This is a genomic window from Legionella busanensis, from assembly GCF_900461525.1.
Classification (GTDB): domain Bacteria; phylum Pseudomonadota; class Gammaproteobacteria; order Legionellales; family Legionellaceae; genus Legionella_C; species Legionella_C busanensis.
In genome coordinates this window covers 1-95,809 of the sequence record NZ_UGOD01000006.1, presented here as the reverse complement: position 1 = coordinate 95,809, position 95,809 = coordinate 1, and the positions used below count along the sequence as shown (strand labels likewise).

Here is a 95,809-nt window from a genome sequence, read left to right as displayed (position 1 = left end):
CACCTCTTCCATTTCAATGGTTTATATGTTTAGTCCATTAATAACAAACCCATTTTATTTTTGTATGAAATAAAATGATATATGCAATTGCTTATAAAAATATTAATCATCCTAGTGAATTTATATAATAAACACTAAACATGCGCTCTTACTCTACACAGTTACCATCTTCTGCTATTTACTTGCGGCCTGTAATTTATAGCCGTATCTATCTCTAAGGTTGTACTTCTTATTAAAGCAATTTGTTTACCTATTTTTTTGAATTTCGATTAAATAATTTTTAATTTTTGCGTCAGTAGTTAATGTTGCTAGCTCCAAAGCAAAATAATTAATGACCTCCATGACCTCCATGACCTCCAGAGCCACCAAAACCAGTATTAAGTGCGCCGGTTCCTGAAGGATGTGTAGGTTCATTATGATTACTACATCCTACAAGTAAGCCTGTGAATAATAAAAATAGTAATAATGTGCGGTTCATGTCTATCCTTGTTTATTAAAAACTGCTATTTGACATCTAATATGATTTACTTGGGTGACCTAATGTAAGAATATACCAATAAAAGGAAAAGCCCTTAATATTTTAAAATAGCGTTTAACTAGTATCTTTGCACTTATTTAACTTAGATATTCTCTTTGTTTTGGTGAATATGTCCGCCATCACCACCAAAATCACCATAGGTATTGCTGGGTTCAGCAGATGTTGGACTTGGTTGCGTGGTACAAGCCGTCAATCCTAAGACGAAAATACCAATAAAACACAAAATGCAAAATTTAATATTATTCATTAATATCTCCGAACTAGTGTGAATAGTAAAAAAGTATTTTCCATGTACTTTCAACTTATTTTTTTTAAAAATCAATTAAATTAAGTACACTATTTTGACTTATTGGTTTGGCAAAATAAAATGCTTTGCTCGAATATTTTTCCTCTTTATAAGTTGAAGAAGTCATTATAATGGTTGGTATTTGGCGATTTAGTTCTGAATGTTTTTCTATGTATGTGATAAATTCATAACAACTAAATCGTTATCTAAATACTTATCTAGTAGTATAAAATTATAAGGCCTTATTAAAATAAGCTCAGATGCTGTTTTAATATCTGAAGCCATATCTACTGAATAATTTAGCTTTAATAAATGCGAACGAATGATAATTCGCTCTACTAAGGAGCTATCAACCACTAAAAAACGAAAAGTATTAATCATATTTAGTGTAAAATCCCTATTTAATCTTGGTAATAGGGCTTCATTGGCTTTGCTTTTCCATCACCATACTATTAAGAGAAATATACTTGCTAGGTTTAACGTTAAAAATCGCTCCTGACAATTTCTTTTCGACGGGCAAGGTTCGTTACTGGTTATTTCTCTTTAACTCGCAGTATCTCAGTTGCAATTTGCATTAAACTTCGAATTATTAATCATGCTTTACACATTCAAATATGTTCGCCAAGCGCAAACAATATAGTAACTATAGACACTTTTAGGCCATATACCTGCAAACATAACAACAATATTAGTAAGAACCATTAAGCTGTTAATATTCAGGGTCCTGTTTTTCAAATACCATCTTATTAGTTCTCTCGTCGTTTTACAGCTGGCTTTGTAGGAGGTGGTATTGTTATTATTATGGAGGCACTATCTATCCATTTATTTATTTTGGCATTACTATCAATCAATTTAAAACAATATCCCAGCAATGCCTTCTAGTAATTTAGCCAAAAACTTAAAGTATCTAATGAGGGAGCAGAGTCTAAATTCCCTTAGTTTATCTAGACAAATCCATATTCCTCAACCAACTTTACACCATATCTTATCGGGGGTGACTAAAAAGCCAAGCTCTAAAGTCATTAAGGCTTTAACGGAATTTTTTAATGTTTCAGCGTCATCATTAATTGACTGTAAATTGCATATGTATGACTTAATTAGTTTAAAGAAAGTGCCAATATATACTTGGGATGAAATCAGTCATTGTTTCAAAGAGTCTAGGTGTTCAGAGCAATTTATTTTCGGTAATTATGCTGATAAGAGTTTTGCTTTTTCTATTAATAAAGGTACTTGCCAGTCATCCTGGCCTGATAAAAGCTTAGCTATAATTGAAAAAGGCCAACTTCCAGAAGAGGGTCGCATGGGTTTAGCTTGGTTAAAAGAGCATGGGCTTATTTTAAGTAAAGTTTATAAAGACAAAGGCTCCTTTTTTATCAAGCAGCCTATGTCAAAAGAACAAATAACATTATTGAAGTTTAATTCTGTGCAAGATGTTTGGTATGGTCTATTAAGTGAATTAAGGTTAGAAGAGCAAGAGGCGATTGATGACTATTTACATTCATAGTTTATGTATTTTTAGTAATGTTGAATCTAGAAGGTATTTTTTTAGTTTACTAGTTAATGTGCTAAATAGATTAATGGCAGTTTCTTCTTTTTAATTATTTTTATTAGGTATTAAATCACCTCAACTTCTTCAGCTTGCAAACCTTTTTTGCCTTGGCTTACTATAAAGCTAACCCGACTTCCTTCCCCTAAGGTTTTAAAACCGGCTGTTTGAATCGCACTAAAATGAACAAAATAGTCTTTGCCACTACTTTCGATAAATCCGAACCCTTTGTCTTCATTAAACCATTTTACTTTTCCGTGTATCTTGTCGGTCATTTTGCTAACTCTTAATTATGAATATATAAACTTGTTATTAACAGTTAGTTTAAAGAAACTGTTGATAAAAGCAATGGCTTTTATTTGTTTTAAATGAGTTCAATTTAATAGTTTTCGTGATTAACAATATAAGGATTCGTGTACCCCTCAATTTTAGTGACCGCTTGCGCCCACCATTTCTCCTGCGCTGTTGGCGGAAATTGCTTATCCCACACCATAAAAAGGGTTCGCTGTGCTTCGCTTAAGGTGATGTCATATTTATACGCCATAAATAAATTAGCACGTGCCACAATGCCTTTGGCAAAATCCGCAGGCTCAACACGACGTAATTTTTTATCAATCGTAATAGGGCAGCTATAAAAGAGGGTATGGTTTTCTAACATGCTGTAACGATAGTTAGAACGTGCGCCATTAACAAGGCCTACAGCAGGCCATAAATTATAAAGCTCAGCTTCTGCTTGTCTAAATTGTTTATCACTTCTTTCACAGCATTTTCTGCCTTTATAGCGCTTACCATTTTTCTTAATGCAGATGGTCTCTCGCCAACATTGGAAGTGATTACCAAAATTTTCAGCAGGCATCATATGTTCATATTCAACATGATAAGCTCGTTTGATTTTGGCTGCTGATTGCATATTACAGCTTGCTAAATCAACTTGTAAGCGGGCATCAAATTTACATTTACAATAGAGCGTTTCGCGCTGAAATGCAAAAACGATTCGTGCTTGCTTTTTAGCCTCACTAAAGGTTTTAGGTGGCTGCGCTAGAGTAGAAAAAGAGAGAAGTAAAACAAAAACAACGCCTAAAAAGCGAGAGTATAAAATCATCAGAATAAACCATTAAATAATAAAAGGTAAATCAGCTTGAGCTTTATCACCATCATAAGACGTGTAAGGACTTGATAAACGTGTCAGTACAAATAAATTTGTTTCCACAGTACCTTTATTCATAAAATAAATCACGCTTTTATTAATATGAGAAGAATGGCATCTTAATACCAAAGTCTAATTACCTTTGTAACGTTTGCTACAATGACGCTGTTTAATTCTCATTAAAAGCTACTTCCTTTCATCACCTGCATTGATAAGCGATACCTTCTAAACGATGCGTATCCACTAAATGTGTTTGAGGATTGCCTGCGTAAGTGGCTTTATCACTAATAATGACTAATGTATTACCACCTAATTGAGCCGTCTGATTTTTTAAGATGTTCAATTCATCTTGATATAAATGTTCATGTGACTGATAAGCTTGGCTCACACCATTAACATCAGAGGCCATTAGTTTGCCTAAATTTTTACAATGTTTAATCGCTGCATGTGATTGAGTAACAGTGACTTTTTGTGCCTCAGGCAGCAAAGCTACATTATTGCTACACCCCATCAAGGCCTGCAATGCAACGGATAAAATAGCGTAAGTGATTCTTTTCATTTTACTTAACTCTCCTTTTATTTAAATCTTTTTATACTTTTAGTATTTTCGAGTGTTGCATGGCAACATAGCTCATAATCATCATCATGCTACTTTCCTAACAATAGAGCATATGACACTGGATTATCTGTAGCAAATTGTACTTGAACTATGGAGTTAGGCAACACCAAAACCATATCATACAAAAGACCATTGTGAATTGGCTTTCCGTCAATTTCATTGACTTCAAATACATGACGATGTAAATCCATCCATGGTCTTGTTGTTAAACACCATTCCTACCCATTTATTCACTTTTAATGGATTAATCTCAGGCCACGCCTGCTTATTTATTGTTCAAACGCAGCGCATCATGTCGCCTTCTAAATTAACTATTAAGGTTTGGCTAGGAGGTGCGTTTTTTGCTAAAGGTGTTGCCGTTTTAAACTGAAATCCTTGGTAATAGTTAAGCGCGCCTACTGTTAATACTCCTTCTCATTAAGCAATGAAACTTTAGCCTGTATTGTTGTTAAAATAAGTTTTGTCTGTAAATTCGTGCCCCTTTTTATTGCGCAAAGATAGGGTAAGCGTTCTCGCCTTAAGCAAAGCCAATCAATAGCAACAAAATTTTGGGAGGAGACAAGATACCTGTGCAATAAGTTATTTGGAACTCTTAGTAGCATACATATCCTGTCTTCCCCCTTTTTATTCTGTATTATTAACTCGACTGCATAGATAAAGTGTCTTTGTACATTCCGTTTGTAAGGTAGTATGGGAAATTTTAAATTGGCTCAACAATAATGACTGAACCTCCTCCCTGACCGACTCCTCTTTAAACCCTGAGCCAATGACAAGGTGGGCTGTCAAACTAATTTTATCGCTGGTTATGGCCCAGATATGTAAATCATGTACGTCTGAGACACCCTTTGTAGACATTATTCGAGACTTAATTTTATTAAAATCTACTCCTTCTGGTACCCCTTCTAAAAGTATGTTGATAGTTTCTTTGAGAAGTATCCATGTGCGGGGTAGCACCCAGAACCCAATTAAAACAGCGATAGCTGAGTCCACCCAGCCCCAACCAGTAAAGCGAATTAGAAGTGCTGCGATGATAACCCCTATTGAGCCTAACATATCACTCCAGACCTCAAGATAAGCACTTTTCAAATTTAAATTTTTATCTTTGTCATGCGATAATAAATACATCGACGCTAAATTAACAATTAAACCAATACTGGCAATAATTAACATACCCATGGAATAAATTTCTGGAGGTTGTTTTAGGCGCTGATATGCTTCATATATAATATAAAGAGCAACTACAAAGAGAAGAGCAGCATTAAAGGCGGCTGCTAAAATTTCAAATCGATAGTAACCAAAGGTACGGCGTGCATCAGCAGGGCGTTTACTCACACGAATAGCAATTAATGCAATAATTAACGCGGTAACATCGGTTAACATATGCGCCGCATCTGATATTAATGCAAGACTGCCAGTCAGAACACCCCCTATGACCTCAGCAATCAGAAAACCACCCGTTAATAAAAGAGCCCACCAAAGTGATTTTTCTCTCGAAACTCCTAGCCTATTGGGATTAACCTTTTTATCCATTAATTATTCCTAACAAAACATGAATCACAAGACCTCCGGGTATCTAAAAATTTAATTCTTAGAGGCGCATTAAACAAAAATTTTTATAGTATTCTAAATGAAACATCATGTAAAAAATGGCTACAAGAACAAATAGAGCAATATCATTATCTATGATTATCTCTGAGATGTTTTAATATTAAAAAAAGTTTACCAATATCTTCTTCGTCTTTAAAAACAAGAACCATCGTGTTATTTTCTATCTTTAAGATCTCATATTTAATTTTTGTAAAAAATTATGAATATTAAGCTCGATAATTCCACTTTCTGGAAGCTGAGTATTTGCTTTAATTACTGCCACACCCGAAGAAGAAATGTCAATAACCTCTAAAGCATAGGTTTCATATCGAGCCAGGATATCTCCTTTGTTTTTAATCCTAAAAAACTGTCTTCTCTCATCCATTGAGTAGCCAAATTAAAAAAGTGTTCTTTTAATTCTAGGTATAGCAGGTGATAGGCGTCAACAAGGAGCCCTGCTGATTCAAAAGGAACGGAAAGTCATAATTTTAAGCTAAATTAAACTTTTCGTTTTTATCGAGATTGCCTACTCCTATTTTTAGTATGTCTTGACAAGTCAAACAATTTTATCTAATTTTTTATTTAAACACTTGTTTAACTGTTAAAGTATATGAAACTGCCCTCAGAGAATAGTCTTGCAACAATAGCAGATATTTTGCGATTAATGGGCGAACCAAATCGGTTAAAGCTCTTATTAGTTTGCCTTGATAAACCGCAAGCAGTTAGCAACTTAGCAGCTCAATTACAACTTTCTGTACCTCTGGTTAGTCATCATTTGCGTCTTCTTCGTTCAGCACGATTATTGTGTGCAAAACGAGAAGGAAAACATATCTTTTATGAGATTGATGATGAGCATGTCCGTTGTATTTTAATAGATATGATTAGTCATTTTACAGAAGAAGTAGAGTGTAATGACAATGGAAAGATGATATGAAAAGCTCAATAACAACCTTATTCGTTCCGGGATTAGATTGCCCCTCAGAAGAAAAACTGATTCGAAGGCAATTAGAATCTATTCCAGAAGTGGAAAATTTAATTTTTAACTTTATCACTCAAGAAGTGACCATTGAGCATTATTTAAACACTCCTGCGTCTTTTGTGAAAAAGATTGAGGCGCTTGGGATGAAAGCCACATTAAAAACAAAACAGGAGAAAGAGCACTTAGAAGAAAATTTACACCCCTCATGGTGGATAATAGGATTTGCAGGGTTTTTGGCGCTCATGGCCGAAATAATTGCTTATAGCCTTTCAAATGAACAATCACTGTGGGTTGCCGTACTTGCACTCATCGCCATGGCCTTAAGTGGGAAAACCACGCTTAAAAAAGGGTGGTTAGCCCTTAGCACCAAAACACTGAATATTAGTAGTTTGATGCTGATAGCCATTACCGGGGCTGTGCTCATTGGCGAGTGGCCAGAAGCTGCTATGGTGACCGTTTTATTTGCGCTTGCTGAACGAATTGAAGTGTATTCATTAGATAAGGCGCGAGAGGCTATTCGAAAATTGATGGAAATTGCGCCCGATGTGGCGACTGTTAAAGTGGCTGATGGTAGTTGGCAGAGTATGCCCGTCAATCAAGTTGCATTAGGTGAGGTAATCTGGGTAAAACCGGGTGAGCGGATTCCTTTAGATGGGGAAATCATTCTAGGAAAAAGCAGTGTCAATCAAGCACCAATTACTGGTGAATCCATGCCTATTGATAAAGAGGTCGGCGATAAAGTCTACGCTGGAACTCTTAACGAACATGGCTCATTTCAATTTAGTGTTACTGTGGTAGCTGGCGATACCGTTCTTGCAAAAATTGGAAAAACCATTGCGCAGGCCCAAGCAGAGCGTGCGCCTACTCAGCGTTTTGTTGATCAATTTGCCAATTACTATACCCCGCTGATGATTGTAATTGCTATTTTGGTCGCTTTTCTTCCGCCTGTTTTTTGGGGAGGTGCATGGTCATTGTGGCTTTATAAAGCGTTGACCTTGCTCGTCATTGCTTGCCCCTGCGCATTAGTTATTTCAACGCCTGTGACAGTTGTTAGTGGTTTAGCCGCTGCTGCTAAACACGGTATTCTTATCAAAGGGGGATCCTACCTTGAACAAGGGCATCGTTTAAAAGCGATTGCGCTGGATAAAACAGGAACCCTTACTGAAGGCAGGCCCGTGGTTACAAAATTGATTCAACTAAGCGACCCAGGCGTGAATGTGCTGCAGCTTGCAGCCAGTCTAGATGAGCACTCGGAGCATCCTATTGCTCAGGCCATTGTTAAACAATGGCAAAAACAGCAACCAGCAGATTCATTACTTTCAGTCACCGATTTTAAAGCCCTTCCTGGTCGTGGAGTAACGGGCTTAATAGCCGATGTGCGGTATTATGTTGGTAACCATCAATTAGCTGAAGACAATCAGGTGTGTAATTCCACAATTGAAGCACAGCTTAAAGCCCTTGAGCAAACAGGACAAACCACCATCATTTTAAGTAATTCAGAGCGCGTATTAGCCATTTTTGCTGTAGCCGATACCCTGCGTCCTACCAGCCAATTGGCTATCAAGTCATTGCATCAACAAGGTATTAAAACGTGCATGTTAACAGGTGATAATGCAACCACAGCGCAAGCCATTGCCACTGAAGTGGGGATAGATGAAGTTCGGGCCAATGTATTACCTGCTGATAAACTTAAAGCCATTGATGAGTTAATTAAGCGTTATGGTGAGGTAGGCATGGTAGGTGATGGCATTAATGATGCACCAGCACTTGCCAAAGCGACAATAGGTTTTGCAATGGGAAAGGGAACTGATATTGCATTAGAAACTGCTGATATTGCTATTATGAATGATAACTTAGTTAAGTTGCCCCAATTTATTGAGTTAAGCCGTAAAACAGCAACTGTGTTGTTCCAAAATATTAGTTTGTCTATTGTCGTTAAAATTATTTTTTTTGGTTTGGCTTTAGCGGGTTTGGCTACCTTATGGATGGCTGTATTTGCCGATATGGGTGCGAGCCTCCTGGTGGTTGCCAATGGGTTGCGATTATTGACCTTTAGTGGTAAGTAGGTATCTAAGCGCTAAGCTCATATAGTTTAATGATTAAAGGATTAATTGAATGCCCTGTAACTATTGGTTTTTTGTATTTTTGCTGATGAATACATTAGTAGCTCAAGCAAGCACGCTAACATTCCATCAGGCATTAACATTGGCTTATAGAAATAATCCTACTTTACAAGCCCAAGCGGCTATCGTTGAACAAGCTAAGGGGCAATTTATTCAATCAGGGTTATATCCTAACCCCTCTGTAGCGATACAGGTTGAAAATATTGGGACCCCTTCTAGCCTTGAATCAGGATTTACAGGTACTGATACAACAATTTTAATTGAGCAACCCATCCCCTTAGGAAACCGGTTATATTATCAAAGACAAGCTGCAAAAATGGAATTTTTAGCGGCCTGCTTAAAATTAGCAGCAACCCGCGCCTCTCTTTACATCGATGTAGGTAATGCTTATGTGGATGCTTTTTACGCCCAATATTGGACTCATGCCTCCAAACGTCTTGTAAAACTCAATGAACTAGTAGTTGTAAGTATTAAGAAACGATTAGAGATAGGCGCTAATTCCGAAGTTGATTTGAGATTAGCCGAAATTGCCCTTGATGAAGCGATTATTGTTTTTGATAGAGCACGTCGGAATGAGTTAAAAACTAAAATTGCTTTATCTAATTTAATTGGCGTCAGGGGACTTAGCACACGTGTTTTAATTGAAAAAGGTCTCTCTCACCAATTAGACACCTGGGCCTCCATTAAAAAACGCATTCTGACAAGCAATCTGATTAAAGCACAAATGGCCTTGGTTAAGGCGATGGGGTCGCGCATTACTGCCGCTGCTAAGCAAGTCTGGCCTGATTTAAATCTGCAAGTAGGATTTCGTCATTTTCAGCTAAACCATCAAAAGGCTGCCGTGGTTTCAGCTGCAGCGCCCATTCCAATTTTTAATCAAAATCAAGGAAATGTCTATTCAGCACGTGCAAAACAGAGTGAGACAATTAAGGATTTATACCAATTAAAGTTAAACTTAGAGACTAACTTATACGGGACTTTTTTAGATGGCTTGCAATTTAAAGAAGAGGTGCAAAAAATTACATCAAGGATGTTACCTAATGCTAGGAAAGCAGTTGAATTAGCCCGGGAAGGGTTTGAGCAGGGGCGTTATAATTACCTTATTCTCAATAACGCGATGCTTATGCTTAACCGTGAAGAAGAACATTACACCAAAGCACATACCGATTACCATAAAGCAATTATTAAAATACAGGGACTATTGATGAGAGATAACTCTCAAGGAAAATAACAAATTAAAAAAGGAATTCGTGTGAAAAAGTACCATTATTTTTTAATCATCGCAGCAATCCTTATTGCAGGTGCGATATGGTGGTTATCAGCCCGATTGACGTTTGCCACGGAATCATTATCTAAAAGTACTAGCATCGAGGCAGAACACGGTCCGAATAAGGGTCGTTTATTCCGGGATAAGGATTTCATGTTAGAGTTGGTTATTGATGAAGCAGGCCAAGCACCTAAATTTAAAGCTTATGCCTCATTGAAAGGCAAAGCCATCCCACCGTCTAAAGTAAATCTTACAGTTAAATTAAAACGTCTTGAAGGAGACATTACTACTGTTACCTTTGCACCTCAAAAGGATACTTTAGTCAGTAATCAAGATGTGCAAGAACCCCACTCCTTTGATGTAACCATTAATGCAATTTATGAAAACAAACGCTACAGCTGGAGCTATTCATCCTATGAGGGCAGAATTACACTCAGTGACAAAGCAGCACAAGAAGAAGGTATTAAAGTCAAAATAGCAGGGTCTGGGGTAATAAAAAAATATGTCCACCTCAATGGTCGTATTACGCTTAACCGCAATACCACCACCGAAGTTCGAGCACGTTTCCAAGGGGTTGTTAAAAGTGTATTTGTTAAGTGGGGGGACTCGGTTAAAAAAGGCGATTTATTAGCGACAATTGAAAGTAATGAGAGTTTGAAAGAATATGAGGTACGTGCGCCAACCGATGGCCGTATCCTTAACCGAAATATCACACCTGGGAATGTGGCGGGAACGGAGACCCTTTTCACCATTGCTAATTTGTCAAATGTGTGGGCCGAGCTTCATGTTTTTCCGAGGGATTTAGGTAAAATTAATGAAGGACAAATGGTCACCATTCATTCCGAAGAAGAAGATAGGGAGGTGAGTGCCCCTATTACCATGATTCTGCCTACCACTGACCCACTTAGTCAAACGGTTATTGCCATTGTCACTATTTTAAATCCTGCTGGAGAATGGCGCCCCGGAACCATTGTTAGAGCCGATGTACTCATTGCGGAAAAACCTGTCTCATTAATGGTGAAGACTTCTGCGCTGCAAAACGTCAAAGAAGAGACAGTTATTTTTATTAAGGTAGGAAATCAATATGAGATGCGTCAGGTGAAATTGGGTGAAAAGGATAATCAATGGGTGGAAGTGAAAAGTGGTTTAAAACCAGGTACACATTACGTAGTCAGCAACAGTTTTCTAATTAAGGCTGACATTGAGAAGTCAGGTGCTGAGCATGAACATTAAATCAGGACGATTATGTTAGAACATATTATTAATTTTTCCATTCAGCATCGCTGGTTTGTATTGTTAGTTGTTGTCGGTCTCATGGGATTTAGTATCTACAATTTTAAAAAATTACCCATTGATGCCGTCCCTGATATTACCAATGTGCAAGTACAAATTAATACCGAGGCTGAAGGGTATTCGCCCTTAGAAGTGGAGCAGCGCATCACCTATCCTATTGAAACAGCCCTTGCAGGCATTCCTAAACTGGATTATACCCGCTCACTGTCTCGTTATGGACTCTCACAAGTGACGGTGGTGTTTGAAGAAGGCACTAATATTTATTTTGCCCGCCAATTAATCGCGGAAAGACTACAACAAATCAAAAGTCAATTGCCTTCGGGCTTAGAGCCTGAAATGGGGCCTATTGCTACAGGACTAGGCGAAATTTTCATGTACGCGGTGGAAGCAACTCCGGGGGCTGTTAAAGAAGATGGTAGTGCTTATACACCGATGGATTTATTGACGGTGCAAAAATGGATTATCTTACCGCAGTTGCGCAACACTAAAGGCGTCATTGAAGTCAATTCCATCGGCGGCTATGAAAAGCAATTTCATGTCATGCCCTACCCACAAAAATTACTGGCTTATCAATTAACGATTGGCGATCTTCTTCAAGCATTAGAAAAGAACAATGCCAATATAGGCGCAGGTTATATCGAAAAAAATGGTGAACAGTATTTAATTAGAATACCAGGGCAGGTGAAAACAATTGAAGACATCAAAAAGATAATTGTTGCGAAAAAGGATGAAGTAATTATTCGTATTGGCGAGGTAGCGGATGTTAGGTTAGGTTCACCCTTAAGGACAGGGGCTGCCACTCAAAATGGTAAAGAAGTGGTGCTTGGTACTGCCATGATGCTGATTGGTGAAAACAGCCGTGAAGTCTCTGTGCGAGTTGCTACCAAATTAGAAGAAATTAATCGCAGTCTACCCAAAGGTGTTATTGCAAAGCCTGTTTATGACCGAACTAAGCTTGTGGATAGAACGATTGCGACCGTTGAGAAAAATTTATTGGAAGGGGCTTTGCTGGTTATTGTTATTCTCTTTCTCTTACTGGGAAACATTCGCGCCGCTTTAATTACCGCAGCTGTTATTCCTATTTCAATGCTCATGACCATAACCGGTATGGTAGCGCAAGGAGTATCTGGCAACTTAATGAGCTTGGGCGCCTTAGACTTTGGTTTAATTGTAGACGGCGCGGTCATCATTATCGAAAATTGTATACGCCGATTTGGTTTGGCGCAACATGAGCTAGGGCGCGTATTAACTAAAGAGGAGCGATTTAACTTAACGTCAGTGGCCGCTGCTGAAGTGATTCGCCCGAGTATCTTTGGTGTAGTGATTATAACGGTTGTCTATTTGCCCATTTTTACTTTATCAGGTGTTGAAGGCAAGATGTTTCATCCGATGGCGATGACCGTTGTTATGGCACTTTTATCAGCCTTAGTACTTTCGTTAACCTTTGTACCCGCGGCGGTTGCTCTATTTATTAGTGGTCGAATAGAGGAAAAAGAAAATTTCATTATCCGCTTTATTAAAAAAGGGTATGAGCCTTTATTAAACTGGAGCATGAATAATCCATGGAAAATGGTTAGCGGCGCTATGATAATAACAGTGCTTAGCTTACTGTTATTCTTACGCATCGGTGCAGAATTTATACCAAGCCTTGATGAGGGAGACATTGCACTCCATGCCATGCGTGTGCCGGGTACGAGTCTATCCCAAGCGATTGCAATGCAGGCCACATTAGAAAAGCGCATTAAACAATTCCCAGAGGTTCGCGAGGTGTTTAGTAAAATTGGTACGGCTGAAGTAGCGACCGATCCAATGCCTCCTAATGTGGCAGATACCTTTGTTATGTTAAAGCCTCGCTCTGAGTGGCCTAATCCTAACAAGTCAAAAACCATCCTTGTTCAGGAAATGGAAACTGCGGTCAAAGAAATTCCAGGAAATAATTATGAATTTACGCAACCCATTCAAATGCGATTTAATGAGCTCATTTCTGGCGTAAGAAGTGATTTGGCGATAAAAATTTTTGGTGATGATATCGAGCAATTGCTAGTTTTAGCCAAGCAAATCAAGGGGGTATTACAAAAAATACCAGGCGCTGCAGACATTAAAATCGAGCAGGCCAGTGGTTTGCCGGTATTATCCATCATTCCCGACAACGCAGCTCTCCAGCGGTATGGGCTTAATATTGCCGATGTCCAAAATGTGATTCAAATTGCTTTGGGTGGCAAAGAAGCAGGACAGTTATTCGAAGGCGATAAACGTTTTGATATTGTAGTGAGATTGCCTGAGTCCCTGCGAACAGACATTAACATTTTAGAAGAACTACCCATTCCTTTACCGCTACAAGCTGATACGAGCAAATCAAATCCTAACTATGTTCCGCTAAAAGAGGTGGCGAAATTAACCTTCTCCTATGGTCCTAATCAAATTAGCCGTGAGAATGGTAAGCGCCGAGTGGTTGTAACCGCGAACGTTCGAGGACGTGATTTAGGTGGTTTTGTTGAGGAAGTTAAACGCATGGTTGGGGATAACGTTAAGTTGCCTTCTGGCACCTGGATAAATTATGGCGGCACATTTGAGCAGCTTATTTCAGCAGAAGAGCGGTTAATGGTAGTGGTGCCGATTACTTTATTACTTATTTTAGGTCTTTTATTTATGGCCTTTGGTTCAGCGCGTGCCGCATTACTCATATTCTCTGGCGTTCCTTTGGCATTAACCGGAGGAATCATAGCACTCTGGTTGAGGGGCATTCCCTTTTCCATTTCAGCTGGCGTAGGTTTTATTGCCTTGTCTGGTGTAGCGGTATTAAATGGGGTTGTTATGGTGTCATTTATTCGCAGTTTGATTGAGGAAGGAAAAGCCCTACACAATGCTATTGTTCAAGGCGCACTCACGCGTTTAAGACCTATTTTAATGACGGCTCTCGTAGCAAGTCTTGGTTTTGTGCCTATGGCCATTAATGTCGGGGCAGGCTCCGAAGTACAACGACCACTTGCAACGGTGGTTATTGGAGGTATTTTGTCATCCACTTTCTTGACCTTACTTGTTTTACCTGGACTGTATTTAATTATGCATAGAAGAAAGGAGAGTAGTACTGAAAGCTTATAGAAAGTTTATCTCTGTTATTTAATAATGGCTGAAAAATTGAGGTGCTCAAAAAGCAATTCGTTTTAAAAAGATAGCTTCTTCATAAACCCGTTCTGGTGGCATTAATAAGATAGACGGTTTTCCAATGATTTCTTTAGCAGAGTAACCAAATAGTCGTTCAGCGCTATGATTCCAACTGGTAATAACCTTGCAAGGGGATGGCATCATATGAAAATTCTACAATTGAATTTAACAGGGATTGCTCAATTTCTTGTTTTATTTTTTTACTAGGATAGGCATTATCTAGCATCTTACGTTCCATTTATCTTTTTATAAAATAAGTATAGCTAGTTTAGAAATTTCATTTTAGCGAAAGGAGGCATATAAAAACATTGGCTCTTTATTATTAAAATTTATTTTTATAGAGTGTGTACCTGTAATAGGGAGCTAATCCACTTATAAAATCGCAGGTTAATCAAGATGTTAAAGTGAATACTTGCTTGTTTAAATCTGACCAAAACTCAATCTGTGGTAAAAAGAAACAGGGGCAAGCTGTTTTATTGATAGTCCCATTTAACGCTTTAGGTAAGTATTTTTGCAATTATCTAATATGCTTTAAAATGAAATTAATGCTCAATTATGGTATTAAAGTCTTATTTATAAAATTATTCAATAATATTATTTTTTTGAATTTAAAAAAAATATATTTAATTGTGATTAATTTTAAATATTTCAACGGAAAAATTTCTACACTAATGGATTATAAATATGAAAATAATTTACTCATTGCTTGGTTTTGTAATTCTTTCTATCATCGCTAGTTGCGCAGGAATAAGGAAAATGAATTCAGGTGCGGAAAAAGTTAATTTGTATTTTTCCTATCCTACAAAAAATTGTAGATTTTTAGGGACCATTGAAAATCCGAATGTGCACGAATTGGTAGATATAAAATCTTCACTACGTGAATTAAGAAAGGATGATAATAATTTTCTTAGAAATGAAGGAGCAAGGTTAGGCGCTAATGTTATTGTTCTTTTAACCCATAACTCAAAGGGGTATGCTAGAAGATATGTAAGGGGCTCAAAAAATTTAACCACTATTTATATACATTCTATAACCGCTAAGGCCTATTACTGTCCATCTGCAAATGTAGCAGTAAAAACAAAAGATTTAGAGATTAATGAAACGCCTTTATTTAATAATGATGATTTTCAGATAAATGATTGAAATTTGTTTGTTAAATTTTAAAGTGTCTTGTAAGCTAAGCGCTTTTACCTGGATTGTATTTAATTATGCATAGAAGAAAGGAAGCGCGGTACTGAAAGCTTATAGAAAGTCTATAGTTGTATTTGGCTGATTAATTAGATTATAAGCATTGGTATTTGAGTTATGTGGAACTATGCTTCGTATTGCCTGAAAATAAATCGATATGGCTTGACATTATGGGTTGTATTTTTCGAGCCTATAAGCTACCTCTACCTCTCAGTAAATTTGTAGCAGAGCAATTGAGACTGCCTCCTTCAGACCAGAAAAAATCCATCCCTGATTTCTATTCATACTCGGGGATGAATTATCATGACAGATGGGAAACCCACCTTACTGGCAGGCATCTCTTCCTCACGCATCCAGAAATAACAAAAACAGCTCCTCTGACTTTCTTTAATCTGTTCGAGCCACCGCTCTATATAACGTTGCCTGTTAATAACAGCCAGAGTTCATTTACATTATTTAATGAAAAATTATTACCTCTGATTCATGAAAAAACTGTAATAAATAATTTATGTGAAGTAGTGGTCAAGATTGATAAATCAGAATATCCAGATGATATACTGGAATGCATTTTTGATTTCTATGAAATTCCGGAAAGAATAGCCAAGCCAATCCGGCAGGAGTATCACGCTTCAGTCACTGAAGATAGCAACAAAACCAGATGTTGTGATATCTGATTTTAAATCAGTTTATAGAAAATCTCTGCAACCCTTATTTGCTAAGGGCTCTATACGATTTTAAATGTAAAAAGTCCTATTTACGCACGTACCCTAACTTGTACCCACCAATGGTTTTAAAACCCTGCCTAATAGCGCAAACATAATATTTAAGGCAGGTAAGACAAAAAATCTGCAGGTAGAAAAAATTGATGCTATCGCCAAATATATCATCACAACACTTGATTATAGGACTACTTTTGATCCAGCTCAAACTGCAAAACTTGTACGATTTGAAATTGAGGCAGTTAAAAAATCGTAAGTAGAGGAGTCAGTGCCTAATTTTGCAATTAGCTGCACATAGATTAGCTCACTAATTAACTCAATTAATGTTTGAGTAATAATAACTGCTGGCAAAATAGGAATTGCCTCTGGCACAGCTAGCCCAAAAGGTAAAACTACTAATGAGTTCCGGGTCCCTGCACTAAAAGCAATTGCACGGCCAGCAAAGGCGTCCAGTTTAAAAAGTCTACTGATACCCCATCCAATCATAGGGGTAGATATAGCAAAGATAATATAAATAGGTATTACACCTGCTACTAGATTAACTATCGAAATAACTTGGGGCAACATCGATGTAATAACTATAAATAACACAAGAGCTGTTGCAGGTATTGGCAAGTGGCTGAGAATCGCTAATACCCATTGACCGTGTTGATGTCGACTTGCCCAATATTGTACAAGGCCTGCAAAAATAAGTGGAAGCGCAATAAGCCAAATGAAAGCATCAATGAATGGGCCTGATTGTACTAAAGTAGCAATGTTACTTCCAAGGAAAAAATTAATATAGACTGGTAGTAACAGCATTTGTATAATTAAGAGCAGAGGCGTTGTTGCTAATAGCGCTTGAGCATCACCTCGCCCTAGATACGAAAATGTTACTACATAATCAATACAAGGTGTTAGCAATACAAGTAATATACCAAGACGCACTAAAGAATTAGATGGTGAAAGTTGCATTAATATGAGTACCAATATTGGAAGTACTACAAAATTTGTGATAATTAATGTGCTAATAAACCTAATGTTCAAAAGCGCCTGCCTTAAGTTGATTAAAGGCACTTGTAGAAATGTTACAAATAACATGAATGTAAGTACCGGATTAATGCTGTGCCTAAGGGAAATTGTATTAGGAGCAAGCATAGAAACTAAAACAGCTAATATAACCGAGAAAAAATAGATGCGAATCTGATATTTCTCACATACATCTTTAATCTTTTGCATTTTCTACCTTACCCTCATTTATCAAGCTGTAATATACTTTAAAATATCAAAATAATTTAGAACTAACACTAAGTGTTGTGAGGGCAAGAGTTACGCAATAGCTAAAATACAAGCAAATCATCGGTATGTGGCTCATTATTAATCTCGCGATGGTTTTTGTAAGAGGGTATCGCTGGTTTAATAGCTTACTCAATCTCTTTTAGCTCACGCACCTCATCCTTTGATAATCTGATTAATTTTATTATTAGGCGGAACCAAACTTGAAAGTACACTTATTTAGGTGTTTCATATTAAAATAAAATGAGTTTGTTGTGATTACAGAAGTTTTAATAACAAAGCAGGGATTATGGAAACTAGAAAGAGTCCTGGCTGGCATGATGAGCCTTTGAAGGGAGAACGTGCAGGCCAACGTTCAATCCGGTTAAATAAACAATGGCGTGCAATTTATATTCTTAAGAAAGATAGCACAATCGAATTTATCGAGGTAATGGAGGTAACACCACATGACTACTAGAAATCCTCAAGCTGTTAATGCACTTGTGGCAACAAGAGATATTTGGGACGCCATGACCTTTGGTGGACTTATTCGCTCGTTGCGTTTAAGTGACGATATTACTCAAGTAAAATTAGCTAAAAAAATTGGGGTTTCAAAGCAATTTCTAAGCGATGTTGAGCACAATAGAAAAGATGTTGGGATTAGCTTTGCTAAGAAAATTGCTGATGCTTTAGGTTATTCAATCGAACCTTTATTAGAATTATTAATTGGCGATCAATTAAGAAGCCAGCATTTAGATTATATTGTAGAGTTAAGAAAAGCATGTTAACAGATTGAAATAGGACATTAACGAGTTGAATCCAAGAAGCCCAACACATTCTTGTAAGCGATCAAATACTAAAAGTAATTAATAATCCCCAGATTAATGCAAAGATAAAACCTAATAGTAATAAATCTGGTAGTTCTTTAAATAGCTGCTTCATTTCTTTATAAAAAAGGCAAACTTAATAGGTATCAGAAAATGTTTGATACCATTATTTTTATTATTCATAAATTTAATCTCTTCTATATTCTCCTCATATAACACCTTTAATGGGCCCTAAGTTCTGTAATACCGTGTATTTCTACAGGCGCTCTATCAGGAAACTCAGCGATTAGTTTTAATGAGCCCCCCATCGCTGAAATATATTTGTTCAATGTCGAAATTAACATATCTGAGCGTTTTTCTAATCGAGAAACGCCATCTTGCTTCATATGTAAGATAGCTCCTAAATCTTCCTGAGTTTTGGCCAGCGCTAAACGTAAATCGCGCAACGTCATTTCTTCAGCGATTAACTGATTAGCTCGCTTTTCAATATCATTTCTTCTCTTCTTAGGAAGAGATTTTAATTTATCATCAAGTGATTTAGCCATAATTCACCTCACTTTTTTAAATTTGATAAATGCTTATCAAACCGTTGGTCTGCCTTTTTAATTAACTCTTTATAAAATCTTTTTTCACTTCCCCCGGACTTATCTCCAGCAATAAGCAAGATAGCTTTACGCATTGGATCAAAAGCAAAGGCTAGCCTCCATACACCCTGATCTGCCTTAAATCGAAGTTCTTTCATATTAGCATGCTTAGAGCCCTTTAAAGTGTCCACATGAGGGCGACCTAGCTCCGGTCCAAATTTTTCTAATACCTTTAAATGGGCTAAGCACTCGTTCTGAACTATTTCGTTTAGTTCATCAAATTCATTATTGAAATCATCTTGAAATAAAATTTGCCATTTCATAAACTATATTATGTCATTAAATACATATGTTGTCAAATACATATGCATTTAATGACATCCTATTACTATAATATTATTGTAAGAACCTAATTTGGTCAGAATTAGATAGATAAGTTGATCTTAATCAGATCTTATTATCTACCTAATACAAATCAGGCTCACGAATAGTTAAGCCTAACGTTAGTCGATAGCAGATAATATTTTTTTTCTTTCTGAATGCCCATATGCATAATCAAGTAATAAATCATATAAATTTAGAAACGACTCTGATTGACTACGGCTACAGAGATAATTAAGCATGTAGAGGGTTGCAATAACACCCGCAGCATCTGCGCTGACCTCACACTCGTAGCCATTTCCTGGGATATAAAGTCTTAATGGCCCTGGCATCTCGGGCGCCATATAAAGACCTTGATTGCTAAGTTTATAAAAGTGCCAGTAAGCGCCTTGATATTGACAACAAAACTCGGTAAGCACGTTATAAAGGGCTGACTCAGCAATGCCATACCAACGGCCAAAGTAATGAGGCAGCAAATCAAGACGCTTCGCATCTGTTATAAGTGTCGGTGAGATAGCTAGCATATAGGGGTAACGCCCCCATTCGTGTCAAAATTTACGGTTTGTCGCTTAAATTTGCTCTGAAACCGTAAATTCCCCCACGTCCTCTATTTCCGGTTGAACAATAGTAGTATTTGTAAAATAGGTTCCCATTGTAATCAAATGTTTGTGCAGTAAAAGTGATATATGAGTTAATGTATTATCATTTATAACTTCGCCGTTGGTCTTAAGCTGAGCAATAATGTTTGTCATCTTCACTGTATTCCAATACAATACAGCGTTCGATACTAGACTTAAGCAACTTGCTTTATTCATGATTTCTTCGTAGTCACCAACTTGAAATTTTCCTTGGTTTGCAAAGAAGATGCAGCGTGCTAATTGATGGCGATGTTCCCCTTTGTTTAATTGGCGCTGTACTTTGTCTCTTAGGTCACTATCGGAGATGTATTGTAAAATATATTCTGTTTTAAGTATGCGACCTAATTGTGTAAATGCTTTTGATAGCTTGTCATAGGGTGAGCCTTTCGAAAACCGCCTAATAATTTCATGAGCGGGGCTTAACTTCTTTTTCAAAGAGGCTGCCACTCGTACCATTTGGTCAAACTGCTCTATCACTGGCTCAATAGAAGCGGTTTTAGTTAGCAGTGCATCTAATTCACCATAAGCAATTTCTTTATCAATACGATAAAGTTGCTGAGATTTTAAATCTTTAATTCTTGGCATAAATCGAATACCAAGTAAATAACATAGTGCAAACACGTGCTCAGTGAAGCCTTCTGTATCTGTAGTATGTTCTTTAATGGCAAGAATTGTGTTGTTGCCTAACAAACCATCAATGACATAAAGCGATTCGCGTGGGGCGCATGAAATAGCTTGCGTATTAAGTACTGATAGTTGATTTGACGTATGCGTGTAGATACCAATCATTTTATCGTAGTAGCCCGCGTATCTTGGATAGTATGAAGAAAGTAGACTACTTGCAGTAATAATAAATCGTTGTCCATCTGATGATGACATTTTGCCATCGCCGTAGTTCTGGCTTAAATCTAACTGAGTATGTTGATTTACCAATTCTGCATTAGCCGCTTTAATCGTTTCTTCCCGAATGCAGGTATCGGTCACATGGCGCATCATTTTTGCGGTGATATCGGATATGCAATTCTCCATAGTTGCAAGGCCAATATTAGTTGCTTGTGCCAGAATGCTAGCAATCAAGGTTTTATAAAAATTCTCTGGTCTCCCTTTTTGTCCATGAATTGGCGTAAAATGTTTAGTAAAGCCCGTTAGGTGATCAACTTCAATTAATAGTTGCTCTATTTTTATCTTCGGCATGTATGAATTGATCAGTGCTTGTAATCGCTCTACATCATCGGGAATATCGATTTTGTCTTTTCTTTTTAGAAATAGATTGCCGTTTTTAATGTTAGCAAAATCATCGCTCTTAAAGCGGTTGGCAGCAGCCATAGCTGAGCGATGAAAGTTTTCAACAATTTTGCCCACCGCAATCTTTACATCTTGTATAATCTCTAGCGCTTGATAACTATTTACTTTTTCTTGCTGCCACTCATAATCTTGATAGATTAAATTCCAGAAAGAGGCATATTTGTTACTATGCTCGACGTATAAATCACCTGATCGAAAACCATCTTTAATAGCAACTGCAAGTCCCATTTCCCAAAGACTGCGTTTGATTTCTCCATTTTTATCTCGCATGGCAATGGTTAACTGCCCATCCATAAATCTGGTATCCATGTCACTGGGTATCTTAGTCATTTCTTGCTTATCGAGCTTGCGGACCAGCTCAATTGATTGCTGTAATGAAGGGCTACCTTTTTCAAAAAGAAAGGGCAATTGAATAAAATCAGCAAAATAACGACGCATACTACTATAACGGTTTTGAAGGAGCTTCGCATAACCAAAACGGCTCAACACCTGGTATTCGTGCATATCGTTTCTAGCCCGCTGTAGGTCGGACTTTTGGGTTGAACGCGAATAAAGATCGCTAACTAATAAGTTGTAATCATCTTCTTGAACTAAAATAAAGTCAATAAAACGCTCGATCTTATCAATAGCTCGTTCATTTTTATGCTTATAAAGCTTCAAATTTTTATGATGTGTGTTTCGGCATTCACGACATACATTGGAAATGTATTGATCGTGTAATTGAATAAGGTAATCCATCAAGACTTTTTTTGACTCTGCCAAAAATAATACCATCAATGCATAACGCTTTGGTGGTTTAAAGCGTCTTATCTTGTAAGCATCATAATGCTTGGCTAGTTGATAAAGGTGTTTAACAAGCTCTTGCTCTATGATGCTCATATCGACTATTGATAAATCTATTTTTTCAAGCTTTTGATAGCGTTGGAAATAGTCTTGCAGCACTGAAATACTACTGGATCCTGGATATTCCTTAAATTTTTGGAACCACGTAATATCTTCATTAGGAATAATCTCAAGTGTCTCGTCAATCGCATGGATTAATGCTTCAGATAGCTGCTGATAAATTTGAGTAAATATTTTCTCTTGATGCTGTGAGCAAAAAGAATTGATTTCTCGCCTTAAATAATACAGCGTTGGCAAAACAACCTTATTAGCAATTAAAAAAGCTTCGGCCTCTGAGACTAGATTTTCTGGAATCAGCATCCCAGTCTGCATTTTTTGTTTTAACCAGTCGTAAAAGATGGCTTTGCTATCATTGAAAGGTTTGAAATTTAAATGGGAAAAAATTGATTTCTTGTAGTCAGTTCTCGTGGCATCGCGCCTGGGTAAATCGACCGTGCCCACGATATCTAAATTTAACAATTTACAAGCGTGTCCAATAATACGCGTATCAAGCGTGTTAGGGTTATCCATTAATTGACCAAATAATCTCAAGGCACAAATTTGCAGAAAACCCCATAATTGATACTGTTTCTTGAATTTTTTAATGAAAATCGAATCAGCTGCGCTTAAAGACCAATCGCGAATAATTTCATCTTCAGAAAGATTTGCCTGTTGTTTCATTAATAAATTAGTCTTGTTTTCTTAAATATTGGTATAACGTTTCCCGACTAATACCTAAATCGCATGCAATATGGCTTTTCTTCTCACCATTGGCAACGCGAATTTTAATTTCGTCAATTTGTTCTTTCGCAAGTGCCGCTTTACGTCCCTTATAGGCACCCCGTTTTTTAGCAAGGGCAATGCCTTCCATTTGGCGCTCTTTAATAAGCGAGCGCTCAAATTCAGCAAAGGCGCCCATAACAGATAACAGTAATGTTGACATGGGTGAGTCTTCGCCTGTAAAGGTTAACCCCTCTTTCAAGAACTCGATTTTGATTTGTTGGGAAGTCAAATGAGTCACGAGCCTTCGTAAGTCATCTAAATTACGTGCGAGTCTATCCATACTATGTACAACAATAACGTCACCATCACGCGCATAATCAAGCAAAGCTTCAAGTTGGGGTCGAGCAGTATTTTTTCCAGACGCTTTATCAATAAATTTTTTATGTACGCTTATACCTTCAAGTTGCCTTTCTGGATTTTGATCAAAACTGCTGACTCGAATATAACCTATTTTCTTTCCTGACATTATTTTATCCATTAAAATACAAAAGTGTCAGGTTGAAGTTTAAGAAGTTAATATCGATGTGTCAATTAAATTAATTATCAACCCTAAATTGACATATAAAGCTATTTATATCTGACGTCAGTTTAGAGTACACTTTACTCTGACAATAAATGAAGATCCTTATGAGTGAGAAAATTATTATCCGACAGTATGATTGTAACGACGCACAGGATTTGGTAAATATTTACTATCACACCATTCATAATATTAATTCTAAAGATTATTCTGAAGAGCAGATTAATATTTGGGCACCGTCCTCTTCCTTAGACGCAACAGGCTGGAAAGAAAAATGGGAAAAAATAATTCCTATTGTTGCGCAAATAGGTACTAAGGTAGTTGGATTTGTGGAGTTTGAATCTAATGGTCACATTGATTGTTTTTATGTCCATCACGAATATCAAGGTTGTTATATAGGTTCCTCATTAATGAAAGAGATTTTTAATAAAGCAAATACCTTGAAATTAAAACAGGTGTTTGCTGAAGTTAACATTACAGCAAAACCATTTTTTGGATCAAAAGGATTTAAAGTCATTAAAAAACAAAATATGAATATTAGAGGGGTCAAACTTATAAATTTTGTTATGGATAACGATAAACCACACGAGTATGGGCGTTACTCCTATGAATAAAGTGATTATTTTTGGATCTTCTCGTAGTTTTGGTAACACCAGAAAAGTTGTAGATGAAATATTAGGTCACTCTGGCATTGAATTAATTGATTTAAATGAATTCAATATCGGCCTTTTTGATTACGAGTATCGTAATAGAAATGATGATTTTATACCTTTAATAGAAAAGCTGATTGCCTACGATACTTGGATAATTGCAACGCCGGTATATTGGTACTCAATGAGCACGCAACACAAAATATTTTTTGACAGATTTAGCGACTTGCTAAAAATCAGGAAAGATTTAGGTCGTAAATTACGAAGCAAGAAGTTGTTTGTCATAGCAAGTTTTCAATCTTCCTATCCGAGAGGTTTTGAAGATATATTTGAGCAAATATGCGAATATATTGGAATGGAATACTTAGGTTCCAGCTTTTTTTATAGCGGAATCGAAAATGCCGAGTTTTTGCAAAACAATATATTACATGTTGAAAAAATGAAATTGGACATTCTTTCATGATTTTAAGCACAGGATTAATAAATGAAAATTTTTAATCACGTTCAAATTAAAGTTAGAGATTTAAAGACCAGTCGTAGGTTATATGATGCGATTATGGACATTTTAGATTATCCAGTTGTTCTAGATATTAAAAATGTAGTAGTAGGCTATGGAACTAGCAGTCATGACATGTTTGAAATACGGCAGTTTGACAAAGAATCATCATTATCCAACTCTATTCATTTGGCCTTTAATGCATCAAGTATAAAAAGTGTTGATGCTTTTTATTACGCAGCACTTGCAAATGGTGCTAAATGTAATGGTAAACCAGGTTTTCGCCCTGAATATGAAGAAGGGTATTATGCGGCCTTTGTGATCGATCCAGATGGCCACAATATTGAAGCTGTTTTTGCTACCAAACCGTAAATTTTGCCATGAATGGGGTCATTACCCCTTTAATTGCTAATTATCCTGAAAATTCCACTTGGACAATTGGTTACCTTTTAATCCATCCAAATTATCAACGCCAAGGTTTAGGTGCTCAATTTTTCCATGTGCTTGAACAAGCGATTTCACCCAATAAAATGCGCTGCGTTGTACAAGAGCAAAATGGACAAGCGCTTAAATTTTGGCAAACCCTTGGTTTTAAAGTTGTAGGTTTGGAGCAAAGCAAATTAGGGCAATTAGTTAACAAGACGTTTGTTGTAGAAAAAGTTAATCGGGTTTAACTTCATGAGACTGCAAACTTTTAGTACTTAAGAACATCAATGCAATTTGAGTTCTCACTTTAAAATGATTCGATAATGAATAATACACTAGCTAAAAACTTACATGCGTTAATGATGAGCCAGGGTCTAAATACTCTAACGCTTTCCAAAGAGTCTGATATTCCTCAACCGACCTTACACCATCTTTTATCAGGTAAAACTAAAAAACCAAGAAAGGCGCTTCTGCAAAAATTAGCTCAATTTTTTGATGTTTCAATTCCAACCCTACTAAAGGCAGAGCTAACTAATGAACCTGCAAGTTCTGTTAAAAGATTTCTCATTTTAAACTGGAATGAAGATACATTGAATTTTTCTAAGCCATCAGAAATACACAATGAATTTATAGTTGGTTCATATCCCAAGGAGAGTTTTGGCTTCTTTATTCATAACCGAGTTTGTCATAGCCTTTGGCCTAATCAAAGCTTAGCTATTATTGCGCCAAAGAGAAAGCCTGAAGAATCTCAGTGCGGGTTAATTTACTTTAAAAAGTACGGCCTTATTCTTAATAAAATTTTCAAGGAGCAAGGTCATTTTTTTATTAAGCACCAAACAGTAACCGAAGACCTGTTGTTGCTAAAAATTGATTTAGACAAGGTGAAATGGTTTGGGCAGCTCATTGAATTAAGATTAATGGGGCAAGCGCTAACTGATTATTTATAATTCATCATGAATTCAACTGATGTACCTTAATTTTAAGAACTATTCCAATAATTTAGAACAAAGGTGGCCGATGGCAAATACTTATGAGACAACTATATTTAAACAACATGAATTTTACAGCCATAAATTTTCAGATTTGAAATTAGAAAAAACAGAACTTGAAAATAAAGTATTTGAGAATTGTAAGTTTGAAAAATCTAATTTTAGTGAAGCCAAATTAATAAGCTGCAAGTTTGTCGATTGTGAGTTTATATCATGCAATTTAAGTGCAATCCAGCTAAATAATACCTCCTTTAGTGAAACTCTCTTTGCAGACTGTAAATTGATGGGAATTAATTGGACAAAGGCGAAGTGGCCACTGATTAAATTAACAAGCCCAATCCAGTTTTATCGCTCAAATGTTAGTTATTCAAGTTTTTATGGACTTGATTTAAAAGAAATGATTATTGAAGAGTGTGTGGCTCATGATGTTGATTTTAGAGAAGGCAATTTTTCTAATGGGAATTTTACCCTAACCGATTTTGAGAACAGTCTTTTTATGCATACTAAATTGCAAGCTACAACTTTTATCGAAGCAATAAATTACTCCATTAGCCCCATTGACAATGATATTCGTAAAGCAAAATTCTCAGTACCTGAGGTGTTAAATTTACTGCACGCTTTTCAAATTGAAATTGAATAGGCAAATTAAAATCAATTCTATTTGTTACCCACATACCCACTATAGCTCCACTTAGGCTTGAGGTTGTTACGCTCCGTGTGGATATATGGATAACAAAGTTTATTTTGATAAAGGGCCACTTGTTTTTAATTCATGGTTTGTAATGTAAGGATTTGTATAGCTTTCTATTTTAGCAACCGCTTCTGCCCACCACTTTTCGTTTGCATTAGGCGGAAATTGCTTATCCCAAGCGATAAAAAGATTCCGTTGTGCTTCACTTAATTCAATACCGTATTTATAGGCCATAAAGAGGTTTGCACGTGCCACAATACCTTTAGCAAAATCAGCTGGTTCTACCCGCCTTAATTTTTTATCGATAGTAATAGGGCAGCCGTAAAAAGAAGTATGATTCTCTAACATACTATAGCGAAAATTAGAGCGAGCACTATTGACAAGGCCTACAGCAGGCCATAAATTGTAAAGCTCACCTTCAGCTTGTCTAAATTGCTTGTCAATTTTTTCGCAGCATTTTCTGCCTTTATACCCTTTCCCATTTTTCTTAATGCAAAGCGGCTCTCGCCAACAAGCAAAATGGTTACCAAAGTTTTCGGCAGGCATCATATGCTCCCATTCCACTACATGAGCACGTCGAATTCCGGATGCTGCCTGCATATTGCAGCTCCCCAAATCAACCCTTAAGTGCGCATCAAATTTACAGCGACAGTATAAGGTTTCACGTTGAAGTGCAAAAACAATTCGTGCTTGCTTTTTGGCTTGCTTAAAGGTCTTTGGTGGCTCCGCCAGACTTGTATAAGAAAGAAGGAAAAGACAAACCCAAGTTAAAAGTTGTCTAAATGCAGACATGGATATAAGCCCTTCAAAAAGAGATATTAATTAGATTAATTAAAATTTAAATGCTAAGCACCATTTTTTTATAAGGCTTACTGAAGTAAGCCTTATAACTTCTAAGCACATGTAGGCGTTTCTTTGCTTAACCAAAAATTCGCTTCAATTGAATCGATGCACTGTTGTCGTTTGGTTTTAGCAAAAAAAGCATGTCCTGTTAATAGATAATGCGCACCAATAGCAAACAAGCCCAAACCTGTAAAAGCAACAGCCACATTAGCTACAATCATTTTCCATGGTGTGCGATGTGTGGACATGAGATTATCTTGTGCATGTAGTTTTGTCAGAAATGACTGTTTAAAAGCGGCTTTATTCGCCTCTCGTTCATTATGGTTTAATTCAAAGAAGGCTTTTAAATCGGTTTTTAAAGACAAGCCTAACTCCATCGCTCGCTTGCCTTTTTCATAATCAAAATGCAATACAAACAAACCATGTGCGACCATTTGGTCAAGCGCTTGCGTTAAGTCGTGTAATTCACGCGGCCCAGTCCAGGCAAGCGCATCTTTTGTAGCTGGTGTAAAAAGACCTTCTTTCTCCATCCGTTGCAAGGGCACCCAGATATCGGTTCCTGGGATTTGATGAGCAATCACCTTCCAATTGAGCTCATTAAGGAGACCATAATCATGAAGAAACTCTAAAGCAGTCCCGACGTCACCAGCGGCTTTACCCGTGGCAAGAAGACCTTCATAAAAGTATTGATTGACAAGTTTTATTCGTGTAAGACGTCCAAGTCCATTTTCCAGATCAAGCGCATATTTATCATGTTGTAACAAGCGCTCAAAGTTATCTTGATCAAGGATTCCTGCTTGAAGCAGGTCATTTAAGACGATGGATAGTGATGCCCGGTTACCCTTAGCTTGACTTAATTTTAAAAAATTCTCAGGCGTTAATAGATTAGCCTGTTTAAGGGCTAAAGCACCCCAAGATATTTGGAGTCTGCCATCTTTTTCCAAGTGCTTGACTAAGATATCACGACCGCCTATCAAGCGCTCAAGTTCTATCATATCTGGATTAGAAATAATGCCCAGTGTTAGGTCATAAAAATCCTTTTTATACAGGGCACTACTAAATAACACCGCCATAATAGCCCCGATATACTTAGTATTGCGGTTAATGAGCGCAAGCTCGGCTTGTTGCGCTTTATTTAATTTTGGCAGGCGCTGCAGCATTTTTTCCCGTTCATACATCCGAAAAAGAACATAATCAAGCTTGGCATAAAAACTCCCTGCCGGTCTTGTGCCTGGGATTAAACGGTCTTCATTTGACAAACCAAATAAGGCAGAAATGTAATCATAATAATTATAATCTTTAGGATTGTTGACCAAATGAAAAGTCAACCCCTCCCGCTCAAAACGAACATAGTGCGCAGCGCCTGCACCTAATAAAGACAAATCATAAAATCGTCGCTTAGTTGGATCCATTAATGTGTCATAGATTTGGTGAATTCGTTTAATTTCGGTATCCACAGCCCCCCTCTCTAGATAAGAGGCTAGTAAACGCTGATAAGCACAGGTAATGGATTTAGCCGATGCAGTTGGACGAACACCTAGAAGCGTATAGTAGTTAGACATGCTGAAATATCCTCATATTGCACATACACCAAGACGGCATTTTTCATTATCTTCTTCAAAAGCAAAGTTCTCATCGGTGCGATAACTTAAGAAAGCTAAGCGCCTGCTTAGAGAGCCGGCCACATTCTGCAACGGTAATTGTTCAAGCTCAAAGGTTAATTGAGACAAGGTAGTAATCATGCCGGATTCAATTTTCTTCACAAGCGTGGTAATGTCTGGGCAATAATGACGATTAAAGTGACCATGCAGAAATCGCTTAAAGCCTGAGTTATCTTTAGTGTAATCTTTAAGAATACAATAGGCCTTGATTAAGTCATCATCACAGCGTGCAATTAATTTTTGATAGCGTGCCGGCCAAATGCGACGAGCAACTTGCTCTTTAAGGCTAAGCGGTTTTTCATCGGTGAGCGATATTTTTTCGACCCAAGAAGGCAGATGCGAAAAAAGTGTTGTTAGCGCTTGCGCACTTAAGGATTCAAAGCCATGGCCGCTTAAATCAACAAGATGAATATTCTTAGGTAAGCGACTAAGGAGTTCTGGTAAGCGTGCCATCGTTTCCTGGCTAAACTGAAACCCATTATGCCGTAGACTAATAGAGGTGACCTTAGCAGGAATTGCTTTAAATAAGGCACGTATCTTTACTTCATTTTCTAACCGATTTAAACCACAGTGCCCTAAATCTAGATGAAAGGTATCCTCTGCTAGCAATTCAATGCGTTGTAAGGCAGCCTCCATCACTGCTTCTTCATCAAACTCGGTAATCTCATCAGGTGGAGTGGATGAAATAAGCTTAACGGAAAGCTGATTAATAAGACGGCCAAATTCGCTAACCGATGGGTTATTAAAAAGATAGCCAAAGAGAATAAAGAGCACATCATTATTAAGATTGTTGGCAAGCGCTAATTCCAACCACTGCATTAATACCACCCGAAGCCGTGCAAATTCTTTCTGATGAATAACCTCCGTGGCCGGCTTAAAGAGGGTTGGGAGCCGATTTCGCGAATAAGGCACTAAGGTGCCATCTGAGCGAAAACCAAACTTTTTAGTATCAAGCGAAACACGTTTAACGCTCTCCGGGAGGCTCGCTGAGAGCTGCTCAAATTGTTCGGTATAAAGGCTATCAAAGCCATTATCTGCAATATCTATCGCTTGAAGCGTTTGCGGTAGCGCGCTTAAAGCGCTCCTTAATTGCGCTAGCTCTAGTTTAATAAGTTGATTATGATTTAATTTAATTTTTTGAACATGAGCTGGGATATTTGCAAACAAGGCTTTTAATTCATCAACTGACCTGCCACCTAATTCAGTCTCACTTAAATCAAGGGTAGTGATAGTTGTTGGCAGGTTTGACAAGCAAGAAGCAAAAACAGCGGGCGGTAAGCCAAAGAGACGACTGCCTTTAAAACTTAAGGAATCAACTTGAGGTGGTAAAAGGCTCAATTGTTCTTTTAATTGTACTGCACTCATCCCAGTCAGCGTTTTATCAGAAAAGGTTAGTCGGGTCACTGTTTTGGGAAGTGCAGAAAAAACAAGCTTAAGGTTATCAGGATTTAGCGCTAGCAAACCATTGCCGCCTAAATCGAGTTCTTTTACAGACGCTGGAATTTCTTTTAAACAAGCAAGTAACGCGTTTAAGTTAAAGTGAGCCGCATAAGGTCCATTAAAACCTAAATTTAAAATTTCAAGGTTTGGCGGAAGATGTCTAAACAACGTGATAATAAAATTAGGGCTAGTTTGCCATAAGCCATTGCGGCTTAAATCCAGTGTTTCTAGCGTTGATGGTAACTTTACAAATAAAGCGGGAATGAGTGCTTGTGGTAAACGATTAAGTTGGTTATCACTTAAATTGAAGTGCTTTAAATTGGGTGCAAGGCCATCAAATAATTCAAGCAAATCTTCGGCTGGTAGATTAAACAAATTCGTATGTGTTAAGGTGAGGGCGTCTAATTTCTTGTGCAAGAAATGCAAAGCAGAAGGCCATGACAGGGATAATGAGCGAACTGTTTCTGGGATACTTGCAAATAATTGCTCTTTTTGTTCCAAATATGTTTTATAAAGTTGCTTATAAAATTCATCCTCATTTTCTAACCGAAAATCCAGGTAAAAATTGGATAAATCAAGATGCTCAATATGGGGTTGGAGTGCTTGAATCGCTTTAATAAGATTTTCTAAGTTAAACCGCTGTAAAGGGAAAGTAGAATTATTATGGTTAAATTTAATGACCACACTTTTCACTGTCTCTGGAAGATTAGCTACTCCATAAACGAGATTTTCATTAATGTCAGCCGAGTAAAAACCCGTAGGTAATTCAAGTTGAATATCATAATCTAGGCTTAATAATTGGGCACTGAGGATGGCTTCATAGGAGCCCTCATAATCAAAAACAACCTGCGAAATAGCGCGAGGAAGGCTAGATAAGCTTGCCGTTACGGTGGGGTTTCTAAAATTTCCGCTTAAGGTTAATTCGGAAGACGTCGTTTGAGCGTATTGTTTAAGTAGCTCTGATTCAGGCTGAGCCTCATACTCAGAAAGCTTAATATACATTATTCTCCTTCCATTATTGTTAGAAATTAACAGAAAGCTCCTTCTATCTTGCACTCACCTTGTTAATAAAAAGAGCATATAATAATTTTAAAATAACTATTGTCAAGGATTATGGGCAGATTCATATCTGGTAGAATTTAGAAAATAGAAACAGAATAAGTACTTAGGTTAACTATTTAAAATCTAAATAGGTAAAATAATTAATTTTAAATAGTTGTTAAATAAAGAAGATTTTTAGGCTTTATTAAATTTATAATACGATGGGTTTCTGGACGCATCAGGCTACCTATCAAAAATATCAAAGTTAGCTTTAAACTCGGTTCGGAAACTCTGTATATTAATCAACGTTCATCTTAAATAACTATTTTAGACTTTACGAACAAAAGGATTAGTCAAAACACTTTATGCTAATAAAAAGCATTCAATCCAGTCAATTTGCAAGATGGTTGGAGTAGAAAGGCTACACTTTATAAATACATTAATGGATGAAAAACTAGGCAAAATTAAAAGGAAGCAAAATGTTTTATACTCTCGACTCTAACCCGCAAGAAAATCTAGAGTTTAAACCTAACTCTTACCATACTATGTGTTTTTGTTGCTTTCGAGATAAAGAGCATGCTCTGAGCTGGATAAAAAAGCTAATTCCACAAAATCGATGTCAAGTGTTTCATAAATGGAGTTCAGAAAGCGTGAGAGGAAGGCGAAAACAAAAAGTTAGAGAAACATTTATTGAGAACATAAATAAGAATATTCATGACATCGATTTTAAAGTGTATTGTATTTCATCAACAGAATCAGATATATCATTTATAACTCAGGGTTTTTATTCTTCAAATTTAAATAATATTTCACAAGAAAAGAATGATAACGGTAAAAACTATTTAGTATTTAAAATTACACAGAACAACAATATTAAAATACCAGCGCTAAGAGCTGCTAGGTTAATTTGGGCTTTTGAAGGTTTAAGAATGCTAAATTCTATGTTTGAATTTGAGGGAAAAATTTTAAGTGACTGGTTCGCGTCGGATTCGTATGATACAGCCGTGCCAGTAACAGGAGTTTCATTAGTTAACTTCTTATTATCTAATATAGGTATAAAGATTCAATTAGAAATACCTAATGATCCTAAAAATGAAATTTTTGAATTAATGAGTGATTGGTTTTCAGGTTGGTGTAGAACCTATATGGAAAAATCTGAACCTTTTGGAAGTAAATATGAAAAATTAATAGAAAAGGCGCCAGAGAAGTTTATACATTTAATACTTAACCCTCCATATAATCCGATTACCTATGGGCAACATTGCTTACTTATGGAGTTTAATACTACTACGAATACTCTAAGGTTAGTTTACTAATTAAAAATTTATTCTATAAAAAACTTTAACTTTTTATAAATATTATGCTCAATAGAATTAAATGCTATATCAAACAATATTTTAAAACACATGCCTAAAAAAATTAGAAAAAGCCCTATATCAATAAAAAAATGCTTAATTATTATAATAAATTGAATTCTCTACAATATTGTAAATCTGTCCCAAAAACCTATAGTTAAGTCATTCAATAGTCATTGGCGTTAAAAAGGAAAGTTGATGTATTGAAAAACAAGCCCAAATGACTTCATCACATGGTTTTTTACTTACACAGTCTAAGCGATAATTTTTTAAAATAGCTTCTTGGATAAATCCACAGCGTTTGGCAACGGAACTACTTTTATTATTATCTAACTGTGTGCAGATTTGTACGCGAACAGCTCTATACCTGTCAAAAGCATATTGTGTAATAGCGTTTACAGCTTCAGTTATATAGCCATTTCCAGAATATTGGCTATCTATCCAATAACCAATTTCGAACATTGGTACATCAGGTTGACTTTTTTCATTGAATCCGCTAGCACTAATTATGCGGTTATTCGATTTGAGTTCAATGATCATAGGAAACTCTGTCTGATCTTCTTTAACCCATTGCTGGATACCTTTTTCAATAAAATCTTCGGTTGTCTTTAAGCTGGGATCTGATGCCCAAGGCATCCAGCGAGAAATTTCTGCTAAAGAGCGGTTAATTGCTTCATTTAGAGGCTTAGCATCACCTTGTTTTGGTGGGCGAATAATAAGACGGTTAGTTTTTATCACTTATTTATCTCAATTCGATTTAAAAGAGTATTTAGAATCATGATATGTTTAAATTAAAACCACTTCAATATAAAGGAACTGTTTGTCTCAAAACCCCATATTACTTGTTTAAGAAAACGAGTTAATGTCACTATATACAAATTAATGATATCGAGTATGAGTCGTGAATAATCTAAAAAATATTTTAGAAGAATTGAAACAACGTGAACCAATCTTTCATCACCCAGATAAATTTGGAAATACAAGAGAGGTGCTTGAATCAATGACAGTCGAAGATTTCTGGGAAGTCGGTGCTTCAGGTGCCATATATGATAGAGATTTTGTGATAAAAACTTTACTTGAAAGGTATAATGATCCTAATTACAAAGATGATTGGCAAACAAGCGATTTTAAGTGTAGAGAAATTGCAAAAGACAATTACTTATTAACTTATACCTTAGTTCAGGATCAAGCAAGGGTAACACGTAGATCCACACTATGGCGAAGAGAAAAGAATAGATGGCTGATTGTTTATCATCAAGGAACAATAGTCTCCGCACAAACATAGAAGTTTCGCTGATAATGTCCCTAAAATACATGTTTTTGGTGCACTATCAGAATTTGAGCGTAATTTAATTAAGGAACGAACTTTAGCTGGTCTTGAAGCTGCAAGAGCTAGAGGTCGACAAGGTGGGCGGCCTGAAAAGCTGAGTAATGAGCAAAAAGAATTAGTTAAAACCTTGTATGCTAATAAGAAGCATTCAATTCAATCCATTTGTAAGATGGTTGGTGTTGGAAAGACTACACTATATAAATACATTAACCAGTGAGTTTGCATTATTTGTGCAAATTCGCATTTATACTTAGGTTGAATAGATGACCAATTCTGATTATCTTTTTCGAAATAGTATATCTGAAAAATTAATATCGAGTTTAGTTACTGAGTTCACTGTTCTTCATAAAGAATTTACCAAGAAAACAATACCACTTATAGACTCCTTCGTTAAATCTAATTTCTCATCTTTACGAGAAAAAATCTTAGCTGAAGGAAAGGATATATATACTATTAATTCTTTTAAACATAGAAAATTTATAAAAGAATGGCCTAAATTATATCTTCCCCTTTTTGAAAAAATTAGTCTTTCACTTACTTTATGTGAAGAGTATGGAGTATTTGTTACTGCTCTAAGTCAGGGTGTACGAGCCGGGAGTCCTATATTAGATGTACTATTAAATTTTTATATGCTCTCATGGAATATAGCAGATGAGGTATTTTATTTATTATTAGGTGGATATGGTAATGCTGCACAAAGTAGATGGCGTTCTTTGTATGAAATTTTTATAGTTTCTTTATTTATCATTGAGAAAGGAAGTGACTGCGCAGTTGCTTTTATGGAACATGCGATAATTGATGAATATAACCTTATGAAAAAAGCAGAGGCCTATAAGAACGAAATTAGGCAGCGTCCTCCAACTGAAAAACAATTTAAAGATTGTATATCTAGATATAATTTTATTATTTCAAAATATGGTAAGTCTTTTAAAGAGCCTTATGGATGGGCAAAAATTTTTTTTAGCCCTATACCTAAAAATAGAATAAATTTTACTAATATAGAGAAATGTGTGAATCAAAGTAGGATGAGATTCTACTATTCAGACGCGAGCCTTAGTACACATCCAAATGCATATATTTTTTATAAATCTAATGGAAGAATATTAAATAATAAACGTGGGAGTATTCCCAACTTGTGGGTAGGGCATGCATTAGCTTTAACTTTAGTACAAATGGCAAGTGTCGTCTGTACAGTCATTCCCTCCTCAATAGAAAGTCTATTTATGATCTCGCTATTAATAGAGCTAGTAGAGCAAATTGGTAAAGAATTACCAAATGAATAGTTTCATAATAGACTTAATGGTGTTGATAATATCTATTTTAAAATAATTTAGAAATTATTTCTGCTATCTTTGTAAAATTTGCTTATCAATTAATTGATATCCCAAAACCACACCTTATAAAAAATAAGGTATCGTGAACAAAACTCAAAAACATTTGTCAAGCTCTAATGAACGTGCTGAATCTGGCCAACTGAAACCACACAAGTTTCTAAACGAGCTTGATAAGGATTATCCAAAAATACTTTTCGCATAATGAACCTATTTGATAGCAATGACCTTGCCATGGGTTAGGGATTCAATATCACTGGAACTCAAACTAAAAACTGCATTAGGGGTACCAGCAGCAGCCCATAGAATCTTATATTTCAGTAAGTCTTCATCAATAAAAATATGAGTGATTGTTTGTTTATGTCCTATAGGAGGAACACCCCCAATAGCAAAGCCAGTTATATCACGAGTAAAATCAGCATCTGCTTTAACAATTTTTTCACCAACCCACTGCTCTATGGCTTTTTCATTAACACGATTAATACCGCTTGCTAATACCAAAACAGGCTGTTTGGTTTTTTTAATACAAAACAATAATGACTTCATAATTTGTGCTACATCGCATCCTATAGTATTTGCAGCATCAATTGCGGTACGAGTACTTGCAGCAAGCTCAACCACTTCAAAAGCTAATCCTTTTTCTACCAAAGCTTGCTGTACACTCTGAGCACTTTTGCTTAATATTTTATTTTCATCAGACATTGGAAATTCCTTAAATTTATCGCCATAAAGAACATTTTTTGGTTAATTTAGTGACTTTTTCCCAATCACCAAATAGGACAATACCATAATAAATAAGATTTTCTTCTTTTGTCTGGCTAGTCCTTTCAATTTGTTCTTGATAGGTTCCTACAGTCATGGTGTCAGTAAAATCATTTAATAAAATATTTTGGCTCAAAGCTGTTTGGCGTAATTTTCTTATTTTATTGGAGCTTTCGGACAAAATAATGAAAGGTATTTCCGAAATAAAAGGATGAGAGCCACCATCAGCATCTTGATAATTGGTTAGTCTCAAACCTGTCTGCCCAATTTCTGAACCCAAACCAATACACATATGAGCCAAGGCGTTCATTACTTTGCCTGGTTCAATACTTTTATTCAATACGGCTACTAATTTATTTTGGAACAGCTCGACAGACATCATTTACTCCTTATTAAAAGATTTACAATATCCTAAAAGCCATTAGTCAAGTTCTTTGGTAAGAATTTTGCTGCGATTAATGACTAATCTAACTTCTTGTTTGAAAGCCTTAACTTCTGCTACTTTTCCCTCATGCTTTAGAGCTTTTTATTATATTGATAAGCCCAGCAAGCCTGGGTGCAGCTCCGCAGGATCGAAACCCGGGTTTCACTTCGTTTCAGCCAGGCTACATTTCTAATATATATTTCAAATTGAATTTAGTTATGGCACAAGATAAGTATAGGGCTGAATGGTATAAAAGTGTCCCGAAAACACATATTACTTGTTTATGAACAAGAATTAATAATGCTAAACATTAGCCATGAGTAATTTTGAAAAAATCTTAAAAGAATTAAAGCAACGCGAACCAATCTTTCACCACCCAGATAAATTTGGGAGAACTAGAGAAGCACTTGAATCTATGACTGCCGAAGATTTCTGGGAAGTCGGCGCTTCAGGCGCCATATACGGTAGAGAGTTTGTAATAAAAACTTTACTAGAAAGATATAATGATCCTAATTACAAAGATGTTTGGCAAACAAGCGATTTTAAGTGTAGAGAAATTGCAAAAGACAATTACTTATTAACTTATACCTTAGTTCAGGATCAGGTAAGAATAACACGTAGATCTACACTGTGGAGAAGAGAAAAGAATAAATGGCTGATTGTTTATCATCAAGGAACCATAGTCTCTGCCCAAGCTTAGAAAATTCGATAGTTACAATTAATAAATAATTGCTATCGAAATTCTTATAGAGAATTTTAAAAAAATATCAATGCTTTTTTTGTAATCTGGGTATTTCGCTATATATATTCTCTAAAGTACCTAATATTGCCTTACGCAATTCTCTATTTTTTTCTAATATTTTTTTTAATGACTCTGTAGAATCATTAAATTTATACTCTCTCTCAAGCTCGAGTAAATCCTTATCGATTTGTTTTAAATGCTCCAGTAGGGAATTAACATCCATCTAAATTTCCTTAATTTAAATATATTTAGTATAGCTAGGTTTATAAGTTGTATAATTAACGATCCAAGAAGGGTATAGCAGATTATTTTTACGTCTAATAACTCTATTTTCTATAAATAATAAGGATTTTCTTAAATGTCCCAAAAAACCATGTTTTAATCCTTTCTTTCATATCTTTACCCTTTAAGAAATATAACCGATTGCTTTAAATTGACAATATATTATAATATAAATATCACCAGATGATATTTATAAGATATTATGGCATCTGATATAGGCTTAGAAAATCTACTTGCTCTTGATGGAACTGAATTTACAGAAGAAAATGGTTACTGGTATAAAATCGAAGCCACTAAAATTAAGCCTACTAAGGAGAGGCCACATGGTATTCGATATAATTTGACGCTACATGATAATTTTAATCAACGTATTTTAGGTTTTGATAATGCACATGCTATTTGTGCTAAAAAGGGAAATCGGTATAGTGGGCGAGTCATTAAATATGACCACGTACATAAGTCGATTAAAGACAAGGGAACGCCTTATGAATTTGAAAGCGCAGAGCAACTGCTCAATGATTTCTTTAAAGCCGTTAATTCAATCTTAGATGAGTTGAATAGGGGAGGTAATTAGAATGAAAACTATTCAAGTAGGTATTATGTCACGTGATAAGTTTCAACAACGTGCTATGGAAATTGCTTCAGGAAGATATAAGCCTAAGAAAAATGAACCAAAAATATGGTTTAATTCTATTAAATCTCTTTGTGAAGTTTTAAATGAAAATAATATGCGATTACTAAAAATAATCGTTGAGCAAAACCCCGAATCAATTAAAGAACTAGCAACGCTTGTAAAGCGTGAACCAAGCAATTTAAGCCGAACGCTAAATACTATGGCGCGCTATGGTATTATTGAAATAAAGAAAAATGGAAAGAATTCTAAGCCTATTGCAAAAGCCCTAGATTTTACTATTCAGTATAGCGCTGCAAGTTAATCAACTCCCAATTGTGATTACTTAAAAAATAAAGATTGCGACAGCTCATTGTTACTGGAGTAATAAATAATATGAAAGATGTTTTCATTAATAAACAACATGTTGAACTTTTTAAAATTCTTAAATTTGAAGGTATCGCCTCCAGTGGAGCAGAAGCTAAGGACATGATAGCTGCTGGCACTGTATTGGTAAATGGCAAAATAGAAAAACAAAAAAGAAAAAAAATGGTTGCAGGAGATACGATTGAATTGAATGGTGAGGTCTTTCTACTAAAGTTGGGTGCTAATTAATATTTTTCTATACATAGTTTCTAGTTTGAATGGGTGAAAATCAAAAAGGCTCACAATGTCCCAAAAACCCATAGATATGTAATTATCGTATTTTAAAAAATAGTTGTTGCTAAAGACGGTATTCATTTACTTAAAAATTAAGTAAGCTACGCTTGCTTTTTTAATTTCAATTTATTTGTTTAATTCATTCCAGGTTTTGTTCTAAAAACTAATTCAGAACATAGTTAACTAACGCTTAAATTTTAAAAATAAGATATTTTAATGCAGAAAATCCAGCCAGAGGCAGTCGGGGTAAGTACAGCCCGACTCAATCGTATAAGTAGTTTGCTTTCCTCCTATATTGAATCTAATAAAATTGCAGGTGCAATTTCACTTGTAGCACGCAGAGATAAAATAGTACATTTTGAATGTCAAGGAAAAATGAACTTATCTGCAAATAAATTAATGCAAGAAGATACGATATTTCGTATTTATTCAATGACCAAACCTATAACTTCTGTTGCTATGATGATGCTTTATGAGCAAGGTTATTTCCAATTAAATACACCAGTATATGAGTTTATTCCTCAGTTCAAAAATTTAGAAGTGTTTGACAGTGGAAGCGCTACCTCTTTTAAAACTGTTAAGCCGAAACGACCCATGATCATTGCTGATTTACTTACTCATACCTCAGGACTAACGTATGATTTTATAAATACATCACCTGTTGATGAAATGTATAGACTAGCAGGAATTCAAGGATCACACGCAAGTGGAACACTAGATGATCTTATCGTTAAATTAGCAGAAATGCCTCTACTCTTTTCGCCAGGAACTCAGTGGCATTATAGCTTAGCAACCGAAGTGATTGCTTATCTAGTTCAATCTATGTCAGCTGAGCGATTCGACGAATTTGTTAAAAAAAACATTACACAGCCTCTTAGAATGGTGGATACAGATTTTTACGTACCTATAAATAAACAAGAACGATTTGCTGCCAATTACACACATATTGATTTGGCTCCTGCTGACCCACTTAAGCAATTTTCAAATTATGTGACTAAGCAATTAACTCTTGATAAGACACAAAAATTAATACTTATTGATGATTCAAAATCAGGAATATTTTCTACACCACGTACATTTCACTCTGGTGGCGGTGGGTTGGTGTCAACGGCATTAGATTATTTAAATTTTTCCCATATGTTATTAAATAAAGGGCATTTTAATGGATTACAATTACTAAGTCCTAAGACAGTAGAATTAATGACAACTAACCACCTACCAAGCGACTTAGCTAATTTTAGTATGGGTGGTTTTAGCGAAACCTCCTTAAATGGTATTGGATTTGGGTTAGGATTTTCAGTTATGCTTGATCCAGTAAAAGCAAATATTTTAGGAACCGCAGGTGAATTTGGTTGGGGTGGGGGCGCGAATACGATGTTTTTTATTGATCCAAAAGAAGAATTAATAGGTATTTTACTTATGCAATTACTTCCCTCTACAGCTTATCAAATAAGGCAAGAATTTAAAGTAGCTATTTATCAATCTATTATTAGGTAGATTTTTAAAAATAGTATCTACGCTGGCTATATAGAACAATGCCCCAAAAACACATGTTCTTTTCCATAATTTGAAATATTAAGCAATTTGTTCATCACTCCTGTAACAAGCTGTAAACTATAATAAAAATAGTTCAAGGAATTAGTTATGGAAAAATCTAAAGTTCAAAATTTTATAAATGGATATGCAGATGCTGTACTGAGAATAGATATAGAAAATATTGCATCACATTTCCATAATCAGTTTGTATTGTCTACGCAAAAAGATTATTGGTACCTTGAAAATGACAATAAATTCCAAATTAATTTGGCACAGTCCTTTAAGGGTTATAAAAAATTGGGGGCGGATGTCTGTAAATTAATAAGATTTGAAATAGTTAATTTTAAATCAAATCATTGTATAGCAAATCTTAAATGGAGTCTTATAGATTGTTATACAAAGCCTTTAGTGGACTTTGATATTTCATATTGTATAAAAGAAATAGATGGAAATTTAAAGTTTGTCTTTATTATTGACCATAACGAAATAGAACGCATTACAACGTTTCAAAGAAATCAAAGATAGCAAAAATTTTAATTTAGTAAGATATTTATCTTTAACCAAGCCTTGATGCAGATTCAAAGGAGTGAGGACTGGGCGTCACTTAGTTGTCTTAAGGCTACATCTTTAATGTAAATTTCAATTAACTTTAATTAAGATAGAGGATAAATGTTATAAAAGTGTCCCAAAAACACATATTAAATACACACTTTATCCATTTAATAATTAAAGTAAAGTAGAGTTTTATGGGTAGATACCACTAATAATGCTCATTATGGAGTAATGGTTCGACTGCTTCAGTATCAGATAGTTAGTTCAATTACACATTCGTATTTGACCTTAATATGAAATTCAACACAAAGATACAACTGTCATGCTAGAATAATAAAATTCCGATACAATAATCAGAAAAAGCATAGCCAATTCCATGTATAACGAACGAAAGACATCACTTTATTTACTAACAGCATCAAATCAGGCAATTTGGCACTCATCTTTAACTTCTAAAGATAGAATTATGATTTTGCCTGACTCTGCAACTGATATTATTATAAAAAAGAAAACTTTTGGTATAGATATTGTTTTTTGCGGTACGATGACGAAAGCTATTATGCTTGAACCCATGGAAAATATTGATTATTGGGGCTTTCGCTTTAAACCTGGCCATGGATCTCAATTTTTTAATTTCACTATGGAAGAAACTATCAATCAACTGGTCGAAATTTCACAAGATTTTGAAAAAAATAAAATTGAAGACTTAATGGAATTCCCAGAAATCAATTCAGTAAAAATTGAGCAGGAAATCTCAAAGTTCTTATCACAGAAAATTAATTCAAGCCAATATGAAGAAAACATAAAACGAATAAATCATTTTGCACAAATGAATTTTGGTGAAATTTCGAAATATGCAAGTCAGGAAAAAATTTCCAGACGACAATTGGGCAGAATTTTTAAAAAAATTTTTGGTTATTCTTTCAGGGATTTGCTTCAAACAAGGAGGCTTAATCAATTCATAAAGCTCTCCCGACAAAAAAACACAGCCTCACTTAGCGATCTAGCCATAGCGTCCGGTTACTACGATCAAGCTGACATGAATAAATCCATTAAAAATCTTTGTGGTGTGACACCAAAAGAGCTAATGTCCCAATTATACAATACAGCCTAACTGTTGCAATATTACCATACAATACATTCGAATGTACTTTTATTAAACTCATTTTAAGAGAGGATGTATGAAGCTAACTTATACCATTTTATATGTAAATAATGTGACAGATTCTGTGGAATTCTACCAGAAAGCCTTTGGAATCAAACCTCGTTTTATTCATGAAAGTGGAGATTATGCAGAAATGGAGACTGGTGAGGTTATTTTGGCATTTTGTGCTCATAATCTTGCTAGGAATATTATAAAAAAAAGCTACCTAAAAGCATCACGAGACCAACTCATTGGCTCTCAGATTTCTTTTGAACCTCATAATCTCAAAGAAGCATACGAAACAGCACTTGAAAATGGGGCCAAGTCAGTTTCTCCTCCAGAAGTGAAACCTTGGGGATGGGAGAGTGCGATTCTCATGGATCTTGAGGGTCATATAGTAGAAATCGCCAAGGAAATAGAAGTATAGTTCAAGAATTTCTTAAGACGCCCTTTATTAGGCCTAATGAGTAAAAGTTTATTACCAGCTTAAAAATAGATAGAAAGTAATTACTGTCCCAAAAACCCAAGTTTTTATTATATGATCATACATCCTGATGGTGAATCTGTTACCTCTACTTCTGGTTTATTGGGAATATCAACTTTGATGTCTGCTACTGCTTCTATACTTCTTCTTTCATCTAACTCTAGTGAAGATTTTTGTAATAAATAATAGTATTCTTTGCGACCACTCGCATTTTTCTTATGGTAGGTTGCGGCTGACAGATCGCCTATCTTCTCTAACATTGAGGCCGCTACAAATTTCCCATTCACTGCAAAACCCGATTTTTCAACAAATGCAATGACATTTTGAGGTGCTAAAGAAAAACGATAAGTTTCTTTTGAGCGCTGTAATGAAGCCTCTGCAATTTTTGAGGATGATGCTGTTGCTGAGCCAAAGCTCAATAATAGCTCATCATTCTCTTTAAGTATCTTTGCCATAGACTCGAGTAATTTTTTATTTTCTTCTTCACTGAGATACATGGTCAGGCCCTCAGCAATAACTAAAGTTCTTCTGTTTTGGTTAAAGCCATGTGATTTTAGTGTATCTAGTAAATTATTCTCGCCTAAATCACATTCGATGTATCTTAAATTATCACCTAGTAAGATTGTGCCATCAGTCTGCTCAGTAAGACTCACATTTTCCAAGCATACTTCTTTTGGAATAGTCTTTAATCCTTTTATCTTGTGTACGCGAGTTGGTCCACGATCTAATTCGTAAATACTAATATCAGGGTGGGCAAGGGCAGTTACTAAAGCACGGATATCATAACCTCCACCGAGAAAAATAATCTGTTCTATACCTGATTTAATAGCACGTTCAATTTTGTCTTTTATCATGAGCTTTCGTAACATGATGATATGATCATAGCCTGGAACGACCACCGTATTAAAAAAAGATTGTTGAAGGAAATAAGGCATACGAAACAAACTCTCAGATAATGCCCAATTTAAACCATAAAGTGATTGCTTTCCTACATTAACGAAATGTTGTGTCAAAGCTAATTCTTGCTTACTAAATAGATAAATATAACCTGTATCAAGCGAACGGGAGAATGCCATTGCTACTGATAATGCTGTCACACTGGGTTTGACATCATTTGGAACTTGCTCCTGTTTACTTTGCATATTTTTTCCTTGTTTATTCATAACTTTTTGTTAGTTTTGCGCTTTTAAAAATTGATAAACTCTATTGATCGAGATTAGGCTTGTCAAATAATTTAATACGATGAGAGTGATGGCAATATGTTATCGAAAAGAAATTAAAAAAGTGATATGAGAAATTCCTGCTATAAAAAGTGATGTTTTAATCATAATAAGTCTGATTACTGTGCTAACCAGACTTAAGGAAAAATTGGGGATGCTCTAACAAAGTTGAATTAATTAATCCTCAAACCTATCTTAGAAATATTTTTTGACCATAAAATCCATAAAGCTTGACCTTGAACATATGATGTAGGAATTAGCGCGTATTCTTTCTTTTGATAGGCTACTAAAAGAGTATCTTGGGGTACAAAAATAATCTGTTTATCATCTTTAAAAATATTTTTTCCTACTGCAATTATTTTACCGAGGATCATTCGGCCAGAGTCTTTTTCTTTTAAAAATATAAAAGAGCCAGTTCTGTAATTAGAATTTGATGGGTTGTACCATGATAAATTAGATTTATAATTCATTTTTGCTACAACTTTATCTCCAGCGGCCAAGGTAGGATAAAATTTATCATTCATTATTCTGAAACTTTGAGCGCCTGTAATGAAATTAAAGTTACTCATAATAAAAAACAATATTGCAAAAAATAGATAAAAATACCATTTATTATACCAATATAAACGAACACCATTTTTACTGGAATTAAGCTTATATACATCATAAAAGGAATAGAGTGAAAAAATTATCATACAAGCATATACGTATAAAGGAATAACAACATGAATATAATCCATGACGCTAACCCAATAAAGTAATCCTAAGGACATGCCTGTTAAAGAAAAAAATAGAGCTCTCTTTATACGTCCAGCAAAAATTTGACCTAAACCTGGAAAAGCTAACGCTGTTAATGCTAATAAAAAGGAAAACCATTTCCCTCGTTGTTTTATCATATACAATTAATTGTCCCAATTATATAAAAAATAACTTTATTGTATATTTTGCAATTTAAGTGGTCAATAAATGATTTTTGCCCTGACTTCAGGAATGGAAATCAAGTGACGGAATTTGTAGTCCCTTCATTTTTTGATCATGCATACTTTAATTAATCTTCAATACTTCTGGCAACCAGACTTAGCATAATGTCATCCTAAAAAGTTTGATTAGTATGATAATCAGGCTTAATAGAAAATCTTTCAGGCTTTTTTCGATTTACTCTATTTTACTAAACTTCCAATCTTTATTGTCTGAAAGCAACTATTAAGGATGGCGTATTCCAGTAAACTGTAAAGGCATGAAATGAAGCTTGCATAAAATATTACAAGTATAAATATTGATATTGAATCATTCTTATGAGGCACTCTAAGCAAATGTAAAATTCCGAATTATTAATTTGTCATATCAACATCGGGATAATCACCTTTAATCAAGTGGACCTGGCCATGGATTCTTAATATTTTTTGTTCTGAAAAATAAAAATAAGCAATTACTTCAGCTTCAATAGGAAGGCTATCTTTATTTTTTCCCTTAGGGTAGTACAACGCAAAAAGCTCATTTCTCTTTTCAATAACATGTTTGTAATCAATGGAATTAATAATCATATTTTTCCTTTGTTCAATTACATGCTGAATATATTGATCTCTGCTCATAACAATACCATTAATACATTGCTCATAATCTCGATGAAAAAATTTTTCTATTGTTTCAGAGACAGTTATTTCGGGATCGTAAAGAGATCGCCACATGTCTTTTAATAACTTTGCATTGCTCATTTTTTGTCCTATTATCTGATGATATTTTTTCTTCCGCTACTTCTACCTCTGACTCGCAATATATAAACCGGCCTTGGCTCTTTCATGAATTAGCCATCGCTCGAATTGAACAAGGGAAGAGAAAATAATTAGAGATTAATTCTCAGAAGCTAGAGTTAAATTATAGTATTAGAAAGCAACTCTTCCAAAGTTACTGGTAATTTATTATAAAGATTATATGTGCTTTTTCTTCTCATTTCCTGGAGGTTCTGTAACGCTTTATAAATTGAGAGAGACCAAATAGAATTGCTATCTAGCATTTCTTGAGGCAAAGAAGATAAAAATTTCTCAAGTAAGTTTAACGCATCTGTAAAATCTTTTCCTGTTACAAAAGGAAGCCATTCTGCCGTTTCGATATAATCTGATGCATTAATCATGTCTATATCGCCATCACTTGTACACTCTCTAAACTCATCTAAAAGAAATTCATTAGGCGATATACAAGCCCATATTCCTTTTCCATATCGGTCATTCCAAGATTGTAAACTAAAGTCATGAATCGTTATGAGCCTATTAATACATTCAAACATTTAAGAATTCCTTTAATAATTGCAAATCACTTGTAATAGGTAGCAATTTGCTAATGCAACATTTCTAATTAAAACAGCAAATAAATAATTTATCTTTTCGTAAGCAGTCCCATAAATTTTATTGTTTATATGCGATAACAGTTGGAAACATTTTTGCCTTATCATATATAAACTCTATATTTTTAAAACCTGCAGTTCTTAATTGCTCATCCGTTTCCTCTGATGAACAATAGCATTGAAATTTTGCTTCGATAATATCAACAAAGATGATTTTTTGAGTCAGTAAATCACCTTGATTAATTTCAGATAATTCCCATTCACATTTTGTTGTCAAATTTGGTGGATAAGTTAAAAAACTCGTCACTAATTGACCACCAGGTTTTAAAGCTTTGTAAAATTGACGATATAAATCTTTTACTTTTTCCTTATCCGGTTCATAAATATTCAATCCATTACTTGAAATTAAGTCAAACTCATCTTGAAAACTAAGTTTCCAGGCATCTTGCTGAACCAATTGGATGAAATTTGCCAGCCCTTTTTTCTCTGCAAGTAATTTCGCATCATTTAAAGTATTTGAATCGTAATCAATGCCTGTTAACTCAATATTCTCTATATTTTTATAGTCCAGATAGAGAAGTTCACCCATCATCCCAGAAGGAATACAGGCTAATTTTGCATAATTCTTTACTCGTTTTTGATTTTCTCTTAGAAAAATTTCAAAGCGTTGTTGTGTTGCAAGCATTGTCGGTGCATGGTCCAACAAAAAACTTTCTAATTTTGATAAAGGTTCACCACGATTATTTTTACCTGTTTTTCGCCCAAACCATGGGTGAGTTAACATATAATGTGTCCAGTAACCATTTATACCTTGGTTTTGTAATAAATATTGTCCAAATTCAAATTGATTTAACTGGTCAAGAATCGCGATTTGGTCTTGAACGCTTGTATAAGGTTTATCACCTTGTTTCCTAATTCTCTCCTTAATTCTTTGAGTTGTACTTTCAACTGTTTTAGGAGAAATAATATGAGATATCAATCGCTCTTGTTCCATTCAATTAATTCCTAAGTTTCTAAATCTATCATTAGTACGTTAGAGTTCTTTTTCTGGCCCATGCTGCTTTAAGTTAGTATTAAAGGTTTATAATTAAGGTAGCTCCGAAGCAAAGATAGCCTGATAAGGTTTATTTAATAACGACTCTAATTTTCTACCTAATTCGATAATATAGCTTTTTTCAAAGTGCTCCTGATGCTTCTCTCTACTTTCCCAATTTTCAAAAAGAATAAATTGAGCTGGATTTTCGATACTCTTATGTAATCTATATTCCAAACACGTTTTCTCTAAGCGGCTAGGTTCAACTACGGCTTTTAATGCTGATTCTAGCTCACTTTCTTTTCCAAGTTTTGCTTCTAGAATGACAATTACTGTATAAGGTTTCGACATAAAATTCCCTTCTCTAACAGATTCATTAAAAATGAGTCGAGGATAATTTACTCTTTTACCTCTAGTCAAACTTAATGTTAAAAGAATTAAACTTTGTCTTCTGTCTCTAAGAGAGATGTGAAGCAGTGTCATATATTATTCTTTACTTAGTTTGCTTTTTGTTAAATAGAGACTTATTAAGTCTAATAAGTATGCTAATCAGGCCGTCGAACAGTTATTAGATGCTTCTGATAATATTATTTTAGGCTTTGCTCTTGTTTTGCCTTTTTTATAGTTTCCTCAATAAAAGAAGCTTTCCTACTTGAATATATTAATAACGTCTCTCCTCCCGAATCCAATATATCTTTTTTAAGTAAACTATAAGCTTTAGCGGCCTCTGAGTGTTTGATAAGGTAATCGCGAAATAAAATATTATTTATCCATATTTCGCTTTGATAACGACATAACGCAATATTAAAATTATTTTTATTGCGCTTTCTAAAATAGATTCTACCTGGAACATTAGCCTCACCAAAAAATTCATAATCTAAATTGATTAAATTTTTACAAGTCGACTCTTTATTTTCCCAATCCTCTAGACCAATCATAATATCTACTATGGGTTTTGCATAAATATTTGGGATACTTGTACTGCCAATATGTTCAATATGCATCAACTCAATATTGCTTTTAATGCGATTAACTTCAGACCTATAAATTTTGCACCATCTAGGATTGAAAGGAACTAAGGCGACTTTTTCATCTATGTTACCTACATTGTTCATTTTGATTTGTTCACTTGTTAAGTAATTTAATGCTTTCTTATATGTAGTTAAAATTTAATAAGTAATTTATTTATGCACTGTTTTAGAAATAAAAACACCGATTATATAGAAGCTATCATCTACTTCTTTTAACTTGGCTTTTGCCGCTTGAAAGGTAGTTCCTGTTGTTAAGACATCATCAAAAATAACAATTTTTTTGCCTTTTAGATGTTTGATAAAACATCTATCAATAGTTAGGTTGTTAAACTTTTCGTTAATGTTTCTTTTATTAGACTTTCTACTGCTTTCAACTGTTTGTTTAACATCAAACGCGTCAAACCAATTAAACTCAGGAATTTTTTCTTTTACTAATGATAAAATTTTTTGAAGTCTATCATCATAGAGCTTGTCTGTTTTGGCTTTAGATGAATAAGCTGGCATCCATAAGTATTCCTCCGCCAATCTTCTATGCTTATTAATGGTATTTACCAACCATGATGAAACTTCTCTTAAGCCTTTTTCCTTGTAATAAAGCCGATTAGGGTTTTTATCTAATTCTTCTTTAGAAATTTTGATGTTTACAATGGTTTGCTTTTCATAACTTTTATTCAAATCAGAGTTTGGCTCATAATTCATATAATAAAAACAATTATCATCTTCTGATAAGGCAAAACGATTTTGCTCAATTTCCCAGCTTTCTAGCTGGATTAAGTTATACATGGCTTATAAATTATTTAGGATGTCTTGTATATCTCTAACCCGTATTGCCCCTAAATCTTCAAATTTTTGAGGCCAGGTTAAATGTTGGTTTTCAAAATTGTTATTTAAAATAAATAATTTTCGCCCCTGTTTAAGCGCGGCTTTTGCTTGCGTTAGCGAACCAGACGTATTACTTGCTTCCACAATAATAGTCGCTTCACTAATTGCTGACATGGTTTTATTTCGCTCAGGAAAATTAAAGCGATTGGATTTGGGGTTTCCTTTTTCATAGCGAATAATGGGTACTTGAGAAATAAGTAAATGATGTTTAGCAATCTCTTCTTGTAGAGCACGATTTTGTGGTGGGTAAAAATGGGTAATGGGTGTACCAATTACCGCAATTGTTCTTCCACCTAATTGAATAGCTGCTTCATGAGCCGCTGTATCAATGCCTGCAGCAAGGCCAGAAATAATTGTAAAATCATGTTCAACGAGGGTTTTAACTAATTTTTTAGTTCTTATCTTTCCTTCCGGAGAAGCAGCTCTTGCACCAACAATAGCCAATCCCCTTGTATGCAAGAGATCAAGATTGCCGCGATAATATAAAAGTGGCAAGGGATATTCAGCATCATTAAGCTTAGATAAATAATCTGCAGTTCCGCGCATAAAAACATTAAAATCAGCTACCTTCTTTCTTCTAATTTCTGTATATACCCGATTAAAATAACCTTGCGCGGTGGTTTTATCCACTAAATCAATTAAATGTTCTGCATTACTTACTTTCATTAAATCAACAAGCTGCTTATAAGAGGATACTTTTTCATCAAGTAAGTATTCGTAAGAGCCAATTTCTAATGAAGGTGAAATAGCAAACATTTTTATTCTCTAAGTTAAAAGAAATAATTATCCTATTTTTGATTCTATTTTAATCATCAGTGAATGTCATTAATCAATACTATTAATTAAGCATATTAGTAATCATAATAAATGATAACATAGATAGAGCAGTCATGTTCAGATATAAATTGACAAAGAAAGTTAATCAATCCTAATAGATTTCTAAAGACCTTTAAAGGGAATTTAAGCTCGATGAATAAATTAACTGGATGGGAAAATTGCTTATGAGATTAAGGGGCCATTAGGACCTATAGTTAATTGCCATTGCTCCAAGTGTAGGAAATGGCACGGTGCTGCTTTTAGAACACGCTGTACGGTGGAAAGTAAAAATTTCATCTTACGGATTAATCTTAAAACAAGACAAAACAATTAATAAATACAACTAAGATAAATAAGACTTAAGGATACTTAATCTTGAATGCCCGAGTTCCCGAGTTAAGATATGTCTTACCTTAAAATCGATATCTCGCTCTACTTTGGACATCTCTTTTGCTATGGGACCGCCATTAAAAGGACACGCCCACCCTCTTTTATTAAGATCATAAAACGCAGTTAACTCTTTATAACGCCTTTGAGCATAGCCATGCCTTAACCCATGCAATTGTTTAAGACCCATGAGCCTTGTTTGATAGGCATATTTATTAAGCTGTTTAGCATACGTGCTTCCTTCATAAATTAAAGATTGGCCGGGTTTAACTGTCTTCCCTACTCGCTTTAACCAATCCCGTTGCGCTTGATTAGTAATAGGTATGCTTCTTCCTATTCCGCCTTTAGTCCAGCTAGGTGCAAGTAAAATAGCACCCTTATTTATTAATGCCTGACTTAAATTAAACTTAATTGATTCTTCGCGTCTTAAACCAAATAAATACTGGCCCTCCATGGAAAGTCTAATCAGTGGATCAGAACACTTTGAAAAATCAATATAATGAATGGCTTTGCTCTGCTCGGGGAAATATTGACGGCGGCCTATGTTATAGGCCTTATTGTCAGGTTTGACTAATTTTTTATCCTCTAATAATTTACCCAGTTCGCGTAACTTTGATAAATAATTTTTAATCGTTGCTGGACTTTTATCTTCTTGTTTCCAATAGTCAACTAGCTTATAAATATGCTTAGGTTTAAATCCTTTGATATGAGTGAGTTTAAAACCCAACCTATGTAAATCACGAACACATTTCCTAAGCATGATCCGCATATCATTTTGACTAGCATATGACTGATAAGAAGCACGTTTAACTATTTGGTTAATAGAATAGTCTGCGCTTTTTAATTTTGTCTTACTCTCCCACATGCAAGTATCTCCTTAACGCTCTTTCACTTACCCCCATCTCTTCTAAAATAATTTGTCTCGCTTCACGTTTAGCCAAACTTGTTTGCAAGTAAGCCCATCTATTTTGTGCAAAAACATAGCGATAGTTGACCGCAGGCGTAAGTCCTACTTTTATAACTTCCATCCTATAACGCCCTCTTAAGCCCTCATACCCATACTGCTTAATTGGATTTAAGTTCATGTTAATAATCGTGGCCGTTTTAAGCACTTCTCTTTGCGCTTCAGAATAGATTTCTATTATTCTGTCTTTGCTATTATTTGTCATATCACGGCTAAGTAGTAAGAAAGTTGTTCTCGCATGCAAATCAGGGGTAAAGCGAAACGCTTCACTTAAGGTCAAACCAAATTCTGTTTGAAGACTTAAAATAAAACGTACAACTGGATCAGATACTTTTTCCAAACAATCATCATGAACGCGTTTTATTTTAATCGGCTTAGCTCTGACCAAACCAAGTGATTTGTTATCAATACCTTCAAGTTGATGATTAATTGCTTGCAAAAAATATCTGATTTCAGCGATATACATTCTGATTGTATCGTCCGTTTTAGATTCCCTTTGCCACTGTATAATGACCTTCAATAAGTGATCCTTGGTTAGCCCATACCAATTAGGCGGAATAGGGCTACAAGCGTATAACGTATTGATGAAACGTAGCACAACATTTTTTCGATATGTTCTTTTTTGATGTGAGCCCGTTTTTATCAGAGAAAGATGCCTAATTGCTATCTCTCTCAAGTGACCTAATCTACCCACTTCTCGCCCTCTTCATTTATGAAACATCACTACCTTTACCTAGTACTTTGTTTAGTGTTGACAGAGCAGGTCATACAAAAGATGATCCTTGACATGGTCACAAGGCTCTATAGTCAGAGGTAAATCAGTAGTTACTTCAACTAGTGCTTTTCTTTAATTACAACGGTCTTTGCTTTTATAGTTCTCCTTATTGTCGTTTTAAGTTCAAATACAATCTCATCAACTAACCTCTTATTTGTTCAATCAATTGTTGTTTCACACGTGAGAGCGCCTCTTCGGTCACTAATGCATTAATCAATTTTTTAAAGGTAGGCCTCATTTCAGTTTCAGCTTCAATATCACGCTGTACTTGCATTAACCGCTCAAAGTTCGCTTGATTTAATAAAAAATCTTTTTGCTCTTGCTTCTTAAGGTCATTGGTCAGGTGCCAATCATTATTTTTATTGTCATTCGTCATCGTTTTTATTCCTAATTTAGTTGTTATAAAAAATGAATATCTCTTGTCACCTCGTTACAATTAATACAAATAGAAATCCAGACATAAATTACTGTTCATGGCTCAAAAGAAATTAATTTAAAGTTCACATTTAAAATTTAAGAGTTCAGCGAATAAACAAACATACGCTGATAACAATACATCCAGGCAAATTAATAGACTGGTAACAGTGGGTTCAAAATAGAAGCTATTTTGATAACAGTAGGTTTCATTAAGTCATCAATGAATAACAGTGGTTTCCAAACTCATCGTCCTGTCTGAAGGCTAAGGAATAGAAGCAGACATTACACAAGACCAAAACATTGGTTTCATCCGAATTTAACGGAATCATCAGTTGTGCTCATTTTTATGATAACAAAGACCTCTATGAGCCGCAATATTCTAGTTAATTTCACATTAATGAATATTAAATGATGACATATATATAATCTGAATGTGCAATTTGCTAGCCATCAAGTATTTGAAATATAAATATACCAAATTTATAAATTATAGACATAAAAAACGGACGGAAAACTTTATTTTCCGTCCGTTTATCTATTATGTTATTGATACCATTAATAATTTCGCAGCGTCAATGCTGCGTCACTATGACTAGCTTATTGCTAATCCATAGTGACGCAGCGTGCTTTGCACGTTAAAAGTGTACGCTTACCACGCCAATAGAGTCCTTTGCTTTTGCATCGAGCAAAAACAAAAGACATCATTATTGCCCACATACCCAAACTCAAGTCCTAGGTTGTTACGCTCCATGCAGATAGGTGGACAAAATGATTCTACACGCCAGTCAGCCACCCATTTGACTAAAGTCATTTTGAATGCTATTGTGTACACATGTGTACTTAAGTGATGAGTAAGAAAATGACTACCACGGTAATAAAAGTAGGTATGCGAGAATTTAGAGCACATCTTCAGCAATATATCCTAACCTCGTCTCCAGTTGCGATAACAAAGCATGGAGAAACGGTTGGCTATTATATACCTACGAAAAGTCATACTGAGAAATCCGACCTTCATGACTTAAAAGAAGCAGCTGCCAAGCTAGATAAACTATTAATCGAGCATGGTATATCTGAAAATGAACTATTCGCTGATTTTAGAAAACTAAAATCTAAGAATCGTAAATAATGTCTTTAAAATCAATTGTGCTTGATGCAAACATTCTAATTAGAAGTGTTCTAGGTGAAGCGGTTAGAAATATAATTATTCAATATCATGAGAAAATAGATTTTTTTGTACCTGATGTTTGTTTAATGGATGCGGTTAAATATATTCCTCAAATTTTTGAAAAGCGTAACATGCCAAGTAAACCTGCAATGGCATTACTTGAAAAACTTAAAACATTATTCAACATCGTTGATAAAGAAATCTACATGCAATATAGCCATGATGCTAAAGAAAGAATGAAAGCGCGTGATATAAATGATTGGCCTATTGTCGCCACAGCGTTAACATTTTCCTGCCCTATATGGACAGAGGATAAGGATTTTTTTGGCTCTGGAATGCCAACCTGGACGACTGATAGAATTCACATTTTTTTACAGCAATAGTTTCGATTAACTACAAGCGTTAAGTAAAACTAAAAAATATAGCTCATTTTGTAATCCTCTTTATCTTGGTTCGTACAAATGCAATAACTATTAAACTGTTTAAATCCGCTCATAGATAAATTTTGCTATACCAAAGATAAAAAGCCCAATAGCCAAATAATAAGCGCCCGTGCTTAAAAAATGTGCCATTTCTTGAACTAAAGGAGCAAATAAATCCTTAGGGTTAGGGTTATTAACTAGCTTATTAATAAAGAGGCTAGTAAAAAACACGACTAGGCTTGCAATTAAGATTCTTTTTGAACTAACGAATAAAAGGGCTTCCATCATTTTCCTATTAAAAATTTAAAAATTAGAATTGTCTTCCTAAAAGGGTTTAGTAAACTGTTTAAACTCGAAAATAACAATCACTTAGAAGTATTAATTTCAATATAAGTTAAAATCGTTATATTAACGTCCTCCTAACATACGCTGGCGCGATACGACTACTTTGCTTTAAATGCTGATTAAGCGCACTACTTACCTTTGCTAATCTCTGTGGATTTAAATTTGGGGAGAATGGGGAGTCAAGTGCTGCCTTTAACAGCGAATAATCAAGGTTAGCTACGCCAGTTTCTGATTGGACAACCTCCTCGACGGTAATTGAGTAGTCTTTATAGGAAGGTGTTTGAATAAGTTTACTTAAAAAGCAATTTAGCTCACGTTGATAGCGCTGCTTTTGCGTATACAAGGTGCGGCAAGAATCAAAGAGTCCTAATAAATGCAACAGTTTAAGGGTAGTCATAAGCTTATCAAAGATTTCAATTAAATCAGCCAACACCATGAAAAACCCATGTGAGGCAGTCATCTCATGAGTAAATTGTGCTTTAAACTCAATCGTTTTTGCACCAAGATTCTTCCTTTTTTCAATGAGTGCTTCGAATTTATCAATTTCATCGTCAAAATGCGCATGCAGGTGTAATAATTCATCGTGTAGCGTATAAAGACGGATGAGTGCATGCGCATTATAATTAAGACTTTCTTTAATCAACACGCCAATTTTCAGTTGGACACGCTCAAAAAAAAGATGGCCATTTTTAAGCGTTCGGCTGAAAAGATGAGCTGATTCTTGATTGACTAGCGTTAAACGAATGATAGCGGTCATGATAGTCTTTCTCCTGATTGAATATTGCTGCTGATGGTAGTTACCTGCAAGGGTTTGTCGAGTTCTACTCGATAGACAATTTGCGAGCTACCTTGGTCTTTGATGAAATAAGGACAATCAGGTGCGGTTAATACCTTAGCAAGCAACTCGGCGTTAATACCTGAGCGTGCTTGATACTTTGCGAGCACCTCTTCTTCAATAAAAACCACCTGGGCAGGATATTTGTGGCTTGTTTTGACCAAAATCTGAAAGTCTGGGTTAAATTGCCTACTTTTTGACTCAATACGCTTGTGAAGCCAGCTAATAAAATCATTGAGAATAACAGAAGGTTCACTTTTAAAAGGCGCTGCTAATAATGCCTGCCTCTCTTTTTTATTTTCTTCAAGCGTCACAGGCTCTTTAACTTGAGCCTTGCTTCCTTCAACTAGAGGCAAGGATGGCTCTAATCTTTCATCATCCATGGAATTAGGCTTTTTTAAGTCTTGAGCCCGGGTATTAACTGCCTTAACAGGTTTAACGCCATTAAGTTCTTTCATCGCGGCAATCATGTTGTTAGGAGCCAGTCCATCATTAAGGGGCAAGGGGATGCGAATTTTATAAAGCTCCCCGCCATTAACGAGCACAAAAGCTTGACCTTTAGGTAATTCACAGATATCAGACGGCGCAAGCATTGGAATAGACGTCATCTGCACTCGGTCTTCATTAGTGGTATTAAAATACACGTGCTCTGCGCCATGAGGCGTGTCATTGACGGTTGAGACTTGCGTGTGACTGATGACATCAACTTTGGTTAAAATGTCTGTTAAAACTTTGGCTGTATCGGTATTCTTGACCCGAAGCATAATAATGGTATTTAGATTACCTTCGGTCATCTCAGCCATGGCACGCGAGCCTAAGGCTACTTCTAAATCCTGCTTGGTTTGCGCATAAGCGGTTACTTGAAAACCTGCGCCTCCTGCTTTATTTAAAATCTTAACAAAAGATTCCTGAATGATTTCTGATAATTCATCACAATGAATATTAACGCGGTAATTAGCATGGGATTCTTTATAGATTTTGCCAGCCGTTGATACTAAATCTGACAAAAAGGCTTTACCGACACCTTGGGCCACCACCGTATTAGATAAGCTATCTAAACCAATATAGAGGACTTGCTTGGTTTTGATAACCTCCATTAATTCAACTTCAGCAGTGCTATTTCGTCCTGAAAAAATGCTACTTGCCGAAGAGCTATTGATTTTAGCAAGTACAGGTCCCACACTTGCGGTAATTTTATCGTAGTATTGTTTATCTAAGCTTGCTGCGTCATAGAGCTCAATGACGGGATTGCCTTGGAAGGCTTTGATATCTCCCTTTTCAATGATGTCGCTTACATATTGCTTGATGTATTTTAATACCGCCTTAGCGCGATCTAAGGGGGGATGGGGGTTGCCGTATTTATCTACTTTGGCATCATTTTCAACGATGATGGCTTCCACGCCTGATAAATAGTTAGAGTGAACGTGAGCAAACACTGTATCGCAATAGCGCATCAGTAATTGGTCAAGGCGGGTTAAGTAAAATCCAATTTCTCCATAATTTATTGGTTCATTCATGGCGTAAAGGGCCTTGACAACTATATTGACATACTTCCAAGCGAAATCTGCAAACTGCTTGCCTTCTCCTTCAGCGGCAATAGCATCGGTAATTCGGGTGGCCACTTCTGTTAATTGTTCAAAATTCTTCAGTGGGTTATAGTTTGCTGACGCTTCAGGAAAGCCTAAGTGAACGATTTTAAAATCAGATAAGCGCCCTGCGGCTAAACACGCTGAATACATGTCACGAACTAAATCCAAATCGCCTTTGGGATCTACGACAATAACGGCATCACCATTGCGAATATCTTGATTAATGAGAATAGAAGCTAGACGTGTTTTACCTACACGGGTTGTGCCAAGTACAAAAGTATGCCCAACTCGCACCTCTTGCCCAATAGAGATAGGCTTGTCTCTATTACCTAAGCCATGTAAATAAGGTTTTCCGCCCACAGGAGGCAGGGGCCTTAGGAGATTTAATCGCGATGCGTTATTAAGGAAGGCCGTCAATACAGATTCTGGATGTAGCCGCGCATAATCTCTAGCTTTTTTGTACAGTTTACCGGGCTGGGTAAAACGTAAATTGCCTACTTGTTTAATTTGATGAAGGCGCTGTGTGTGTAAGCCAGTCCATAAAAACCCTCGCCCTACAAATAAATACTTTTTAGACAAAGGAATTTGTTTCGTAGACAACGCATAATATGGCATGGCTTTCAAGCGTTTTTGATAGCGCTTGACTCGAAATCCTTGCGAAAAGCGATAGAGCCCAAAACCGCTTAGAACACCTACAGCAATAGAATTAAGAGGTTCTGTTAAAAGCAATAAGTGCGGCGTTTTGAATGCAATGACCGCAAGCCCCAAAAAGGTAAGGCTTGAATAAAATTCTGTAGGTTCACGTAATAAATTTTCAACAGGATAGTACTTCATCATGATCCCACTTGAAATAACATGTCTAAGGTGAATAACATTCCAACAACATAGTATCGGGCAAATAAAGCAAGCTTTAGTTGACTTGGCTCAACAGATAGTTTTTTTCGTTTGACATAAAACGCTATAGCTTTAGGCCAAAAAAGGTATACCGTGAGATAAACCAAACCATGAAGGATTAAAAATATGGATTGATGTGTTTGAAAAAGTATACGCCACGTTAAAAGGTGATTATGGGTTGCAACCAGTTGACTAACTAATATCATGGAAGCTAAGACTAGAATAACCCATTGAATCATCGTTATAATAAAAATTGACAGGTAACGTTTTAGCATGGAGAGCGCTCCTGATGAATTGGAAAAAAATCTTTAAAGGTTGTTTGCGCATTGTGCTCGTTGCGTTGACTACCAGTTTGGAAATCAGTTGTACAAAAAATCGAAAATCTATTTATAATGCTAATCAAGCCTATGACCTTTTTGAAAAAGGTGAAATTGGTTATCAAGAGTTTGCCAGAGCAACAAAACGTTACGATAACTAAGATTAATTTCCTGCTCATACCAACCCCTTTGAAGCGACCTTGGCGCCTACTCTGGCAATGTTTTGCCCCATTTGCTCTTTATCGTTAACAAATTCTTGTCCCGAAGTTAGCAAGCCATTTAATACCCCCCCGCCCTCGCCTCCAAAATGAGCAGACAATTTCAATAAAATAAGCGGCGCGATGAAATAAAATAAAACCATCATGTTTTGCATGGCCGAGACAACATTTGTTTCACCAAGGCTATTGACCGTTGCGCGCTCCAGAAAGCTGCCAAGATGCCACAAATATTGCATAAAAATAGCCATGAAGAGTAAAGCGCAAAGGCTACCAACCGCTTTCGTACTATAGCCACTTAACGCCAATATAAATGGGGTTAAGATGATTAAGAAAAAATAAAAAAATGCTTGCATGATGGGTAACGATTGCAAAATCGCTTCACGCTTTAAAGGAGTCGTTGTAAAGGATTTAAACCATTGCCCTGTATTGATTAACGCACGAGACGCGGCGGTTTTAAAGGTGCCATTAGTGTTATCCATTAGTGCTTCATTAGCAGAAAGTTGTAATCCTGTTTCATCTTGAAGCAACACGCGAGCAATAAAATCATCGGCACTGAGTTGGCTACCCCACCCTATTTTGTGGTTCATTTTATATTCAGCTACACGATGCCCTACATTCCATTTGCCCAAGTGCTCGTCATACCAGGATGCTTTGTTAGACGTATCCACCAAATCTGCTTTAATTTTATCCCACCAAGCTTCACAGGTTGGATAACCATGTTCAGGTTTATGCGCAGCAACCGCTTTATCATCTTTACCAGCGTCTTCAAAATGAGACGACGGATTTGAAGCATAGGAAAATCCAGGAACAGGGCTTCTCGCTTTTAAATCTTGATAGTAAAAGGTTTGTAGTACTTTCGACCCCATCCAGTTTAAATCATCTTCACCACCATACTGCTGCAAGATTTTTTGCACCTTAGCTTGCTCTGTCGGGGTTCGTGTCGTATTTAAATACGCGGTTTTCGCCTCTAAATAACATTGGTGATGGAAATCAAGCGCTTGCTTTTTAAGGGCTTGGGGAATATGCGTGGAAATTAAATCCCCTTTTATCGCCTGAAGACTATCTGAGCAGCCGGTAACCTTCATTAACCCATAGGTCATGCTAGAGGCTAGATTTTGAAGAAGCACAAAGCCTAGAGGAATTTTGACTTGCTCTGTTAATACATCCGCAAATGATTCATCGTAGGTCGTGCCTGTGTCTTTAATGCTTGAGTCTTTGGTGTTGGCACCTCCTAAGGTGCACACCGGTTTAAACACTACTCCTTTTTGCTGCAACGTTATGGAGGGGTAAACAAATAAGCCACAGATTAAAACCGCCAAAGCTAATTCAAATAAAAATTGGTTTAACGCGTGTTCTGACATCTGATGGGTAGCACTTGCAGAGGCTAAGAGGTTTTTTAAGAACCGCCAAGCAATAGCAACAAAGCCTAAGTACAAAATTCCTGTTTGCCAAAGGGCTAAGTAAATCACATCATACTGTTGCCAGCCTAAATAGGTGGTGTATAACGATAATGGACTAAAAACAATCATATCTCCTACTCCTTTTTAGCCTGTTTATAGACAGCACCATTCTTAATCACATCTAAGGCCGCAGGATTTACGAGGCGACTTTCATTTAACTGTTGGTCTCTAACCCCCATAATGACGTTTAAAGTATTGGTCATCATGCGTTTGCGCACGTCTTGTTCAAAAGACAGCTCTGCAATTTCAGAGTCAAGTTTTTTAAGTGATTGCAAAACCATGGTCTGTACCGGCTTTAACTGCTGAACTTCTTGAATTTGAAAACCAGCTTGCAACAGTCGCTTTAACATCAAGGCTTCTTCTAATAAGCTCTGAATAGCAATTTCTTCTGCAAGTTTAGTAACTGTGATGATTTGCTCTTCACGGCGAAGGCCTCTAATCGCAGAAATAATGTCTTGCGTGATTAGAATATTTCCAGCGGATAACTTTCTTAAATTAACGTCGGTAGAGGCTAACTTGCCATCAACAAGCTTCCATAAGAAATCAGCGACATTAACGCTACAGGTTTTAGAATCAGCAATTTTTGGACAACTCTGCAGTAAAGTCACAAGTCCCACGCCTGCTTTAGCATCCCTACTGCCAGCAACTTTTGCGTGCGAAATTTTAATATCTCCCAACACCAGCACCGCCCAGTCAGCCGCTTTTTTAGGAGAAGGCCAAATCTGAGTAAAAGGATTGTTCTTTTTTAGCGTATCGGAAACAGCTGTTTTGTCATCTAACGCTCGAGAAGGATTTAACAACAAGTTAAAACCTGCGATGACCACATCAGAAATGACTTCAATCGGCTCTTGGTATTTTCCACCGGAGTTGCCTTTGGCTTTATGAACCCAAGGAATACCGTATTCTTCTGATTTTTTAGCAATTGTTTTAGAAGATTCCGTAATATCAACCGGTGCATTTTTATTATTGGCGGCGGCGCGCGCTGCTGATTCAATCCAACCTTCGGAATCAGAGACTGACAGTAAAGCACTTATCGGTGAGCTACCATTTTCAAGATTACTCTTTACTCGATGACAATCCGATAAGCGCATTTGAAATTCATTTTGAGCACTAAAGGCGGTATTTTGAATGATATTATATAAAGCAGGCATAGATTGACTGAGTTTATACATGGGGTAACCCGCCACCCCGCCTTTTAACCCATCAATGAGGCTCGCTGGAACACCAGCAATTTTATCTTTAATACCATTAAAGGAATTACCAATGGTTACTACCGGATTAAACGTGGCACAATTTAAAACGCCATCTACACCTATCTGCCCACCAATCGTTACTTTTTCGGTGTGATTAATAGCCGGCACATAGACATCGGAGCCCCCACCGAGTTGATAATAATACTCTGATTTTTCTGGAAACAAGGTTGCCTGAGACGCACTTGCCACCATCATGCTTAAACCTATTAGAGATTTTTTCATTTTCTCACCTCATTAGCGTCTATGGGGGCGTCCCATTCCAATTCCACTGATTAATTTACCTTTCTGCTGAACACATCCCTCGTATTTTCGCCAAACCACAAAGATGTAATTGCTATTGCCCGCCTTCTCATCCTTTGTCCCAAAATCATTGGCATTTCCAGGAACAATGCGGCGATTTCGAGGATAAACTTCCTGCCAAATGACATGCTTTTGTTTCGGGTCATAAATCACATTAGCAATGATGCAATCTTTGCCACATCGATTGGTGGTGGGATAATAGATGTGTATATTTTTTTGATTAGTGACAATGTCTGCTGCATGCATGGCTGCCACAACAGATGCCCTAAACCGATAAGGTTGGGTCACATACATAAGGCGCGGCATTTCAAAACCCCAATGATTTAAGGTTGTGCCTATTTCATGCCCGAGTAAAAGGTGAGGGCGGATTGCCAGATAGGCAAGTTCTGCTGCCTCACTTCGCTCCATCACCGCATCCGCTAAAGATGAATAATAAATGATTGGAAAAGAGGTTTCTGGTTTATGCGTCAAACTCGGGAGGTGCAAATAATTGGTAGGCGCACCAAACACACTTACAACGCGTGTATGCCCTTCATTTAAGTGCGAAGGATTTGCAAGCAAGCTGTCATTACCAAATCCTAAAGGAAAACCAAGGGCGGTTTGATAAATACGTTGATACCCTGCAATCGCCGCCTTGTTTTCAACCAAAGCGCCTGCTTCACGCCAAGGGTTTTCACCAGGCCTATTAGACACTGTTACCAGTAAATCAGGTACAAATTGAGAAATTGCAGGAGAAGTAATAATTTTACCTTTTGAAAACCATACACAAACTCCTTTCAATTTGATATGGGAATAAGTAAGCATCTTAGAGGTAATGTGAAGACCAATTTGAATGGTCGTTAATGGCTTAGGTGGCTTCGTGCTTTCTAAGCCAAACAGGGTAGCAGGCACAAGTAACGCCATCCAACACGTTAGGAATTTAAGCATAATGGGCCTTCCAAAGCGAAACTGCCTTATCAATATCGTTTATGCCATAAATGACTGCCTCCCCATTAAAAACAATTGCCGGCAGGTAAGTTAATTGATAAAGGTCCGCCTTAAGCGCACACCTAAAGAAAGTTTCATAATCGTTGGTCAATGCCTTGACCCCCTCTTTAATCGCTTGCCGTTTTAATTGTTCATGAAGCGCTCTATCTAGTGCATCCTTTTTATCCATTAAACATAAGGTCACAGGATAGTGCCCGATTGCCAGAGAGTCTGAACTCAAGGTAAAGAACTCTATGGTCTTTAGTGTCAATGTCTGCAAAGACCACGACACATCATGAAAAGAAATCATCATCGAAAAAATAATCATCTTGGCGACTTGATGTTGTTTTATTTTCCAACTGATGAGCCATAAGCTCTGCGGCTTTAAGAATGCCATGTTCTTGCTCCAATACTCTGCGGGTAGCTTTTTCTTGTTTTTCAGTCATCAGCAACGCTAATAAATACCGAGGCGGGATGACTCTAAAGAGGCCTTGATAACGAGAGCCCAATACCACCGCTTCAGCATAAAGCCCTTTTTGAGAATCAATACTTCGAAGGAGCGCCTCTTGTTCAGGGGAGATTGCTTTAAATCGTTGCAAATCGGCAAGCTCCTGCTCATTAAAACCTAATACAATCCAGGTTTCTAAAAGGGATAAAATTTTTGTAGCTTTAGCGGAACTTAAATCACTGATGTTTTGAGTGACTGGCACAAGCCAAAGCCCTAATTTTCGAGCGACTTTGGCAATCAACAGGCAAAGTGCGACAATCACATCAATATCAAACTGTAAATGTGCCTCATCAATTACTAAAAAAGTCGGCCGCTCTGTCTCTTGGGTTGCTTCAGCGAGTGCTAAAATTCGTGGTAAAAGAGACGCCATAACTAAGGCAAGTTGACCCTTATTATCCTTCATGGCCGAAACATCAATATGAAAAATATCAAAGTCTTTTAAGGGGTCGGTGGGCACATTAAAAAAAGCCGCTTTCGTTGGATTAATCACGTAAGTCAGTAATCTATCGTGCATGTCTTGTAAGCGCTCTTTTTTACGTCCTGATTCTTCGAAAACAAGGCGACGCTTAAATGCCTCTACCACATGTTCAGTTAACATCTGCGGGATGCCTGCTTCCCAGGAATGCACAATGGCATCACTTAACACTTGCAACAGCAGCGATTCATCAGCAAGCGTAAAGGCTTGCTCCTCTCCCTCATTAGCTTCTGTTAACATCGTTCGTAAGGCGAGCGCTAACTCTGATAAGTAATCACGCGACTCAGCAATTAAGTCTTCGTCGGAACAAGCCCTTTGACCTAAGTTCGCTGTTAACTCATACACAAGCTTCGCTTTTTGCTTTAAGCTATCTCTATTCTGGCAATAACCAATATCAGGTAGCGCCAAATAAGCATCACAAAAGGGATTTAAGGGGACCGCCTTCGTTTTATCTTTACTTAAAAGCAATCGACTTACCTTTTTCCCGTATTGCTCGCAATGCACAAGTAGGCGGTCAAAACTGTTGCCCATCTCAAACAAGACAATGCGGGCGTTTTTCATCGCCATCAAGGCATTCACCATTAATCCGGTCAGCACCGATTTACCACCACCTGAGCTTGCAAAAAGCGCCATATGAGAATTTTGACTCACAAACTCATGGCTTAAGACATCAAATAACACAGGCTCCCCTAATCGATTAAAAAAGCAAAAACAAGGAAGATGTTTTGCGCCTTTAAAGCGCCCATAAACGGGCAAGAGGCACGCAAGCTCTGAGGCATACATTAAGCGGTCAAAGCTTAAGTGTTTGCGGGCATACAGAGGCGAAAAATTAAAGGGCAGGCAATTTAAATAGCTATTTAAAGGATGTAGATCATAAGCCACATCAATAAGGGGCATCTTGATATCAAAAAAGAGATTTTTAAGTGTTTTTTCAACGTTTAAAAGCTCCTTTTCACAAGAGGCGCGATATAACACCGCTTGATTAACCCAATATAATCGATTACCCATACTAAGCTCATTGCGTGCTTGTTTGATATCCTCACGCGCAAGTGAAGGCAGACTACTTGTGCCAATAATGCCTTTTTCCAAGCGCTTTAGATGCGTATGAATCGCCTCATCATCAGAAAAAACAACCGAAAGCGTATACATTGACCCTTCAGGTAATTTATCGAGGAAAGCATAACAATGCTTGGGGTTATCTTGCGGCCTTTCACGCGAGAGAAGGCCGGGTACAGGTGGCGCTTTAAGACCATCGACATACATCACCCGATGTGGCAAATTATCAAAATAAAAGCCTTTATCATCACTTTTTATCTCACCTAATACGGCGTTGGCGAGATTAAAGCCAGCAGATCTTTGATAAGGGTATGGCATTTTAGCAAGCCAACTATTAATATCACCCTTCGTTTGAGTAGGAGAAGGATGAAACCACCTTACCCACCATTGATAATAATTTTTACCCGTTAGGCGCTTTAACGTAAGTCCTGGGGCTTTTAACTTTGTATAAATTTGGCCAATAACCTCTTCATGCTCTTGCACAGTTGCCTCGCGCGTTATGGCAGAAGGCTCTTGGTATAGCCGATAAAATAAAAGTCTAATTCGGCGTTGCCGTCCTCGATAAGGCAAGTCGGTTTTGGGATCAATAAATAACCCTCGCTCAGAAGTCATTTTCGTCATTAAATCTTGAAGTCGATGCAGATAATCTGCCGTAAAGAGGCTTTCTTGGCAGGCAGGTACCACCGCATTGGCAATACTTTTTAAAACCGGCTGCAAACTGTATTCATCCTGCACAAAAAATTGCATCACCCAAGGATTTTCTTTATAAAGCGGGACTACATAAGAGAAGGTTTCTTTAATGCGCTCAAATAAGATTTGAATGTAGTCAATCGATGCGGCTTCTGCGGCAATATCGCCTATTTCAAAACCAGACCCAACGCTTACCCCATCAGCAAGTAAAAACATATTTTTATCATCACAAAAATCAACACAAGCCCAATGAGATAGCAAAGAAGGAAGGCTTGTCTCATATCTTTTTTTTATAGCGTTAGTCAAAACGCTATCGTTACTTTGAGGCCCTATCACCCAATCGAGTGTTTTGTGTAATTGCCGCATTTTATCCTCACTTAATAGTATTCATTAGCAAGTGCAAATTGATTTTGCTTGTAGAGAAAAAATTCAGAGGTAAATCCTGGTTTTATCAATTGCTCATCACCAAGTTGGGTGACGTGCGGATAGATAAAAATAGGAATAGCAGGATTATCTAGCGTCTTAAATTTTGCTTGCACCTCCGTTTGAGCCTCGCGAATATAACCGTCGAAATTAACCTTACCTACCCTCCTATAAGTTGGCGTAGATGAGATTTGGGCGGTATTTGCCATGCTTTGATGATAAATTTGGCTCACCGTTAAACCTGCTTCAGGCACCCCACCTGCTGATACGTTTTTGGAACATCCAGGCAGTAGAATAAAACTACTAGCGCAAAGAAAAATCGCGGTTATACTGCTGCGCATGACCATAATGAATTAGCCTCCCTAACGGTTCTTTATCAATAGATATGGTTTTGGTTAAATGAAACGAGACGTGGTTAACACACCAAGTAAGCCTTCCACCTTGTTCACACTTAAAGCTAGCTGGCACAAACACCATGTCAAAACTACCTTGGATTCGCTTTTCCAGCCAATCAGCCGCTTTGACAGCGCCGCCAGCTAAAGCCTCGCCGCCTGCATATTTGGCAAAAGAGCCTGTAGGTATTGCCGCCCCACCATTGGGTCCTGCGAAATAACTCATTTGCCATTGCGACAGCGCATTACCCCCGCTTTGAATACCGCCAGAGGCCATCATGGCGGCTAGCACACGAGGGGCATTTGTAAAATACGTGCCATGAATACAGGGATTCCCAAAGGAGGTGGTTAAATACCCAAGACTTTCGTTATTGACAAGCTCTGCGGAATTTTTCATCTCTTCATTACCGACCACTACAAAATGGCCATCTTGAAAAGTAAACAGTACCGAGGTCACATACGCTCTAACACAAGAGATGTTATCCAAAAAGGAGCCCACCCCAATGGCATAGCCATTGATTTTCATGCCTGAAATATCAGGAGGTAATGGCACGCCATTAGAGGCTATTAAGTCATGAGAACTTATGAGGGCTGAAAAAGGGAATAAGGGTTGCATGAGCTTTCCTTCAACGGGCACTTCCCCAATAAGGGCTGAGAGTAAAACACTGTTTCCTAAATCAGAGCCTGCTGGAAGCGTATAATAAGGGATACCTTTTTCTTGGCCGTGCTTAGAGGGCAAAGTAGTTTTTAAGTGCGCTTTTTTGGCAAAAGCTTGCCTTTTTGTTTTAAGCTTTTGCCAATAACTTAACTCAGCTTCTGATAATCTTCTTTTTACTAAAAGCGCATCCATGTCTTTAAAGTGATTTGAGGGAGAGGCTAAAGCGTCACTATCATTTAAGGCATAGTCTGTGATTTTCGTTGTTTTTCGTTGTGCTTTAACCGCTGCCAATTCTTTTTTAAGCGCTGCAATCATGTCTTTGACTTCAGGGGTTAGTGCATCGCCCACAGCCTCACTCTTTTGCTCTTTTACCGCCAGCAGCAATTCATTTTGTGCCATTAATTCCTGATTTTTTTGTGCTAACTCATCAATCTTTTTTTCATCTTCCATAAGACGAGCTGAGACATCGCGAATATTGTCATTAAATTGACTAGCAATGGCTTGATTGACATTATTGATAGTCTCCCTAGAGGGCTCTTGCTTAAGGGAGGTTGTTTTACCACTACTTAAAACAACTAAAACCACTAACACCACCGCACCAGTTAATACTTTAAGACCTACATGACGATTCATCGTACATACCCCTTAAGTGCTTTTAAGGCATCACCAAAGGGTCTTGATGACACTAAAAAAACAGTGGTAGTTTCATGATGGGCACGGGGTTTTAAGGTGTTCGTAGGATAAAAGGTTGCCGTTTGCCACTCGCCTATCAATTGTCTTGGGTCAAGCACAATTGTTTTAGTTAAGTCGTTTTTTAATTCAACAGCCGTAACATACAACTCGTTTGCTTGCCAAGAAATTAAAGGGTGCGCACTAACACTTGCACCATACACTAATTGGACGGTTTTTTGAGTCTGCATCGCCACTCTTACAACGCCCGGCAGCCTATATAAGAGGCGCTCAGGTACATACAATGACTGAATAGCAAAACGGGTTAGAGAGACGGGGTTAATGATATCACCAGCCATTGCCTCATTAGCGCCTACTAAGCCCTGCTTGCTTGTCGCAGTTTGTTCTTCAGTGCCTTGACTAGGCGCCTCTTGATTGTAAGACAGCATGATTTCTATTGGTGCCACGGGGAGCGCGCTTTCATTGGCTGACAAATTAAGTACCAAAAGCTCACCGTCTGGCATCAATTGAACAATTAAACGTTTATGATGAAAGGGCTTTCGCGCTTTGATATACAACGCATCATCTATTTTAAGCACGTTTAAGTCTTCATCTAACTCTGAATCAACAATGGAGATGGGCGATGGAAATCGAATCACACGCTCTTCATTTAAAGGCAGTCCAATGGCAAGCGGTGCTTTTTCCCAAAGCATATGCTCTGTTTGCAAAGCGCTTACGCAGAAACTTATAAGAAATCCTAATAAAATAACGAGTAATTTTGCGTTCATGAATGATTCTCTCCTTTGCCATCGGCACTTAATAAATCTTTAATTAAACGCTCAGGCTGGCTGTAGCCATCAAGGGCGAGCCCAAATGGATTTTGTAATTTAGAGACATTCACTTTAACCACGCGATAGTGGTAATCCACCACTTTGTCAGCAATGACCATGGTGGAGTGATTATTAAGTTTCTGAGTAAGCCTAAGAACCAGATGAACCTCCCAACTAGTATGACTTAGCCGTTTCACATCATTTGGCTCTAAAAACCGATACAGGCTAGTTAGCTGTGTTCGTGAAAAAAGGCCTGCTTTGTCAAGCGCGTCTTGATTAGCTGCAAGCACATCCTGAAATCTGGGCGTGAAATAATGTTGGTAGGACAGTATCTTTTGATTAAATGCCTCTGCCCCCTGAGCTTGCCAAGAATGAAGGTGAGGAATTAGTGTTGCTACAAACCCATGCACGTATTCATCGGGAATGTCCTCTGCTTTAATCAAGCCGCCATTAGCACTTATGGAAGGCGTTAACCAAATCTGCAACTTACTTGGTGCTTTCATTAATGCAAAACCAAGCCAAAGCGTTAGAAGAAAAAATGCGCCACAGCACACCAGTAACAATCGATTTAACTGGTTTAGCGTGTCTAATTTTTTATAATACTCAAACATCGCGTCCTCCAAGTAATCGCGCTTTACGCCAAAATCCTTGATGGCAGAGGTAAGGCGACTTAATGAGGCCTACGCGCGATACCTGAATAACTAGTTTTTTTCTTAAAAACCCTGTGGGTTTGCCTTGTTTGTGGCGTGCAAGTCTGTAAGGAAAAACACGCACACTTAAGAAAAAGCCAAGCACCAAACCCAAAGCACCAGCCGTGCCCGTCCATCCGAGTAACCCCCCAATGATGGTCGTGAAAAAGCAGGTAACGCCCATGCCCAGCAAGCCCGTGACTAAGAGCTCTCTTAAAGTCAATCCCTGATAGGCAATAAACTCATGCGTGAGCGTGCGACTGGATGGTCCATTCATCTGCTTCTCCTTTAAAGATTAAAATTAGTCACAGCCGTAAAGCCAAAATAGGCACAAACGATACTAATGGAGAGGTAAATAAAGGACATGACAGCATACGAACTAAACACCGCCATTAAGCCGCCTTCACTTTTCTTAGCCGCTTCAATACCATGCGACACGGTCATCACAAACTGATAAAAGCTCACAATACAAACGACAAATAACAAAATTTTAAAGCCCTTCACGAGCAAATCAGAAAACACAACCATCGCTTCTTTATTGGTCGTATTTTTGCCGACCAAGGCCGTAGGAAACCAATCGGCTGCCTGTACGGAGGCTGTCAGTAAACTAGAAGCTACAGTTATAATCCCGCCAGCAATTGATTTTGCACCTATTTTTTTCATTTTCTTCTCCCTATGGTTTAAATAGCAAAACAATCAATGTCACCCCGAAGATAACTTTCATAATCCTTGTTGCGAGATTAAACATAAATTCATCCTCACGTTTAGCGTCTGCATTTAAAAAATGGCTAACCGCAAATGCACAGGCAATAAGTACAAGCACCACCCCAACAAAACGCAGTAAATTGGCATACACCATAGGTGAATACGTAGATACCTGGGTAAACGCTTGAGTAAAAAGTGCATTAACTTCAGTCATTAACCTCTCCCTATATAATCAAGCGCAAGCGGCTTAATGGTTTTAGGGGCAATAGCGGGTTCATTGATAAATTCAATGAGGCTGTTTCGAATCGCTAATAAATCCTCTCTAACACCTGCATGCGTTCTACCCTCTCTATCGGTAAAGCGTTCAATATGTAGCGTAATTCGGGCATGAGGCTCTTGCTCGGCTTTGGCCTCATCAAGCAGCGGCATCATGGCATTGATTTGGTTAATGAGGCGAACTAACGTTTCATTAAGGACGTCATTTTGAGCAAAGGTTCCATTAGCTAACAGCATTAACCCCACTACCAAACCAAGCCTTTTTAAACGCTTCATTGTTTCTCCTATAAATACTTTTTAAATCGACTAGCCGAGGTACTCATGACTAGTGCGAGCAATACACTCAATCCCACAAATAAACCGGTTGGATTAAAATCAAAAGGCAAAGAAAGCCACACCACTAACACCCAAAACAGTGTTTTACGGGCCAGTGGCAACGATTTGTGAAACACATAAGTTGATTCTCGCCCTAAGGAGGCAGTCCGAATAGCACGCTGATTTAAGCCATCAATTAGTCCTGCAAGGCTCATTAAGATAAATAAAGGCAGTGCACTCAAACAAAGCAGTATTTTGAGCCATAACACCTGCAAACAAGCGCCCCCAAGGCGATAGGTATGCGCGAAAAAGGTCATAAGCGTTGGCCCCATGCCAGCAATAGCAGGAAAATTAGTTTCTAAAAGCGCCTCTTCTAAGGCTTGAAGGGGTAAATCTAGCGCCTCTTGGAGTTGATGGGCAGTTTTCTGAGTCCGACTAATGAAGGGCTTCCACGCTTGTTCAATTGAATCAGACCACCAAAACACTCGCCTCACCGTGACGGGGCTTAGTGCCCTCACCCATGTCGTTTCCTGATAACTTAAGCGCTCAACACGCACTAAGGCTTCCTTAAACCCTAAGGTACACCACCAAAAGAGTGTCCCTATAAAAAGCACAAGAAACCCAATGACTCCTGCTACAGCAAAGGTTATGAGACTGCGAACAATAATATTCGGTGAGCGCTTTTGTATGGTTTGCGATGTCATTGCCACACGCGCCCTCTCTCAATGACTAACGGGTAATGAGCCTGATGAATCAGCCCCATTAAGACATCGACATTAGCAGCCATTAAAGGAATACCTGCAAGTAGCTCAAGGGCTACTAATTCGGCTTGCGTGTCTACATTAGCCACCAAACCTAATCCATGAAACTGCTTTAGAAAGTCTTGATGCGTGCTTAACCATTGTTTTGAGAGGGTATCGTTGCCAATCACAAGCATTGAAATCGAAATACAGTGAGGCAGGGTTTTAGCAGTTATTGCGCCCGGGGAGGCTTTGCTTATCATAGGCGCACCAAAAGCGCTAGGTTGATTAGAGGCATTGCCTACTTCTGTTTGTTCTAAAGTGGGTGCAAGATAGGGTTTTATATCTTTAACAGGTCCCTGAATTTCCAGCACGTTTAGTCCATATGCACTACCAATTAATAACGAGCCTGAAACTACTGCTAACACACGCATGTTAAATCCTCCCCAAATCAACAACGCTAGAAACACCCTGGCGCGCAAGAATTAATAGAGGCGTTTGTTTGTTTGCAAGTGTTAAACTGTCATATTGAAGCTCACCATGATTTAGGGTAATTAAGCCGTACTTAACAGCGTCATAAGAGAGGCCTGCGCGATGCGCTACATTCTGAATGGCGCGATTGTCTGCGTCTAAAACCAATAAATGAAGTTTGGTGCCAGGATTTTGCACCACTGCCTCACTTAAGGTCATGATAATGCTTCTGCTTGCATCCTCTGGCCTTAAAAATAAAAAGAGCGTATCGCCTGTCGTTAAGGACACGGGCTTATGCGCCATAGGTGAATAAACGGTGGGGTCAAAATCTCCTGATACCACAGACTCGTGTTTAAATAGGTGGTTATAGGCTTTATAAAACGCACTGTTCCAAGCTAAATTCTGTGCCACCTTTTGGGCTTCAATTTGGGCACTTAGTGCTGCAAAATGTGCTCTTTCCTGTTCATTGCGGGCATTAAGTCCCAAAATATCAACAGGCGTTAAGTGAAGCCCTTCATAAAACACCCCACTTCGATTCTGCATTAAAGCTAAGTAGCGTTTTTCTTCAAGCGCTGTAAGTCCCCAAACATGCGCTTCATGTAGCGCTTTCTCATTTAATGTCATCGTTTCTAAATCTTGGTCTGACGTCACATCATCCTGGTAAATTGAAAGGCCGCGCTTGGCTAAGTCTTTATCTCCAATAGCTGAAGACGTAGGTAGGTGCTCAGCAAATTTAGGAATCTCTAAAGCAAAAGCACACGAGGCAAACATACTTATTAAAGCGGCGATGAAAAAGACTGGTTTCATGCTATCTTCTCCTACCCAATATGGTCTTGCTTAAGGAGCACGCGCTTTTTATTCTTATTTTCAAATTCAATTTGTTGATGTTTAAAATCCACCTTTACAATTTTCCACCCAGCCAAAGAGTCGCCCTTTTCAACAGGCACGGTTTTGTAGTCATACGCGATAGTGGCAACCGCCGTTGCTTGAATACTATCAATACTGGTTACCACAAAAGGAAGCACCTGAGCAGGTAAGTATTTCACCGATTGATTGGCAGTTTTTAGGGTGTTGACTGCCTGATTAAGCGTATTTAGTTGGTTTGATAAACTGCTCTCCGTTTGGCTTAAGCGCACTTCAAGGTGTTGGCTTAATGCATCAGGATTAAATTGCCTAATATCTTTAACCTCCCTACTTAATTCTTTAATCTTTTGCTCTAAAACAGACAAATCCAGTTGCGGGAATGGCTTTTGGACTGCAGTTTCTAAAGAAGTCAAATGGTTTTGCAGCTCATTTAAGCGACTAGCGACTGCATCGCTTACCGTTACCATCGCATTTTTTTCAGGAAAGCTTTGCAACACAATTAATCCGCTCGTGGCCCCAGCAACCACGCCAACCCCTAAAACCCAAGTGAAGGGCTGCTTTAAAGTCATCAGCAATTTAGGTAAAAAATGCGTGTTTTTCATGCATGAGCCCCTGATTTTTTTTGAAACTGAGCATATTTAGGCGATAAGGTAAAACCCACTGAGCGATTAAGCGGATCAACAACCACTTTGAAAATACCTTTGCCCACTAAAACCTCAAGGCCTTCTTGAATAGTAAGCGGTCCTAAATCACGGTCTATTTGCGGTAAGGGTTTCTGAAGGACTGCCTTAAGTGCTAAAGATTGCTCTTGTTCAGGTGCTAAATCGTAACCAGATAATGAAAGCCATTGATGAAGCGCCTCTCCCACAGTATGAATTTCAGTATTAAAATGCACTTGTTGGATGGCGAGCAGTGGATTAACTTGGGCTGCAAGTGGTTTATTATTAACTGTGGTATAACGCCCAATTGGTGTTACATCTTGAGCAGATAATTCACCTAAATAAGCCACCATCAAACCTATAAACAGGCGTTTTTTGAAATCATGTACCTTTTTCACAGACAAGCCTCCTCTGAGGGACTTAATAAAAGCCCCTTCGTTACTCCTATTGAATTTATTTTTACCGACTAATTAATGGCTTACTGATAGACTTTCTTTTTAATCATCTTGCTCACCACTAAAATATTCCTGAAATGACTTTAACCAATCCCTGCTCAAGTAAAGGTCTTGCCTGAGCAAACTTTAAATTGACTTTATCCGCATTAGACACCACTCTTGTTCGGTAGCGCTGATATTGGCTGTCTCTAGATGAGATTTGCGAGGTCATTGTGCTTGTGCCATTTTTCAAATGAGACTTAAATTGCTCATTAACTTTTACGCCTCGCCCCACCCGCTCGCTTATTTGAATATCAGTGATCATGGTGTAATTAACATCTTTTACTAAAGAATCCGCAGCCAAACCAAGGACACCGCCTGTAAGACCTCCGGTAATCATTCCGGCACTTGAGTTTGTGAAACTTCCAGCAGCAGTTCCGACTACCGCGCCTGTAATAGCTGAACCATAACCCGCTCCTAGTGCTGATTGGCTTGCTGCGATACTCATTTTGCCAACCTTAAGAACATTGGCTTGTAAGAGATAATGCGCATCCCCTGGCTCTTTCACCACTTTATAGCCGTGACTTACGAGCGTTGATTTAAGTTGCGGCCCAATATCAATGTCCTCATCAGAGGTGTTTTTGACTGAAACATAAATTGTCTTTTGGAAATTTGAGACTGGATCTAAGAAAATGGTTTTACTTTGCTTCGTACTTACTTGCAAAGCGCCATGCTCAAGTGCCGTTTGAGTCGCAGCGCATCCTGTTAATACAGCGAAGGTGCTAATAAGAACTACTTTTTTTACCTTCGTGTGATTTGCTTTCATCATTGCCTATTTCCTTGTTAGCTTTATAAAAAATCTTTCGTGTTCTAACTTCCTTGGGTTTTGTCTTAACTTGCATAAACTGTTAAATTAGCTATCTCCTTTTCAAGCGTACTAATTTTTAATTGGGCTTTCGTTAAAATCGCTTCGAATTGCTCTCGCGCATGCCGATGTAATTTCTCATCGTTTAACAGCCGTTTAAAGTGAATGACTTCTGAACGAATGTCTTGAAGTTCTTGCTCTTTATTTTTAAAAACAGCACTTATTTTCTCTTGTGCTTTAAAAATTAAACCCGGTGGCGTTTGCCACTCGCCACGAGAGATAACTATGCGTATCGCATTAAGTTTTCGCCCAAAATCTTGCCCACAGGCAATAAAGTGCTTTGCGCTTAATAAGCAATACTCAATTTCTTGAACAAGTAGTTGTGCATTGGAACTATCTAGCTTTTGAGCAAGTGCTTGAACTTGTCTCTTTTGGTTAAGCGTTAGCGTGCTACCTACCACTGAATCTTCTGCTGATAAAAAACGAATGGATTGGTCCGCTGTTGGCTCAGATACTTTTTCATCTTTTAGTTTATTTTTATCAGAAAGAGCAGCGGCGGCGTTTTCCTGATTTGAAAAAGTATCTGGTAAAACTCTACTGCTTGCTGCTGCTTTCTTAGTTAATAAATTATTATTATTTTTATTATTTATTAGCGTTGGATTAACCGTAGTCGGTTTTCCAGTCGCCGGATTTTTAGGCTCTGGTGCTACCGAAAACGTGTTTTCAGGCTCTGGTTTTTTTTCTTTCTTTGTTGGCTCAGGAATCTCATAAACAATATATTCTACACCTGCAAATTTGCCGCTTGTGTTATTTCTACAAGTTGATTTTGAAATATATCCAGCTTGCTCTAACTCGCTTAAAAGACTTCGAACAGAATCTCGGCCGTTAGTCGAACGTGTTTGTAAGTCAGCAACCCTCACACACCAATCATCGGGTAAAGACATTAAATAGGCATGAAGTCCTTTAGCGCCCCAAGACAGTTTAATATCTTGTAAACAAGTTTTATCAAGGATGATAAAGTTTTGATTTTTTTTATGGATTCGAAGTACAGACATCTTGAATTTCCATTTCTTTTATTTCTTCAATATTTGAATTTAAGACAGTTTGATTTAACTCAGATATCGAGCGATATTTACTTAAATGGTCTTCTAGCCTTAATGTCGCCTCTTGAATTTTTTTACGTTTTGATCTTTTACAAGATTCCGTTAATAACTGATTAGCTTTTTCCGGCAATTGAAAAGAGATATAGACCTTAGGGTATTTTTTATTGTTTTCCGATTTCAATTTTATCTCCATATTGCATTCTTTATATAAACTCTTAAAGATCAAAAACGAATAATTTATAGCCAGTATTTATACTAGCGAAGCTCCTTCAGTTTTCTTGCTAACATTATTTATTTGCAATTTTGAACCCAAATCTATAGATGCAAATATATTTCGTCGGTGATATTCTGTGTAATATTATATGTTAAAATAATCAATTAACCCGAATATGAATTTTATCAACCAAATATGAGTGAGTCAACGATTGGTTTACAAATTAGAGATAATTTATTATTTCTTACAAAAAAATTTAATATTAGTGAAGCGGAGCTTTCTAGACAGGCAAATGTCCCTCAAGCTACCGTAAATCGCCTTTTAAAAGGTTCTACAGATGATCCAAGAGCCTCAACCTTGAAAGCTATCGCAGCTTTTTTTAGTATAACTGTGGATCAGCTTCTGAACGAAAAATTATTAAAAGAATCTACCTCGGAAACTACATATTTACCTGTGTACAATATGGATCAAAGCCCATCTATTTTTGAAAAATTAAAGAATGAATCATGCTTTGATTTGATCAACTTATTTACTAAAAAAGAGAATAAAGCAATAGAGGTAGAACCCTCTATAAATCCGCAGTGTATGGCATTTGAAGTTAGAGGCGATAGTATGTGGCCGCAGTTTATAGAAGGGACTTTTGTAATTTTAGACACCAAAATTGAAGCAAAACACCGCAGTTTTGTTATTTATTTTCTTGCTGACTTACAACAACTAGTTTTAAGACAATATATTGAAGAAGAGCAAAACCGTATTTTAAAGCCATTAAATTATGGTTATAAACCCATTCAAATTCAGGAAAAGGATATATTTATAGGAACAGTAATCCAAGCAAAAAGTGATTTTAGGAAAAGTTAGTGTACAAGTTGTTTTTGAAATTTAAATTATTTATTCAAATATTTCTTTATCGCTTCAATGAAGCTATTTTTGTAACAAAAAATCAGTATAGATTAAGGTTACTTCATTGTTACGAAGACAATAATCAAGTAATTGGTATTATACAGGTTGTAATTAAACGAGTGAAAGCAAGGTTTTCTATACGGTACCTAGCCTGTAATCCGAAAATATTAAGTGATATTCATCCGGTTGAAGTTTGTAAAATTACTTTTATTGCCAGTGTTGAAAATTATATTAAGTTTAATCAAATTCCTGAATATATTAAAAACACAGTAGTGCCTTTCTCTGTGATAAAACAATCCCCTACCTTAAAAATTAGCTCTCAATCTTTTGATAATAATGAAACTACCTTTACTATTGAAGATTTAAATTCTAATTATAAAAATACACTTACTTCTTGTGCTTTAGCCCAAAATCATACTTTACTATATAGTTTAGGATCGCAAGAAGCTGCTCGAGTAGGTATTGCTGCTAGTAATGATTTCTTAAATAAATTAGAGATTAATAAAGAAGAAAAGGACATTGATATAAATTGTCAAAATGCACCTAATTTTCGATATTATCATATTCTATGCATAAGTTATATTACCTTAATTTTAACAGGCATAAGTATTGTAAGACGAATGTTTCCTTTTCAGATACCATTTACTGATGTAATTATACCCTTTGGGGGAGGCATCATCTTTTTTCCTATAACATTTTGTATACAAGATATTACCACTGAAGTATATGGTTTTCGAGCTGCGAGGCAAATGGTAATTCTTTCTATGTTTTCAATATTATTTTATGTTTTCTACTCACAGTTAGTTATCCACCTACCTACTACTAGTGGGCCTGTCTACCAAGATAATTTAGCTTTTGCTACGGTTTTTAATACACAACCGAGACAAGTTCTTGCCTTACTTGTCTCTTTATACCTAGGCTCTATTATAAATGATTTTTTTATTTCTAAATCAAAAGTTATTTTAGGTGGCCAGTATTTATGGGCAAGAATCTTGGGTTCAACTATGATAGGCGAAGCCGTATTACAAATAATAGGTGGAATTATAGGATTTTCTGATAAATTAGATTTTAAAACTCAATTACTACCTAATATGATCTTAGCTTATGGCTATAAAATATTATGGTGTGCTGCAACAATTCCTTTAATTTATTTCATAACTAAATTTTTGAAAAAGAAAGAAGGTATTGATGTGTTCGACTATAACGTCAACTACAGCCCTCTTCAATTTAAGTTTTCTTCAAAAAAAAGCTAGGCTTCCCATCAATTATTTTTTTAATTGATTGTATTAAAAAGTTATCTTGATTATTACCGCTTAATAAAGATATTCCTAAAGGTGGTAAAGTATCAACTTCTAAAGGAATATTAATTTGAGGAAGTTTTCCTAACCCTGATAAAGCTATCAGAGGTCTTAATTTTTCATAATTGAATTCATTAACTTTGTTATAAAATTTTTCTCTAAATGGTGCTACATCAGGAGAACTTGGTATACACACTAAACTACCAAGAGATAGTAATTCATTTAACTTTGTAAAGTATAACTCTTTTCTATTAAATGCCGTCCATAATGTTGTTTTATCAATATTTTCCATAAAACTAAAATCTACATAAGTCGTCTTAGAAAACTGTAATTTTTCTTTTTTGATCCAGCTTCCAATTGTAGCCCATATCTCTGAACACAAAATTTTTTTAAATAAATCTCCTATCCCAATATCAGGTTTATTTGCATCGATATGTATATCTACTAGTTTAATAAACGTAGGTTGTAATTTTAAAATTTCACAACTTTCGTAAATGAATTGATAAAATATTTTTCGCTGATATATAGGTACAAAATCAAATAGATCCTCCAAAATATAAAAATTTGTAACTTTTCCACAATATTTTTCAATTGGAATTTCTATTAATGCTTCAAAAACAAGCGCTATAATGTCCATCGTTCTTGAAAAGATACCAATTGTATCGAAGCTGGGAGTAAAAATTTTTACGCCAGACATTGAAATAATGCCATGTGAAGGGCGCATCCCATAGATACCACAGAAACTTGCTGGAACTCTTACTGAGCCAGCAGAATCAGTACCTAAAGCAAAATCTACTTCTCCTGATGCAACAATAGATGCAGAACCACTTGACGATCCTCCCGGTACTCTATCTTGTGCCTTCGGATTCAATGGCATACCATAAAAATGATTAATTCCCGTGGAACCTGAGCAAAATTCTCCTAACACTGATTTACCAATACAGGATGCGCCATTTGCTAATAACCGCTTAACACAAACTGCATGCTCTTTACTAATCAATTGCTGACTTAACCATTTAGGATTACCACATCCAGTCTTATAACCTTTGACATCTATAACATCTTTTACAGCAAATTTAAGACCACCTAATCGACCTTTCTGTGTTGGCTTAATCTCCATCCTATTTATTAATGCAGATTTAATCAGCTGTTCCTCAAATTTATTATCATTATTTTTGTTAATTGATACTATCCTCTAATACAAAAAAAACTATAACCTGTTATTAATATTTCTTTAACTTCGAAAGAAACTATTTCTAAGTTAAGAGCTTTTATTATAAAAAACTTGTTATCTATAATAACTTTTAATTTCGTAGCATAGTAGGGCCAATTAATTTTTCAATCTGTTTCAAATATTAATAGACTTAACTTTAATTGATTACATCACTTACTAAGTGGTATTAACATGCTTACTAATGAACATTATTATTAATTCATAAAATTTAACTATTATTATTCTATATTTCGTTCGCTCTAATACCATATTTTCATGTTTTAATACTATCCATATTCATAATAGAATCAAAAAATGCTTTATCGCCCAAACTTAATCTAATAGATACTGCTTTTCTGATCAGTCCGGTTCTTACATCTTTCATTAACGGCTTAGTTAATTTTATCTTTTTCTCTATTTCTAGTATTCTATTTTTTGTTTCTTCAGAGAAAAAGACCTGGGTAGCGCCTTCTAAAGGGGCTTGATTTAGACCTTCAAAAATATCATCTATTAGCTCTGCGTAATCTGAATCTTTTTCATAATCCGCCCATTTTATATCTGATAGCGTATACAAATAATAATTAACAGCATCTTCAATTAGCAAGGACTGTTTTCCTCTTCCCTTATAATCTTTTTCGGCCTGTTGTCGAAGTTTTTCCTTTATATCTTTTGGAAATCTTATACATACAAGCCATTTTTCTTTTTTTTGAGGTGGTTGGAAGAATAACTTTTTACTTTTTCGTTTTTGTATCATAAGTCACCATTTTCAAGATAATCAAAAAAATCAAAAAGTCATATTTTTTTATTATTTTTCAATTAGTTAACGTATCATGCTCTGGGGCATGATATTTTTTTAGAGCTATTTCTTTAATCTTATTTAGAATATTTTCTAGGTTTTTATAAGCTGAGGTCTGCTCCTCGATATGCTCGATTTCTGGAAATCTTGATAAAAGGAATTGTTGTAAAGAATCAGCTTCGCTTTGAACACTTATTCTAAATGTTGCATACTTTTTACTAGCGCCACCCTGTCTACCACGGGCCTTAATTACCTTTTTCTCTATTTGTTTTTGAGAAACATTAGATTCCGTCAAAGCTGATTCAATTTCTTTATAAGTTTTAGGCGCTAACGTACGTATCATTTTAAATGTAAGTTTATTGTCACTTATTTTAGAAAATAGAATTGGAGGATAATTTTCTGGTTTGGAACAAATAGTCCGTAATGCACTAACAATTCCCTCTCCTAATCCAATAATTAAAGATAACTCTTTATTTTTAAGTTGTTTTACGTCTTCATCAGATAGTAGCTGTTGAAATATTTGAAAATTTTGGGAAACAGTTAAACCTTTTCTTAAGTTATTTTCTGATAGTTGCCTTCTAAGTTTACGATGTTTAACTTTGAGTTTAGCAAGCATGCTTTCATCAGTAATTTCTATACATGTTACTGTTTGAACACCGGCCATCATTGCTGCAAGGCGTCTTTGGTGACCTTCTAAAATTACATATCCATATTCTAGATTTAAGTTTGTAAAATAATCTGGATCATTATGTCGATCAGCTAAAAATATCTCAATAGGTTCAATCAAACCATCTGTTCTTATCGAAAATGCCAGCTCTCTTAAAAAATTATAACTATCTTCGATGCTTTCATTTGGTTCTGTATCTAATTGAGAAAATTCAGGAATATAAAACTCTCCTGTTTCATCTAAAATCCTGCAAAGTGATTTATCACTACCAATAAACAACTTCTCTCTCAACCACTGATCATCAATCACTTCCCCAGGCCTAGGATTATATGGATCTGGAATCAAAATAAATGGATCCTGTTCAATTAGCTGTTTGCCTCTTGTAAATTTCAAATTAGCAGTTATACCTGCTCTGGTTATTGTATCAGGTTTATTAATCTTATTAGATGTAAGCGATTTTGTGATTATTTTCTTCTTGAGCGACATAATCTTTTTCTCCTAATACTTTTTTATAAACAAACTCACCTAATGCGACTGCTTCAATTGCAAATCGATCGTTATCCTTCAATTCTGTATAGGGGGCTGTAATGGGCGCCTGATCCTCGTCAATATCAACCGCTCTTGGAGAATCGTGTATTTCAATATCTTCAATGAGTAATTTTGCTAGCATTGGGTTAGCTTTTATTGTATCTATAATGCGAGATTGAGGAGTTCGCTTATTATAATCTACTTTATTTTTTAATAGACCAATAATCTTTGCCTGTGCGTTAGTAGGCCTATATATATTTTGTCGATTCACTAGATCAACCATTCCAGCAAGCCCTTGAAGGGATTTATTACTTAATTCTAAAGGAATTAACACATGCGTAGCTGCTCGAATTGCACTTTGCGTTAACGGCCCTTTAGCTGGTGGAGTATCAATAAGAATAAGATCATATCCACAATTTATAAACTCATCCATGGCGAAAAAATCATATGGTCGCTGAACAATACTTTCTAAACTATCGCCATATTCGAACGCTTCAATATCCTTTATTAATCCAGCATCACTAGGTAATATTTCTAAGTTTTCCAAGTCTGTAGGATAAGGGACGACAGGATTTTCTGTCCACATATCTAAAGCAGAAGAACGTCCGTCCCAACCTTCATCTTCTGGATCATTAGGATCATAATCTGGGTGTAAAGGAGGCTTATAGTTTGACATATCTCTTATACGTGTATCACGAAGAAATCTATATGACATATTTCCTTGGGGATCAAAATCAAGAACCAGTACTTTTTTATTTCTCTTGAAAGCAATATAAGTTGAAATTAACTGGCTTATTAAACTCTTGCCAACGCCGCCCTTATTATTAGCAACCACTAAAACTTTCGGCTTTTTTCTTTTCATTAAATTACTCCACTTTTTTATTTCTTTCATATGAAAATTTATCTTAGGTAAGGATAAGAGTCAATATTTATCAATACTGTATTGAGTAATTTTTTTGGTTTCGTTTCAAATGTTATAAATTAATTTATAGTCTTACTTATTTAAGTATTTAAAAGGCTAAAAAACTACGCCTAATCAATAATCTACTAAACAATTACATTTTTTAATATTTTTTTAAAATGTCTTGATCTAAACGGAATTACAGTCCAAAATAATTTGTATGCATTGTTCGTATTGAGTATTATTTAAAGTAATACAGGTAAATATAAAAAGATATATAACCAAATAAAAAGGATAATTAAATGAAAAATATTGAGGGATAAAAAAAGGTTATAGAAAGTCTGATCACTCTCTATAACCTCATCATAAATTAGCTCCGAGAACGAGGCTAAATATATAAAGAACTTCATTCGACCGATAGTTCTTTTAATTTCATTTTTTATTTTAGTCTTGTTCCCTTAAAAAAACAACAAAGATAAGGAAATTATCTATGGGGAACGTTTGCTCAATTTTTCATGCCCACTTTGATAAACTGGTAGAGCTAACCAATAGTCATAAGAAAGCAATTTTTTTGGATAAGTGCTTGTACTGGTGGCAACTCTCTACGTATACACTGGGTGATAATCAAATTTGGTTTACTCGAAATCTGGCTGGCATGGCCAGTGAACTTTCATTGTCGGAGCGAACAGTAAGCCGCTATCTACACGATTTAGTTACCCAAGGTTTTCTAGAACGCCGCTGTAAACTAAGCGCTTCTAATAAAGAAGGGTTTAAAGTGAGCAAGCGACTTTATATACGCGTTACTGAAAAACTACTTCATATCTTACAAACCAAGGTTTTAAAATCTAAAGAGAAAAAGCACGACGAAAACGCTAACGACGATAATAATTGCTCTTTTTTAGCTCAGAATGGCGAGATCGAAAAAGTCACTTTGGCAGAATCTATAAATAAAGATCTAGATTATAACAATTTAGTTAATAATACAGTTAGTCAGATTCTTTTTGGGGATAAAAAAGGGAGAAAGAGTGGTAATTACAGCAAATATCCTCGTTATGCAATTGAATCACTTATTGGTGAACGACTCGATGAGCAAAGCAAAAATTACATCAAAGGTACTATGGCTAATTTGCAAACCCAACACGGTATTCAGTTTTCAGCACCTGAACAAACCTTTGCGGAAATCATTTTTACGTTAACAAATCAACAGCAGTTAAAGCATGTCGAAACTATCCCGCATAAGGTGCAAATTATTGCTAAGCTTTTACGTGAAAAACGTTGGCGTACACCGAAAGGCTTTTATAATCACGCTGATTACGGCCAATACTTTAAACAGACATCTGGCAAATTAGTGGCTGAGGAAAACAAGCAAGACGCTTTATCTGTAAAAACCTCACATTTCGAAAAAAACCGTTTGCTTAAACAAAAGCAAGACGCATTAGGAAACATTCAGCGCTCTATCCACAGTGAAAAAAGATATTTAGAATTGACTTTACAAGAGCAACAGAAGGGTATTGATAAAAAAGTCTTACTCGATTCTATCAAACATCAACTCAATCAATTGGAGGATGAAGCATTTGTCCTTGCAAAGGATATTATGGCCCTTGAGCAAGAACTCGCTCCAGCATTTAAAAAAGGTCCTGATAGGCGTAGAGAAAAAACAGAGCAATTAAATCAACTTCAAGATAAAGCCAATGTTTTGAGGTTAAGTATGAGTCAGCAATTTGAAAAGCTCTGCGAAACAATTGAATTATTACCAAAAGGGCATCAAGAAATTGATAGGCAGCAACAGGTTTACGAATCTTTACAAACTGAACTTATTAAACTTGAAAACAACATTTCAGAATTAGAATATCAATTGTATGTCCATCAAGCTGCTTAGGAAAGTAGAGAGGCTTAGTCGGTGTCGCGAAATGATCTAGACGAGCAGGTCGAAAGGCGTAAGGGTTAATTATTGATTTTAATTTTGCAGACTATATCATGCAGGCTTAAAAAACAAAGCTCTTTATTGCATTTATTGTAACGAGTTTTATAAAAAGAAGAAGCATGAGTTTAGATGTAGCTGGGTTTGATAAAGAAGTAAGCGGAGGCGAGGTTGTTATTAAGGTCGCTGATGATCATCGGCTTGTACGGTTAGGACGACATTTACCTTGGGAGTCGTTGCTTGAATTAGTGCTGCCGGATTTAGAAAGAACTGAGCGGGGACGCTGGTGGATGGGTAGACCTCTTCGAGTCCGCGTTCATCTAGGGATTTATCTGTTGCAGCAGCTGTTTAATTTAACGGATAGAGCGACTGAGCACCAGGTGCGTGACAATGCGGCGTTTCGCTTATTTTGTGGCTATGGACACTTAAAACACTGGCATGTACCCGATCACACGAAGATAGAAGCGTTTCGGTCAAGACTTAGTCCTGAAACCCAACGAGCCATTGCCAATATCATCAGTCAACAAGCGGTGCGCCTGGGGTATGCCAATCCTGGTGAGTTGGATATTGATTCAACGGTCCAAGAGGCCAATATTGCCTATCCGGCGATTACTAATTTGCTAATCAAAGTGGCGATATTAGCCAGTCGGGTGGGCAAAGCCATGAATCAGCTTTGCCATGGCGGTGCTGCGCTTTACCAAGTAAAGTTGTCTTATTTAAAGCAGTTAGCGCTTTATTATTTTAATCTAAAGCGCCGGGGCGCAAGTATAGAGGTTGTGTCAGTCGTGCTTAAACGTTTATGGCAAGATACGTATGCGTCAGTGCTCCCTATTTTAAATCATCTGTATGAGTAACTGAAAAAGATGTAAGGCTTAGGCGGGCCGTCGAGCAACTACGGTGGCGTGGCGCGTTACTCTTGGAGCGCTTACATGGTCATCTGTTTGAGGGCCATTCTAATACGAGCATCTTATCGCTTCATGCTTATGAGGTCACCTGCTTTAATAAAGGCAAACTTAATAAGACGCTTGAATTTGGGCGAGCTTATCAACTCGGACGCATTGGCGGCAACTTTTTGTTTGTTAGTCCGTGTGTTAGCCTTCATATGCCTGATGCTCAATCCTTGCCGCTCGTGCTTTATACCCACGCATGTCTATTTGGGCAAAACACCCTGGATTCGATAGCAACCGATAAAGGCTATTATGCTTACGATAATGAGCAGTTATTAATTCAGATGAACGTGACTGATATCTACTTGCCTCGTCCAAGGCGAGAACTTAACGCGCCCAAAGAAAGCTCGTCCTTTGCAACACGACTTGCCTTACACAATCGGCGAGCTGGTATTGAGGCACTGATTAGTCATGCAAAATGTGGCGGTCAATTAGGCCGCAGTCGTATGAAGTCCGATAATACAACCTTAAGTGCTGGCTATGCTTCCGTTTTAGGTTTCAATCTCAGGCAACTGACCCGCTATCTGGCAGGTGAGGTGCGTCCAAAAAATGTAAAGTTGCTTGAAAATGAAACAAAAAGCAGTATGTTAGACAACAAAATAACAAACCCGTTAGCTGCTTAGCAGAAAGGAAGAGCAGCTTGTTTGCAGTATTTAAACTATTGTTAAAAATAGTTCTTATTGATGTTTATTTAAACGAAACATTTCGCGACACCGACGGCTTATCCACAAAAATAGTGGATAAGCTTGTGGAGAAGGATAATTAATCCTTTTATTCTAAAGGATTTTATATGATGCTTATATTTTACATTGTTGTTTAACGGGCAGGCAGCTAGCTGGCTTGTATAGTAATATAATTTAGCACATTAACTTCAAAAAACAACCGATTAGCCTGAGCTAACCATCCTACTAATTTAAAGGAAAAACTATCTATTTTACTCCGTTTTTAGTAATTTGCTGATAAGGTTAATGATCTTATCAAGATTGTAATCTGGACTATCTATATTGGAGAAAATAATTAATGAAGTGCAATAATCCATGGTTGTATCTGGGAGTCATTGTAGGATACTTATTTGGTTTTATTTATTTTGCTTTTGGCGTTTATACTCATAGTAACAGTAGACCCAAAGAGCCAAGTGGTTACGAGAATCATTCGGTTATCAATTTGCAATAACATCTCGGAGTTATAATGAAAAAAGAAGGGCAGATTACTTATCCAAATAAAATTCCTCAACTATTTCTTGGTTTTTTTGTTGGCCTTGCGCTGTGGGGTTTGACGCTCCTGGTTTTATTAGTATTTAATTAAATTAAGCCAGAATTGTCTTCTCTAACTTCTAACCATTTGTTCAGTTAAGTAAATTCCAAACAATACTTGAAAATAAATCGCGAGAATAAAACTTTATTTAGCTTCTCTTGGCTTGCTGTACGTCCCATAAACAAATAAAATTAATCTTTACGTAACGTTAATAAAATGACTAGTTAAGTGACTGATTTCCGGGTTTTTTAGCGTAGATTAGGAGTAGTTCCATAACCGGTCGTTTATGTGACTATTAATTTTAAAGAATAACAAGTAGGGCTATTATAAATTTACAATAACATCTCGAAGCTAGAAATGAAAAAAGAAAGACAAATCACTTAACCTTTCAATTTTTTTCTTTAGACTTACGCTATAGATTATAACGCTTATGGTCTTATTAGTTCCTAACTAATATAGAATTAAGTCTAGACTTTTTGCTTTACTTTAGTTCTTCCATAATTAGATAAGTATATTATTACCCGAATCATTAAAGTGCTATAGTTTATTTCAGTGAAATTTATTTTATGGCATAGTTCATAATAAGAGGAAAGTATACTTGGACCTTGGCTTACCTACTAGGTTAGTAATCATATATGCTGAGCCCTAATAAATGCTTCACCGAATAATCTTAGTTAGTATGAAAGTTAGGTTCTAAGTTATATATGAATTTAGTAATGGAACGATTCATCAAATATAAAAGTGAAATGGGTAGAATATTCGCATTATTTTCTTTAACTGTAATTAATGGCTCCTTGCTATATCTTATTTATTTATATATAACAGTAGCCTGCTCAATGAAAGTTGATAATATTCTTCATATTCCCTATGAGCCATCAGGGATGCAGTTATTCTTTTACTTTATATCATTTCCATTTTTTATGATTATCGCTACGCTAAGTGTGTTGCATAGCTACTATTATAATTTAAGAAAATCATTAACTTCAGGTATTGTTTTTATCTGGCTTTCGTATTTTATTTTAATTCTATATGTAGATTTAGTTGTTCATTATCCCACAGGGAATGATCTTTTATATTATGGAACTTTAACTATTTCAGTCATTGCAATTTTTTATATTCTCTACTTAACCTACTATCAAGTTATTAATTTAAATAAATTTCAAAAATAAGAACAAACAATACATAGGATAAAATAGTTATTTATCTAATTTATTCACAAATATTATATTGTTAATACTTCAAAGGTAAGCATCATCGTTACTATATAAAAGACAATTTTACCAATTACAGAATTTATTCTTTATTATTTAAAATCATATAGACTCAAACTATAATATCACTTCAAATTGACAATGGAAAACTTTGGTTTGAGCTTATATTTAGCAGGGAAGTAAAAAAGTTAACGAATAATAAATTAATTATCTCCTACTAGATTTTATCATACCTAACTAAAATTAAGAGCCTTATACAAAAACATTTTAAAGATATTTAAAATTACATTTCTTTAACTAAGATTTTGATCATATTGCTGTTAAATCAATCAAACTAGATAAATACTAAGTACTACTGTTGTAAAAGGAAGTAAATATGAAAATACAATTGCTACATGCGATTAGTTTTATAGTAATATCATCGCATATCTTTGCGAAAGTTCCATCATTTGTTGGCGACTTGGTGGGTAGGGATCTAATTGGAGCAGGACCAGTAGGTCATGTAGGTATTGCGAGCGCTCCTGATTATAGAATGAGGCCAACAGTTGTTCTCGAAGCCATGAATTCAGCTCCTCATATTCAAGAAAATGGCATTAATGATTTTAAATCTAGATCGAAATTCTGGGGAAGTAAAGGAGGTTTAATACCGCCCCAATCTATAGAGTCCTATACTGTAGCGAATAGAATAGTTAGACAGTACTTTGCGTGTCCAGAGTACACTATTACATGGAGATGGATAGAAGGTCAAATTGATAATAACGCCAAGCCAATTTCATGTGGTCTGTTTCGATGTGATACATTAGTAAATTATGCTTACGGTAATGGTGCTTGGAAATTGCCAACTTACGATACTGTATGGACAACTCCCTTAGCTATATATAATTATTTTCCTGTTGATTCGGATCTCTTTGTACCTGAGCATTCGACGCATAATTCATCTCTTAACCAAAATGTGAGCCTAAATGACAATATAGACTCTATAAATGAAAGTAATTTATATGAGCTTAATGAGGATAGATTTTACCAAATGTTACAAAATTATCCTGGGATTTCACAAGAGAAAATAAAATATTTATGGCACTTGTTCTCGACGCAACAAGTTGATAATAAAGTTAAAGTCCTATTTTATGATTTTATTTCTTTCGAAAATCCGAACTATTTAACAAATGAAATTATTAAACAAGCGAAACAAGTAAAAGGAGAGTTAAGACATAAGTTATTAGTAACTCTTCAGTCTATTTATCAAAACAGCCTGAAAGATAATAATAAAATGGATTTAAAAGAAATTATTGATTATTTCAAAGAGCTTCAACTTACAGATCTAGATAAGAGTGATGGAAGTATTGTTTATAGAGGGCTTGCAACTTTAGCACCAAAATATCTTAAAAATAAAAATGTTAATTTAACAAATATGGATAAAATTCATGTCAATGTATTGCAGCTGAAAAATAATCCAGCTAACGAGACAAAATATGTAAAAGATATTATTTATAACTTAGATCAACCCGACGATCGTTTAGTTGTAACAGCTACCTATCAGTATCTTACACAATTATTAATCACTAATAACCTAGAGTTCTTTTCAAATGAAAGTAAGCAATTGTTTAGAAATCATTTAGATAATAAAAGTGTAATTAATCCTAATCAGTCAATGCTTTATACTGCTGCTTATATTGAATTTAAAGCTGCATTAAATGCAAACAAAACTGAAGAAATTCCCATGCTAGTCCATAATTATATGCAGTCATTAGATTTAAATACTCAGAAAGTTACATGTTATGGATTCTCTGATTTTACTCAAAATAAATTAAAACTTATTTATAATTACCGTTAAGGATTTAGAGATTTAATTATCAAAAATTAAAATTTTCATATATATAATTCGTCATAATTTGTCATTTAATTTCAAATTGTGACGAACTAGCTGACTTAATATATTACTAACCGATAGTTAGTAGAATGTACTATCTTAAGTCACTTCTAAGATAAGGCACATAAACAAATAAAATAAATATTTACGTGACGTGTACTATCTAAATAACTACAAAAGAAAGATTAGAGCTTTTGACAAATATTAATCTATTAAGCTATCCTTGTATCAATAAATAACAGCTAGTCATCAATAAGGCTTAAACAAATCATGAAAATTACTTTTTAAGTATGCCCTAAATGCAGGGCAGTGATTAAAAACCAAACCGGTTTTTATGATCAATAAACATAATAAATCCCTGTAATACTTAAGAGAATGACATGATGCACAAGCCAATTCAATTTCAAAGTCTTAGCCTTGCTTTTCCTCATAAAACTTGCTTTGACGATTTTAGTGGTCAAATTACTTATGGTAGTCGTATTGCCATAGTTGGCCGTAATGGTTCTGGCAAATCAACATTACTTAAATGGTTTGCAAGACTAATGGATCCCTCTGATGGTGAAATTAAATATCCAGCAGGGTGTCTAATAGGTTATGTTCCTCAAATTATTGATGCGTTTGACTCTTTTAGTGGTGGTCAGCGTTTTAATAAAGCGCTAACGGAAGCGTTGTCTCTACATTCTAATGTTTTACTTTTGGATGAGCCAACAAATCATTTAGATAGCAACAATCGCCGTTCACTCATCCGAATGCTGCGAGCCTTTGACGGAACGCTTATTATGGTAACGCATGATGTTGAGTTACTGGATGAAACAGCCGAGACCATTTGGCATATTGATAATGGTCGGGTAGCTGTATTCTCTGGGAGTTATAGTGATTATCAACATGAGACAAGAATTAAGCGAGCTGCCATTGCTGAGGAATTAGCTGATTTAAATCGCAAAAAAAACCAGGCGCACCAGAAATTGATGCAAGAGCAAACACGTGCTAAAAACAGCCGAATACGAGGCGAAAAGCATATAAAACAAAGAAAATGGCCAACGATTGTTTCAGATGCAAAAGCTAGAAATGCCCAGGAGACATCTGGACGAAAGAAAAGTGCAATTAATGAGAAGAGACATGAACTACTTGAGCGTTTATCGGAATGTCGAATCCCTGAGGTTATTCAACCAAAATTTGTTATAAATAGCGTAGAAAATAAGCAAACTTTAGTGACTATCCGGAATGGTTCCATAGGGTATGAAGAGAACAGTCCTATTTTGCAACATTTAAGTTTGTCTATTAAATCAGGCGAGCGGATTGCCATTCAGGGCGACAATGGTTCGGGTAAATCAAGCTTGGTAAAAGCGATTTTAGATGACAGCTCTATTATAAAGCAGGGCGAATGGATTCTTCTAAGCTCACAGGAAATTGGTTATCTAGACCAGCATTACGCTAATTTGTCCCACGATTTAACCGTTTTAGACACGTTGAGCCCTTTGTTAAGCGATAAATCCTATATTGAGATTAGAAAATTTTTAAATGATTTTTTGTTTCGTAAAAACGAGGAAGTATTGGCAAAGGTTTCAACACTTTCAGGAGGTGAAAAAGCGAGGCTTTCTTTAGCACAAATCGCAGCGATTACGCCAAAATTGCTCATTTTGGATGAATTGACAAACAATCTTGATTTGGAGACACGAGAGCATGTGATTCAAGTTTTGCAGAATTATCCAGGTGCCATGCTAGTAATTTCTCATGATACTGATTTTTTAACAGCTATTAAAATTGCTGATCGGTTTATCTTAAAAGATGGGCTTCTAGGTCTAATGCATTAATTTAAAAGAAATAAAAAATAAGTTATTTACAATCTCTAAGATTTTTGGACCCTCGATTACACTTTCAGGACCTCAATTCATAATTTTAGGAACTGCTTCTTTTCTCTCCTAAAACCTAGTTTAAGAAAGTTGACAAAGTACGACGTTGACGTATAATAAAATAAATAGCATACAATAAACAATATGAATAAAAAGAAACCTTTTGAGTGGGATGAGAATAAGAGAAAATCTAACTTAAAGAAACATTCCATAGATTTTGAAGATGCTATTCTAGTATTTGAAGATAAAATGCGAGTTGAGGCTTTAAGTCCAAAAAATAATGAGGAAAGGTATATTACGTTTGGTATGGTTAACGAGATTGTTCTTGCCGTAGTCTATACCCTTAGAAACAACGTAAAACGTATAATTAGCGCGAGGGTCGCACATGAAGATGAACGAAGTATCTACTACTCCCAAGAGTAAAAGTAAGACAGATTGGGATAAATTGAGGAAAATGACTAATAAAGAAATTGCAGAGGCAGCAAACTCTGATCCGGATGCACCTCTATACTCTAAAGAAAAATTGAAATCCATGGGCTTTAAGCGCGTTAATCCTATACAAGAAGTAGATGTGAAATTTATACGTGGAAAACTCGAAATGTCTCAAGAAGAATTTGCACAAATCTTCGGTTTTAATAAACGCACTTTGGAAGGTTGGGAGCAAAATAGAAGAAAGCCTATGGGCGCTGCTAAGCTTTTCCTTAAGTTAATTGAAATTAATCCTGAAGCAGTAGCCCAGGCATTAGAAAAGTTACAGAACATAGAAGAGAGGAGCTGTAATTTAGTAAAGGAAATAGACGCCTTACCAAAAAAACTATTATGGAAGACACCAAGTTTTAAGTCGCAGCGTAAAGATTCTGCTCGTCCTCCAAAGAAAAACTTAAAGAATCCTAATACTAACGAAGATATTTATAAGTCATTAAAAGATTAAAGGAATACTAATACCTTGTTAACTAAATCTGCCTCTTGCTGTTGAATTATATCATTTATTGATACCTGAAACTTAAGAGGCTAAATATCGATACAATGTTGGCTTAGAAATATTAAGCACTTTACAGATATCAGCAATCGCCAAAGCTTTATCTTGATGCATCCGTTTAGCGGCTTGAATTTTGGAAACATCGACTTTAGGGCGACCACCTTTTTTACCCCGGGCACGAGCAGCAGATAGTCCTGCTTGTGTTCTCTCCTGAATAAGCCTTCGTTCAAACTGAGCCATGGATGAAAAAATATTAAAGACTAATTCACCAGAAGCTGTCGTGGTGTCTATCGCGCCATCACATAAGGATTTAAAGCCCACGCCTTTTTCTCGCAACATCTCAATGAGGGAAACCAAATGCACCATCGACCGACCTAAGCGGTCAAGACGCCAAACGACTAACACGTCACCTTTCGTTAAATTTTCTAGACATTGATTTAGCCCAGGCCGTTCCGTTTTAGAGCCGGACACTTTATCTTTAAAAATAAGATTTTTCTGACAACCCGCTTTTAGCAGAGCATCTACTTGTAAGTTTAAATTTTGCTCAATAGTGCTGACGCGGGCATAGCCAATTAATCGTGACATGATTTTTTCTCAATTATTGTTGTTTTTAATGAGTATTTAATACTTTGATTATGATATGGAAATATAATAAAAATAGCAATGTAAAACTACCGACTGAGTAAGGGTTTTTAGGTGTAAAGAGTAAAGAGGGTAGGGAGTCTCAAAAAAGGGTCGTTTTACGAGACGCCTATATCACGAGTCAGTAACTTTTTTATGATATTGAAAACAGAGAAAATTTAAAATGTAACGCATTTGTTATACAATTTACTTATAGAAATCTTTGGAGTTCATAAGATGAATAAGGCAGCAACAATTAATGCCCGTATTGAGCCTGCTCTTAAACTAGAAGCAGAGGCTATTTTACACAAAGTAGGTTTATCATCAGCCGAGGCGATTCGCTTATTTTATAGCCAGGTATGCCTTCAAAATGGCCTTCCATTTGAAGTAAAAATACCAAATAAACGAACGTGTGATGCGATGAAAGAACTAGAATCAGGTAAAGGTGAACGGTTTAAAACAATGCAGGATGTATGGGATTCTATAGATAATGCTTGAATTAGAATTAGCGACTCAATTTAAGCGTGATTTGAAAAAAATTGACAGAGAAGGGTAGTTAACTTCTTAATTTTATTTTTGAACAATTGTAAAAGGAAGAGCCGTGGGCTCCAGGACATAAGAATTATTATCTTTTCAGAAATTGGAAATGTTATCATGAATGCTAATTAACTTTGATTAGTTATTAATTTTTAATGCAGTAAAATTATATTACTTTTCAGATGCACTACTCTTTGAGAATAGTTAAATTTTCTGCAAAGAAACAATTATGAGCAGGATATGGAAGAAGAATTAAACCATAATAAAGCAGAACGTAGTACCTTAAAGAAGGTCTTTTGGGAATGGCACTTGATAACCTTGCTGATGCAGGTGTTTATATTGTTATTATTTATGCAGTAGGAAAATCACATCAGGCCAAAGCAAGAGCGGCTCGTTTATCCGGATCTTTGTTAATTATTCTTGGATTAGCACTAATGGTGGAAATAGTACAAAAGTTTGGTGGAATTAGTGAACCTATAGGGTTTGCTATGATCATTACAGCTATTATAAATTCTCTTTCCAATCTTGTTTGTCTATACTTATTGCGCTCATACCAAAAAGAAGGGGCTCACCTGAGAGCTTCTTACATTTTTACAAGTAATGATATGTTGATTAATTTAGGTATTGTTTTATCGGGTGTTTTAGTAATGGTGTTCCAATCTCCTCTTCCCGATTTAATTATCAGCGTAGTTCTGGCAGGAATAGGGATTAAATATGGTTTTAAAATTTTAAAAGAGGCAAACCAAGAAGCAAAACTATAACCTTAAGAAGCTACTAAATTTTAGTATTTAAACTACATAATCCTTCATTGTTAAGATGTTTTTCACGTTCAATTTGTAAGGTAGTATGAGAAATTCCAAACTGTGAAAATAAGCACTTCTAAGGTTTAGATTTTTATCTTTATTTTGAGCTAATAAGTACATGGAGACTAAATTAATTATTAAACCTATACAAGCTATGATTAACATACCCATGGAATAAATCTCAGGCGGCTTTTTTAATCGTTGATAAGCTTCAAATAAAATATAAAGAGCAACCAGAAAGAGAAGACTTGCATTAAAAGCTGCAGCTAAAATTTCAAATCGATAATAGCCAAAAGTACGACGAGCATCCGCAGCCCGTTTTCCTATGCGAATCGCTATCAATGCAATAATTAATGCGGTAACATCAGTCATCATGTGGGCTGCATCAGATATTAAGGCAAGGCTGCCCGTGATAAGGCCGCCCACAACCTCTGCAATAAGAAAGCTCCCCGTTAACAAAAGAGCCAGCCAAAGTGAGCGCTCCCTTGCATCTTGTTTAGTGTTTTGATTCACTTAATCTCCTTTCCTTCATAAACTTCCTAGTTGTTAATTTAACTTACCGCTAATAATGTATTATTTATAATATTGTTTATGTATTTCTTTTCCGTGAGTAAATATTTTCTGCTCAACCGCGTGAGGAAACATATCATACAAAATAATATTTTCTTTAAAAGACTCCGCTTTATTCCATAAGGCATTTTTAATGGCATTAGTTGCTTGCTCACAACCCATGATAATATTCTGGGCAATGGCTTGTGCTGAAAAATTATAGTCCTTAGATGCTAAATCGGCTTCTTGCTCGTGCCGATGAAATTTAACAAATACCAATTTAGATTCTTTTTCCATTAAGGAAATATTTTTAAATTGAGGTTTTTTCTTAAGGGGCTCAGGTAAATTTTTATAAAGTTCTTTAATCATATGTCGCATGTCATATGCTTCACAAAAAGTTCTTAAGGCGCGATTGGAGTTACTTGTATAGATTATATCCTTTTGCTTTAATAAAATTTTATCTAAGGAGTTTGGTAGGGTTCCTTCCGGATCAAAAAGCTGCATCATGAAACACAAGGTATTGACTCTAGGTAAATCATCTAAAATAACCTCAAGGGAACTATTATTGACTAAAGCGCCATCCCAGTAATATTCCTTATCAATTTTAACAGCTGGAAAGCTTGGAGGAAGAGCACTGCTTGCCATAATATGGTCAAGGGTAATAGTTTGATATTTAGAATCAAAATGAACTTGTTGGCCATTACTTAATTGCACTGCTGATAAGGTTAAACGTATATTGCCACTATTGAGAATTTTAAAATCAATAAGTTCATTGAGGGTATCTCTCAGTGGTGCGGTTTCATAGAAACTAATTTTATCTGGTGTTTGATTATAGGTGAAATAGGGGCTTAACAAACGAGGATGAAAAAAGCTTGGTTGCCCATAAAATAGCGCAGATTGAGCTTGCCAAGCATTAACTAAGCTGGGAGAGAAGTCAAATTGACGAAAAAAGACCTCCCACCAAGCGATATAATCAGGCCTGGTGATTCTATGCCAAAACTCTTTAAGTTTATCAATCCGATATTCAGGCCTATTGCCTGCCACAATGGCTGCATTAATTGCACCAATAGAAATACCACTTACCCAATTGACGGAATACCCAGCATTATATAATGCTTCATAAACACCTACTTGAAATGCGCCTAAAGCGCCACCGCCATCAAATAAAAAGGCAATTCTATCATAGCGGAAATCCGGTTTATTATATTTTGCCAT

General features: G+C 36.2%; 108 protein-coding genes and 3 pseudogenes. 45 read left to right on the top strand and 66 right to left on the bottom strand.

Annotation, left to right across the window (positions count from 1 at the left end; genetic code table 11):
- Window positions 1-328 precede the first annotated feature (328 nt).
- The 3 genes from DYH30_RS18110 to DYH30_RS17360 all read right to left on the bottom strand — a co-directional run bounded on the left by DYH30_RS18110 (window position 329) and on the right by DYH30_RS17360 (window position 1,205).
- Window positions 329-478, bottom strand: a complete 150-nt coding sequence (locus DYH30_RS18110) for a hypothetical protein (protein WP_160116252.1) — start codon at window positions 476-478, stop codon at window positions 329-331.
- Between the two features lie 142 nt (window positions 479-620).
- Complete coding sequence (locus DYH30_RS18145) at window positions 621-785, bottom strand: hypothetical protein (RefSeq protein WP_165482176.1); 165 nt, start codon at window positions 783-785, stop codon at window positions 621-623.
- A 207-nt stretch (window positions 786-992) separates the two neighbouring features.
- Complete coding sequence (locus DYH30_RS17360; protein ID WP_115333002.1) at window positions 993-1,205, bottom strand: response regulator transcription factor; 213 nt, start codon at window positions 1,203-1,205, stop codon at window positions 993-995.
- A 529-nt stretch (window positions 1,206-1,734) separates the two neighbouring features.
- Between DYH30_RS17360 and DYH30_RS17355 the strand changes: the two genes are divergently transcribed.
- The gene (locus DYH30_RS17355; RefSeq protein WP_160116251.1) at window positions 1,735-2,328 is read left to right on the top strand and encodes a hypothetical protein; all 594 of its coding nucleotides are present in this window, start codon (window positions 1,735-1,737) and stop codon (window positions 2,326-2,328) included.
- Between the two features lie 110 nt (window positions 2,329-2,438).
- On the opposite strand, the gene DYH30_RS17350 is transcribed toward DYH30_RS17355, so the two are convergent.
- The 5 genes and pseudogenes from DYH30_RS17350 to DYH30_RS17330 form a co-directional block, all read right to left on the bottom strand.
- Window positions 2,439-2,645 (bottom strand): cold-shock protein, encoded by a 207-nt coding sequence (locus DYH30_RS17350; RefSeq protein WP_115333000.1) that lies wholly within the window; start codon window positions 2,643-2,645, stop codon window positions 2,439-2,441.
- 104 nt (window positions 2,646-2,749) lie between these two features.
- Window positions 2,750-3,472 (bottom strand): endonuclease, encoded by a 723-nt coding sequence (locus DYH30_RS17345; protein WP_115332999.1) that lies wholly within the window; start codon window positions 3,470-3,472, stop codon window positions 2,750-2,752.
- Window positions 3,473-3,716: 244 nt separating this feature from the next.
- Window positions 3,717-4,076 carry a DUF4156 domain-containing protein gene (locus DYH30_RS17340; RefSeq protein ID WP_115332998.1) on the bottom strand — a complete coding sequence of 120 codons (360 nt, stop codon included), beginning with the start codon at window positions 4,074-4,076 and terminating at the stop codon, window positions 3,717-3,719.
- A gap of 684 nt (window positions 4,077-4,760) precedes the next feature.
- Entirely contained in the window at window positions 4,761-5,666 is a 906-nt protein-coding gene (locus DYH30_RS17335; RefSeq protein ID WP_115332997.1) for a cation diffusion facilitator family transporter, read from the bottom strand.
- Window positions 5,667-5,812: 146 nt separating this feature from the next.
- Window positions 5,813-6,108 (bottom strand): annotated as a pseudogene (locus DYH30_RS17330) (PilZ domain-containing protein).
- A gap of 225 nt (window positions 6,109-6,333) precedes the next feature.
- Here DYH30_RS17330 and DYH30_RS17325 point away from each other — a divergent pair.
- The 5 genes from DYH30_RS17325 to DYH30_RS17305 are packed head-to-tail and all read left to right on the top strand — an operon-like array spanning window position 6,334 to window position 14,487.
- A complete protein-coding gene (locus tag DYH30_RS17325; RefSeq protein ID WP_423202842.1) occupies window positions 6,334-6,657 on the top strand; it encodes an ArsR/SmtB family transcription factor in 324 nt (107 codons plus the stop codon).
- Window positions 6,654-8,768: a heavy metal translocating P-type ATPase gene (locus tag DYH30_RS17320; RefSeq protein ID WP_115332995.1), complete on the top strand. Its 2,115-nt coding sequence runs from the start codon at window positions 6,654-6,656 to the stop codon at window positions 8,766-8,768. The genes DYH30_RS17325 and DYH30_RS17320 overlap by 4 nt, the downstream gene beginning before the upstream one ends.
- Window positions 8,769-8,817: 49 nt before the next feature.
- Window positions 8,818-10,056, top strand: coding sequence for a TolC family protein (locus DYH30_RS17315; RefSeq protein WP_115332994.1), 1,239 nt, complete (start codon window positions 8,818-8,820; stop codon window positions 10,054-10,056).
- A gap of 21 nt (window positions 10,057-10,077) precedes the next feature.
- Window positions 10,078-11,325, top strand: coding sequence for an efflux RND transporter periplasmic adaptor subunit (locus DYH30_RS17310; protein WP_115332993.1), 1,248 nt, complete (start codon window positions 10,078-10,080; stop codon window positions 11,323-11,325).
- Between the two features lie 12 nt (window positions 11,326-11,337).
- Window positions 11,338-14,487 (top strand): efflux RND transporter permease subunit, encoded by a 3,150-nt coding sequence (locus DYH30_RS17305; RefSeq protein WP_115332992.1) that lies wholly within the window; start codon window positions 11,338-11,340, stop codon window positions 14,485-14,487.
- A gap of 45 nt (window positions 14,488-14,532) precedes the next feature.
- Here the strand turns inward: DYH30_RS17305 and DYH30_RS18220 are convergent, their stop codons facing one another.
- The gene (locus tag DYH30_RS18220; RefSeq protein ID WP_207385801.1) at window positions 14,533-14,694 is read right to left on the bottom strand and encodes a PAS domain-containing protein; all 162 of its coding nucleotides are present in this window, start codon (window positions 14,692-14,694) and stop codon (window positions 14,533-14,535) included.
- 540 nt (window positions 14,695-15,234) lie between these two features.
- Here DYH30_RS18220 and DYH30_RS17295 point away from each other — a divergent pair.
- Complete coding sequence (locus DYH30_RS17295) at window positions 15,235-15,693, top strand: DUF4156 domain-containing protein (RefSeq protein WP_115332991.1); 459 nt, start codon at window positions 15,235-15,237, stop codon at window positions 15,691-15,693.
- A 155-nt stretch (window positions 15,694-15,848) separates the two neighbouring features.
- The gene (locus DYH30_RS17290) at window positions 15,849-16,412 is read left to right on the top strand and encodes a hypothetical protein (protein ID WP_147285963.1); all 564 of its coding nucleotides are present in this window, start codon (window positions 15,849-15,851) and stop codon (window positions 16,410-16,412) included.
- 249 nt (window positions 16,413-16,661) lie between these two features.
- On the opposite strand, the gene DYH30_RS17285 is transcribed toward DYH30_RS17290, so the two are convergent.
- Window positions 16,662-17,594, bottom strand: coding sequence for an arsenic resistance protein (locus DYH30_RS17285; protein ID WP_278043149.1), 933 nt, complete (start codon window positions 17,592-17,594; stop codon window positions 16,662-16,664).
- 427 nt (window positions 17,595-18,021) lie between these two features.
- Here DYH30_RS17285 and DYH30_RS17280 point away from each other — a divergent pair, with 427 nt between their 5' ends.
- Both DYH30_RS17280 and DYH30_RS17275 read left to right on the top strand, forming a co-directional pair.
- Entirely contained in the window at window positions 18,022-18,189 is a 168-nt protein-coding gene (locus tag DYH30_RS17280; RefSeq protein WP_242604765.1) for a hypothetical protein, read from the top strand.
- Window positions 18,179-18,499 carry a helix-turn-helix domain-containing protein gene (locus DYH30_RS17275; RefSeq protein WP_115332988.1) on the top strand — a complete coding sequence of 107 codons (321 nt, stop codon included), beginning with the start codon at window positions 18,179-18,181 and terminating at the stop codon, window positions 18,497-18,499. The genes DYH30_RS17280 and DYH30_RS17275 overlap by 11 nt, the downstream gene beginning before the upstream one ends.
- A gap of 260 nt (window positions 18,500-18,759) precedes the next feature.
- On the opposite strand, the gene DYH30_RS17270 is transcribed toward DYH30_RS17275, so the two are convergent.
- The 5 genes from DYH30_RS17270 to DYH30_RS17250 all read right to left on the bottom strand — a co-directional run bounded on the left by DYH30_RS17270 (window position 18,760) and on the right by DYH30_RS17250 (window position 23,577).
- Entirely contained in the window at window positions 18,760-19,083 is a 324-nt protein-coding gene (locus tag DYH30_RS17270; RefSeq protein WP_115332987.1) for a helix-turn-helix domain-containing protein, read from the bottom strand.
- Window positions 19,084-19,091: 8 nt separating this feature from the next.
- Window positions 19,092-19,445, bottom strand: coding sequence for a type II toxin-antitoxin system RelE/ParE family toxin (locus tag DYH30_RS17265; protein WP_115332986.1), 354 nt, complete (start codon window positions 19,443-19,445; stop codon window positions 19,092-19,094).
- 180 nt (window positions 19,446-19,625) lie between these two features.
- On the bottom strand, window positions 19,626-20,027 hold the full coding sequence (locus DYH30_RS17260) for an antirestriction protein (protein ID WP_115332985.1): 402 nt from the start codon (window positions 20,025-20,027) through the stop codon (window positions 19,626-19,628).
- 45 nt (window positions 20,028-20,072) lie between these two features.
- On the bottom strand, window positions 20,073-23,009 hold the full coding sequence (locus DYH30_RS17255; RefSeq protein WP_115332984.1) for a Tn3 family transposase: 2,937 nt from the start codon (window positions 23,007-23,009) through the stop codon (window positions 20,073-20,075).
- 7 nt (window positions 23,010-23,016) lie between these two features.
- Window positions 23,017-23,577: a recombinase family protein gene (locus tag DYH30_RS17250; RefSeq protein WP_115332983.1), complete on the bottom strand. Its 561-nt coding sequence runs from the start codon at window positions 23,575-23,577 to the stop codon at window positions 23,017-23,019.
- Between the two features lie 161 nt (window positions 23,578-23,738).
- Here DYH30_RS17250 and DYH30_RS17245 point away from each other — a divergent pair, with 161 nt between their 5' ends.
- The 6 genes from DYH30_RS17245 (at window position 23,739) to DYH30_RS17220 (ending at window position 26,832) form a co-directional block, all read left to right on the top strand.
- Window positions 23,739-24,245, top strand: a complete 507-nt coding sequence (locus DYH30_RS17245) for a GNAT family N-acetyltransferase (RefSeq protein WP_115332982.1) — start codon at window positions 23,739-23,741, stop codon at window positions 24,243-24,245.
- The gene (locus tag DYH30_RS17240) at window positions 24,238-24,744 is read left to right on the top strand and encodes a flavodoxin family protein (RefSeq protein ID WP_115332981.1); all 507 of its coding nucleotides are present in this window, start codon (window positions 24,238-24,240) and stop codon (window positions 24,742-24,744) included. The genes DYH30_RS17245 and DYH30_RS17240 overlap by 8 nt, the downstream gene beginning before the upstream one ends.
- A 21-nt stretch (window positions 24,745-24,765) precedes the next feature.
- Entirely contained in the window at window positions 24,766-25,149 is a 384-nt protein-coding gene (locus DYH30_RS17235; RefSeq protein ID WP_115332980.1) for a VOC family protein, read from the top strand.
- An 8-nt stretch (window positions 25,150-25,157) separates the two neighbouring features.
- Window positions 25,158-25,451 carry a GNAT family N-acetyltransferase gene (locus DYH30_RS17230; RefSeq protein ID WP_115332979.1) on the top strand — a complete coding sequence of 98 codons (294 nt, stop codon included), beginning with the start codon at window positions 25,158-25,160 and terminating at the stop codon, window positions 25,449-25,451.
- Window positions 25,452-25,526: 75 nt separating this feature from the next.
- Complete coding sequence (locus DYH30_RS17225; protein ID WP_115332978.1) at window positions 25,527-26,150, top strand: helix-turn-helix domain-containing protein; 624 nt, start codon at window positions 25,527-25,529, stop codon at window positions 26,148-26,150.
- A 70-nt stretch (window positions 26,151-26,220) separates the two neighbouring features.
- The gene (locus tag DYH30_RS17220; RefSeq protein WP_115332977.1) at window positions 26,221-26,832 is read left to right on the top strand and encodes a pentapeptide repeat-containing protein; all 612 of its coding nucleotides are present in this window, start codon (window positions 26,221-26,223) and stop codon (window positions 26,830-26,832) included.
- A gap of 99 nt (window positions 26,833-26,931) precedes the next feature.
- On the opposite strand, the gene DYH30_RS17215 is transcribed toward DYH30_RS17220, so the two are convergent.
- The 3 genes from DYH30_RS17215 to DYH30_RS17205 all read right to left on the bottom strand — a co-directional run bounded on the left by DYH30_RS17215 (window position 26,932) and on the right by DYH30_RS17205 (window position 31,829).
- Window positions 26,932-27,675 carry an endonuclease gene (locus DYH30_RS17215; RefSeq protein WP_115332976.1) on the bottom strand — a complete coding sequence of 248 codons (744 nt, stop codon included), beginning with the start codon at window positions 27,673-27,675 and terminating at the stop codon, window positions 26,932-26,934.
- 101 nt (window positions 27,676-27,776) lie between these two features.
- A complete protein-coding gene (locus tag DYH30_RS17210; protein ID WP_115332975.1) occupies window positions 27,777-29,288 on the bottom strand; it encodes a J domain-containing protein in 1,512 nt (503 codons plus the stop codon).
- A gap of 12 nt (window positions 29,289-29,300) precedes the next feature.
- On the bottom strand, window positions 29,301-31,829 hold the full coding sequence (locus DYH30_RS17205; protein WP_115332974.1) for a DUF5617 domain-containing protein: 2,529 nt from the start codon (window positions 31,827-31,829) through the stop codon (window positions 29,301-29,303).
- A 518-nt stretch (window positions 31,830-32,347) separates the two neighbouring features.
- On the opposite strand from DYH30_RS17205, the gene DYH30_RS17200 reads away from it, so the two are divergent.
- Window positions 32,348-33,184 (top strand): hypothetical protein, encoded by an 837-nt coding sequence (locus DYH30_RS17200; protein WP_115332973.1) that lies wholly within the window; start codon window positions 32,348-32,350, stop codon window positions 33,182-33,184.
- 201 nt (window positions 33,185-33,385) lie between these two features.
- Here DYH30_RS17200 and DYH30_RS17195 read toward each other — a convergent pair whose 3' ends face one another.
- Entirely contained in the window at window positions 33,386-33,961 is a 576-nt protein-coding gene (locus tag DYH30_RS17195; protein WP_115332972.1) for a GNAT family N-acetyltransferase, read from the bottom strand.
- Window positions 33,962-34,124: 163 nt separating this feature from the next.
- Between DYH30_RS17195 and DYH30_RS17190 the strand changes: the two genes are divergently transcribed.
- The 3 genes and pseudogenes from DYH30_RS17190 (at window position 34,125) to DYH30_RS17180 (ending at window position 35,836) form a co-directional block, all read left to right on the top strand.
- The gene (locus DYH30_RS17190; protein ID WP_207385802.1) at window positions 34,125-34,508 is read left to right on the top strand and encodes a nuclear transport factor 2 family protein; all 384 of its coding nucleotides are present in this window, start codon (window positions 34,125-34,127) and stop codon (window positions 34,506-34,508) included.
- Between the two features lie 28 nt (window positions 34,509-34,536).
- Window positions 34,537-34,770, top strand: a pseudogene (locus tag DYH30_RS17185) (helix-turn-helix domain-containing protein); the annotation flags it as partial.
- Between the two features lie 46 nt (window positions 34,771-34,816).
- Window positions 34,817-35,836 (top strand): DUF5677 domain-containing protein, encoded by a 1,020-nt coding sequence (locus tag DYH30_RS17180; RefSeq protein WP_115332970.1) that lies wholly within the window; start codon window positions 34,817-34,819, stop codon window positions 35,834-35,836.
- Between the two features lie 258 nt (window positions 35,837-36,094).
- Here the strand turns inward: DYH30_RS17180 and DYH30_RS17175 are convergent, their stop codons facing one another.
- Together DYH30_RS17175 and DYH30_RS17170 are read right to left on the bottom strand one after the other, a co-directional pair.
- Window positions 36,095-36,586 (bottom strand): YbaK/EbsC family protein, encoded by a 492-nt coding sequence (locus DYH30_RS17175; protein WP_115332969.1) that lies wholly within the window; start codon window positions 36,584-36,586, stop codon window positions 36,095-36,097.
- 16 nt (window positions 36,587-36,602) lie between these two features.
- Window positions 36,603-37,028 carry a DUF2000 domain-containing protein gene (locus DYH30_RS17170; protein WP_242604771.1) on the bottom strand — a complete coding sequence of 142 codons (426 nt, stop codon included), beginning with the start codon at window positions 37,026-37,028 and terminating at the stop codon, window positions 36,603-36,605.
- A gap of 358 nt (window positions 37,029-37,386) precedes the next feature.
- Here DYH30_RS17170 and DYH30_RS17165 point away from each other — a divergent pair, with 358 nt between their 5' ends.
- Window positions 37,387-37,770: a nuclear transport factor 2 family protein gene (locus DYH30_RS17165; RefSeq protein ID WP_115332967.1), complete on the top strand. Its 384-nt coding sequence runs from the start codon at window positions 37,387-37,389 to the stop codon at window positions 37,768-37,770.
- Window positions 37,771-37,837: 67 nt separating this feature from the next.
- On the opposite strand, the gene DYH30_RS17160 is transcribed toward DYH30_RS17165, so the two are convergent.
- Window positions 37,838-38,035: a hypothetical protein gene (locus tag DYH30_RS17160; protein ID WP_115332966.1), complete on the bottom strand. Its 198-nt coding sequence runs from the start codon at window positions 38,033-38,035 to the stop codon at window positions 37,838-37,840.
- Window positions 38,036-38,296: 261 nt separating this feature from the next.
- Between DYH30_RS17160 and DYH30_RS17155 the strand changes: the two genes are divergently transcribed.
- From DYH30_RS17155 to DYH30_RS17125, 7 genes are all read left to right on the top strand, one after another.
- A complete protein-coding gene (locus DYH30_RS17155; RefSeq protein WP_115332965.1) occupies window positions 38,297-38,668 on the top strand; it encodes a toxin-antitoxin system TumE family protein in 372 nt (123 codons plus the stop codon).
- Between the two features lies 1 nt (window position 38,669).
- Window positions 38,670-39,029, top strand: a complete 360-nt coding sequence (locus DYH30_RS17150) for an HVO_A0114 family putative DNA-binding protein (protein ID WP_115332964.1) — start codon at window positions 38,670-38,672, stop codon at window positions 39,027-39,029.
- A 71-nt stretch (window positions 39,030-39,100) separates the two neighbouring features.
- The gene (locus DYH30_RS17145; protein ID WP_115332963.1) at window positions 39,101-39,319 is read left to right on the top strand and encodes an RNA-binding S4 domain-containing protein; all 219 of its coding nucleotides are present in this window, start codon (window positions 39,101-39,103) and stop codon (window positions 39,317-39,319) included.
- 261 nt (window positions 39,320-39,580) lie between these two features.
- Window positions 39,581-40,861, top strand: coding sequence for a serine hydrolase domain-containing protein (locus tag DYH30_RS17140; protein ID WP_115332962.1), 1,281 nt, complete (start codon window positions 39,581-39,583; stop codon window positions 40,859-40,861).
- 147 nt (window positions 40,862-41,008) lie between these two features.
- The gene (locus tag DYH30_RS17135; RefSeq protein ID WP_115332961.1) at window positions 41,009-41,425 is read left to right on the top strand and encodes a hypothetical protein; all 417 of its coding nucleotides are present in this window, start codon (window positions 41,009-41,011) and stop codon (window positions 41,423-41,425) included.
- Between the two features lie 403 nt (window positions 41,426-41,828).
- Window positions 41,829-42,566 (top strand): helix-turn-helix domain-containing protein, encoded by a 738-nt coding sequence (locus DYH30_RS17130; protein WP_115332960.1) that lies wholly within the window; start codon window positions 41,829-41,831, stop codon window positions 42,564-42,566.
- Between the two features lie 67 nt (window positions 42,567-42,633).
- Window positions 42,634-43,023: a VOC family protein gene (locus DYH30_RS17125; protein WP_115332959.1), complete on the top strand. Its 390-nt coding sequence runs from the start codon at window positions 42,634-42,636 to the stop codon at window positions 43,021-43,023.
- A 107-nt stretch (window positions 43,024-43,130) separates the two neighbouring features.
- Here DYH30_RS17125 and DYH30_RS17120 read toward each other — a convergent pair whose 3' ends face one another.
- From DYH30_RS17120 to DYH30_RS17080, 9 genes are all read right to left on the bottom strand, one after another.
- A complete protein-coding gene (locus DYH30_RS17120; protein ID WP_160116250.1) occupies window positions 43,131-44,222 on the bottom strand; it encodes a class I SAM-dependent methyltransferase in 1,092 nt (363 codons plus the stop codon).
- A gap of 251 nt (window positions 44,223-44,473) precedes the next feature.
- Window positions 44,474-45,196: a hypothetical protein gene (locus tag DYH30_RS17115; protein WP_115332957.1), complete on the bottom strand. Its 723-nt coding sequence runs from the start codon at window positions 45,194-45,196 to the stop codon at window positions 44,474-44,476.
- Window positions 45,197-45,631: 435 nt separating this feature from the next.
- Window positions 45,632-46,015 (bottom strand): hypothetical protein, encoded by a 384-nt coding sequence (locus DYH30_RS17110; RefSeq protein WP_115332956.1) that lies wholly within the window; start codon window positions 46,013-46,015, stop codon window positions 45,632-45,634.
- 155 nt (window positions 46,016-46,170) lie between these two features.
- Entirely contained in the window at window positions 46,171-46,584 is a 414-nt protein-coding gene (locus tag DYH30_RS17105) for a hypothetical protein (protein WP_115332955.1), read from the bottom strand.
- Window positions 46,585-46,702: 118 nt separating this feature from the next.
- Window positions 46,703-47,635 (bottom strand): class I SAM-dependent methyltransferase, encoded by a 933-nt coding sequence (locus DYH30_RS17100; RefSeq protein WP_115332954.1) that lies wholly within the window; start codon window positions 47,633-47,635, stop codon window positions 46,703-46,705.
- Between the two features lie 93 nt (window positions 47,636-47,728).
- The gene (locus DYH30_RS17095) at window positions 47,729-48,025 is read right to left on the bottom strand and encodes a putative quinol monooxygenase (RefSeq protein WP_160116249.1); all 297 of its coding nucleotides are present in this window, start codon (window positions 48,023-48,025) and stop codon (window positions 47,729-47,731) included.
- Window positions 48,026-48,261: 236 nt separating this feature from the next.
- Complete coding sequence (locus DYH30_RS17090) at window positions 48,262-48,789, bottom strand: GrpB family protein (protein WP_115332952.1); 528 nt, start codon at window positions 48,787-48,789, stop codon at window positions 48,262-48,264.
- Between the two features lie 66 nt (window positions 48,790-48,855).
- Complete coding sequence (locus DYH30_RS17085; RefSeq protein WP_115332951.1) at window positions 48,856-49,488, bottom strand: type I phosphoribosyltransferase; 633 nt, start codon at window positions 49,486-49,488, stop codon at window positions 48,856-48,858.
- A 3-nt stretch (window positions 49,489-49,491) separates the two neighbouring features.
- Window positions 49,492-50,343 carry a DNA-processing protein DprA gene (locus tag DYH30_RS17080; RefSeq protein WP_115332950.1) on the bottom strand — a complete coding sequence of 284 codons (852 nt, stop codon included), beginning with the start codon at window positions 50,341-50,343 and terminating at the stop codon, window positions 49,492-49,494.
- Between the two features lie 226 nt (window positions 50,344-50,569).
- Here DYH30_RS17080 and DYH30_RS18800 point away from each other — a divergent pair, with 226 nt between their 5' ends.
- On the top strand, window positions 50,570-50,737 hold the full coding sequence (locus DYH30_RS18800) for a GFA family protein (RefSeq protein WP_115333008.1): 168 nt from the start codon (window positions 50,570-50,572) through the stop codon (window positions 50,735-50,737).
- 9 nt (window positions 50,738-50,746) lie between these two features.
- On the opposite strand, the gene DYH30_RS17070 is transcribed toward DYH30_RS18800, so the two are convergent.
- From DYH30_RS17070 to DYH30_RS17060, 3 genes are all read right to left on the bottom strand, one after another.
- Window positions 50,747-51,655: a phage integrase N-terminal domain-containing protein gene (locus tag DYH30_RS17070; protein WP_115332949.1), complete on the bottom strand. Its 909-nt coding sequence runs from the start codon at window positions 51,653-51,655 to the stop codon at window positions 50,747-50,749.
- Entirely contained in the window at window positions 51,642-52,448 is an 807-nt protein-coding gene (locus tag DYH30_RS17065) for a hypothetical protein (protein WP_131740722.1), read from the bottom strand. The genes DYH30_RS17070 and DYH30_RS17065 overlap by 14 nt, the downstream gene beginning before the upstream one ends.
- A gap of 223 nt (window positions 52,449-52,671) precedes the next feature.
- Window positions 52,672-52,905: a hypothetical protein gene (locus tag DYH30_RS17060; protein WP_115332947.1), complete on the bottom strand. Its 234-nt coding sequence runs from the start codon at window positions 52,903-52,905 to the stop codon at window positions 52,672-52,674.
- A 900-nt stretch (window positions 52,906-53,805) separates the two neighbouring features.
- On the opposite strand from DYH30_RS17060, the gene DYH30_RS17055 reads away from it, so the two are divergent.
- Window positions 53,806-54,072 carry a type II toxin-antitoxin system Phd/YefM family antitoxin gene (locus DYH30_RS17055; protein ID WP_242604770.1) on the top strand — a complete coding sequence of 89 codons (267 nt, stop codon included), beginning with the start codon at window positions 53,806-53,808 and terminating at the stop codon, window positions 54,070-54,072.
- Window positions 54,072-54,494: a PIN domain-containing protein gene (locus tag DYH30_RS17050; RefSeq protein ID WP_115332946.1), complete on the top strand. Its 423-nt coding sequence runs from the start codon at window positions 54,072-54,074 to the stop codon at window positions 54,492-54,494. Before DYH30_RS17055 ends, DYH30_RS17050 begins: the two co-directional genes overlap by 1 nt.
- Before the next feature lie 99 nt (window positions 54,495-54,593).
- Here the strand turns inward: DYH30_RS17050 and DYH30_RS17045 are convergent, their stop codons facing one another.
- The 4 genes and pseudogenes from DYH30_RS17045 to DYH30_RS17030 all read right to left on the bottom strand — a co-directional run bounded on the left by DYH30_RS17045 (window position 54,594) and on the right by DYH30_RS17030 (window position 58,471).
- Window positions 54,594-54,818, bottom strand: a complete 225-nt coding sequence (locus DYH30_RS17045) for a hypothetical protein (protein WP_115332945.1) — start codon at window positions 54,816-54,818, stop codon at window positions 54,594-54,596.
- A 118-nt stretch (window positions 54,819-54,936) separates the two neighbouring features.
- Entirely contained in the window at window positions 54,937-55,635 is a 699-nt protein-coding gene (locus tag DYH30_RS17040; protein ID WP_115332944.1) for a hypothetical protein, read from the bottom strand.
- A gap of 521 nt (window positions 55,636-56,156) precedes the next feature.
- Window positions 56,157-58,136: pseudogene (traD, locus tag DYH30_RS17035) on the bottom strand (type IV conjugative transfer system coupling protein TraD); the annotation flags it as partial.
- Complete coding sequence (locus DYH30_RS17030; protein ID WP_115332942.1) at window positions 58,136-58,471, bottom strand: hypothetical protein; 336 nt, start codon at window positions 58,469-58,471, stop codon at window positions 58,136-58,138. The pseudogene traD and the gene DYH30_RS17030, both read right to left, overlap by 1 nt.
- Before the next feature lie 14 nt (window positions 58,472-58,485).
- Between DYH30_RS17030 and DYH30_RS17025 the strand changes: the two genes are divergently transcribed.
- The gene (locus DYH30_RS17025) at window positions 58,486-58,674 is read left to right on the top strand and encodes a hypothetical protein (protein ID WP_115332941.1); all 189 of its coding nucleotides are present in this window, start codon (window positions 58,486-58,488) and stop codon (window positions 58,672-58,674) included.
- Between the two features lie 14 nt (window positions 58,675-58,688).
- Here the strand turns inward: DYH30_RS17025 and DYH30_RS17020 are convergent, their stop codons facing one another.
- The 21 genes from DYH30_RS17020 to DYH30_RS16920 all read right to left on the bottom strand — a co-directional run bounded on the left by DYH30_RS17020 (window position 58,689) and on the right by DYH30_RS16920 (window position 75,713).
- Entirely contained in the window at window positions 58,689-60,260 is a 1,572-nt protein-coding gene (locus tag DYH30_RS17020; protein WP_115332940.1) for a conjugal transfer protein TraG N-terminal domain-containing protein, read from the bottom strand.
- A 5-nt stretch (window positions 60,261-60,265) separates the two neighbouring features.
- Window positions 60,266-61,666: an integrating conjugative element protein gene (locus DYH30_RS17015; RefSeq protein WP_115332939.1), complete on the bottom strand. Its 1,401-nt coding sequence runs from the start codon at window positions 61,664-61,666 to the stop codon at window positions 60,266-60,268.
- 12 nt (window positions 61,667-61,678) lie between these two features.
- Window positions 61,679-62,671, bottom strand: coding sequence for a TIGR03756 family integrating conjugative element protein (locus DYH30_RS17010; RefSeq protein WP_115332938.1), 993 nt, complete (start codon window positions 62,669-62,671; stop codon window positions 61,679-61,681).
- A complete protein-coding gene (locus DYH30_RS18105; RefSeq protein ID WP_160116248.1) occupies window positions 62,664-62,951 on the bottom strand; it encodes a DUF1525 domain-containing protein in 288 nt (95 codons plus the stop codon). Before DYH30_RS18105 ends, DYH30_RS17010 begins: the two co-directional genes overlap by 8 nt.
- 52 nt (window positions 62,952-63,003) lie before the next feature.
- Window positions 63,004-65,805, bottom strand: a complete 2,802-nt coding sequence (locus DYH30_RS17000) for a conjugative transfer ATPase (protein WP_115332936.1) — start codon at window positions 65,803-65,805, stop codon at window positions 63,004-63,006.
- Window positions 65,806-65,816: 11 nt separating this feature from the next.
- Window positions 65,817-66,209 carry a TIGR03751 family conjugal transfer lipoprotein gene (locus DYH30_RS16995; RefSeq protein WP_115332935.1) on the bottom strand — a complete coding sequence of 131 codons (393 nt, stop codon included), beginning with the start codon at window positions 66,207-66,209 and terminating at the stop codon, window positions 65,817-65,819.
- Window positions 66,166-67,545, bottom strand: coding sequence for a TIGR03752 family integrating conjugative element protein (locus DYH30_RS16990; RefSeq protein WP_115332934.1), 1,380 nt, complete (start codon window positions 67,543-67,545; stop codon window positions 66,166-66,168). Before DYH30_RS16990 ends, DYH30_RS16995 begins: the two co-directional genes overlap by 44 nt.
- Window positions 67,542-68,369 (bottom strand): TIGR03749 family integrating conjugative element protein, encoded by an 828-nt coding sequence (locus tag DYH30_RS16985; protein ID WP_115332933.1) that lies wholly within the window; start codon window positions 68,367-68,369, stop codon window positions 67,542-67,544. Before DYH30_RS16985 ends, DYH30_RS16990 begins: the two co-directional genes overlap by 4 nt.
- On the bottom strand, window positions 68,366-69,022 hold the full coding sequence (locus DYH30_RS16980) for a DUF2895 family protein (protein WP_115332932.1): 657 nt from the start codon (window positions 69,020-69,022) through the stop codon (window positions 68,366-68,368). Before DYH30_RS16980 ends, DYH30_RS16985 begins: the two co-directional genes overlap by 4 nt.
- The gene (locus DYH30_RS16975; protein ID WP_115332931.1) at window positions 69,015-69,377 is read right to left on the bottom strand and encodes a DUF3487 family protein; all 363 of its coding nucleotides are present in this window, start codon (window positions 69,375-69,377) and stop codon (window positions 69,015-69,017) included. The genes DYH30_RS16980 and DYH30_RS16975 overlap by 8 nt, the downstream gene beginning before the upstream one ends.
- Before the next feature lie 11 nt (window positions 69,378-69,388).
- On the bottom strand, window positions 69,389-69,763 hold the full coding sequence (locus DYH30_RS16970; RefSeq protein ID WP_115332930.1) for a hypothetical protein: 375 nt from the start codon (window positions 69,761-69,763) through the stop codon (window positions 69,389-69,391).
- Between the two features lie 10 nt (window positions 69,764-69,773).
- Window positions 69,774-70,019 (bottom strand): hypothetical protein, encoded by a 246-nt coding sequence (locus tag DYH30_RS16965; RefSeq protein WP_115332929.1) that lies wholly within the window; start codon window positions 70,017-70,019, stop codon window positions 69,774-69,776.
- Window positions 70,019-70,357, bottom strand: coding sequence for a hypothetical protein (locus DYH30_RS16960; protein ID WP_115332928.1), 339 nt, complete (start codon window positions 70,355-70,357; stop codon window positions 70,019-70,021). Before DYH30_RS16960 ends, DYH30_RS16965 begins: the two co-directional genes overlap by 1 nt.
- A gap of 8 nt (window positions 70,358-70,365) precedes the next feature.
- Window positions 70,366-71,100, bottom strand: coding sequence for an IncC plasmid conjugative DNA transfer DtrJ family protein (locus DYH30_RS16955; protein WP_115332927.1), 735 nt, complete (start codon window positions 71,098-71,100; stop codon window positions 70,366-70,368).
- A complete protein-coding gene (locus DYH30_RS16950; protein WP_115332926.1) occupies window positions 71,097-71,570 on the bottom strand; it encodes a PFL_4695 family integrating conjugative element protein in 474 nt (157 codons plus the stop codon). The genes DYH30_RS16955 and DYH30_RS16950 overlap by 4 nt, the downstream gene beginning before the upstream one ends.
- Before the next feature lies 1 nt (window position 71,571).
- On the bottom strand, window positions 71,572-72,414 hold the full coding sequence (locus DYH30_RS16945) for a TIGR03759 family integrating conjugative element protein (RefSeq protein ID WP_115332925.1): 843 nt from the start codon (window positions 72,412-72,414) through the stop codon (window positions 71,572-71,574).
- Between the two features lie 11 nt (window positions 72,415-72,425).
- Window positions 72,426-73,073, bottom strand: coding sequence for a hypothetical protein (locus tag DYH30_RS16940; RefSeq protein ID WP_115332924.1), 648 nt, complete (start codon window positions 73,071-73,073; stop codon window positions 72,426-72,428).
- Window positions 73,070-73,528 carry a PFGI-1 class ICE element type IV pilus protein PilL2 gene (pilL2, locus tag DYH30_RS16935; protein ID WP_341273193.1) on the bottom strand — a complete coding sequence of 153 codons (459 nt, stop codon included), beginning with the start codon at window positions 73,526-73,528 and terminating at the stop codon, window positions 73,070-73,072. Before pilL2 ends, DYH30_RS16940 begins: the two co-directional genes overlap by 4 nt.
- Window positions 73,529-73,646: 118 nt before the next feature.
- Window positions 73,647-74,390, bottom strand: coding sequence for a complement resistance protein TraT (locus DYH30_RS16930; RefSeq protein ID WP_115333005.1), 744 nt, complete (start codon window positions 74,388-74,390; stop codon window positions 73,647-73,649).
- A 65-nt stretch (window positions 74,391-74,455) separates the two neighbouring features.
- Window positions 74,456-75,484, bottom strand: a complete 1,029-nt coding sequence (locus DYH30_RS16925) for a helix-turn-helix domain-containing protein (protein WP_115332923.1) — start codon at window positions 75,482-75,484, stop codon at window positions 74,456-74,458.
- Complete coding sequence (locus DYH30_RS16920) at window positions 75,462-75,713, bottom strand: TraY domain-containing protein (protein WP_115333004.1); 252 nt, start codon at window positions 75,711-75,713, stop codon at window positions 75,462-75,464. Before DYH30_RS16920 ends, DYH30_RS16925 begins: the two co-directional genes overlap by 23 nt.
- A gap of 228 nt (window positions 75,714-75,941) precedes the next feature.
- On the opposite strand from DYH30_RS16920, the gene DYH30_RS16915 reads away from it, so the two are divergent.
- Both DYH30_RS16915 and DYH30_RS16910 read left to right on the top strand, forming a co-directional pair.
- Window positions 75,942-76,604, top strand: a complete 663-nt coding sequence (locus DYH30_RS16915) for a LexA family transcriptional regulator (RefSeq protein ID WP_115332922.1) — start codon at window positions 75,942-75,944, stop codon at window positions 76,602-76,604.
- The gene (locus DYH30_RS16910) at window positions 76,604-77,899 is read left to right on the top strand and encodes a queuosine precursor transporter (RefSeq protein ID WP_115332921.1); all 1,296 of its coding nucleotides are present in this window, start codon (window positions 76,604-76,606) and stop codon (window positions 77,897-77,899) included. Before DYH30_RS16915 ends, DYH30_RS16910 begins: the two co-directional genes overlap by 1 nt.
- Here DYH30_RS16910 and DYH30_RS16905 read toward each other — a convergent pair.
- The 4 genes from DYH30_RS16905 to DYH30_RS16890 form a co-directional block, all read right to left on the bottom strand.
- Window positions 77,874-79,064 (bottom strand): amidase family protein, encoded by a 1,191-nt coding sequence (locus tag DYH30_RS16905; protein WP_115332920.1) that lies wholly within the window; start codon window positions 79,062-79,064, stop codon window positions 77,874-77,876. The genes DYH30_RS16910 and DYH30_RS16905 overlap by 26 nt on opposite strands.
- 367 nt (window positions 79,065-79,431) lie before the next feature.
- Window positions 79,432-79,911 (bottom strand): hypothetical protein, encoded by a 480-nt coding sequence (locus tag DYH30_RS16900; RefSeq protein WP_115332919.1) that lies wholly within the window; start codon window positions 79,909-79,911, stop codon window positions 79,432-79,434.
- 58 nt (window positions 79,912-79,969) lie between these two features.
- Window positions 79,970-81,106: a ParB/RepB/Spo0J family partition protein gene (locus tag DYH30_RS16895; RefSeq protein ID WP_115332918.1), complete on the bottom strand. Its 1,137-nt coding sequence runs from the start codon at window positions 81,104-81,106 to the stop codon at window positions 79,970-79,972.
- Entirely contained in the window at window positions 81,063-82,010 is a 948-nt protein-coding gene (locus DYH30_RS16890; RefSeq protein WP_115332917.1) for a ParA family protein, read from the bottom strand. Before DYH30_RS16890 ends, DYH30_RS16895 begins: the two co-directional genes overlap by 44 nt.
- Before the next feature lie 529 nt (window positions 82,011-82,539).
- Between DYH30_RS16890 and DYH30_RS16885 the strand changes: the two genes are divergently transcribed.
- The 9 genes from DYH30_RS16885 to DYH30_RS18160 all read left to right on the top strand — a co-directional run bounded on the left by DYH30_RS16885 (window position 82,540) and on the right by DYH30_RS18160 (window position 92,036).
- The gene (locus DYH30_RS16885) at window positions 82,540-83,928 is read left to right on the top strand and encodes an AAA family ATPase (protein WP_115332916.1); all 1,389 of its coding nucleotides are present in this window, start codon (window positions 82,540-82,542) and stop codon (window positions 83,926-83,928) included.
- A 164-nt stretch (window positions 83,929-84,092) separates the two neighbouring features.
- Window positions 84,093-84,824, top strand: a complete 732-nt coding sequence (locus DYH30_RS18490; protein ID WP_242604768.1) for a transposase — start codon at window positions 84,093-84,095, stop codon at window positions 84,822-84,824.
- 62 nt (window positions 84,825-84,886) lie between these two features.
- Window positions 84,887-85,540, top strand: coding sequence for a hypothetical protein (locus tag DYH30_RS18485; protein WP_242604767.1), 654 nt, complete (start codon window positions 84,887-84,889; stop codon window positions 85,538-85,540).
- Window positions 85,541-85,937: 397 nt separating this feature from the next.
- Window positions 85,938-86,090, top strand: coding sequence for a hypothetical protein (locus tag DYH30_RS18100; RefSeq protein WP_160116247.1), 153 nt, complete (start codon window positions 85,938-85,940; stop codon window positions 86,088-86,090).
- 917 nt (window positions 86,091-87,007) lie between these two features.
- Window positions 87,008-87,340, top strand: coding sequence for a hypothetical protein (locus DYH30_RS16875; RefSeq protein ID WP_242604766.1), 333 nt, complete (start codon window positions 87,008-87,010; stop codon window positions 87,338-87,340).
- Window positions 87,341-87,758: 418 nt separating this feature from the next.
- Complete coding sequence (locus DYH30_RS16870; RefSeq protein ID WP_115332914.1) at window positions 87,759-89,216, top strand: hypothetical protein; 1,458 nt, start codon at window positions 87,759-87,761, stop codon at window positions 89,214-89,216.
- A gap of 416 nt (window positions 89,217-89,632) precedes the next feature.
- Window positions 89,633-91,066: an ABC-F family ATP-binding cassette domain-containing protein gene (locus tag DYH30_RS16865; RefSeq protein ID WP_165482178.1), complete on the top strand. Its 1,434-nt coding sequence runs from the start codon at window positions 89,633-89,635 to the stop codon at window positions 91,064-91,066.
- Between the two features lie 183 nt (window positions 91,067-91,249).
- Window positions 91,250-91,528 carry a BrnT family toxin gene (locus DYH30_RS18795; RefSeq protein WP_115332913.1) on the top strand — a complete coding sequence of 93 codons (279 nt, stop codon included), beginning with the start codon at window positions 91,250-91,252 and terminating at the stop codon, window positions 91,526-91,528.
- Window positions 91,491-92,036 carry a hypothetical protein gene (locus DYH30_RS18160; RefSeq protein WP_176579745.1) on the top strand — a complete coding sequence of 182 codons (546 nt, stop codon included), beginning with the start codon at window positions 91,491-91,493 and terminating at the stop codon, window positions 92,034-92,036. The genes DYH30_RS18795 and DYH30_RS18160 overlap by 38 nt, the downstream gene beginning before the upstream one ends.
- 72 nt (window positions 92,037-92,108) lie before the next feature.
- On the opposite strand, the gene DYH30_RS16850 is transcribed toward DYH30_RS18160, so the two are convergent.
- Complete coding sequence (locus DYH30_RS16850; RefSeq protein WP_115332912.1) at window positions 92,109-92,669, bottom strand: recombinase family protein; 561 nt, start codon at window positions 92,667-92,669, stop codon at window positions 92,109-92,111.
- A gap of 273 nt (window positions 92,670-92,942) precedes the next feature.
- Between DYH30_RS16850 and DYH30_RS16845 the strand changes: the two genes are divergently transcribed.
- Both DYH30_RS16845 and DYH30_RS16840 read left to right on the top strand, forming a co-directional pair.
- Window positions 92,943-93,203: a type II toxin-antitoxin system RelB/DinJ family antitoxin gene (locus tag DYH30_RS16845; RefSeq protein ID WP_115332911.1), complete on the top strand. Its 261-nt coding sequence runs from the start codon at window positions 92,943-92,945 to the stop codon at window positions 93,201-93,203.
- Between the two features lie 341 nt (window positions 93,204-93,544).
- Window positions 93,545-94,003 carry a cation efflux transmembrane domain-containing protein gene (locus DYH30_RS16840; protein WP_115332910.1) on the top strand — a complete coding sequence of 153 codons (459 nt, stop codon included), beginning with the start codon at window positions 93,545-93,547 and terminating at the stop codon, window positions 94,001-94,003.
- A gap of 27 nt (window positions 94,004-94,030) precedes the next feature.
- Here the strand turns inward: DYH30_RS16840 and DYH30_RS16835 are convergent, their stop codons facing one another.
- A complete protein-coding gene (locus DYH30_RS16835) occupies window positions 94,031-94,558 on the bottom strand; it encodes a cation diffusion facilitator family transporter (protein WP_278043148.1) in 528 nt (175 codons plus the stop codon).
- A gap of 60 nt (window positions 94,559-94,618) precedes the next feature.
- Window positions 94,619-95,809 (bottom strand): patatin-like phospholipase family protein (locus tag DYH30_RS16830; RefSeq protein ID WP_115332909.1); only part of this gene is annotated, 1,191 nt, incomplete at its 5' end.

Excerpts from the sequence above, each read along its gene's own strand:
- DYH30_RS17180 (WP_115332970.1), top strand. The coding sequence starts at position 34,817 with ATGACCAATTCTGATTATCTTTTTCGAAATAGTATATCTGAAAAATTA.
- DYH30_RS17150 (WP_115332964.1), top strand. The coding sequence starts at position 38,670 with ATGAAAACTATTCAAGTAGGTATTATGTCACGTGATAAGTTTCAACAA.
- DYH30_RS17345 (WP_115332999.1), bottom strand. The coding sequence starts at position 3,472 with ATGATTTTATACTCTCGCTTTTTAGGCGTTGTTTTTGTTTTACTTCTC.
- DYH30_RS17060 (WP_115332947.1), bottom strand. The coding sequence starts at position 52,905 with ATGACGAATGACAATAAAAATAATGATTGGCACCTGACCAATGACCTT.
- DYH30_RS17070 (WP_115332949.1), bottom strand. The coding sequence starts at position 51,655 with ATGTGGGAGAGTAAGACAAAATTAAAAAGCGCAGACTATTCTATTAAC.
- DYH30_RS17295 (WP_115332991.1), top strand. The coding sequence starts at position 15,235 with ATGAAAATAATTTACTCATTGCTTGGTTTTGTAATTCTTTCTATCATC.
- DYH30_RS16950 (WP_115332926.1), bottom strand. The coding sequence starts at position 71,570 with ATGCGTGTGTTAGCAGTAGTTTCAGGCTCGTTATTAATTGGTAGTGCA.
- DYH30_RS17350 (WP_115333000.1), bottom strand. The coding sequence starts at position 2,645 with ATGACCGACAAGATACACGGAAAAGTAAAATGGTTTAATGAAGACAAA.
- DYH30_RS17220 (WP_115332977.1), top strand. The coding sequence starts at position 26,221 with ATGGCAAATACTTATGAGACAACTATATTTAAACAACATGAATTTTAC.
- DYH30_RS17210 (WP_115332975.1), bottom strand. The coding sequence starts at position 29,288 with ATGTCTAACTACTATACGCTTCTAGGTGTTCGTCCAACTGCATCGGCT.
- DYH30_RS17050 (WP_115332946.1), top strand. The coding sequence starts at position 54,072 with ATGTCTTTAAAATCAATTGTGCTTGATGCAAACATTCTAATTAGAAGT.
- DYH30_RS16870 (WP_115332914.1), top strand. The coding sequence starts at position 87,759 with ATGAAAATACAATTGCTACATGCGATTAGTTTTATAGTAATATCATCG.
- DYH30_RS16930 (WP_115333005.1), bottom strand. The coding sequence starts at position 74,390 with ATGAAAGCAAATCACACGAAGGTAAAAAAAGTAGTTCTTATTAGCACC.
- DYH30_RS17315 (WP_115332994.1), top strand. The coding sequence starts at position 8,818 with ATGCCCTGTAACTATTGGTTTTTTGTATTTTTGCTGATGAATACATTA.
- DYH30_RS17020 (WP_115332940.1), bottom strand. The coding sequence starts at position 60,260 with ATGATTGTTTTTAGTCCATTATCGTTATACACCACCTATTTAGGCTGG.
- DYH30_RS17025 (WP_115332941.1), top strand. The coding sequence starts at position 58,486 with ATGAATTGGAAAAAAATCTTTAAAGGTTGTTTGCGCATTGTGCTCGTT.
- DYH30_RS17285 (WP_278043149.1), bottom strand. The coding sequence starts at position 17,594 with ATGCTTGCTCCTAATACAATTTCCCTTAGGCACAGCATTAATCCGGTA.
- DYH30_RS16865 (WP_165482178.1), top strand. The coding sequence starts at position 89,633 with ATGATGCACAAGCCAATTCAATTTCAAAGTCTTAGCCTTGCTTTTCCT.
- DYH30_RS16850 (WP_115332912.1), bottom strand. The coding sequence starts at position 92,669 with ATGTCACGATTAATTGGCTATGCCCGCGTCAGCACTATTGAGCAAAAT.
- DYH30_RS18160 (WP_176579745.1), top strand. The coding sequence starts at position 91,491 with ATGAAGATGAACGAAGTATCTACTACTCCCAAGAGTAAAAGTAAGACA.
- DYH30_RS17265 (WP_115332986.1), bottom strand. The coding sequence starts at position 19,445 with ATGAAATGGCAAATTTTATTTCAAGATGATTTCAATAATGAATTTGAT.
- DYH30_RS17095 (WP_160116249.1), bottom strand. The coding sequence starts at position 48,025 with ATGTCGAAACCTTATACAGTAATTGTCATTCTAGAAGCAAAACTTGGA.
- DYH30_RS16885 (WP_115332916.1), top strand. The coding sequence starts at position 82,540 with ATGGGGAACGTTTGCTCAATTTTTCATGCCCACTTTGATAAACTGGTA.
- DYH30_RS17090 (WP_115332952.1), bottom strand. The coding sequence starts at position 48,789 with ATGAACAATGTAGGTAACATAGATGAAAAAGTCGCCTTAGTTCCTTTC.
- DYH30_RS17340 (WP_115332998.1), bottom strand. The coding sequence starts at position 4,076 with ATGAAAAGAATCACTTACGCTATTTTATCCGTTGCATTGCAGGCCTTG.
- DYH30_RS17010 (WP_115332938.1), bottom strand. The coding sequence starts at position 62,671 with ATGCTTAAATTCCTAACGTGTTGGATGGCGTTACTTGTGCCTGCTACC.
- DYH30_RS17030 (WP_115332942.1), bottom strand. The coding sequence starts at position 58,471 with ATGCTAAAACGTTACCTGTCAATTTTTATTATAACGATGATTCAATGG.
- DYH30_RS18145 (WP_165482176.1), bottom strand. The coding sequence starts at position 785 with ATGAATAATATTAAATTTTGCATTTTGTGTTTTATTGGTATTTTCGTC.
- DYH30_RS17275 (WP_115332988.1), top strand. The coding sequence starts at position 18,179 with ATGACTACTAGAAATCCTCAAGCTGTTAATGCACTTGTGGCAACAAGA.
- DYH30_RS16915 (WP_115332922.1), top strand. The coding sequence starts at position 75,942 with ATGAGTGAGTCAACGATTGGTTTACAAATTAGAGATAATTTATTATTT.
- DYH30_RS17105 (WP_115332955.1), bottom strand. The coding sequence starts at position 46,584 with ATGTTTGAATGTATTAATAGGCTCATAACGATTCATGACTTTAGTTTA.
- DYH30_RS16905 (WP_115332920.1), bottom strand. The coding sequence starts at position 79,064 with ATGGAGATTAAGCCAACACAGAAAGGTCGATTAGGTGGTCTTAAATTT.
- DYH30_RS16970 (WP_115332930.1), bottom strand. The coding sequence starts at position 69,763 with ATGAAAAAAATAGGTGCAAAATCAATTGCTGGCGGGATTATAACTGTA.
- DYH30_RS17145 (WP_115332963.1), top strand. The coding sequence starts at position 39,101 with ATGAAAGATGTTTTCATTAATAAACAACATGTTGAACTTTTTAAAATT.
- DYH30_RS18110 (WP_160116252.1), bottom strand. The coding sequence starts at position 478 with ATGAACCGCACATTATTACTATTTTTATTATTCACAGGCTTACTTGTA.
- DYH30_RS17140 (WP_115332962.1), top strand. The coding sequence starts at position 39,581 with ATGCAGAAAATCCAGCCAGAGGCAGTCGGGGTAAGTACAGCCCGACTC.
- DYH30_RS17230 (WP_115332979.1), top strand. The coding sequence starts at position 25,158 with ATGAATGGGGTCATTACCCCTTTAATTGCTAATTATCCTGAAAATTCC.
- DYH30_RS16945 (WP_115332925.1), bottom strand. The coding sequence starts at position 72,414 with ATGAAACCAGTCTTTTTCATCGCCGCTTTAATAAGTATGTTTGCCTCG.
- DYH30_RS16925 (WP_115332923.1), bottom strand. The coding sequence starts at position 75,484 with ATGTCTGTACTTCGAATCCATAAAAAAAATCAAAACTTTATCATCCTT.
- DYH30_RS17325 (WP_423202842.1), top strand. The coding sequence starts at position 6,334 with ATGAAACTGCCCTCAGAGAATAGTCTTGCAACAATAGCAGATATTTTG.
- DYH30_RS17245 (WP_115332982.1), top strand. The coding sequence starts at position 23,739 with ATGAGTGAGAAAATTATTATCCGACAGTATGATTGTAACGACGCACAG.
- DYH30_RS17110 (WP_115332956.1), bottom strand. The coding sequence starts at position 46,015 with ATGAGCAATGCAAAGTTATTAAAAGACATGTGGCGATCTCTTTACGAT.
- DYH30_RS17355 (WP_160116251.1), top strand. The coding sequence starts at position 1,735 with ATGAGGGAGCAGAGTCTAAATTCCCTTAGTTTATCTAGACAAATCCAT.
- DYH30_RS17085 (WP_115332951.1), bottom strand. The coding sequence starts at position 49,488 with ATGTATAACTTAATCCAGCTAGAAAGCTGGGAAATTGAGCAAAATCGT.
- DYH30_RS16980 (WP_115332932.1), bottom strand. The coding sequence starts at position 69,022 with ATGTTTGAGTATTATAAAAAATTAGACACGCTAAACCAGTTAAATCGA.
- DYH30_RS16890 (WP_115332917.1), bottom strand. The coding sequence starts at position 82,010 with ATGAAAAGAAAAAAGCCGAAAGTTTTAGTGGTTGCTAATAATAAGGGC.
- DYH30_RS17000 (WP_115332936.1), bottom strand. The coding sequence starts at position 65,805 with ATGCGGCAATTACACAAAACACTCGATTGGGTGATAGGGCCTCAAAGT.
- DYH30_RS16990 (WP_115332934.1), bottom strand. The coding sequence starts at position 67,545 with ATGAATCGTCATGTAGGTCTTAAAGTATTAACTGGTGCGGTGGTGTTA.
- DYH30_RS17120 (WP_160116250.1), bottom strand. The coding sequence starts at position 44,222 with ATGCAAAGTAAACAGGAGCAAGTTCCAAATGATGTCAAACCCAGTGTG.
- DYH30_RS17335 (WP_115332997.1), bottom strand. The coding sequence starts at position 5,666 with ATGGATAAAAAGGTTAATCCCAATAGGCTAGGAGTTTCGAGAGAAAAA.
- DYH30_RS17205 (WP_115332974.1), bottom strand. The coding sequence starts at position 31,829 with ATGTATATTAAGCTTTCTGAGTATGAGGCTCAGCCTGAATCAGAGCTA.
- DYH30_RS17165 (WP_115332967.1), top strand. The coding sequence starts at position 37,387 with ATGAGTAATTTTGAAAAAATCTTAAAAGAATTAAAGCAACGCGAACCA.
- DYH30_RS16960 (WP_115332928.1), bottom strand. The coding sequence starts at position 70,357 with ATGAAGCGTTTAAAAAGGCTTGGTTTGGTAGTGGGGTTAATGCTGTTA.
- DYH30_RS17360 (WP_115333002.1), bottom strand. The coding sequence starts at position 1,205 with ATGATTAATACTTTTCGTTTTTTAGTGGTTGATAGCTCCTTAGTAGAG.
- DYH30_RS18795 (WP_115332913.1), top strand. The coding sequence starts at position 91,250 with ATGAATAAAAAGAAACCTTTTGAGTGGGATGAGAATAAGAGAAAATCT.
- DYH30_RS17045 (WP_115332945.1), bottom strand. The coding sequence starts at position 54,818 with ATGGAAGCCCTTTTATTCGTTAGTTCAAAAAGAATCTTAATTGCAAGC.
- DYH30_RS17255 (WP_115332984.1), bottom strand. The coding sequence starts at position 23,009 with ATGAAACAACAGGCAAATCTTTCTGAAGATGAAATTATTCGCGATTGG.
- DYH30_RS17055 (WP_242604770.1), top strand. The coding sequence starts at position 53,806 with ATGACTACCACGGTAATAAAAGTAGGTATGCGAGAATTTAGAGCACAT.
- DYH30_RS17125 (WP_115332959.1), top strand. The coding sequence starts at position 42,634 with ATGAAGCTAACTTATACCATTTTATATGTAAATAATGTGACAGATTCT.
- DYH30_RS17115 (WP_115332957.1), bottom strand. The coding sequence starts at position 45,196 with ATGATAAAACAACGAGGGAAATGGTTTTCCTTTTTATTAGCATTAACA.
- DYH30_RS17160 (WP_115332966.1), bottom strand. The coding sequence starts at position 38,035 with ATGGATGTTAATTCCCTACTGGAGCATTTAAAACAAATCGATAAGGAT.
- DYH30_RS17155 (WP_115332965.1), top strand. The coding sequence starts at position 38,297 with ATGGCATCTGATATAGGCTTAGAAAATCTACTTGCTCTTGATGGAACT.
- DYH30_RS16955 (WP_115332927.1), bottom strand. The coding sequence starts at position 71,100 with ATGACATCGCAAACCATACAAAAGCGCTCACCGAATATTATTGTTCGC.
- DYH30_RS17200 (WP_115332973.1), top strand. The coding sequence starts at position 32,348 with ATGTTTTATACTCTCGACTCTAACCCGCAAGAAAATCTAGAGTTTAAA.
- DYH30_RS17215 (WP_115332976.1), bottom strand. The coding sequence starts at position 27,675 with ATGTCTGCATTTAGACAACTTTTAACTTGGGTTTGTCTTTTCCTTCTT.
- DYH30_RS16900 (WP_115332919.1), bottom strand. The coding sequence starts at position 79,911 with ATGATACAAAAACGAAAAAGTAAAAAGTTATTCTTCCAACCACCTCAA.
- DYH30_RS17175 (WP_115332969.1), bottom strand. The coding sequence starts at position 36,586 with ATGTCTGATGAAAATAAAATATTAAGCAAAAGTGCTCAGAGTGTACAG.
- DYH30_RS17250 (WP_115332983.1), bottom strand. The coding sequence starts at position 23,577 with ATGTCAGGAAAGAAAATAGGTTATATTCGAGTCAGCAGTTTTGATCAA.
- DYH30_RS16975 (WP_115332931.1), bottom strand. The coding sequence starts at position 69,377 with ATGAATGGACCATCCAGTCGCACGCTCACGCATGAGTTTATTGCCTAT.
- DYH30_RS17240 (WP_115332981.1), top strand. The coding sequence starts at position 24,238 with ATGAATAAAGTGATTATTTTTGGATCTTCTCGTAGTTTTGGTAACACC.
- DYH30_RS17170 (WP_242604771.1), bottom strand. The coding sequence starts at position 37,028 with ATGATGTCTGTCGAGCTGTTCCAAAATAAATTAGTAGCCGTATTGAAT.
- DYH30_RS16845 (WP_115332911.1), top strand. The coding sequence starts at position 92,943 with ATGAATAAGGCAGCAACAATTAATGCCCGTATTGAGCCTGCTCTTAAA.
- DYH30_RS17135 (WP_115332961.1), top strand. The coding sequence starts at position 41,009 with ATGGAAAAATCTAAAGTTCAAAATTTTATAAATGGATATGCAGATGCT.
- DYH30_RS16985 (WP_115332933.1), bottom strand. The coding sequence starts at position 68,369 with ATGAACGCAAAATTACTCGTTATTTTATTAGGATTTCTTATAAGTTTC.
- DYH30_RS16995 (WP_115332935.1), bottom strand. The coding sequence starts at position 66,209 with ATGGTCATGCGCAGCAGTATAACCGCGATTTTTCTTTGCGCTAGTAGT.
- DYH30_RS17235 (WP_115332980.1), top strand. The coding sequence starts at position 24,766 with ATGAAAATTTTTAATCACGTTCAAATTAAAGTTAGAGATTTAAAGACC.
- DYH30_RS16840 (WP_115332910.1), top strand. The coding sequence starts at position 93,545 with ATGGCACTTGATAACCTTGCTGATGCAGGTGTTTATATTGTTATTATT.
- DYH30_RS16965 (WP_115332929.1), bottom strand. The coding sequence starts at position 70,019 with ATGACTGAAGTTAATGCACTTTTTACTCAAGCGTTTACCCAGGTATCT.
- DYH30_RS17270 (WP_115332987.1), bottom strand. The coding sequence starts at position 19,083 with ATGGCTAAATCACTTGATGATAAATTAAAATCTCTTCCTAAGAAGAGA.
- DYH30_RS17015 (WP_115332939.1), bottom strand. The coding sequence starts at position 61,666 with ATGAAAAAATCTCTAATAGGTTTAAGCATGATGGTGGCAAGTGCGTCT.
- DYH30_RS16940 (WP_115332924.1), bottom strand. The coding sequence starts at position 73,073 with ATGAAAAACACGCATTTTTTACCTAAATTGCTGATGACTTTAAAGCAG.
- DYH30_RS17080 (WP_115332950.1), bottom strand. The coding sequence starts at position 50,343 with ATGTTTGCTATTTCACCTTCATTAGAAATTGGCTCTTACGAATACTTA.
- DYH30_RS17260 (WP_115332985.1), bottom strand. The coding sequence starts at position 20,027 with ATGCTAGCTATCTCACCGACACTTATAACAGATGCGAAGCGTCTTGAT.
- DYH30_RS17040 (WP_115332944.1), bottom strand. The coding sequence starts at position 55,635 with ATGACCGCTATCATTCGTTTAACGCTAGTCAATCAAGAATCAGCTCAT.
- DYH30_RS17305 (WP_115332992.1), top strand. The coding sequence starts at position 11,338 with ATGTTAGAACATATTATTAATTTTTCCATTCAGCATCGCTGGTTTGTA.
- DYH30_RS17100 (WP_115332954.1), bottom strand. The coding sequence starts at position 47,635 with ATGGAACAAGAGCGATTGATATCTCATATTATTTCTCCTAAAACAGTT.
- DYH30_RS17130 (WP_115332960.1), top strand. The coding sequence starts at position 41,829 with ATGTATAACGAACGAAAGACATCACTTTATTTACTAACAGCATCAAAT.
- DYH30_RS16875 (WP_242604766.1), top strand. The coding sequence starts at position 87,008 with ATGAAAGTTGATAATATTCTTCATATTCCCTATGAGCCATCAGGGATG.
- DYH30_RS18220 (WP_207385801.1), bottom strand. The coding sequence starts at position 14,694 with ATGATGCCATCCCCTTGCAAGGTTATTACCAGTTGGAATCATAGCGCT.
- DYH30_RS17225 (WP_115332978.1), top strand. The coding sequence starts at position 25,527 with ATGAATAATACACTAGCTAAAAACTTACATGCGTTAATGATGAGCCAG.
- DYH30_RS17280 (WP_242604765.1), top strand. The coding sequence starts at position 18,022 with ATGGAAACTAGAAAGAGTCCTGGCTGGCATGATGAGCCTTTGAAGGGA.
- DYH30_RS16895 (WP_115332918.1), bottom strand. The coding sequence starts at position 81,106 with ATGTCGCTCAAGAAGAAAATAATCACAAAATCGCTTACATCTAATAAG.
- DYH30_RS18490 (WP_242604768.1), top strand. The coding sequence starts at position 84,093 with ATGAGTTTAGATGTAGCTGGGTTTGATAAAGAAGTAAGCGGAGGCGAG.
- DYH30_RS18100 (WP_160116247.1), top strand. The coding sequence starts at position 85,938 with ATGAAGTGCAATAATCCATGGTTGTATCTGGGAGTCATTGTAGGATAC.
- DYH30_RS17320 (WP_115332995.1), top strand. The coding sequence starts at position 6,654 with ATGAAAAGCTCAATAACAACCTTATTCGTTCCGGGATTAGATTGCCCC.